Origin of the sequence: Streptomyces justiciae (assembly GCF_015163075.1) — a bacterium.
Classification (GTDB): Bacteria; Actinomycetota; Actinomycetes; order Streptomycetales; family Streptomycetaceae; genus Streptomyces; species Streptomyces justiciae.
Genome location: NZ_JADDXU010000012.1, coordinates 1 through 114435, shown reverse-complemented (window position 1 = coordinate 114435; position 114435 = coordinate 1). Strand labels below are relative to the sequence as shown.

Sequence of the window (114435 nt, the reverse complement as noted above, 5' to 3'; positions counted from 1 at the left end):
CGTCCCCTTCACCTCGAAGGCGACCGCGGTGCCGCTGGCCAAGGCCGCCGCCCGCATCTCGCTCGGCGCGACCATCGCCGAGCTGCGCGCCGAGGGCCTGCTCCCGGCCAACGGTGACGGTGGCGAGCTGCCGTTCGACGCGCCGATCTCCGTCAAGGAGGCCGTCATGCCGTGGTCGCGCTTCCGCGACGTCCACGGCCGCGGTGTCGACACGGTCCTCGGCCCGGAGATGCGCTCCACCGGCGAGGTCATGGGCATCGACGCCGTCTTCGGCACGGCGTACGCCAAGTCGCAGGCGGGCGCCTACGGCCCGCTGCCCACCAAGGGCCGCGCGTTCATCTCGGTCGCCAACCGCGACAAGCGGTCGATGATCTTCCCCGCGCGTGAGCTCGTCGCCCACGGCTTCGAGCTGCTCGCCACCTCCGGCACCGCCGAGGTCCTCAAGCGCAACGGCATCAACGCCACGATCGTGCGCAAGCAGTCCGAGGGCACCGGCCCCAACGGCGAGAAGACCATCGTCCAGCTCATCCACGACGGCGAGGTCGACCTCATCGTCAACACCCCGTACGGCACGGGCGGCCGCCTCGACGGCTACGAGATCCGTACGGCGGCCGTGGCGCGGTCGGTGCCGTGCCTGACGACGGTCCAGGCGCTCGCCGCGGCCGTCCAGGGCATCGACGCCCTCAACCACGGTGACGTGGGCGTCCGTTCGCTCCAGGAACACGCGGAACACCTGACCGCGGCCCGCGACTAGCAGCCCTGAGGGGGACACCGGAAACGGTGTCCCCCTCTTCATGAGGCTCTTTTGAGGCTTCAAGAGGACACCGACATGTACAAGATTTTCTTCCGTCTGGTTTTCCAACGGATGGACCCGGAGCAGGCCCACTACCTGGCCTTCCGCTGGATCCGCCTCGCGGTTCGCGTTCCTGTGCTGCGCACCTTCGTCGCCGCCGCGCTCGCGCCCCGCCACAAGGAACTCCGCACCGAGGCCTTCGGCCTGCGCATGCACGGCCCCTTCGGGCTCGCCGCCGGCTTCGACAAGAACGCCGTCGCCATCGACGGGATGTCGATGCTCGGCTTCGACCACGTCGAGATCGGCACCGTGACCGGGGAGGCCCAGCCCGGCAACCCCAAGAAGCGGCTGTTCCGGCTCGTGAAGGACCGCGCGCTGATCAACCGCATGGGCTTCAACAACGAGGGCTCGCTGGCCGTGGCCGCCCGCCTGGCGTCCCGTACGCCCGTCTTCAAGACCGTCGTGGGCGTCAACATCGGCAAGACCAAGGTCGTACCGGAGGCCGAGGCCGCCGCCGACTACGTGAAGTCGACCGAGCGGCTCGCGCCGTACGCCGACTACCTGGTCGTGAACGTGTCGTCGCCGAACACCCCCGGGCTGCGCAATCTGCAGGCCACGGAGTCGCTGCGGCCGCTGCTGAGCGCCGTACGCGAGGCCGCCGACCGTACGGTCACCTCGCGCCGCGTCCCGCTCCTGGTGAAGATCGCGCCCGACCTCGCCGACGAGGACGTCGACGCCGTCGCCGACCTGGCCGTCGAACTCGGTCTGGACGGGATCATCGCCACGAACACCACCATCGCGCGCGAGGGTCTCGGTCTGAAATCCGAACCCTCGCTGGTGAAGGAGACCGGCGGCCTGTCCGGGGCGCCCCTGAAGGCGCGCTCGCTGGAGGTGCTGAGGCGCCTCTACGCGCGCGTGGGCGACCGGATCACGCTTGTCGGCGTCGGCGGCATCGAGAACGCCGAGGACGCCTGGCAGCGCATCCTCGCCGGTGCCACGCTCGTACAGGGCTACAGCGCGTTCATCTACGAAGGGCCCTTCTGGGGTCGCGCCATCCACAAGGGGCTCGCCGCGCGTCTGCGCACCAGCCCGTACGCCACGCTCGCCGACGCCGTCGGCGCCGATGTGAGGGAGACCGCATGACCGACTCTTTCGGCACCCGTCTGCGCCGTGCCATGGACGAGCGCGGCCCGCTGTGCGTCGGCATCGACCCGCACTCCTCCCTGCTCACCGAGTGGGGCCTGAACGACGACGTGGCCGGCCTGGAGCGGTTCAGCCGCACGGTCGTGGAGGCGCTGGCCGACCGGGTCGCCGTCTGCAAGCCGCAGGCCGCGTTCTTCGAGCGCTTCGGCTCGCGCGGTGTGGCCGTGCTGGAGAAGACCGTCGAGGAGGCGCGGGCGGGCGGCGCGCTGGTCGTCATGGACGCCAAGCGCGGCGACATCGGCTCGACCATGGCGGCGTACGCCGAGGCCTTCCTGCGCAAGGACTCGCCGCTGTTCTCCGACGCGCTGACCGTCTCGCCGTACCTCGGCTACGGCTCGCTCTCGCCGGCGATCGCGCTGGCGCGCGAGAGCGGCGCGGGCCTGTTCGTGCTGGCGCTGACCTCCAACCCCGAGGGCCGCGAGGTACAGCACGCGGTCCGCGCGGACGGCCGGAACGTCGGCGCGACGATGCTGGCGCACCTCGCGGCCGAGAACACGGGGGAGGAGCCCCTCGGCTCCTTCGGGGCGGTCGTCGGCGCCACGCTCGGCGATCTGTCCTCCTACGACCTGGACATCAACGGCCCGCTCCTCGCGCCCGGCATCGGTGCCCAGGGGGCCACTCCGGCGGATCTGCCGGCGGTGTTCGGCGGGGTGCTGCGCAACGTCCTGCCCAACGTCAGCAGGGGCGTGCTGCGGCACGGTCCCGACATCGGCGCGCTGCGGGAGTCCGCGGAGCGGTTCGCGGAGGAGATCAAGGCGGCTGTGGCGCTCGTATGACGGTCGTTCGCGGCGTTCGAGACGCGTCCGCGAGTCCTCCGATGAGTGTTTCCAGGCCGACTTGAGTCTGAATACATCCTCAAATCCGGGGCAGTATGTCTGAAATGTCCGGCCTGACGGAGGCTGACCAGGACTTTTCCGCTGTTCTCGCTGACTCTGGCGGACTTGGCCGCTAGTCTCCGAGCAGAGTCAACGGGCGAGCGTGTTGCTCGTGGCTCACCAGGTGTGGGGCGACTAGGTTCCTCACCGGTCCGTATCCGACAGTTCAACATCCGAGGTGACGTAGGCGTGGCTCTTCCGCCCCTTACCCCTGAACAGCGCGCAGCCGCGCTCGAAAAGGCCGCCGCGGCTCGCCGGGAGCGGGCCGAGGTCAAGAATCGACTCAAGCACTCCGGCGCCTCTCTTCACGAGGTCATCAAGCAGGGCCAGGAGAACGACGTCATCGGCAAGATGAAGGTCTCCGCGCTGCTCGAGTCCCTGCCGGGCGTGGGCAAGGTCCGCGCCAAGCAGATCATGGAGCGACTCGGTATCTCCGAGAGCCGCCGCGTGCGTGGTCTCGGCTCGAACCAGATCGCCTCCCTGGAGCGTGAGTTCGGCAGCACCGGCTCCTGAGTCCGGCCTCCGCCGGACCGGGAGTCCCGGGCACTCCGGGATTGCTGGAATAATCGCTGCATGGCTGCAACATTCCGGGGGACGACCCCCGAGCCCCCGGACGTACGTCCGCGGCTGACCGTGCTCTCCGGCCCCTCAGGGGTCGGCAAGAGCACGGTCGTCGCCCATATGCGCAAGGAACACCCCGAGGTCTGGCTCTCGGTGTCGGCGACGACCCGCAAGCCCCGCCCCGGCGAACAGCACGGCGTCCACTACTTCTTCGTCAGCGACGAGGAGATGGACAAGCTGATCGCCAACGGCGAGCTGCTGGAGTGGGCCGAGTTCGCCGGGAACCGCTACGGCACCCCGCGCACGGCCGTCCTGGAGCGGCTGGAGGCGGGAGAGGGCGTCCTGCTGGAGATCGACCTCCAGGGCGCCCGCCAGGTCCGGGAGTCCATGCCCGAGGCCCAGCTGGTGTTCCTGGCTCCTCCCTCCTGGGAGGAGCTCGTGCGCAGACTCACCGGACGGGGCACCGAGCCGCCCGAGGTGATCGAGCGCCGTCTCGACGCCGCGAAGGTGGAGCTGGCGGCCGAGCCCGAGTTCGACGAGACCCTGGTCAACACCTCCGTCGAGGACGTGGCGCGCGAGCTGCTAGCCTTGATGGACGTTGTGTGATCGTTTTCTAGATCTCATCCCAACTTTCGGAAGGCAGAGCGTGTCCTCTTCCATCACCGCGCCCGAGGGCATCATCAACCCTCCGATCGACGAGCTCCTCGAGGCCACCGACTCGAAGTACAGCCTCGTGATCTACGCGGCCAAGCGCGCCCGTCAGATCAACGCGTACTACTCGCAGCTCGGCGAGGGCCTCCTCGAGTACGTCGGTCCGCTCGTCGACACCCACGTCCACGAGAAGCCGCTCTCGATCGCGCTCCGCGAGATCAACGCGGGTCTGCTGACGTCCGAGGCCGTCGAGGGCCCCGCGCAGTAGTACTTTCAGATCGCAGTTTGCTTTTCCACAGGCCCGACAGCGCGACTGTCGGGCCTGTGGTGTGTGATGGAGTCCTGGGTTCGAGGGATGGGAGACCTGGTGGACAAGCCGAGGGTCGTGCTGGGGGTCAGCGGTGGCATCGCCGCCTACAAGGCCTGTGAGCTGCTGCGGAGGCTGACGGAGTCGGGCCACGACGTGCGCGTGGTCCCCACCGCCTCCGCGCTGCACTTCGTGGGCGCGGCGACCTGGTCCGCCCTGTCCGGCAACCCCGTCTCCACCGAGGTGTGGGACGACGTCCACGAGGTGCCGCACGTCCGCATCGGCCAGCACGCCGACCTGGTCGTCGTGGCCCCGGCGACCGCCGACATGCTCGCCAAGGCGGCCCACGGCCTGGCGGACGACCTGCTCACCAACACGCTCCTGACCGCCCGCTGTCCGGTCGTCTTCGCCCCGGCCATGCACACGGAGATGTGGGAGCACCCGGCCACGCAGGAGAACGTGGCGACGCTGCGCCGCCGTGGCGCGGTCGTCATCGAGCCCGCCGTCGGACGCCTCACCGGCGTCGACACCGGCAAGGGCCGGCTGCCCGACCCGGGGGAGATCTTCGAGGTGTGCCGCCGGGTCCTCGCGCGGGGAGTGCGGGAGCCCGATCTCGCCGGCCGCCATGTCGTCGTCAGCGCCGGCGGCACCCGCGAGCCGCTCGATCCCGTCCGCTTCCTCGGCAACCGCTCCTCCGGCAAGCAGGGATACGCCCTCGCCCGCACCGCCGCCGCGCGCGGTGCCCGGGTCACCCTCGTCGCCGCGAACACCGGCCTGCCGGACCCGGCGGGGGTGGACGTTGTCCCCGTCGGCACCGCCGTGCAGATGCGCGAGGCGGTGCTGAAGGCGGCCGCGGACGCCGACGCGGTCGTGATGGCGGCGGCGGTCGCGGACTTCCGCCCCGAGAACTACGCGACCGGGAAGATCAAGAAGAAGGACGGCAAGGAGCCGGACCCCATCGTGCTGGTGCGAAATCCGGACATCCTGGCCGAGATCTCGGCCGACCGTGCCCGCGACGGACAGGTGATCGTCGGGTTCGCCGCCGAGACGGACGACGTCCTGGCCAACGGCCGTACGAAGCTCGCCCGCAAGGGCTGTGACCTCCTCGTCGTCAACGAAGTGGGGGAGCGCAAGACCTTCGGGGCGGAGGAGAACGAAGCGGTGGTGCTGGGCGCCGACGGCAGTGAGACACCGGTGCCGCACGGCCCCAAGGAGGCACTGGCCGAAATCGTGTGGGATCTGGTGGCCGGACGCCTGAGCTGAATGTTTCATTCGCTTCACCGCGCTCGTACACCTCTGTAATTGAGGCGTGGCGCCCCTGGCCAAGCCGGTCCGGGATTGGGCAGAATGCCCGTGCCGCAGGTCACAGCGCTCCCGAGAAGCGAGACAGGTGAGCCCGTGGCTGAGCGCGACCGATAAACTGTTCTCGGACGATGCCGGGCGCAGCCCCCGAGCCCGTCCGCCCATGATCAGCCAGCAGCCGCTGCAACCCCAGGGAGCGTTGTGTCCCGTCGTTTGTTCACCTCGGAGTCCGTGACCGAGGGTCACCCTGACAAGATCGCTGACCAGATCAGTGACACCATTCTCGACGCGCTCCTGCGCGAGGACCCGACCTCCCGGGTCGCGGTCGAGACCCTGATCACGACCGGCCTGGTGCACGTGGCCGGTGAGGTCACCACCAAGGCGTACGCCCCGATCCCGCAGCTGGTGCGGGACAAGATCCTCGCGATCGGCTACGACTCCTCCAAGAAGGGCTTCGACGGCGCCTCCTGCGGCGTGTCCGTGTCGATCGGCTCGCAGTCCCCGGACATCGCCCAGGGCGTGGACACGGCGTACGAGTCCCGCGTCGAGGGCGACGAGGACGAGCTGGACAAGCAGGGCGCCGGCGACCAGGGCCTGATGTTCGGCTACGCGACGGACGAGACGCCGACGCTGATGCCGCTGCCGATCTTCCTGGCGCACCGTCTGTCGAGCCGTCTGTCCGAGGTCCGCAAGAACGGCACGATCCCCTACCTGCGCCCCGACGGCAAGACGCAGGTCACCATCGAGTACGACGGCGACAAGGCCGTCCGCCTCGACACGGTCGTCGTCTCCTCGCAGCACGCGTCGGACATCGACCTGGAGTCCCTGCTGGCCCCCGACATCCGCGAGTTCGTGGTGGAGCCGGAGCTGAAGGCGCTGCTCGACGAGGGCATCAAGCTCGACACCGAGGGCTACCGCCTGCTGGTCAACCCGACCGGCCGTTTCGAGATCGGCGGCCCGATGGGCGACGCCGGACTCACCGGCCGCAAGATCATCATCGACACTTACGGCGGCATGGCCCGCCACGGTGGCGGTGCCTTCTCGGGCAAGGACCCGTCCAAGGTCGACCGCTCCGCGGCGTACGCGATGCGCTGGGTCGCCAAGAACGTCGTCGCCGCGGGCCTCGCCTCCCGCTGCGAGGTGCAGGTCGCGTACGCGATCGGCAAGGCCGAGCCGGTCGGTCTCTTCGTCGAGACCTTCGGCACCGCCAAGGTCGAGGCCGAGAAGATCGAGAAGGCCATCGACGAGGTCTTCGACCTCCGCCCGGCCGCGATCATCCGCGACCTGGACCTGCTCCGCCCGATCTACGCCCAGACGGCGGCGTACGGCCACTTCGGCCGCGAGCTCCCCGACTTCACGTGGGAGAAGACGGACCGGGTGGACGCGCTGCGGAAGGCTGCGGGGCTGTAGGGCTCGGCTTTCCAGGGTTTTTCGAGGCCCGGCATCCCTGAGGGGTGCCGGGCCTCGGCATGTCCGGGCGCGGTCGGATGTCAGTGGGGTTTGGTAAGAATGCTTGCGTGAGCAGCGGAGATGAGCGGGATGGTGGGCGGGGTGAGGGGGCGCCGCCTGAGCAGCTTGCGTTGATTCGGGAGAGTGTGCGGAAGGCTGGGGTGCCGCGGGCGAAGCCGCGGACCTGGCGGGGGGCCGCGCTCGCGAAGGAGCTGCCTGTCGCTCGGGTGCTGGTCGACAAAGGTGTGCTGCATCTGGATCGGTACTTCGACTACGCCGTGCCGGAGGAGCTCGACGCCGAGGCTCAGCCCGGGGTCCGGGTCCGGGTGCGGTTCGGGGCCGGGCGGGGGCGGGTGCGGGACGGGCGGCGTGAGGGTGGGGGGCTGATCGACGGGTTTCTTGTCGAGCGCGTCGCCGAGACCGATTACTCGGGGCCGCTGGCTGCCTTGGCGCAGGTCGTGTCGCCTGAGCCTGTGTTGAGTGAGGAGTTGCTCGGGCTGGCTCGCGCTGTCGCCGATCGGTATGCCGGGAGCCTTGCCGATGTGCTGCAGCTCGCCGTGCCGCCGCGCAGTGCGCGGGCCGAGCAGCGACCCTCGCCTGCGCCGTTGCCGCCGCCTGCGGCGCCCGATGCGGGGTCCTGGGGGCGGTACGAGCATGGGGGCGCGTTTCTGGAGGCGCTGGCGGGCGGGGGTGTGCCTCGGGCCGTCTGGAACGCGCTTCCCGGGAGTGAGTGGACCGAGGAGATCGCTCGGGCTGTCGGTGCGACGTTGGCCTCGGGGCGTGGGGCGCTTGTCGTCGTGCCCGACGGGCGGGCCGTCGCGCGGGTCGATGCCGCGCTGACCGCCTTGTTGGGGGAGGGGCGGCATGCCGTGCTCACCGCCGATGCCGGGCCCGAGAAGCGGTATCGGGAGTGGCTCGCCGTACGGCGGGGGGCCGTGCGGGCTGTGGTGGGGACCCGGGCCGCCATGTTCGCACCCGTGCGGGATCTCGGGCTCGTCGTGCTGTGGGACGACGGGGACGACAGCCACAGTGAGCCGCATGCGCCGCAACCCCATGCGCGGGAAGTGCTGTTGCTGCGGGCCGCCCAGGACAAGTGCGGGTTTCTGCTGGGGAGCTGGAGTTGCACCGTGGAGGCGGCGCAGCTCGTCGAGAGCGGGTGGGCGCGGCCGCTCGTCGCCTCGCGCGAGCAGGTGCGGGGGGCCGCGCCGCTCGTACGGACCGTGGGGGACGGGGATCTCGCGCGGGACGAGGCGGCTCGGGCCGCTCGGTTGCCGACGCTCGCCTGGCAGGCCGTACGGGACGGGTTGCGGCAGGGACCGGTGCTCGTGCAGGTACCTCGTCGGGGGTACGTGCCGCGGATGGCCTGTGCCAATTGCCGGGCGCCTGCTCGGTGTCGGCACTGTTCGGGGCCGTTGGAGGGGCAGGAGGCCGGCGCCGGGGGTGGGTTCGAGGGCGCGCTGCGGTGTGGGTGGTGCGGGCAGGAGGAAGGGGCCTGGCACTGTGCCGAGTGTGGTGGTTTTCGGCTGCGGGCCCAGGTCGTCGGGGCTCGGCGGACCGCGGAGGAGTTGGGGCGGGCGTTTCCGGCGGTGCCCGTGCGGACGTCCGGGCGGGAGCATGTGCTGGACACCGTGCCGGGGGCGCCTGCGCTGGTGGTGAGTACGCCGGGGGCCGAGCCGGTCGCCGAGGGCGGGTACGCGGCGGCCCTGCTGCTCGATGGGTGGGCCATGCTCGGGCGGCCTGATCTGCGGGCCGGGGAGGATGCGTTGCGGCGGTGGATCGCGGCGGCGGCGCTGGTGCGGCCGCAGGGGGCTGGGGGGACTGTCGTCGTGGTTGCCGAGCCGACGTTGCGGCCTGTGCAGGCGTTGGTGCGGTGGGATCCCGTTGGGCATGCGGTGCGGGAGCTGGCCGAGCGGGCCGAGTTGGGGTTTCCGCCGGTGTCGCGGATGGCGGCGGTTTCCGGGCCGCCGGAGGGGGTGGCGGCGTTTCTGGGGGCGGTGGAACTGCCGGGGGAGGCTGAGGTGTTGGGGCCGGTGCCGTTGCCTGTCACCACGGTGCGGGGGGCTCGGCGGGTGGGGGCGCCGCCGGTGGGGGAGCGGTGGGAGCGGGCGTTGATTCGGGTGCCGCCGGGGAGGGGGGCGGCGTTGGCTGCGGCGCTTAAGGCTGCGCAGGCTGCTCGGATGGCTCGTGGGGGGGCTGGGGGGGAGGTTGCTGTGCGGGTGCGGGTTGATCCGCCGGATATTGGGTGACGGTTGTTTGTGGGGTGCGGGTTGTTCGTGGGGCACCCGGCCTTCGGCCGGGTTTGGGGTTCCCACCCGCACCGCCCGTGCGGGTTTCGTTGTCGGGTGCCGGTGGCCCTTGTGGGGGCTGGGCGCCATCGGCGGCTGGCGGGTGGCGTGTGCGGTCTGCCGTCTGCGGTCTGCGGTTGGTCGGTGGCGGTGCGTGGTCTTCGGCTGGCCTGGTGGACATGCGGCTGCCCTCCCGGAGAGCCAGGAGGGCAGGGGGTGGGTGGGGTCAGCCGTTGCGGGGGCCCGGGAAGGCTGTGGGTCTTACCTCTTCGCGTAGGGCCGGGCTGCCGGCCGTCGGCTGGGTCGGCATGGAGCGGGCCGCGGGGACCGTCGGCATCGTGGGCATGCCGGTGTTGACGCCTACCGTGCGGGTCGTCGACGTGTCCGTCGCCCGCTCGGCCTCGGCCGTCGCCTGGGCCGCGGCGCGGCGTGCGCCGTAACGGCGGTGCACCGCCTGCTTGGTGACGCCGAGTGCCGAGCCCACCGCGTCCCAGGAGAAGCCCAGCGAGCGGTCGAAGTCGACCGCGGCCGTGACCAGGGTCTCGACACTGTCCCGCAGTTCCTGTGCGAGGCGCACGGTCGGAGCGGGGGCGCGTCCGTAGACGACGAAGCCCGTGGAGGGGCCGGAGCGGCGCGGGCGGTAGACGTTGCCCAACTGGGCGGTGAGCGTGCGCAACGCGTCCACCTGCCGGCGGACCCGCTCGATGTCCCGCACCAGCAAGTGCAGGCTGGCCCGAGCCTGGGCGTCGTGGGTTGCGTGGTCGGCCATGAACAAGCCTCTCGAACCGGCGTTGAAAAGGATCGGGCCGCAAGTGCGGCCCGTTGTGGTCAACTCTTTCTTGACCAACGCGTTTGCGCTCCGCTGGTCACGCAGTGGGGGCGTGGTGGCATATGCGTGCGCCGGGGGAGGCCGGTTCGCGCCTTGGGAGATGGGTTGGGCTCTCCCGCGGGGCCCGCACCGTCGGCGGGTTTCCGGATGCGGTCATAGACTTGGGCGCTGCCCAGTCATCCGCTCGCCCGAGAGGCCCCAACCCACCCATGAAGCTCGTCTTCGCCGGTACCCCCGAAGTCGCCGTTCCCGCTCTGGACGCCCTCATCGCCTCCGGGCGGCACGAGGTGGCCGCTGTCGTCACGCGGCCCGACGCGCCGGCCGGGCGTGGGCGCAGGCTGGTCGCGAGCCCGGTCGCGGAGCGGGCGGAGGAGGCGGGCATCGAGGTGCTGAAGCCCCTTAAGCCGCGGGACCCGGAGTTTCTGGAGCGGTTGAGGCAGATCGCGCCCGACTGCTGTCCCGTCGTCGCCTACGGTGCCCTGCTGCCCCGCGTCGCCCTCGACGTTCCCGCCCACGGCTGGGTCAACCTGCACTTCTCGCTGCTGCCCGCCTGGCGTGGGGCCGCGCCCGTGCAGCACTCCATCATGGCGGGCGACGAGATCACCGGTGCCTCCACCTTCCTCATCGAGGAGGGGCTCGACTCCGGGCCCGTGTACGGGACGGTCACCGAGGAGATCCGCGCCACCGACACCAGCGGTGACCTGCTCACCCGGCTCGCCTTCGCCGGTGCCGGGCTGCTCGCCGCGACCATGGACGGCATCGAGGACGGCACCCTGAAGGCCGTACCGCAGCCCAACGACGGCATCACCCTCGCACCGAAGATCACCGTCGAGGACGCGCTGGTGGACTGGGCCACCCCGGCGCTGCGCGTCGACCGCGTCGTGCGCGGGTGCACGCCCGCTCCCGGTGCCTGGACCGTCTTCCGGGGCGAGCGGCTCAAGCTCATCCAGGTCACGCCCGTGCCCGAGCGGACCGACCTCGCGCCGGGGCAACTGGCCGTCGGCAAGAACAGCGTCCATGTCGGCACCGGCTCCTACGCCGTCGAGCTGCTGTGGGTGCAGGCCCAGGGCAAGAAGCCGATGCGGGCCGCCGACTGGGCGCGCGGGGTGCGCATCGGTGAAGGAGAGGTCGTCGGCCGCTAGCGGCGACGTGGGGGACGTACGCTTGGTGCGTATTCCCTCAAGACATCCGGAGCACCTTTTTCGTGAGCGACCAGCCCCGTCGGCCCCGCCCGTCCGGCAAGCCCTACCGTCGGCCCAAGAAGGACCCCGTCCGCATCCTCGCCTTCGAGGCCCTGCGGGCCGTGGACGAGCGGGACGCGTACGCCAACCTCGTTCTGCCGCCGCTGCTGCGCAAGGCGCGGGAGAAGGGCGACTTCGACGGGCGGGACGCCGCGCTCGCGACCGAGCTGGTGTACGGGACGCTGCGGCGGCAGGGGACGTACGACGCCGTCATCTCGGCGTGCATCGACCGGCCGTTGCGTGAGGTCGACCCGCCGGTGCTGGACGTGTTGAGCCTCGGGGCGCATCAGCTGCTCGGGACGCGCATCCCGACCCACGCCGCCGTGTCCGCCTCCGTCGAGCTGGCCCGCGTCGTGCTCGGTGACGGGCGGGCCAAGTTCGTCAACGCCGTGCTGCGGAAGGTCGCGCAGGACGATCTGGAGGGGTGGCTCGCCAAGGTCGCGCCGCCTTACGACGACGATCCCGAGGATCACCTCGCCGTCGTGCACTCGCATCCGCGGTGGGTCGTGTCCGCGCTGTGGGACTCCCTCGGGGGCGGGCGCGCGGGCATCGAGGCGCTGCTCGCCGCCGACAACGAGCGGCCCGAGGTGACGCTCGTCGCCCGGCCGGGGCGTGCTGCCACCGATGAGCTGTTGCGGGAGGAGGCCGCCGTCGCCGGGCGCTGGTCGCCGTATGCCGTACGGCTGAGCGAGGGCGGCGAGCCCGGGGCCATCGAGGCCGTACGGGACGGGCGGGCCGGCGTGCAGGACGAGGGCAGCCAGTTGGTGGCCATCGCCCTTGCCAACGCGCCTCTCGACGGGCCCGACGAGAAGTGGCTCGACGGGTGTGCGGGACCCGGTGGGAAGGCGGCGCTGCTCGGTGCGCTGGCCGCCGAGCGGGGGGCCATGCTGCTCGCCTCCGAGAAGCAGCCGCATCGGGCGGGGCTCGTCGCCAAGGCGTTGGCCGGGAATCCCGGGCCGTATCAGGTGATCGCCGCGGACGGGACGCAGCCGCCTTGGCGGGCCGGGAGTTTCGACCGGGCGCTGGTGGATGTGCCGTGCACCGGGCTGGGGGCGTTGCGGCGGCGGCCCGAGGCTCGGTGGCGTCGGCGGCCTGAGGATCTCGAGGGGTTCGGGCCGTTGCAGCGGGGGTTGTTGCGGACCGCGCTCGACTCCGTGCGGGTCGGGGGTGTGGTCGGGTACGCGACCTGTTCGCCTCATCTTGCTGAGACTCGGGCTGTGGTGCAGGACGTGCTGAAGCAGGTGCCGGATGCGGAGTTGATCGACGCGCGGCCCTTGTTGCCGGGGGTCTCGGATCTTGGTGAGGGGCCTGATGTGCAGTTGTGGCCGCATCTGCATGGGACCGATGCGATGTATTTGGCGCTGATTCGGAGGACCGCGCCGTAGGGGTTCGGGCCGTCGTGTCAGTGCGGGTTCGATGTGGCTTGTCGCGCCCACGCGGCGGAGCCGCAAATTGATACTGCCCCGCGCCCCTAACGGCGTTGTCCCACCGTCGTTTCCTCCGCGACCGGCAATTCCGCAACGTCCTCCTTTGACAACCGGTGTGGCCACCACACCTTGGGCCCTACATCCAGGAACAGCGACGTCACCAGCACCGACCTCACCACGAACGTGTCCAGGATGATGCCCAGGGCCACCGCGAAGCCGATTTCCGCGAAGGCGACCATCGGGAGCGTGCCCAGGGCGGCGAAGGTGCCGGCCAGGACCAGGCCCGCCGATGTGATCACCGCGCCTGTTGCCGCGAGGCCGGTCACCACGCCTGGGCGGGTGCCCTGGCGGGCGGCCTCCTCGCGGATGCGGGTCGTCAGGAAGATGTTGTAGTCGATGCCCAGGGCCACCAGGAAGACGAAGACGAACAGCGGGAAGTCCGTCGACTCGCCCGCGTAGTCGAACACGTACCTGAAGGCGAGCGCACTGAGCCCCAGGGCCGCCGCGAACGACAGGATCACCGTGCCGATCAGCAGCAGCGGGGCGATCAGAGCCCGCAGCAGGGCGCACAGGATCAGCATGACCACGACCAAGACGAGCGGGATGATCAGCTCGTTGTCATGGGCGGTGGCCTCGTCCATGTCGAGCAGGGCCGCCGTACCGCCGCCCACCTGGGCGTCGGCGTCCGGCACCGCGTGGACGGCGTCCCGGACGCGTTCGACCGTCTGTTTCGCGGCCTCGCTGTCGGACGGGGCGGTCATCGTCGCCTCGAAGAGCACCTTGCCGTCGTACGAGGGTTTCGTGCCCGGGGGCAGGCCCAGCGAGTCGGGGACCACGCCGCGCGTGCCGGCCACCGCCTCGCCCACCTGACGTGCCTGCGCCTGGTTGCTGACGATGACCAAGGGATCGCCGCTGCCCGCCGGGAAGTACTTCGCGGAGACCTCCTGGCCGACGATCGAGTCCGGTTTGCCGGTGAAGGCGTCCGCGTTGCTGATGCCCTCCGCGCGCAGCTGGATCAGGCCCAGGGAGCAGATCGCCAGGGCCAGCGCCGTGACGCCCCAGATCATGCGGGGGCGGCGGGCGATACGGCGGCCCGTGCGGGCCCAGACGCCGCTGTCCGTGGGGTCGGCCGTGCCGAAGTGCGGGATCGCGGGCCAGAACAGCCAGCGGCCGCAGATCACCAGCAGGGCGGGGAACAGGGTCATCATCGCCAGCAGCGCGACCGCGACGCCGATCGCGGCGACCGGGCCGAGGCCTCGCGTCGAGTTCATCTCGGCGGCCAGGAGCACCAGCATGCTCAGGACCACCGTGGCGCCGGACGCGATCACCGCCGGGCCCGCCCGGTGCAGCGCCAGGGCCATGGCCTCGTGGCGGTCCTCGTGACGACGTAGTTCTTCCCGGTAGCGGGCGACCAGGAGCAGGGCGTAGTCCGTCCCCGCGCCGAAGACCAGGACCGTGAGGATGCCCGCGCTCTGGCCGTTCACGGTCAGGCCCGCGTGCTCCGCCAGCAGGTAGATGAAGGCCTGGGCGGTGAACAGGGCCGCGATCACCGACAGCAGGGGGACGAGCAGGAGGGTCGGGCTGCGATAGGTGATCAGCAGCATCACGATCACCACGCCCATCGCCGACAGCAGCAGCGTGGAGTCGATGCCCTCGAAGGCCTTGGAGAAGTCGGCGGACGTGCCGCCCGGGCCCGTGATGTGCACGGCGAGGCCGGCGCCGCCCTTGCCGGTGATGTCGCGGATGGAGTCGACCGCGGGGGCGATCTCCTCCCAGCCCTTCTCGTCCATCGTGATGGGGACGTAGATCTGCGCCGCGCGCGGGTTCGTCTCACGGTCGTAGGTCGGGCCGCGGGTCTCGGCGCCGCGGACGCCGTGGTCGCGGAGCTCCTTGAGCTGCCGGGCGTCCTCCTGGATCTGCGCCTTGTCCTCGGCCGTGAGGCCGCTCTCGCGCGCGTAGATGACGACCGCGGGGATCTGTTCGGGCCTGAAGTCCTCGGAGATCTGGAGGACTTGGGTGGACTCGGCGGAGCCGGGCAGCCAGGAGGCGGCGTCGTTGTCCTGGGCGTCGGTGAGCTTAGAGGCCAGCGGTGCCGTCAGGAAGAGCACCACTAGCCACAGCACCAGCACGACCCACTTGGCCCGCCGTCCGCACACCAGATGCGCGATGCCTCGCTCGTCACTCATGCCAACCCCCGCAACCACGCCGCGTAAGGGGCGCGGGACCGTGACACATGCGGCTCCGCCACGCGGGCGCGACCAGCCACATTCGGCCCGCACCGGACAAATGACCGTACCCATCCAGGACCCATGCGGCCAACCCCCGGAGGGCATGGCAGGCTTGGGTCATGGCCGTGCAGATCAACCCCAGCATCCTGTCCGCAGACTTCGCCCGCCTCGCGGACGAGGCGAAGGCGGTGGAGGGAGCCGACTGGCTCCACGTCGACGTCATGGACAACCATTTCGTCCCGAACCTCACGCTCGGCGTGCCGGTCGTAGAGTCGCTGGCCCGTGCGACGGACACTCCGCTGGACTGCCATCTGATGATCGAGGCCCCCGATCGGTGGGCGCCCCAGTACGTCGAGGCGGGGGCCGGTTCCGTCACCTTCCACGTCGAGGCGGCCGCCGCGCCGGTCCGGCTCGCCCGGGAGATCCGCGCCAAGGGCGCCCGCGCCTCCATGGCGCTGAAGCCCGCGACGCCCATCGAGCCGTACGAGGATCTGCTCCCCGAGCTCGACATGCTGCTGATCATGACCGTGGAGCCGGGCTTCGGGGGACAGGCGTTCCTCGACATCATGCTCCCGAAGATCCGCCGCACCCGCGAGTTGATCAGCAAGCACGGCCTCGAACTGTGGCTCCAGGTGGACGGTGGGGTCGCGGCCTCCACCATCGAGCGGTGTGCCGACGCGGGGGCGGACGTCTTCGTCGCCGGTTCGGCCGTCTACAACGCGTCCGACCCGGCCGAGGCGGTACGTGCACTGCGCAACCAAGCGGAAGGGGCCACCGCCAAGGCGAGCTGGGCATGCGGCCACTGAGCCACGGGAACGTGAACGGCTCCCATCAGGGCTGATCAAGTCCGCCGGATCTGCAAGGATGAACGGCGAATCCAGAGTGTGAACAGCAGTGAGGAGATGGCCGTGTCGGGTATGTCGGCGGGCCGGTCAGCCATGCGGATGGGACCCGCTGAGCTGGTGCAGGCGGCGGCCATGGCCCGCCGCTTCTACCTCGAGGGCAAATCGAAGATCCAGATCGCCGAGGAGTTCGGCGTGAGCCGCTTCAAGGTGGCCCGGGTCCTGGAGACCGCCCTCGAGCGGGATCTCGTACGCATCGAGATCCGCGTCCCGGCCGAGCTGGACGCCGAGCGCTCGGACGCGCTGCGGGCCCGGTACGGCCTCAGGCACGCCGTGGTGGTGGAGTCCCCGGCCGACGCCGAGGAGTCGCCCGACCCCGAGAACCTCGGTGAGACGGCCGCCGACCTGCTCGGCGAACTCGTCAACGAGGGCGATGTCCTGGGGCTCGCCTGGGGCCGGTCCACCATCCACATGGCGGCCGCCCTCGACCGGCTGCCGCCGTGCACGGTGGTGCAGCTGACGGGCGTGTACGACGCCGGGACCGCCGAGCGCGGTTCGGTGGAGGCGGTGCGGCGGGCGGCCCAGGTGTCGGGCGGGGACGCCCACCCCATCTACGCGCCGATGCTGCTGCCGGACGCGGCCACCGCGGCGGCGCTGCGCAACCAGACCGGGATCGCGCGGGCGTTCGAGTACTTCGACAAGGTGACCGTCGCCTGTGTGTCGATCGGCTCCTGGGAGCCGGGCATCTCCACGGTGCACGACATGCTGAGCGACGAGGAGCGGGCGCACTACGCCTCCCTCGGCGTCGCCGCCGAGATGTCCGCGCATCTCTTCGACGCCCAGGGGCGCCGGGTGGGCCGGGACCTGGGCGAGCGGTGCATCACCGTCAAGGCCGATCAGCTCCGTCGTATCCCCGAGGTCGTGGCGATCGCGGGCGGGGCCCGCAAGGCCATGGCGATCGACGCGGTGCTGCGGTCCGGGCTGGTCACCAGCCTCGTCACGGACACGTCCGCGGCCGATGTGCTGATGGCGGCGGGGTCGACGCCGAAGCCCGCGTTGAACAGGGCTGACCCGGACGGCCTCTGACGGGAGGTCGGGGGAGGGTGGCCGTGGCAGCGTGGTGCGCATGCTGCTGCGGTTCGTCTCCCGGGTGCTGCTGTGTGTGCTGGTGCTGGCCGGCTGCACCTCGACCGATGCCGACGCTCCCGCGTGGGCCGGCGACTTGGCCACGGTCCAGGAGTCGGAGCTGCCCGTCCAGGCGCGGGAGACGCTCCAACTCATCGACAAGGGCGGGCCGTTCCCGTATCAGAAGGACGGCAGTGTCTTCGGGAACTTCGAAGGGCTGTTGCCCGCGCACCAGCGCGGTTACTACCACGAATACACCGTCCCCACGCCGGGCTCACGCGACCGCGGAGCCCGGCGCCTTGTCACGGGGCGGAACGACGAGATCTACTACACCGATGATCACTACAACTCGTTCCGGGCGGTGCTGAGATGACGGCGGTGCTGAGATGACGGAAGTCGTGGTCACGCTGGACCTCGACGGGGTCACGGACAAGGCCGGACTGATGGACCGCTGCGCCCGTGACCTGCGGCTGCCGGACCACTTCGGCCGCAACTGGGACGCGCTGGCCGACGTTCTCTCCGACCCGGGCGTCTGGCCCGCGGATGCCGTCGAGGCCGGGATCGTCGTCGTCGTACGGCACTGGGAGCGGTACGCCGAGGTGCGGCCGGAGGAGTGGGCGGTCGCGCGCGAGGTGTTCTCCGAGGCGTCCGTGCCCTCTGTGGCGCTCGCCCTTGGAGGATCCTCCTAAGGCCCCTCTGACCTGCTTGGACGATCTGTCCGGGCATCGCATTCCGGTTGACATGGGACAATGAAGTACGTGCTCTTCCCCCTGGCTGACCTGTCCGGGGGCCACCTCTGATCGACTGGGATGTGCAGCACGTGCGTTTCCTCAACGACATCCAGCCCCCGTACGACCTGACGTACGACGACGTCTTCATGGTCCCGAGCCGGAGCGCCGTCGGTTCGCGGCAGGGCGTGGACCTCAGCTCCCCGGACGGCACGGGCACCACGATCCCGCTGGTCGTCGCCAACATGACCGCCATCGCCGGGCGCCGTATGGCCGAGACGATGGCCCGGCGCGGTGGCCTCGTGGTCATCCCGCAGGACATCCCGATCGAGGTCGTCACCGACGTCGTCTCCTGGGTCAAGAGCCGCCACCACGTCCTGGACACCCCGATCGTGCTGGCCCCCCACCAGACCGTCGCCGACGCCCTCGCGCTGCTGCCCAAGCGGGCGCACAACGCCGGTGTCGTCGTCGACGAGGAGGGCCGTCCCGTCGGTGTCGTCACCGACCAGGACCTGACCGGCGTCGACCGGTTCACGCAGCTCGAGGTCGTCATGTCCCGCGACCTGCTGCTCCTCGACGCCGACATCGACCCCACCGAAGCCTTCAACCGCCTCGACGCGGCCAACCGGCGCTACGCCCCGGCCGTCGACGCCGAGGGCAAGCTGGCCGGCATCCTGACCCGCAAGGGCGCCCTGCGCGCCACGCTCTACACGCCCGCCGTGGACGCGAACGGCAAGCTGCGCATCGCCGCCGCCGTCGGTATCAACGGCGATGTCGCGGGCAAGGCCAAGCAACTGCTCGACGCGGGCGTGGACACGCTCGTCATCGACACGGCGCACGGCCACCAGGAGTCGATGATCAGCGCGATCAGGACCGTACGGGCGCTCGACCCGCAGGTGCCGATCGTGGCCGGCAACATCGTGGCCGCCGAGGGTGTGCGGGACCTGATCGAGGCCGGCGCGGACATCATCAAGGTCGGTGTGGGCCCCGGCGCCATGTGCACGACCCGCATGATGACCGGCGTGGGCCGGCCGCAGTTCTCGGCGGTGTTGGAGTGCGCGGCCGAGGCCAAGAAGTACGGCAAGCACGTCTGGGCCGACGGCGGTGTCCGGCACCCGCGTGACGTCGCGATGGCGCTGGCCGCCGGGGCGTCCAACGTGATGATCGGGTCCTGGTTCGCGGGGACGTACGAGTCGCCGGGCGACCTCCAGCAGGACGCCAACGGGCGGCTCTACAAGGAGTCGTTCGGCATGGCCTCCGCGCGCGCGGTGCGCAACCGTACGTCCGAGGAGTCGGCGTACGACCGGGCCCGCAAGGCCCTGTTCGAGGAGGGCATCTCCACCTCCCGCATGTTCCTCGACCCGGCGCGTCCGGGCGTCGAGGACCTGGTCGACTCGATCATCGCGGGCGTCCGCTCCTCCTGCACCTACGCCGGTGCGGGCTCCCTGGAGGAGTTCGCCGAGAAGGCGGTCGTCGGCATCCAGAGCGCGGCCGGCTACGCGGAAGGCAAGCCGCTGCACGCCAGCTGGAGCTAGGCGCTCAGCCGGGGGAGCCGTGATTGCGGGGCTGCGCAACAAACGCGCGCAGGCCTGCGATGAACGCAACGATCTTGCGTGTATGCGCAAAGTTGCTGCATTACGACCGTGATGCCCTGGCTCATAGGGTCATGCGCTGTACGTGGCGTGGCAGGGACCCCGCTCGGTGGTCCTTGCCCGCCGGTCCCTGCCGCGCCGACCGCAGCGACGAAGGAGTCAGCGCGTGCTCGACCAAGGCGCACCCCCGCAACACCGCACCACGCCGTCCCCTGGGCTCGGCGCCCGCCTCATGCGGCGCAAGCCCGTGGAACGCCTGGTCGCCGAGGGTGGCCAGGGCGAGGGCGGCAGTCTGCGCCGCACCCTCGGGCTGTGGCAGCTGACCATGATCAGCATCGGTGCCACCCTCGGCACCGGCATCTTCGTCGTCCTCGGCGAGGCCGTGCCCAAGGCCGGTCCCGCCGTCACCCTGTCCTTCGTCATCGCCGGACTGACGGCCCTCTTCTCGGCCCTGTCCTACGCCGAGCTCGCGGGCACCATCCCGGTCGCGGGCTCCTCGTACTCGTACGCGTACGCAACGCTGGGCGAACTGGTCGCCTGGGTCTGCGGCTGGTGTCTGCTGCTGGAGTACGGCGTCTCGGTCGCCGCCGTCGCGGTCGGCTGGGGCGAGTACCTCAACGAGCTGCTCGACGGGACCATCGGCGTCACCATCCCGGACGCGCTGTCCGCGCCGCCCGGCGACGGCGGCATCTTCAACCTCCCGGCGCTGATCGTCGTCCTCCTCGCCATGGCGTTCCTGCTGGGCGGGGCGCGGGAGTCCGCGCGCGCCAACACGATCATGGTGGTCGTGAAGATCGGCGCGCTGGTGCTGTTCTGCGCCATCGGCATCCAGGGCTTCCGCTCCGGCAACTACGAGCACTTCATGCCGCTCGGCATGGCGGGCGTCAGCGCGGCCGGGGCGACGCTCTTCTTCTCGTACATCGGCTTCGACGCCGCCTCCACCGCCGGTGAGGAGGCGAAGAACGCCCAGCGCGACCTGCCGCGCGCGATCATGCTGTCGCTGGTCATCGTCACCGCGCTGTACGTCCTCGTCGCGGCCGTCGCCGTCGGTGCGAAGCCCTGGGAGCGGTTCGGGGACTCCGAGGCCGCGCTCGCCCAGATCATGCGCGAGGTGACCGGACAGAGCTTCTGGGGGACTTTGCTGGCCGCGTGCGCGGTCATCGCCATCGCCAGCGTCGTCCTGACCGTGCTCTACGGCCAGACCCGCATCCTCTTCGCCATGTCCCGGGACGGGCTGGTGCCGAAGGTGTTCGGGCGCGTGCACCCGAAGACCGGTACGCCGCGTGCCAACACGGTGATCGTGTCCCTGTTCTGCGGTGTCCTCGCCGCCGCGATCCCGCTGGGGCAGCTCGCCGACGCCACCAGTATCGGCACGCTCTTCGCCTTCGGGCTGGTCAACATCGCCGTCGTGGTGCTGCGCCGGACGCGTCCGGACATGCCGCGCACCTTCCGGGTGCCGCTGTCGCCGGTGCTGCCTGTGCTGGGGCTCGGGTTCTGCGTCTGGATGATGGGCAGCCTGTCCGCCGTCACCTGGGTGGTCTTCGGAGTCTGGATGGCGGCCGGGCTCGTGTTCTACTTCGTGTACGGCCATCGCCGTTCCCGTCTCGCGACAACCGCAACGTCCGCATCACCCGCATCACCTGAGAGCTGATCCACCCACCGTGCTCAACGATCTCGACGAACGTATCGTCCACGCCCTCGCCGAGGACGCCCGCCGCTCCTACGCGGACATCGGGCAGATCGTCGGTCTGTCCGCGCCCGCCGTGAAACGACGCGTCGACCGGTTGCGGGCCACCGGCGCCATCACCGGGTTCACGGTGCGGGTCGATCCGTCGGCGCTGGGGTGGGAGACCGAGGGGTTCGTCGAGATCTACTGCCGGCACAACACGTCGCCGGAGACGATTCGGCGGGGGCTGGAGCGGTATCAGGAGGTCGTGGCCGCGTCCACCGTCACCGGGGATGCGGATGCGATCGTGCAGGTTTTCGCGTCTGACATGCGGCACTTCGAGAGGGTGCTGGAGCGGATCGCCGGGGAGCCGTTCGTTGAGCGGACCAAGTCGGTGTTGGTGTTGTCGCCGTTGTTGAGGCGGTTCTCGTCGGGGGCGCCGGGGTAGAGCTCGGCTGGTTGCGGTTCGTTGCCGGGTGCGGGTGCGTTGTGGCCGGTCGCGCAGTTCCCCGCGCCCCTAAAAGCACCTCGCCGCGCCCCCTGCTCCCAAAAGCCCCGCACCTCACTCCCCGAGTTCTACTCCGCCGTCTTCCTCGCCAGCGCGTTGTTGTCCATCGAGTTGTGCACGCTGAAGCTCACCGCGTCCGAGCGGTAGCGGTCGTCCGACCACTCCACCGGGCGGCCCTCTCGGGTCGTCGTCACGCGGCGGACGCGGAGGAGGGGGCTGGTGCGGCGGACGGACAGGAGGTCCGCGTCCTGTGCGCCCGCCGCGACCGCGTCGATGACGTGCTCGCCGTACGCGAAGACCAACCCCGTGTCGTCGTACAGGCGTTGGGTGACGGACGGGCAGTCCGGCTCGATCGGTTCGACCGCCGGGGAGATCCAGTCGGCGTACACCGTCCGTTCCAGGAGCACCGGTTCGCCGTCCAGGCCGCGGACCCGTAGGACGTGCAACACCGGTGTGCCCGCGCGCAGTTGGAGGCGTACGGCGTCCTCGGCGGTAGCCGGGCGGTACTCCTGCGCGATCACCTGGCCTGTTGCCTCGCGGCCCATCGCCCGTGCCCACTGGGCGAAGCTGCGCAGCTCCGCGAAGCTCTGGCTGCGGCGGCTGGCCAGCACCACGCGGCGGGCGCCCTGGCGGGAGCCGATCAGGCCCTCGGCGGTCAGGGCCGCGACGGCCTGGCGGACCGTGCCCCGGGAGACTCCGTAGTGGGCGGCGAGGTCCGTCTCGGCGGGCAGTCGACTGCCGACCGTGTACTCCTCGCGGTCTATCGCCCGGCGCAGTTCGTCGGCGATCTCCTCGTGTCGCGCCGCCATGCTTCCCCTCTGAGTCGAATGCTGTGCACAGCGTGACCAGCCTAGTCGACATCTGGCGACGGGTGGAGGGGACCCTGATTGGCCCGGAATCCGGGGGTCAGGGTTTCTTCAGTGTTTACGAACACGACACCAGCGGCAGCCTTACTGGGGCCAACTTGTTCAGACAAGTTCTCAACGCCCTGGAGAAGCCGTGACCTTGTCCCTGCCGAGAACCGCCGCCCTCGGCGCCATAGCAGCGCTCACCCTGAGCGCCTGCGGCGCCGCCCCCGACACCGCGTCCACCACCGCCGACGGCAAGAACGCCGCCACCGCCACCTCCGCCGCCGACCTCGGCGGGCTCGCCGCCCTCGAGAAGGCGGCCAAGAAGGAGGGCGCGCTCAACGCCATCGCGCTGCCCCGCGACTGGGCCAACTACGGTGCGCTCATCGACGGGTTCGAGAAGAAGTACGGCATCAAGATCTCCGTCGAGAACCCCGACGGCGCCAGCCAGGACGAGATCAACGCCGTGACGTCGCGCAAGGGCCAGGACCGCGCCCCCGACGTCCTCGACCTCGGCAGCTCCTTCGCGATCAGCGCCGCCCAGCAGGGGCTCCTCGCGCCGTACAAGGTCGCCTCGTTCGCCGACATCCCGAGCGGGCAGAAGGACGCGCAGGCCCGCTGGTACAACGACTACGGCGGCTACATCTCCATCGGCTGCGACGCCAAGCGCGTCAAGTCCTGTCCCACCACCTTCGCCGACCTGCTCAAGCCGCAGTACAAGGGCCAGGTCGCCCTCAACGGCAACCCCACCAAGTCCGGTTCGGCGTTCGGCGGCGTCTGGGCGGCCGCGCTCGCGAACGGCGGCTCCTTCGACGACATCCAGCCGGGCCTCGACTTCTTCAAGAAGCTGAAGGACAACGGCAATTACACGCCCGTCGAGTCCACCCCGGCCACCGTCGAGAAGGGCGAGACGCCGATCAGCATCGACTGGGACTACCTCAACGCCGGGTACGCCGAGGAGTTCAAGTCCAAGGGCGTGGACTGGAAGGTCGCCGTGCCGAGCGACGGGCAGTTCTCCCAGTACTACTCCCAGGCCATCAACAAGGACGCCCCGCACCCGGCGGCCGCCCGGCTGTGGCAGGAGTACCTCTACAGCGCCGAGGGCCAGAACCTGTGGCTCAAGGGCTACGCCCGCCCGGCCCTGATGACCGCCATGGAGAAGGCCGGCACCCTCGACAAGACCGCCGCGGCCAAGCTCCCCGAGGTCTCCGGCACGCCCTCCTTCCCGACCGAGGCCCAGCAGGACAAGGCCAAGACGGTCCTCGGGCAGGGCTGGGCGAAGGCCGTCTCCGGATGACGGCCACGCTCCCGAGGGTCGACACGGCGCCCGCCGCCGCGGTGAAGCGGCGGCGCCGGTCGCTCGGCTGGGTCGCCGTCGTCCCGCTGCTCGCCTTCACCGCGGTGGCCTTCGGGCTGCCCGCGTGGGCGGTCCTCGACGGTGCCTTCACGGTCAAGAGCACCGGCGCCTACAGCACGGCCAACCTCACCGCCTCGTGGCAGGGCGCCTACCTCACCGCCCTCCTCGGCAGCGTCAAGCTGTCCGCCGTCTCCGCCGCCCTCGCGACGCTCCTCGGACTGCCGCTCGCCCAGGCCGTCGTCACCTCCCGGCACCGCGCGCTGCGCGAGGCCGTGCTCACCGCCTCCGGCGTCCTCGCCAACTTCGGCGGCGTCCCGCTCGCCTTCGCCTTCGTCGCCACCCTCGGCAACGCCGGCGTGCTGACCCGGCACCTGGGCCTCACCGACAAGGGCTGGGACCTCTACAGCTTCTGGGGACTGGTCGTCGTCTACCTGTACTTCCTCATCCCGCTGATGGTCCTCACCATCACCCCCGCCCTGGAGGGGCTGCGCGTCCAGTGGCGCGAGGCCGCGCAGAACAACGGGGCGACCACCGCGCAGTACTGGCTGCACGTCGCCCTGCCCGTCCTGCTGCCCACGCTCCTCGGCGGGTTCGTGCTGCTCTTCGGCAGCGCCTTCGCGGCCTACGCCACCGCCGCCGCGATCGTGGGCAGTTCCGTCCCGCTGATCACCCTGCAGATCGCCGACGCGCTCTCCGGCAACGTGCTCGTCGGCCAGGAGAACGTGGCGCTCGCCCTCAGCCTCGACATGGTCCTCGTCGCGGGCCTCGTCATGGCGGTGTACCTGCCCCTGCAGCGGAGGAGTGCGCGATGGCTCGCCTGAACCTGTGGCGGTGGGGCGTGTTCGGCCTCGCCGGGCTGTACTTCCTGGTGCCGCTGGCCGCCTCCGTCGTCTTCACGGTCGACGTGCCCGGCCAGGGCCTCACCGTCGACGCCTACACGCAGATCGTCGGCACCGGCGGCTTCGGCTCCAGCCTGCTGCTCTCGCTGGAGCTGGCCCTCGCCACCATCGCCGTCGTCCTGCTGCTGATGGTGCCCGCCATGGTCGCGCTGCGGCTCGGGGCGCCGAAGCTGCGTCCGGTGGTGGAGGTGGTGTGCTCGCTGCCGCTGGTCGTGCCGCCGATCGCGTTCGTCGCCGGCATCGTCACGGTCCTGAAGTGGGGGCCGGAACACCTCTCGCGCACACCGCTGTTCCAGACCTTCGTGGCGATCCAGAACCCCGACTTCCCCGTGGTGCTGGTTCTGGCGTACGTCGTGATGGCGCTGCCCTTCGTGTACCGGGCGCTGGACGCCGGACTGCGCGCGATCGACGTCCCCACTCTCGTCGAGGCTGCCCGGAGCTGTGGCGCGAGCTGGCCGCAGGCCCTTGTCCAGGCCGTGCTGCCCAACCTGCGCGGCGCCCTGCTCAACGCCTCCTTCCTCACCCTGGCGCTGGTGCTCGGCGAGTTCACCGTGGCCCAGCTGCTGGGCTTCCGGCCCTTCGCCGTCTGGATCGTCAACGTCAGTGGCTCACAGGCCCAGTTGTCCGTCGCCGTGTCCGTGATGAGCCTGCTCGTCACCTGGCTGCTGCTCCTCGTCCTGGCCGGCTTCGGCGGGCGTTCCCGTACCACCTCCCGGGGTTGAACCATGAAAACCAAAGAGAACGTCGCCACGTCGAACACCACAGACAAGGCCGCCACCGTTGAATTCCGGGGACTCAGAAGGGAGTTCGGGCCCACGGTCGCGCTCGACGGCCTCGATCTGACCGTCCGCCCCGGTGAGCTGGTCGCCCTGCTCGGCCCGTCCGGCTGCGGCAAGACCACCGCCCTGCGGATGCTCGCCGGCTTCGAACGCCCCGACTCCGGCGAGGTGTTGGTGGACGGCGAGGACGTCACCCGGGTCCCGGCCCACCGGCGTGACGCCGGGATGGTCTTCCAGTCGTACAGCCTCTTCCCGCACCTCGACACGGTCGACAACGTGGCCTTCGGGCTGCGGATGCGAGGCGTGCGCACGGGTGAACGGCGGGCCCGTGCCGCCGAGTTGCTGGAACTGGTCGGGCTCGCCGACAAGGGCGGGCGCTATCCGCACCAGCTCTCCGGCGGCCAGCAGCAGCGCGTCGCGCTGGCCCGCGCCCTCGCCCTGCGGCCCCGGGTGCTGCTCCTCGACGAGCCGCTGTCCGCGCTGGACGCCAAGGTGCGGCTCACGCTCCGCGAGGAGATCCGGCGGCTCCAGCAGGAGCTCGGCATCACCACCTTGTTCGTCACCCACGACCAGGAGGAGGCCCTGTCCATGGCCGACCGGGTCGCCGTGATGCACGCCGGGAAGCTCGAACAGTGCGCGGCGCCCGCCGAGTTGTACGGCCGGCCCGCCACGGCCTTCGTCGCCGAGTTCGTCGGGACGATGAGCCGGATTCCGGGCCGGGTCTCCGACGGGGTGGTGGATGTGCTCGGGCAGCGGCTGCCGGTCGACGGCGCGGCGCCGCAGGCCGGTGAGGTGGACGTGCTGGTGCGGCCCGAGGCGGTCCGGGTGGCCGCCGACGCCGACGGGAAGGCGCGTGTGCTCGCCACGTCGTTCCTGGGTGCGGCCGTCCGGATCACCGTCCGGCTCGCCGACGGCAGCGAGGTCAAGGCCGATCTGCCCGCGCATGAGGCCGCTGATCTCGTCGCCGGGGCCCCGGTGAGCGTGTCCCTGCCCGAGCGGCCGGTGCTGGCCGCGGAACGTACCGTATGAAAGAGACCGACATGACCCGACTCCCGCTCCAGGCCGTCCTGTTCGACATGGACGGCACGCTCGTCGACACCGAGCGGCTGTGGTGGGAGGCGGTGGAGCGGGTCGCCGGACGGGACCTGACCGAGGCGGACCGGGCGGATGTGCTCGGCCGCCCCGTCGAACACACCGCCGGCTGGCTGTCCGCGGCCACCGGCACCCCGGCCGTCGACCTCGCCGGCACCCTCCACCAGGAGTTCGCCGACCGCGTCCGCACCGGGGTCGTACCCCGCCCCGGCGCCCTCGACCTGCTCGACGCGCTGGCCCGCGAGGGGGTGCCCACGGCCCTGGTGACCGCGTCCCCGAGATCGGTCGCCGACACCGTGCTCGACGTGCTGGGCACGGACCGCTTCGCCGTCTCCGTCACCGCCGACGACACCGACCGCACCAAGCCCGACCCGGACCCCTATCTCGCCGCGTGCCACGCGCTGGGCGTGGACCCCTCGGGATGCGTCGCCGTCGAGGACACCGAGACCGGCGTCGCCTCCGCCGAGGCGGCCGGCTGCACGGTGCTCGCGGTGCCGTCCCTCGCCCCCATCGAGGCGGCACCCGGCCGGACGGTGGAGGCCAGCCTGGCCGGGTTGACCCCCTCGGCACTGCGGGCGCTCCTCATGTAGAGGCACTGATTTTCGCTGGGCAGCGGGACCGGACCTGTCTAGCATCGGTGTCATGACCTGGCGACATTGATCCACCAGCCGTGCCTCCCGAGGGCCGCCTCGGACGCCGTACCGACGACGTCCGAACCGCCCTTCCGGGAAGGCCTCATGACACTCTCACCTGCACGTGTGCCCGCGACCGCGGTCCGTCGGCTGACGAGCACGCTGTACGGCTACGCGTTCCTCGACGACTTCGTGCTGCTCTACCCCGTGTACGCGCTGCTGTTCGCGGACACGGGGATGTCCCTCTGGCAGATCTCCTCACTCTTCGCCCTGTGGTCGATCACCGCCGTCGTGCTGGAGGTGCCCTCCGGCGCCCTGGCCGACGCCGTCTCCCGGCGGCTGCTGCTGTGGGTCGGCCCGCTGTTCAACGCGGTCGGCTTCGCGCTGTGGGTGATCGTCCCGTCGTACGGGGCCTTCGCGCTCGGCTTCGTCCTGTGGGGCGTCGGTGGCGCGCTCTGCTCCGGTTCGCTGGAGGCGCTGGCCTACGACGAGCTGGAGCGGCTCGGGGCCGCCGACCGGTACGCGCGCGTGATGGGGCGGGTCCGGGCGGCGCGGCTGGCCGCCACCATGGCGTCGATCGGACTCGCGGGGCCGGTGTTCGCGCTGGGCGGCTACATGGGCGTGGGCGCGGCCAGTGTCCTCGCCTGTGTGCTGGCCGCCGTGGCGGCGACCCGGCTCCCTGAGCACCGCGCCGGGCGGGAGACCGGCGGTGACGGCTGGTGGCTGACCCTGCGGACCGGGCTCGGCGAAGCGCGCGGGAACCGTTCCGTCCGCCGTGCCCTGCTGTTGATCCCGGCCGTCGCCGCGGTGTGGGGCGCGCTCGACGAGTACACGCCCCTGCTGACCCGGGACACCGGAGTCGCCGAGGCGACCGTGCCCTATCTGATCCTGCTCGTCTGGACCCTCGTCACCGCCGCGAGCCTGCTGAGCGGGCCCGCCGAACGCCTCGGCACCACCGGCATGGCCTGGCTGCTGGCAGCCTCCGCGCTGGCGATGGCTGTCGGCGCCGCGCTCCGCACCCCGGCCGGCATCGCGCTCGTGGGCCTCGCCTTCGGTGGCTTCCAGCTGGCGGAGGTGCTCGCCGACGTACGCCTCCAGCACCGCATCGACGACGCCCGCCGGGCCACCCTCACCTCGGTGGCGAGCCTGGGCACCGAACTCCTGACGGTCGTCACGTTCGCGGCGTACGTCCTGCTCGGCGCGCGCGCCGAGCACCGCACCGTCTTCGTGATCCTCGCGGTGCCCTACCTGGTCACCGCCCTGGTCCTCGGCGGCCGACGCAACGAATCGCCGCCGGGGCCGCCTCGCGCGCAATGAACCGCTCGGCGGCGCGCAACGGCTCCTTCTTGTCGGGCCTGGTCAGGCGCCCGTACCGTCTACATGGCCCCTTTGGATGGCCCCCGCAACCACCCCTTCCGCCCCGGTGAGGATCACGCATGCGCACCGCCCTGCTCCAGAGCTCCGGCCGCCCCGGCTCGGTCGACGGGAACCTCAAGGTCCTCGACGAGGCCGCGGGCCGTGCCGCCGCCGCGGGCGCCGGGCTGCTGGCCGCGCCGGAGATGTTCCTCACCGGGTACGCCATCGGCGACGACATCGCCCGCCTCGCCGAGCCGGCCGACGGGGAGGGCGCGGACGCGGTCGCGGAGATCGCCGCGCGGCACGGGGTGGCCATCGCGTACGGATACCCGGAAGCCTCTTCCGGTTCCGTCTTCAACTCCGCCCAGTTGATCTCGGCCACCGGTGAACGCCTCGCCAACTACCGCAAGACCCACCTCTTCGGCTGCTTCGAGCGCGACCACTTCACGCCGGGTGAGCGGCATGTCGTCCAGGCCGAGCTGAACGGTCTGACCGTCGGGCTGCTGATCTGCTACGACGTCGAGTTCCCGGAGAACGTCCGGGCGCACGCCCTCGCCGGGACGGACCTCCTCGTCGTCCCGACCGCCCAGATGCACCCGTTCCAGTTCGTCGCCGAGTCGATGATCCCGGTGCGGGCCTTCGAGAACCAGATGTACGTCGCCTACGTCAACCGGGTCGGCCAGGAAGGGGAGTTCGAGTTCGTCGGGCTCTCCGTCCTCGCCGGCCCCGACGGGGTCGCCCGCACCCGCGCCGGTCGCGGTGAGCAGCTGGTGTTCGCGGACGCCGACCCGGCCTTCCTCGCCGCCTCCCGCGAGGCCAACCCGTATCTGCGGGACCGGCGTCCCGAGCTCTACGTCTGAACACCCCGCAGTCTTCGCAGCATTCGCAAGGAGTCCGTACCCCATGACGTCCACGGTGCCCAACGCCGTCCAGCACGCCGACGTGCAGCAGCCGCCGATCACCATGTTCGGCCCGGACTTCCCGTACGCGTACGACGACTTCCTCGCCCACCCGGCGGGCCTCGGCCAGATACCGGCGACCGAGCACGGCACCGAGGTCGCGGTCATCGGCGGCGGTCTGTCCGGCATCGTGGCCGCCTACGAGCTGATGAAGATGGGCCTGAAGCCGGTCGTCTACGAGGCCGACCAGATCGGCGGACGGCTGCGGACGGTCGGCTTCGAGGGCTGTGACAGCTCCCTGACGGCCGAGATGGGCGCGATGCGGTTCCCGCCGTCCTCCACCGCCCTCCAGCACTACATCGACCTGGTGGGCCTTGAGACCCGCCCGTTCCCCAACCCCCTTGCGGAAGCCACGCCTTCGACCGTCGTCGACCTCAAGGGCGAGTCGCACTACGCCGAGACCATCGACGACCTGCCGCAGGTCTACCGCGATGTCGCCGCCGCCTGGAACAAGTGCCTCGAAGAGGGCGCCGACTTCTCCGACATGAACCAGGCCATGCGCGAGCGGGACGTGCCGCGCATCCGGGAGATCTGGGCGAAGCTCGTCGAGAAGCTCGACAACCAGACCTTCTACGGCTTCCTCTGCGATTCCGAGGCGTTCAGGTCCTTCCGCCACCGCGAGATCTTCGGCCAGGTCGGCTTCGGCACCGGCGGCTGGGACACCGACTTCCCCAACTCCATCCTGGAGATCCTCCGCGTCGTCTACTCCGAGGCCGACGACCACCACCGCGGCATCGTCGGTGGCTCCCAGCAGCTGCCGCTGCGGCTGTGGGAGCGTACGCCGGAGAAGATCGTCCACTGGCCGTACGGCACCTCGCTGGCGAGCCTGCACGCGAACGGCGAACCCCGCCCCGCCGTGACCCGGCTGCACCGCACGGCCGGCAACCAGATCACGGTCACCGACGCGAACGGCGACATCCGCACCTACCAGGCGGCCGTCTTCACCGCCCAGTCCTGGATGCTCCTTTCGAAGATCGCCTGCGACGACTCGCTCTTCCCGATCGACCACTGGACCGCGATCGAGCGCACCCACTACATGGAGTCCAGCAAGCTCTTCGTGCCCGTCGACCGGCCGTTCTGGCTGGACAAGGACGAGGAGACGGGCCGGGACGTCATGTCGATGACCCTCACCGACCGTATGACGCGCGGGACTTACCTCCTCGACGACGGCCCCGGCAAGCCGGCCGTCATCTGCCTGTCGTACACCTGGTGCGACGACAGCCTGAAGTGGCTGCCGCTGTCCGCGAACGAGCGGATGGAGGTCATGCTGAAGTCGCTCGGCGAGATCTACCCGAAGGTCGACATCAGGAAGCACATCATCGGCAACCCGGTGACGGTCTCCTGGGAGAACGAGCCGTACTTCATGGGCGCGTTCAAGGCCAACCTGCCCGGCCACTACCGCTACCAGCGGCGCCTGTTCACCCACTTCATGCAGGACCGGCTGCCCGCCGACAAGCGCGGCATCTTCCTCGCGGGCGACGACGTCTCCTGGACGGCCGGCTGGGCCGAGGGCGCGGTCCAGACCGCGCTGAACGCGGTCTGGGGCGTCATGCACCACTTCGGCGGCACCACCGACGCGACCAACCCGGGACCGGGTGACGTGTACGACGAGATCGCGCCGGTCGAGCTGCCCGAGGACTAGATCCCGGCCGCGCGCGCCTTCTCGTACACCTCCGCGGCGACCTCCTTCAACTCCCGCGCGTCCCGCACGGAGCCCTGGAGTTCGATCAGGATCTCGTCCAGGCCGACCTCGGCGTGGGCGACCAGGTCCTCGACGATCTGGTCGACGCTGCCCTGGAAGGGGGCGCGGTCGGCACCGGAGTGACCGGACGCCGAGTACCGCGTGTTGACGCGTACGACCGTCTGGATCGGTTCCGTGCGCCCGCGCTCGGCGGCCAGCTCCTGGAGCTCCTTCCACTGTGCGGCCAGCGTCTCGGCGCCCATGCCGACCGGCATCCAGCCGTCGGCGTGGTCGACGAGCCTGCGCCGGGCCTTGTTCGACATGGCCGGCAGCAGGATCGGGATCGGCCGGGCGGGCTTGGGGCCCACCACGGCGGACGCGATCTTCGTGAGCCGCCCGTCGTACGTCACCGGGTCCGGGCCCCAGACCGCGCGGCACACCTCGATCAGCTCGTCCAGGACCTGCCCGCGCTCCTCGAAGGGGCGCACCGACGCGGCCGCGTACTCGTCGAGGGACCAGCCGGTGCCGAGCCCCGCGACGACCCGGCCGCCGCTCGCCGCGTCCAGCGAGGCGAGGGACTTGGCGAGCTGGAACGGCACGTGCAGCGGGGCGACCAGCACGCTGGTGCCGAGCCGCGCCCGCTCGGTCACCGCGGCGGCCAGGGTGAGCGTGACCAGCGGGTCGGCGACCCCGCGGTACGCCTCCGGCCAGGGCAGTCCCTCGATGCCGTACAGGCCCTGGGTGGCCGGCTCGGGGAACAGGGCGCGCTCGTACACCCACAGGCTGTCGTAGCCGGTCGCCTCGGCGGCGCGGGCCACGTCGGGGACGTCGCGGCCGAGGTCGTACTGCTTGTTCTGGGGGAGTCCGAGTCCGAGCCGTGTCGCCATTCCTGCTCCTTTGCACGGGATGCCTGTCTGTCGAACGTACAACGTTCACACAGCAGTTCGGGTGCATCGGGTGTGGGAGTGGCCGGATCAGTCCGGTAGTGGCGTGAGCAGCATGCGTCCCGCGAACCCCACCGCCGTGTCCAGGCGTTCGGTGAACTCGGCCGCCACATCTGGCAGTCCGCGCAGGGCCCACAGCGCGCGGGCCGCGGTCCAGGTCGCGTCCCGGGCCCGCTCCAGGCTCCACGCGCCGAGCAGATGGGTGAGCGGGTCGGCGATCTGGAGCAGGTCGGGACCCGGCATCAGATCTTCGCGGATGCGCTCCTCCAGCGAGACGAGGAGATCGCCCACGCGGTCGAACTCGTCCTCCACGTCGACGGGTTCGCAGTCGAGCGTACGACAGGTGTCCACGACGGCCAGCGCCAGATCGTGCCCGATGTGCGCGTTGATGCCCGCGAGCGCGAACTGCAACGGACGTACGCCGGGATGGCGGCGGAACTGGAACAACGGCCGCCAGCAAGCGGGCGGACGCCGGTCGCGGGCCACCGCCTCGACCGCCCGCAGATACCGCTCGGCGAACCGCACGTCCAGCGTGATCGCGGCCCGCGCGTCCGCGAACCGGCCGCTGTCGATGCCCCGGTCGACGGCCTCCGTGACGGCGAGGTAGACGCGGTTGAACACCGCGATCCCGTCCCGTTCCGGAAGGGCCTCGTCCAGGGCTCGCATCCGGTCGACGACGGTGTCGACGGGAGTGGTGAAGTGCTCCAACTGCGCCATGCACGCAGGGTCCCAGGCCTAGGCTGGCCCGAGTGGCGGCGGGCCCGACGCTTCCCCAGAACGGGGGAACGCGCCCGTCGTGGGGGAGGGGATCAGCGGGTGTCGGGCTTACGTGCGCGTCGCCTGGCCGAGCGCAGGGCCGAGCGGCGGCGTGCCGCGCGGCGCAACGGCATGGTCGCGGCTGCCTCCGTCGTGGTCGCCGTCGGCACCGCGACCGGGATGGTGTCCGCGCTGGACGACGGGCGCGGCTCGGACGAGGCGCGCCCCGAGGTGACGGAGTCGCCGACCCTGGACATCCGGCCGCCCGCCCCGTCGCCGTCAGCCGTCAAGTCAGCCTCCGTGTCGGCCAGTTCGAAGCCCAAGGTGAGTCCGACGCCTTCGCCCACGAGGACCGAGAAGAAGCAGAGCCCTTCGAAGGTCGTCTCCACCCACCTCTACCGCCACCCCGACTCCCAGGTGCTCGACTGGGTCCGCGACAACGCCGGCGACCCCCGGCACGACGTCATCGCGTCCCGGATCGCCGACCAGCCGGCGGCCGTGTGGTTCGCCGAGTACGCGCCGGACACCGTCACCGCACGGGTCAGGGCCGTCACCGCGGGCGCCGACGCTCAGGGCCGGGTGCCGGTCGTCGTGGCGTACACCATCCCGGACCGGGACTGCGGCGGGGCCTCCCAGGGCGGGGCGCCGGACCTCGACGCGTACGACGCCTGGATCGACCGGTTCGCCGCCGGGCTGGGCTCGGACGAGGTCGTCGTGATCCTGGAGCCCGACTCGATCGCCCAGTCCGAGTGCCTCTCGGGCGGCCAACGCGCCGACCGTTTCGCCTCGTTGGCCCGCGCCGGCCGGGTGATGAAGGCCGCGAACCCCAAGGCGCGCGTCTATTACGACGCCGGCCACTCCGGCTGGCACCCGGCGGCCAAGCAGGCGGACCTGCTGCGCCAGGCGGGCGCCGGCTCGGCCGCGTCCTCCGACGGGATCTTCAGCAACGTCTCCAACTTCCACCGCACCGCCGACGAGATCGCCTACGACCGCAGTGTCCTCGCGGCTCTCGGCGGCCCCTCCGGCCTCGGCGCCGTCATCGACACCAGCCGCAACGGCAACGGCGCCCCCGCCGACGGCGAGTGGTGCGACCCGGACGGCCGCAAGCTGGGCCGGACGCCGACCCTGAACACCGGCGAGGCCCGCATCGACGGCTATCTGTGGGTGAAGCTGCCGGGGGAGTCGGACGGCTGCAAGGGCGCGCCGGGGACGTTCACCCCGTCGTACGCCTACGACTTGGCCTCGCCGTAGGAGTCTTCATAAGAAGACGTGCCCTCGTCCAACAGGGGCTTCTGCTCCTTGAGATGGGCCGGCGCGAACGCCCGCAGCGCGTGGTAGCCGGTGATGACGACCACCGTGCCCAGCGCGATGCCGCTCAGCGAGAAGGTGTCCGTGAACTTCATGGTCACGTTGCCGACGCCGATGATGATGCCCGCCGCGGCCGGCACCAGGTTCAGCGGATTGCGCAGGTCCACCTTGGAGTTGATCCAGATCTGCGCGCCGAGCAGGCCGATCATGCCGTAGAGGATGACGGTGATGCCGCCGAGGACTCCGCCCGGGATCGCGGCGACGACCGCGCCGAACTTGGGGCACAGACCGAAGAGCAGCGCGAAACCGGCGGCGGCCCAGTAGGCGGCCGTCGAGTAGACGCGGGTCGCGGCCATCACGCCGATGTTCTCGGAGTACGTGGTGTTGGGCGGGCCGCCCAGCGCGGTGGACAGCATCGAGCCGACGCCGTCCGCCGAGATCGCCGTACCGAGCTTGTCGTCCAGCGGGTCGCCGGTCATCTCGCCGACCGCCTTGACGTGCCCGGCGTTCTCCGCGACCAGGGCGATGACGACCGGGAGGGCGACGAGGATCGCCGACCACTCGAAGGACGGGCCGTGGAAGTCCGGCAGCCCGATCCAGTCGGCCCGGCCCACGGCCGAGAGGTCCAGCCGCCAGTGGTCGGTGAGCTTGCCGCTCGCGTCGACCGAGTGGATGCGGCCGAAGATCCGGTCGAAGGCCCAGGAGATGCCGTACCCGAAGATCAGCCCCAGGAAGATCGCGATCCGGGACCAGAAACCGCGCAGACAGACGACCGCCAGACCGGTGAACAGCATGACCAGCAGGGCCGTCCACTGGTCCTGCGGCCAGTAGGTGCTCGCGGTCACCGGGGCCAGGTTGAAGCCGATCAGCATGACCACCGCGCCGGTGACGATCGGCGGCATCGCGGCATGGATGATCCGCGCCCCGAACCGCTGGACGGCGACCCCGACGAAGAACAGCGCGACGCCCACCACGAACACCGCGCCGGTCACCGTGGCACTCGTACCGCCCTGGGCACGGATCACGGCCGCGACGCCCACGAAGGACAGCGAGCAGCCGAGGTAGCTGGGCACCCTGCCGCGCGTGGCGAGCAGGAAGATCACGGTCGCGACGCCGGACATCATGATCGCCAGGTTGGGGTCCAGGCCCATGAGGACCGGGGCCACGAAGGACGCCCCGAACATCGCCACCACATGCTGGGCGCCGAGCCCGACCGTGCGGGGCCAGGACAGCCGTTCGTCGGGGCGTACCACCGCTCCGGGCGCGGGCGTCCGCCCGTCTCCGTGCAGCTTCCAGCCGACGCCAAGATCCATGGTGCGGTTTCGCTTTCCTCGTACGTGCGGATGTCCGGACCATTGTCAGGGAGATCCGCCCAGGTCACCGCCCCGGGGGCCACCAGGGGGTGAGCGACCGCTTAGCATGAGGGAGTCCCTCTCGTACATCCCTGGAGCAGCACCCGTGACCGCCGAAGCCCCGACCGCCCCCGCTGTGACCCACGGCCGGCTGATCCCCGTCACCGTCCACTTCGACGACCTGGACGCGCTCGGCCTCCTGCACAACGCCCGCTACCCGCTCAAGGTCGAGCAGGCCTGGACCGAGCTGTGGCAGGAGTACGGCATCCACTTCGAGGGCGACTGGGCGGCGGCCGGCGACGCCTGCAACGCGGTCAAGGAACTACGCATCTCGTACGAGGCGCCGGTGACGAAAACCGGCGGCTACGCCGTCCACCTCTGGCTGGAAAGGCTCGGCACGACCGGGCTGACGTACGGCTTCCGCTTCTGCTCGCAGGACGGCGCGGTGACCTACGCGCGGGGTGCCCGGGTCCTCGTACGGCTGGACTCCGAGACGCTGCGCCCGGCCCCGTGGAGCGAGCGCTTCAGGGCCGTGGGTCGGGAACTGCTGCGGCCGGAGGACTGATCTTCGGCCGGTCCCGGTCGCCCGCCCGCAGCACGTTCGCGAAGGCCACCAGGCCGCTCGCCAGGACCGTCACCAGGATGAACGACACCAGCAGGCTGGTCGCCTGGGCGATGGTGCCGATCGCGCTCGGCGCGACCAGGCCAGAGGTGTAGGTGATCGTCGCGACGCCCGCGATGGCCAGGCTCGGGTTCGAGCCGCTGCGGCCCGCGGCGGCGAAGCACAGCGGCACGACCACCGCGATCCCCAGCCCCATCAGCGCGAACCCGGTCATCGCCATCGCCGGGTTGCGGGAGGTGACGATCAGCAGTCCGCCGAGCGCGGCGAGGACCCCGCTCGCCCGGACCGTGCGCACCGACCCGTACCGGTCGACGATCCGGTCGCCGGCGAGCCGCGCGACCGCCATCGTCAGCGTGAAGCCGGTGGTGCACGCCGCCGCGAGCCCCGCCGAGGTCTCCAACTGGTCCCGCAGATAGACCGCCGACCAGTCCAGGCTCGCGCCCTCCGCGAACACCGCGCAGAAGCCCACGGCACCGATGAGCAGCGCCGACTTCGGCGGCAGGGCGAAGCGGGGCGGCGGCTCCTCGTCCTCGGCGGGCTGGAGGTCCAGCACCCAGCGGCAGGACAGCAGGCCGAGACAGGTGAGGACGGCCGCTTCTGCTCGCAGGACGGCGCGGTGACCTACGCGCGGGGTGCCCGGGTCCTCGTACGGCTGGACTCCGAGACGCTGCGCCCGGCCCCGTGGAGCGAGCGCTTCAGGGCCGTGGGTCGGGAACTGCTGCGGCCGGAGGACTGATCTTCGGCCGGTCCCGGTCGCCCGCCCGCAGCACGTTCGCGAAGGCCACCAGGCCGCTCGCCAGGACCGTCACCAGGATGAACGACACCAGCAGGCTGGTCGCCTGGGCGATGGTGCCGATCGCGCTCGGCGCGACCAGGCCAGAGGTGTAGGTGATCGTCGCGACGCCCGCGATGGCCAGGCTCGGGTTCGAGCCGCTGCGGCCCGCGGCGGCGAAGCACAGCGGCACGACCACCGCGATCCCCAGCCCCATCAGCGCGAACCCGGTCATCGCCATCGCCGGGTTGCGGGAGGTGACGATCAGCAGTCCGCCGAGCGCGGCGAGGACCCCGCTCGCCCGGACCGTGCGCACCGACCCGTACCGGTCGACGATCCGGTCGCCGGCGAGCCGCGCGACCGCCATCGTCAGCGTGAAGCCGGTGGTGCACGCCGCCGCGAGCCCCGCCGAGGTCTCCAACTGGTCCCGCAGATAGACCGCCGACCAGTCCAGGCTCGCGCCCTCCGCGAACACCGCGCAGAAGCCCACGGCACCGATGAGCAGCGCCGACTTCGGCGGCAGGGCGAAGCGGGGCGGCGGCTCCTCGTCCTCGGCGGGCTGGAGGTCCAGCACCCAGCGGCAGGACAGCAGGCCGAGACAGGTGAGGACGGCCGCCGCGAGCGCGTGGTGCAGCCGCGCGTCCGAACCCAGGTGGGCGGCGAGGGTGCCGGCCGCCGAGCCGATCAGGGTGCCCACGCTCCACATGCCGTGCAGGCTGGACATGATCGACCGGCCGAGCCGGTTCTCGATCTCGACGCCGAGCGCGTTCATGCCCACGTCCGCCATGCCCGCCGTGGCGCCGTACACGAACAGCGCCAGACACAGGGCCACCAGATTCGGGGCGACGGACGGCAGGACCAGGGACAGCGTCCACAGGGAGATGAGGCCGCGCAGCGCGTTACGGGCGCCGAAGCGATGGCTGATCCGGCCCGCCAACGGCATGGCCACGGACGCGCCGAACGCGGGGAAGGCGAGCGCCAGACCGAGCTGACCCGCACTCACCGAGGCGTGGTCCTGGATCCACGGCACGCGCGTCGCGAACGATCCGGTGACGCCGCCGTGCACGGCGAAGACGGCGGCCACGGCGTACCGGGCGCGCTTCACCTGCCGCTCGTCGTACAGCACGTCACTCATACTCGCCCCGCCCCTCCGCGGCCTGTGGACCCCACCGGCGACGTAAACTATCAGGGACCCTGCCTGATAGATAGAGCGTCACCAGCCGCCGATCTGGAAGGATCCCCGGCATGCCCGCATCCCCCAGCACCGCCCGGGCCATCAACGACCGGCTCGCCCTGAGCCTGCTCCAGCGGGAAGGGCCGTTGACGGCAGGGCAGTTGAAGCAGCTCACCGGCCTGTCCCGGCCGACGGTCGCCGACCTCGTCGAGCGCCTCGCCGCGGCCGGGCTGATCGAGGTGGTCGGGGAGTCGGGCGAGCAGCGCCGCGGGCCGAACGCGAAGCTGTACGGCATCGTCGCCGACCGCGCCCATCTGGCCGCGCTCGACGTCCGCACCGAGGGCGTCTCGGTCGTCGTGTCCGACCTGCTGGGCCGGGTGCTGGCCGAGTCCTCGGTCCCGATCGCCGGGGACATCGGCACCGGCCCCGCGGTCGAGCAGGCGGTGGCCCTGGTGGAACGGGTCGCCAAGGAGGCCGGCGCCGACCGCCTCCACACCGTCGGCATCGGCGCCCCCGGCCTCATCGACCCCGCCACCGGTGAACTCCGGAACTCCACGGGCCTGCCCGAGTGGCACCGCCGCCTGGTCGCCGCCCTCCAGGAACGCTTCCCGGAGGCTCGGGTCCACGTCGAGAACGAGACGAACCTGGCGGCCCTGGCGGAGCAACGGGACGGCGTGGCGAAGGACCGGGACACCTTCGTCCTGCTGTGGCTCGGCCACGGCACGGGCGCGGCGGTGGTCCTGGACGGCTCCCTGCGACGCGGTGCGTCCGGCGGCACGGGGGAGATCGGCTTCCTGCCGGTACCGGGGACGACGGGGCTGCCGTCGGCGACGGGGTGCGAGGGCGGGTTCCACTCACTGGCGGGGTCGGCGGCGATCGCGGAGTTGGCGGTTGAGTACGGGGTGGTGGCGGAGGCGGCCGGGGACGAGCCGGTCGCCGCCGCGCTGGTGAGAGCGGCGGTCCCGCCCTTCCTGGACGCCCTCGCCGACCGCCTCGCCGTAGGCGTTTCCGCCGTGGTCGCCGTATTGGACCCCGGCTGCGTGGTGCTGGGCGGCGAGGTGGGTCAGGCGGGCGGCGAGGAACTGGCGGCGCGAGTCGAGAAGCGCGTCCGCCGCATGTCACCGCTGCCGACGGAGGTGCGGTCGAGTGTCCTGGGCGGCGCGGCGGTACTGCGGGGCGCGCTGCTTACGGCAAGGGAGCGAGCCCAAGAAGAACTTTTCAGCCCACCAGAGCGCCAAGGCTCTTAAGGGGCGCGGGGAACTGCGCGACAAGCCCCCACCGGCCCGCACTGTTCACACGGCCCTACCAGGGAACCGCCGAGCCAGATACTCCTCGAACGTCCCCTTCCCGACGGCCCGCTCCACCGCCAGATGCCCACCCGCCCGGAACTCCCGATAAGCCTTCCCGGCCAACCGCACATTGACGATCCGCCGCCCACGCCCCGTCGCCTTCAGATACGCCCGCGCCAACTCCTCGAACGACCGCACCTCAGGACCGCCCATGTCCTCCACCCGCCCCGCAGGCGACCCCACCGCCAACTCGGCCAGCCGCCCCGCGACTTCCGCCACTTCGATCGGCTGGTCGGACACCCCGGCCGGCAACAGCATCACCGGCACCCGGGACACCGCGTTGAAGAACATCACCAGCAGATCGTGGAACTGCGTGGTCCGCAGCACGGTCCACCCCAGCCCCGACTCCTCGATCTGCTTCTCCACCGCGAGCTTGGCCCGGTAGTACGGGAACGGCACCTGATCGACGCCGACGATCGAGATGTAGACGAGGTGCCCGACGTCCGCCCGTCGCGCCGCCGCGATGAGCTGAGCCGCCGCCTTCTCGTCCCCGCCCGTCTGCGTCGTCGCACAGTGCACGATCGTGTCCACGCCGGTGACGGCCGCGTCCAGCGCGGCGCCGCCCTCGCGCAGATCGACGGCGTACGGCTGCGCGTGCCGGCTGAGCACCCGCACCTCGTGTCCGTCCGCCCGCAGCCGCTCGGCGACGAGCCGGCCGAGCGTGCCGGTGCCGCCGGTCACCAGGATCGTGGTCATGCTGTTCAGCCCCTTTGTGCCACGTCGGCGCTCCCCGATGGAGTCGCCTCCGAAAGCTAGGACCGAATACCCGCCGGGAAATGTGACATGCCTGAAGGCCCGGCGGCGGGCAAGGGCCGTCGTCACCGCCGCCGGGCCGGTCCGTGGTGATCCAAAAAGGACTAGACCAAAGAGTCTTACAGTCGGACCGGGTTGAGAAGTCCAGTCACAGCACCTGTGAGCCACTCCACACAACTCACCCGTATGGACCACGATCAGCCGTGGCACACTGGCTCTGTACCAGAAGCAGCGCACTCCGGGGTCGGTGAAAGTCCGAACCGGCGGTTACAGTCCGCGACCCGACCGCTTCCAGCGGCCGGTTGACCAGGTGAAATTCCTGGACCGACGGTTAAAGTCCGGATGGGAGGCAGTGCGCGGCGGGCGGGCATTCGTGCGCGCCGCCGTAAGTGTTCGTCCTGGTGGACGACTCTGTCCGGCGTCGCCCCCGGTGTTCCTGCTCGTTCATTCTGTCGTCATCGACAGCCCCGGAGTCCGTGCCCCTATGTGGCAGGAGGACCCGGGAAGTGTTCACCGGAATCGTCGAAGAGCTGGGCGAGGTCACGGCCGTCGAGGACCTCGGCGATGCCTGTCGCTTCCGTCTGCGCGGCCCCGTCGTCACCGAAGGCGCGAAGCACGGTGACTCGATCGCCGTCAACGGCGTCTGCCTCACCGTCGTGGAGCACGAGGGCGACGAGTTCACCGCCGACGTCATGGCGGAGACCCTCGTCCGCTCCAGCCTGCGCACCCTGACCGCCGGCTCCCGCGTCAACCTCGAACGCCCCACGGCCGTCGGCGCCCGCCTCGGCGGACACATCGTGCAGGGCCACGTGGACGGCACCGGCGAGGTGCTGGAGCGCAAGCCCTCCGAGAACTGGGAGATCGTCAAGGTCTCGCTCCCCGCGGAGCTCTCGCGCTACGTCGTGGAGAAGGGCTCCATCACCGTCGACGGCATCAGCCTCACCGTCGTCGACGCCGGCCCCGACTACTTCACGGTCAGCCTCATCCCGACCACCCTCGACCTGACCACGCTCGGCCACAAGCAGCCCGGCGACCCGGTCAACCTCGAGGTCGACATCGTCGCCAAGTACGTCGAGCGGCTGCTCGCGAGCACGCAGGGAGCGGGCCGGTGAACTCGCTCAACACCGAGGCGTTCACCCTCTTCGGCCAGCACATCCTCTGGTCGGACATGATCGGCAACATACTCGGCCTGATCACCCTCGCCCTCGGCTGGCGCCGCTCCCTGTGGACCTGGCCGGTGCAGTTCCTCTCCGGCCTCGTCCTCTTCGGCGCCTTCTACGGCCATCTGACCGGCAGCGCCGGCAAGCAGGTCGTCGTCATGGCCGTCGCGCTGTACGGCTGGTGGCAGTGGAACCGCAACAAGGGGCAGAGCGCCGACGGCCACATCGCCCCCCGCTTCGCCACCTGGCGCGAGCGCGGCGCGATGACCGCCGCCGCGGCCGTCGGTACCGTCGCCGTCGCCCTGCTGTTCAAGGCGTACCCGAGCCTGTCCTGGGACCCTTGGCCGGACGCCTACATCTTCGTCGGCACCATCGTCGCGATGTACGCCCAGGCGCGCGGCATGGTCGAGTTCTGGATCGCCTGGCTCCTCGTCGACCTGGTCGGCGTCCCCCTCAACTTCGCCAACGGTTACGCCTTCTCCGGCTTCGTCTACGTCATCTACGGCGCGCTCGTCCTGTGGGGCATGCGCGACTGGTGGCTGCGCTCCCGCACGGCCGCGCGGCCCGCTCTGGAAGGAGCGCCGGCATGAGCACCGCAACGATCCTGTACAGCACGGACGGCATCGAGGACTTCGCGCTCGACCCGATCGAGCAGGCCATCGCCGACATCGCGGCCGGCCGCCCGATCGTCGTCGTCGACGACGAGGACCGGGAGAACGAGGGCGACCTCGTCGTCGCGGCCGAGAAGGTCACGCCCGAGATCGTGGCCTTCATGATGAGCGAGTGCCGCGGCCTGATCTGCGCGCCCATGGAGGGCGAGGAGCTGGACCGGCTGAGGCTCCCGCAGATGGTCGACGACAACACCGAGCAGATGAAGACGGCGTTCACCGTCTCCGTCGACGCCTCCGGCGCCCACGGCGTGACCACCGGCATCTCCGCCTCCGACCGCGCCACCACGCTCCAGCTGCTCGCGAGCGGCGACGCCGAACCCTCGGACTTCGTCCGCCCCGGCCATGTCTTCCCGCTGCGCGCCCAGCCCGGCGGCGTGCTGGTCCGCAACGGCCACACCGAGGCGGCCGTCGACCTCGCCCGCCTCGCGGGCCTGCGCCCGGCCGGCGCGATCGTCGAGATCGCCGGCGAGGACGGCCGGATGCTGCGCCTGCCCGAGCTGATCCCGTTCGCCCGCAAGCACGGCCTGACGATCATCTCCATCGAGGACCTGATCGCCTACCGCCGCTCCGCCGAGCCCACGGTCCGCCGCGAGGCCGAGGTCCAGCTGCCCACCGCCCACGGCGAGTTCACGGCGTACGGCTACCGCTCCACGGTCGACGGCGTCGAGCATGTCGCCCTCGTCCACGGTGAGATCGGCGACGGCGAGGACGTCCTGGTCCGCGTCCACTCCGAATGCCTGACCGGCGATGTCTTCGGCTCCGCCCGCTGCGACTGCGGCCCCCAGCTCGACGCCTCCCTGGACCGCATCCAGAGCGAGGGCAGGGGAGTGGTGGTCTACCTGCGCGGTCACGAGGGGCGCGGCATCGGACTGCTGTCCAAACTGCGGGCGTACGAGCTCCAGGAGCGCGGCCGCGACACCCTCGACGCCAACCTGGAACTCGGCCTGCCCGCCGACGCCCGGGACTACGGTGCCGGCGCGCAGATCCTCAAGGATCTCGGGGTCACGAGCGTCCGCCTGATGACCAACAACCCCGACAAGTCCGACGCCCTGCTGCGCCACGGCCTCAAGGTCAACAGCCGGGAGCCGATGCCCGTACAGGCGGGCGAGCACAACCTCCGCTACCTGCGCACCAAGCGGGACCGGATGGGCCACGACCTGCCCTGGCTGGACACCGCCCCCGCGGCCCCCGTGTCGGCCTGCAACAACCAGTAGAACCACTTCCTAGGAGACCTGAGAACGTGAGCGGCAAGGGTGCACCGGAGCTGTCCGTACGCAACGTGGGTGACCTGCGGGTCGCCGTCATCGCGGCGCAGTGGCACGAGAAGGTGATGGACGGACTGGTCGACGGCGCCCTGCGCGCCCTGCACGACCTGGGCATCGACGAGCCGACCCTGCTCCGGGTCCCCGGCAGCTGGGAGCTCCCGGTCGTCGCCAAGGTGCTGGCCGGGCGGGGCTACGACGCGATCGTCGCCCTCGGTGTCGTGATCCGCGGCGGTACCCCCCACTTCGAGTACGTGTGCCAGGGCGTCACCCAGGGCCTCACCCAGGTCTCCGTCGAGACCGGCGTCCCCGTCGGCATGGGCGTGCTGACCTGCGACACCGAGGAGCAGGCCCTGGACCGGGCCGGGCTGGAGGGCTCCAACGAGGACAAGGGGCACGAGGCGGTGACGGCAGCGGTGGCGACCGCGGCCACCCTCCGCTCAGTATCTGAACCGTGGCGCTGACGGACGGCGGGTGTGGCATAGGCTGAGCGTCACCATGTCCAATAAGACGTTCGAGGAGCTCTTCACCGAGCTCCAGCACAAGGCCGCACACGGCGACCCCGCCACCTCCCGCACCGCGGAACTGGTCGGCAAGGGCGTCCATGCCATCGGCAAGAAGGTCGTCGAGGAAGCCGCCGAAGTCTGGATGGCCGCCGAGTACGAGGGCAAGGAGGCCGCTGCCGAGGAGATCTCGCAGCTGCTGTACCACGTCCAGGTGATGATGGTCGCCCGCGGCATCTCGCTGGACGACGTGTACGCCCACCTGTAAATCAGCCAGTTCCGTAAATTCACCCCATCACGCAAAGGAAGCCGACCTCATGCTGCGCATCGCCGTCCCCAACAAGGGTTCCCTGTCAGGCCCTGCGGCGGAGATGCTGCATGAGGCCGGCTACCAGCAGCGCCGCGAGTCCAAGGAACTGCGGATCGTCGACCCGGAGAACGAGGTGGAGTTCTTCTACCTCCGCCCCCGCGACATCGCGATCTACGTCTCCTCCGGCCGCCTCGACATCGGCATCACCGGCCGCGACCTGCTCATCGACTCCGGCGCCAAGGCCGAGGAGATCCTCCCGCTCGGCTTCGCCCGCTCCACCTTCCGCTTCGCCGCCAAGCCCGGCACCGCGACCGGCGTCCAGGACCTCAAGGGCAAGACGGTCGCCACCTCCTACGAGGGCATCGTCGAGGGCCACCTCGCCGACAACGGCGTCGACGCCTCCGTCGTCCACCTCGACGGCGCCGTCGAGACCGCCATCGAACTCGGCGTCGCCGAGGTCATCGCGGACGTCGTCGAGACCGGCACCTCGCTGCGCAACGCGGGCCTGGAGGTCTTCGGCGAGCCGATCATGAAGTCCGAGGCGGTCGTGATCCGCCGCACGGACGCGGACACCTCCTCGGAGAACGAGCCCAAGGTGCAGCAGTTCCTGCGCCGCCTCCAGGGCGTCCTCGTCGCCCGGACCTACGTGATGATGGACTACGACTGCCGCGTCGAGCAGCTGGAGAAGGCCGTCGCCCTCACGCCGGGCCTGGAGTCCCCGACCGTCTCCCCGCTGCACAACGAGGGCTGGGTCGCCGTCCGCGCGATGGTCCCCGCCAAGGAGGCGCAGCGGATCATGGACGACCTGTACGACATCGGCGCGCGGGCCATCCTGACGACGGCCATCCACGCCTGCCGTCTCTGAGGGACCCCACCGCCATGTCCGACGTTCCCGCCCTCCCCGTCACCTTCCGCCCCGGCCGCACCCGGGCCGTCCTGCTCACCGCCGGTGTCGCCATCTTCGCCACGATCACCGCGATCGCGCTGCTCCTGGAGAAGCTCGGCCCCGGTGAGCGGCTCAGCTTCATCTTCACCGCGGCCCTCATCTTCGGCGTGCTGGCCATGCTCGCCCGCGTGAAGGTGGTCGCCGACGACTCCGGTGTCACCGTGGTGAACATCGCCTCCAGGCGCCGCCTGGACTGGGCCGAGATCATCCAGGTGAACCTCCGCCCCGGCGACCCGTGGGTGTTCCTCAACCTCAGCGACGGCACCAGCCTGCCCGCCCTGGGCATCCAGCCCGGCATCGCCAAGCAGCAGGCCATCACCGACGCCCGTGCCCTGCGGGCGCTCGTCGAGGCCCGCGGCACAAGGGATCTGCCGTAGAGGGCCCTGTCTTGATTAATCTGTTGGCGGAGGCGTTTTCGTCGCGCCTCCGCCGCTGATGTCCCGACCGGCCCTCAGCGGCCCGACCGCTACCCGAGGAGTGATTCCCTCCAGCGATGGACGGATCGTCCTGTAGTACCTGCGCCGCCCCCTCCCGACATACCGGTGAGGCGGCGGCATCATGACCATCCCCCTGCTGCTCCTCGCAGCCGCCTTCCTGCTGATTCTCGCCAACGGCTTCTTCGTCGCGGCCGAGTTCGGCCTCGTCACGGTCGAACGCCCTGACGCCGAGAAAGCCGCTGCCGAGGGCGACAAACGCGCCCGTACGGTCGTCGAGTCGCTCAAGGAGCTCTCCTTCCAGCTCTCCGGCACCCAACTCGGCATCACCATCACCTCCCTCGTCGTCGGCATGCTCGCCGAACCGGCGCTCGCGGAGCTGCTGAACGGCCCGATCACCGCGATCGGCATCCCCGAGGGCGCCGTCTCCGGTGTCGCGGTCGTCATCGGCATGCTGCTCGCGTCCGCCGTGCAGATGGTGATCGGCGAACTCGTGCCCAAGAACTGGGCGGTCTCCAAGCCGTTGCAGGTCGCCCGCTTCGTCGCCGGCCCGCAGCACGCCTTCGCGCGCCTGTTCCGCCCGGTCATCGCCGCACTGAACGCGGTCGCCAACCGGCTCGTCCGCGCCCTCGGCGTCGAGCCCACCGAGGAGCTGGCCTCCGCCCGCACCCCCGGTGAACTCGTCTCCCTGGCCCGGCACTCGGCGCAGGCCGGCGCGCTGGAGCAGGACACGGCCGACCTGTTCGTGCGGACCCTGTCGCTCGCCGAACTCACCGCGCAGCACGTCATGACCCCGCGCGTGAAGGTCAGCTCGCTCCAGTCGTCGGCGACCGCAGAGGACGTCGTGAACCTGACCCGCGCGACCGGTCTGTCTCGCTTCCCGGTCTACCGGGAGAAGATCGACGAGATCGTCGGCATGGTCCATCTCAAGGACGCGCTGGCCGTTCCGACCCACGAGCGGCTGCGCACCCCGGTGGGCAGGATCGCCCGCCCCGCGCTGCTGGTCCCGGAGACCCTCCCGGTCCAGCCGCTCCTCGCCCAGCTGCGCAGCGAGCAGCCGATCGCCGTCGTCGTCGACGAGTACGGCGGTACGGCGGGAGTGGTCACCCTGGAGGACATCGTCGAGGAGATCGTCGGCGAGGTCCGTGACGAGCACGACGGTCAGGACGTGCCCGAACTCGCCGCCGCCCCGCCCGAGGACGGCCGCCCCGCCTGGGACGCCGACGGCAGCTGCCGGGTCGACATCCTCCAGCGGATAGGCCTCGACGTGCCCGAGGGACCGTACGAGACGGTCGCAGGCCTGGTCGCCGACCTGCTCGGCCGGATTCCCGCCGTCGGGGACCGGGCCGAACTGCCCGGCTGGCGGCTGTCGGTGCGCCGCGTCGGCCACTACCGCGCCGAACGGGTCCGCCTGGTCCGTACGGGCGTCGTCGTGGAGGCCGCCCGATGAGCGTGCTCCAACTCCTCTTCGCCGGGCTGCTCGTGCTCGCCAACGGTTTCTTCGTCGGCGCCGAGTTCGCGCTCGTCTCCGTCCGCCGCAGCCAGATCGAACCGCTCGGCACGGCCCGCGCCCGCCAGGTGCTGTACGGCCTGGAGCGGCTGCCCCAGATGATGGCGGCGGCCCAGTTCGGCATCACCGTCTGCTCGTTGACGCTGGGCGCGGTCGCCGAACCGACCGTCGCGCATCTGCTGGAGCCGGTCTTCGAGTGGATCCACCTGCCGCACGGCATGATCCACCCGCTGGGCTATGTGATCGCGCTCGCCGCGGTCGTCTTCTTCCACCTCGTCATCGGCGAGATGGTCCCGAAGAACCTGGCGATGGCCGCCCCGGAGAAGGCCGCACTGTGGCTGAGCCCGGGCCTCGTCGCCTTCGCCCGGGTGTGCAAGCCCATCACGATCGCCCTCGGCGCCTGCGCCCAGGCGATCCTGCGGCTCTTCCGCGTCGAGCCCAAGGACGAGGTCGAGGCGGTCTTCACCAGCGAACAGCTCAACCGCCTCGTGGAGGACTCCGGGCAGGCCGGTCTCCTCGACCCCGAGGAGCAGGAACGCCTGGAGGACGCCCTGGAACTGGGCTCCCGCCCGGTCACCGACGTCCTGCTCCAGCGCGACTCCCTGGTGACCGTCGGCCCGTCGGTCACGCCGGGCCAGGTGGTCGAGCTGACCGCGCGCACCGGTTACTCCCGCTTCCCGGTGGCCGCCGACAACGGCGCCTTCATGGGCTACCTGCACGTGAAGGACGTACTGGACCTGGAGGAGTCCGAGCGCGCGGTGCCGCAGCACGTCTGGCGCTCCATGACGACGCTCAGGTCGGAGTTGCCGCTGGACGACGCCCTGACGGTGATGCGCCGCGCGGCGACCCATCTGGCCCAGGTGGCGGACGCGTCGGGCAAGGTGCTGGGGCTCGTCGCCCTGGAGGACGTGCTCGAACTCCTGGTGGGCGAGGTGACGGACCCGGCCCACCGGGAGGCGACGGAGGTGAAGGTGACGGAACCTCGGGCGAGCGGGGAGCCGGAGCAGGCGCTCGCCGGATAGTCGGCCGCCGCTGCGGGCAGTCGTGCCGCTGGGGCGGCACGGGTGGGCGCAGCGGCACCCCGCTAGCGCGGGTGAGCGGAAACCCCCGGCCGCCGCCCCGGCATCTACATCGCCGACGGGTCCTGCGGCCCCCGCCCCGACAGCACCTCTCCGTACGCCTGCATCAGATCCGGCAACCGCAGCGTCGACAGGTCGTCCCGCGTCAGCATCCCCGGGTACGTCGACAGCCGCAGATCCCGGTACGCGCAGCTCTTCTCGTACAGCGTCCGCAGGAACCGCCCGTTCCCCAGCTCGTCGATCCACCCCTGGTCCACCACGTGCCCGGCGATCGACCGCAGTTCGTCCAGCGCCTCCTCGTCCCACACGTCACCGTTCTCCGCGGCGAGCACCTCACCGATCGAGGTCAGCTCCAAGGGGCGGTACGACGGGAAGTCCACGCGCGTCGTGAAGCGCGACGACAGTCCGGGGTTGGCGGCGAGGAGGCGGTCCATGCCCTCGGGATAGCCGGCCAGGATCACCACCAGGTGGTCCCGGTTGTCCTCGGCGCGCTTCAGCAGTACTTGCAGGGCCTCGTCGCCGTACGCGTCGCCCTTGCCGTAACCGGAGTTGGAGAGCGAGTACGCCTCGTCCACGAACAGCACCCCGCCGATCGCGGAGTCGATGAGCTCGTTGGCCTTCACGGCGGTCTGTCCGAGATACTCGCCGACGAGATCGGCCCGTTGGGCCTCGACCAGATGGTCACCGCCGAGCAGGCCGAGGGCGTAGAAGACGCGGCCCAGGATCCGGGCGACGGTGGTCTTGCCGGTGCCCGAGGGGCCGGAGAAGACGAAGTGCCGCTTGGGCGGCTGGACCGGCAGCCCCTGCCCGGCGCGCAGCCGCGCCATGTTCAACTGTGCCGACAGCGCCTTGACCTGCCGCTTCACGGGCTCCAGGCCCACCATGCGCTCCAGCTCGTTGAGCGCTTCCTCGAGTAAGACCGGGTCGGTGGGGCCGGCGGGCAGGGCCGGGGAGGTGGCGAGCTTCTCGCGCACCGTGGGGTCGGTCACCTGCGGCAACGGGCCCGTCGGCAGGTCGGGCTCGGACAGCCGGAGGTCCCGGCCCTCCGCGCCGAAGAGCGGATCGAGGCCGTCCGGCCCGTCCAGGACGTCCTGCGCGCCGGACAGCGTGATCGCCGCGAGGTCGGCCGCGTCGTCGTAGCCGTCGCCCTCGGCGATCGCCGCGAGCCGGGCGGAGGTGTCCATGAACGCCGGGTCGACGCGGTGCACGGCACGGTAGAGGGGGAGCGCGGCGGCGGAGCGGCCGGTGCCCTCGTGCGCCCGGGCGAGCCAGTAGCGCAGCTCTTTGCGCTGCGGCTGCTCGCTGCGGCAGCGCATCAGCGCCGCCGACAGCAGGGGCTCCGCCTGGCCGTACATCTCCAGCCGCACCCGGGCCATGCCGCCGAACAGGCCGGCCTCGATGCCGAGCAGCGGATCGTCGATCAACGGGTCGGTGTGCCGGACGAGTTGGTCCCAGTCCTTGACCAGATAGGACCGGCAGGCGTGCAGGAAGCGCACCTGCGGATCGGCGTCCACGGGCGGCAGGCCCGCCAACGCCCGGTCCAGCTCCGGGACATGGCGTCCGTCGAGCCAGTGCGAGGCGTGCGCGAGCAGCAGGTCGCGCGGGCTCTCCAGCACCGGCTGCACCCACCAGCCCAGCCAGTACCAGGAGTTGAGCGTCCTGCGGTGCCGGGCGCGCTGTTCCCCGAAGCGCTCGCGGTGCCGGAACATCCGCAGCAGCGCGGTCGTCGTGTCGATGCGCAGCGCGTGCAGCCCGAGCCAGCCGTCGGCCATCCCCGGATCCATCCGCACCGCGGCCCGGAACTCCTCCTCCGCCTGCGGATAGGCGCCCATCGTGTAGGCATCCACACCTCGCAGCCAGGCGAGGTCGGCCGGGGCCTGCGGGCCCTGCGTGCCGAAGTCCATCACGTCCCCCACAAACCGTGCCCCCGTTGGTTGGTCACCGAGCCGTCGCCCGCCGACCGCCTTGATCGAACCGCCTTGCTGCGGACCGGAGTTGCAACGGTGCGCAGAGCTGCCGTCCGTAGGTCGCACCGAGGGCATCGTACCTGCGGGGGTACGGCCCGCCGAAGGGTGCCGCACAGGCCGTTTGGCGAGGTGGGAGCAGATGGGGCGCATTCCGCATGGTGACCGAGGGTGAGCGGATCGCGCCTCGGAGCGCCCGGAAAGGGAGTTGAGGGCAGAACGAAGCCCCCGATCACGGGGGAACAACCGGGGGCTTCGCGACTGCGGGCGGCTGCGAAAGGCCGCACATTGAGAACGTAAGTCCTGTACGGCCCCTCGGTCAAGCCGAGTTGAAGCACTCCGGGAAGTTCGGCCGCAAGGGTCTTCACAAGTTCAGCACACTGCGGATGGTCCGTCACCCTGAGTGATTTCCTGGTCCGGTCCAACGGTCCCGGCAGGCCCGGTGAGCACCTCGTACCCCTTCTCCACCTGCCGCACCAGAAGATCGGCGAACGGCCGGGAAGGATCGTCCGCGAAGTGCGCGCGTTCCGCCCGGACCCACCCCTCCCAGAACTCCCGCTGCTCCGCCCCGTCCCGGGAGCGCCCCCGGGTCCAGGACTCCTCACGGGGCAACTCCATCCACAGCAACTGGGCGAGGTGCGGCCGCAGTGCCCGACGTCCCGCACCGACGCCTTCGACGAGGATCACGGGGGCCGGGGGCAGATCCCGGACCGGTCCGAAGCGCCGCGCGTGCCAGTCGTAGGGGGCGTAGCGCGCGGTTTCCCCCCGCCGCAGCGGCTCGATCACCTGCTCCAGCAGGCGCCCGGTCCAGTCGAACAGCTCCTCATGACTCGCGATGTCGTCGAGGTGCAACGCCGGCGCCCCGCCGAGCTCCGCCGCCAACTGCCCGGCGAACGTGGACTTCCCGGAGCCGGCATGTCCGTCGACGGCGACCAGCCGGACCGGCCCGCAGGACGGGGGGAGCCGGCGGAGCCGGGAGACGAGGTCGCGCATGGCCGATTTCCTGGGGCGTCGGGGGGCGGTGAGCGCTGTGCACTTTAGCCGCCGCAGGTCATGCCAGTGGTCGAGGCCAATATTCGTGGGCGTGGCATGGCTCGAAGTGCTGGCAGGAGCCTGTTGATTGTGGTCATAGTTGGCGCACAAACGTGCAGTGGACCTGCCCGAACTCGGACACACTTGGGGGTCGTTCCGCCCATGAGCAGAGCCGAACAGCCGTCCCGGAGAACCGTTCTGACCGCCGCGGTCGTCGCCGCGGTCGCGGGCAGCGCGGGCCCGGCCGTCGCCGCCGACGCCGCGCCCGGCGCCGGGAGGCCCGCCCAGGCCCCGGCCCGCCTGGTCGACAACCGTTTCTGGACGTCGTACGCCGACTGGCGCGGCGGTCTCGCGAAGGGCACGCGTGCCGTCGCGGGCGCCCGTCCGGGGCTGGTCATCGGGACCGCCGCGGGCACCGTCGACTACACCGACCCGCACGCCGGCACGACGGCCGCCTGGGAGTACGCGAGCTGGACGTCCCCCGTCCACAAGCTCGCCGTCCCCTCGACCGAGGCCATCGCGTCCTGGAACGCGCACACCCCGGACGGCACCTGGCTCCAGGTGGAGCTGAAGGGCACGTACTCCGACGGCACGGACACCCCCTGGTACGTCATGGGCCGCTGGGCGGCCGGGGACCAGGACATCCGGCGGACCTCGGTGGACGACCAGACCGACGACAAGAGCAGCATCTGGACGGACACCTTCGCGATCGACGACCCGGCGACGGGCCTCCGCCTCACCTCGTACCGCCTGCGGCTGACCCTCTACCGCAAGCCGGGCACCAAGAAGACCCCCACGGTCTGGCGGCTCGGCGCGATGGGCTCCGACATCCCCGACCGCTTCACCGTCCCGGCCTCCACGCCGGGGCTCGCCCAGGAGCTGATCGTCCCGCGGTACTCGCAGGAGATCCACGCCGGCCAGTACCCCCAGTACGACAACGGCGGCGAGGCCTGGTGCAGCCCCACCTCCTCGCAGATGATCATCGAGTACTGGGGCGGCAGGCTCACCCCGGAGCAGCTGGCCTGGGTCGACCCGACGTACGCCGATCCGCAGGTGTGCCACGCGGCCCGGTACACGTTCGACTACCAGTACGCGGGCTGCGGTAACTGGCCGTTCAACGCGGCCTACGCGGCCACCTTCGACGGGCTCCAGGGCGTGGTCACCCGGCTCGGCTCGCTCACCGACCTGGAGACGCTGATCGCGGCCGGCATCCCGGCCATAACGTCCCAGTCCTTCCTGAAGGAGGAGCTCACCGGGGCGGGGTACGGCACCTCCGGGCACCTGATGACCGTCATCGGCTTCACCGCCGAGGGCGATGTGATCGCCAACGACCCGGCCTCGCCGAGCGACGAGGCGGTGCGCAGGGTCTACAAGCGCGCCGAGTGGGAGAAGATCTGGCTGAGGACCAAGCGCTACAACGCCAGCGGCAAGGTGGTCTCCGGCACAGGCGGCGTCTGCTACCTGTACTTCCCGGCCCGGCCGACCCCGCGGCAGTGCAAGGCGCTCGCGGCGGTGGGAGTGCGCTGAGGCGGAGCGGGGCCCCGGTGCGCGCCGGGGCCCTGTGACCAAGGTCTCGGCCGCAAAAGCCGTGGTCAGTGGCAAGGTGGACGAATGACCGCATCAACAGCCACCGCCGCCCGCGCTCGTACCGGCGGCCCCAAGGACGACGGCCCGAAGGTCCTCGAACACCTCGCGGGCTGGACGCTCGTCGTGGTGATCGCGATGCTCGTGACCCAGCTCGGCCTTCTGTGACCTGACTCCTGCTTGACCTGACATACTGCGGGTGTCCCGCCACCAGCCCGAGACCAGGGTCGAAATTGAATATCAGTGATCAGCGTGCGGCCGCCCGGCCACGGGCGCGCGGCACCGAGCGCTCGGTCGCACGTCGCGCCGAACTCATCGCGATCGGGCGGCGGTTGTTCGCCGACACGTCGTACGACGCGCTCTCCATGGACGACATCGCCCGTCAGGCGCATGTCGCCAAGGGGCTGATCTACTACTACTTCCAGTCCAAGCGCGGCTACTACCTGGCGATCATCCAGGACTCCGTCGCCGACCTGGTCACCTTCGCGGCGAGCGGTCTCCAACTGCCCCAACTGGACCGGGTCCAGCGCACGATCGACAGCTATCTGCGCTACGCCGAGCACAACCAGGCCGCCTACCGCACGGTGGTCAGCGGCGGCGTCGGCTTCGACACCGAGGTGCACGCCATCCGGGACGGGGTGCGCGAGGCGATCGTCGCGACCATCGCCGAAGGCGCCTACGGTCGCACCGACATCGCCCCGCTGGCCCGCATGGGCCTGCTGGCCTGGGTGTGCAGCGTCGAGGGCGCCACCCTCGACTGGATCGACCGCCCCGAACTGCCCCGCGACATCATGCGCGAACTCCTGGTGAAGACCCTGGGCGGCGCGATGCGCGCCATCGAGGAACTCGACCCGTCCTATCCGGCCCCGGAGCCGGCCCGCCGCGACGAGGCCTGAACGAAGGGCGGAGGCTTCAGCGCCCCCGCCCCGAGTTCCCTGCCGCTGACGTCAGTTGATCGCCTTGATCAGCTCACCGCCCGTGGTGTCCCCGCTCAGCTCCCAGAAGAAGGTGCCGCCGAGCCCCTGCTGGTTCTTGTACGTCATCTTCGCCGCGATGGTGGCGGGGGTGTCGTAACTCCACCAGTTGGTCCCGCACTTGGCGTACGCGGTGCCGGCCACGGTCCCCGTCGCCGGGCACTTCGACTTCAGCACCTTGTAGTCCTCGATGCCCTGCTCGTACGTCCCCGCCGCCGGGCCGGTCGCCGTGCCGCCGGGTGCCGACTGGGTGACGCCGGTCCAGCCACGGCCGTAGAAGCCGATCCCGAGCAGCAGCTTGGAGGCCGGGATGCCGAGGCCCTTGAGCTTGGCGATGGTCGCCGAGGTGTAGTAGTTCGCGGTCGGGATGCCCGCGTAGGAGTTCAGCGGCGAGTGCGGAGCCGTCGGGCCGGTCGAGGCCCAGGCGCCGAAGTAGTCGTACGTCATCGGATTGTACCAGTTGACGTACTGGGCCGCGCCCGCGTAGTTCGCCGCGTCGATCTTGCCGCCCGAGGTGGCGTCGGCGGTGATGGCCGCGGTGACCAGGTTGCCGCTGCCGAACTTCGCGCGCAGCGCCGCCATCAGGTTCTTGAACGCCTCACGCCCGCTGGTGTCACAGGTGTTGCCGCAGGCGTTCGGGTACTCCCAGTCGATGTCGATGCCGTCGAAGACGTCGGCCCACTTGGAGTTCTCGACCAGGTCGTAGCAGGACTGCGCGAACGCGGCCGGGTTCTTCGCGGCCTCGCCGAAGCCGCTCGACCAGGTCCAACCGCCGAAGGACCAGAGGACCTTGAGGCCCGGGTGCTTCTTCTTCAGCTCCCGCAGCTGGTTGAAGTTGCCGCGCAGCGGCTGGTCCCAGGTGTCGGCGACGCCGTCCACCGACTCGGCGGCGGTGTAGGTGCGGTCGGTCGCCGCGTAGGAGTCGCCCATCGCGCACTTGCCGCCGGTGACGTTGCCGAAGGCGTAGTTGATGTGCGTGAGCTTCGCCGCGGAGCCGGACGTCTCGATGTTCTTGACGTAGTACTTGCGGTCGTAGGTGCCCCATTCGGTGAAGTAGCCGACGACCTTGGATGCCTTGAGAGCGGGCGCGGCGGCGGGCTCGGCGGTCGCGGTGCCCGCTCCGGCCAGCAGCCCGGCGCCGAGGACCGCGCAACAGGCGGCCGACACGAGCGCCCGGAATCGGGTGCGGGGACGTGGGGAGGTGTGCATCGGGTGTCTCCTCGTGGGGGAGAGGGGAGCATGCGCCGATTGGCATGAACGCGGTAAGGCGTTGGTCCGTCACGGTAGGAGGACTAGACCAGTACGTCAATGGTTCGGACCAATTTCGCGTTCCTCGAGCCCCGCTCCAGGTTTCCTGAAGTAAGCGGTCGTTAACTGGTGACTCGGTGCCGCCGATCGGGCATACTCACAGCGCAGAGCCGCTGGTCAGCAGCTTCCGAGACCCGGGGGTGCGAGCATCGGCACAGCCCTCAGCCAGACCCCGGCGGAGTCGCCCACCCAAGGCGCACGTCCGTCGATGTGCCCGACAGGGAGGAGAGCGTCGCCATGCCTGAGCGCGCCCCGCAGCCGGTGGACCGTCAACTGCCCACGGACGAGGCTCGGGACCTGATCTCGCTCGTCCGCGACATCGCGCAGCGAGAGATCGCCCCGAAGGCGGCCGAGGAGGAGGACGCGGGACGCTTCCCGCGCGAGGTCTTCACCCTGCTCTCGGAGTCCGGACTGCTCGGACTGCCGTACGACGCCGAGTACGGCGGCGGCGACCAGCCGTACGAGGTCTACCTCCAGGTCCTCGAAGAGCTCGCCGCGGCCCGGCTCACCGTCGGCCTCGGCGTCAGCGTGCACACCCTCGCCTCCTACGCCCTCGCCGCCTACGGCACCAAGGAGCAGCAGGTCGAACACCTGCCCGCGATACTCGGCGGCGGCCTTCTCGGCGCGTACTGCCTCTCCGAGCCGGCCTCCGGCTCGGACGCCGCGTCCCTGCGGACCAGGGCGGTCCGGGACGGCGACGACTGGGTCATCACCGGCACCAAGGCCTGGATCACGCACGGCGGCATCGCCGACTTCTACACCGTCATGGCCCGTACCGGCGAGGAGGGCGCCCGCGGGATCACGGCCTTCCTGGTGCCCGGTGACGCGGCCGGCCTCAGCGGGGCCCTGCCGGAGAAGAAGATGGGTATGAAGGGCTCGCCCACCGCCCAGGTCCACCTCGACGGCGTGCGCGTCGGCGACGACCGGCGCATCGGCGACGAGGGTCAGGGCTTCGCGATCGCGCTGTCCGCACTCGACTCCGGGCGGCTCGGCATCGCGGCCTGTGCGATCGGCGTGGCCCAGGCGGCGCTGGACGCGGCGGTGTCGTATGCCACTGAGCGGCGGCAGTTCGGCAAGCCCATCGCCGACTTCCAGGGGCTGCGCTTCATGCTCGCCGACATGGCGACTCAGGTGGAGGCGGGCCGTGCCCTGTACCTGTCGGCGGCGCGGCTGCGGGACGCGGGCCGGCCGTTCGCCAAGCAGGCCGCCATGGCCAAGCTGCTGTGCACCGACGCCGCGATGAAGGTCACCACGGACGCCGTCCAGGTGCTCGGCGGGTACGGCTACACCGCGGACTTCCCGGTCGAGCGCTACATGCGCGAGGCCAAGGTCCTGCAGATCGTCGAGGGCACCAACCAGATCCAGCGGATGGTCATCGCCCGTCACCTGGCGGGGCCGGAGACGCGCTGAACTGGCCCGGTCTGACCTGCGGCGCCGCGAGCCGGACCCACTCCGGGTCGTGGCGCCCGGGCAGGGTCCGGCCCCGGTCGGCCCACACCCGCATCAGGTCGCGGTAGATCGGCGGGTCCTGCTGCTGCGGCGGCGGAACCGATTCTGCGGGCGGGGGCACGAACACCCGGCGCTGACGCCCGGTCGCTGAATATGTGGGGGTCATACCAGGGCAACGCGGTGGCGGTCGGACAGGTCACCCGTCGGCGGAATCGAGCGTGAGTTCGCGGGCGTCCCCGCGTCCGGCCTCCGCCGGTCCCCACACCACTCTCGTGGCAGCCTCGTGTCCGGCCTCCTCTACCCGGTCGTGGCTGCTCCGCGTCTGGCCTCCTCCGGGCTTCGCGGTCGCCCCGCGTCCGATCTCCTCCGCCCCGTCACGGGCGCGCCCCGCGTCCGGCCCCCTTCCTCGTCGGGGTTGCCCCACGTCCGGCCTCCTCCACCAGGTCGTGGCCGCCCCGCGTCTGGCCTCCTCCGCTCATCTGACGTACCGTCAGCCCAGCCGCCTCCAGGGAGGTTTGCCGTGGCCGACGACCGTCCCGTACCGCTCGACGAGTACCCGGTGCACCAGGTGCCCCTCTCCATGAAGCACGTGGCGACCGGCGACCGGAACGCCTACGACCGCTGCATCTTCCACGTCCTGGACCGTGAGGGGCGGGCGCTGCTGATCGTCGGACTCGGCGTGTACCCCAACCTCGGGGTGACCGACGCGTACGCGACACTGCGGATCGGCGACACCCTGCACGCGGTACGCGCCTCGGACGCGCTCGGCGACGACCGGATGCGGCTCGCGGTCGGCCCGCTGCGGATCGGTGTGCTGAGGCCGCTCCAGGACTTCCGGCTGACCTGCGATCCGGACCCGGACGACCCGGACGGGCTGTCGTTCGACATCGGCTGGACGGCGAGCTTCCCGGCGCTGTGGGAACCGCACCACCAGCAGCGGCGCGGGGACCGGCTCACCCTGGAGGGCAAGCGCTTCGTGCAGGCGGGCCGGTGTCATGGGGTGCTGCGGATCGGCGGTACGGAGATCCAGCTGACGCCGGACCACTGGGCCGGCACCCGGGACCGCAGCTGGGGCGTGCGCCCGATTCCCGGCGAGGAGGGCGGACGGCTCGCGGAGGACCACCCGACCGAGGGCTTCCACTGGATCTGGTGCCCGGTCCACCTCGGGGACCGCTTCCTGATGGTGATCGTCCAGGAGGACGCCGACGGCTATCGCACCCTGAACGACGCCACCCTCATCCGCCCCGGCCACCGCGACCGCCAACTCGGCTGGCCCCAGGCGGAGATCACCTACCGTCCCGGTACCCGCCACCCCGAACGCGCGCTCGTCCACCTCGGAGACCCGCGCAAGCCCCAGGAGTTGGAGGTCGAGATCCTCACCTCCTCCCCGCTCGCGCTCGGCGCCGGCTACCCGCCCGCCGACGACTGGCAGCACGGCACCTGGCGTGGCCCCGGCTGGACCGACCGCCGTACCTACGACTTCACCGAGCCGCACCCGCTCGCCGCGTACGGCGTCACCGACCACGCCGCCCGCTTCCGCCTCGACGGCCGGACGGGCCACGGCATCTTCGAACACGGCTCGTTCGGCCGACACGACCCGAGCGGCTTCACCGGCTTCGACTCGGTTGCCGGATAGGGGAGTTGCCCGGGGATTGCCGCCTCACGTCCACGTCCGCCGCCCGACAAGGGGGTTGCCTCATGGCCACGGCACCTCGGCCCCGTACGACCACCCGCGACCCGGAGGATCTCACCCGCCGCCTGACCGCCTGGCTCGACACCCGGCTGCCCGGCGCGAAGGCCGTCGGCGTGAGCGTCCCCGCCTCCAACGGCATGTCCAGCGAGACCCTGCTCTTCGACATCGAGCACCCCGAACCCCCCTTGCGGGCCTGCGCGTTGAGGCTCGCGGCGGACCCGGCGGCGTACACCGTCTTCCCGGTCTACGACATGGTCCGCCAGTACCGCACGATGCGTGTGGTGGGGGAGCACTCCGACCTGCCCGTGCCGAAGGTGCTGTGGCTGGAGGAGGACCCCGGCCCGCTCGGTGCGCCCTTCTTCGTCATGGAGCGCGTGCAGGGCCGCGTCCCGCCGGACGTCATGCCGTACACCTACGAGGGCAACTGGCTGCACGCGGCGAGCGACGAGGAGCGGGAGTGCCTGGTGGAGGCCTCCATAGGGCTGTTGGCCCGTCTGCACGACCAAGTCCCGCTGCAGGAAGCCCAGATCCTGTCACTGCCCGGCGAGGGCGACGCGCTGCGCCGCCATGTCACCGCCCAACGGGCCTACTACGACTGGGTCGTCGACGGTGTCGCCCGCTCACCGCTCATCGAGGCGGCCTTCGATCGGCTGGAGGAGACCTGGCCGCGCGAACCGGGCCCACCCGTCCTCAACTGGGGTGACGCGCGCATCGGGAACGTCGTCTACGACGGCTTCGCTCCCGCCGCCGTCCTCGACTGGGAGATGGCGGCGCTCGCGCCACGCGAGGTCGACCTCGGCTGGACCGTCTACCTGCACCGCTTCTTCCAGGACCTGACCGAAGCCTTCGGCCAGCGCGGACTGCCGGACTTCCTGCGCCGCGACCGCATCGAGGCGCGCTACGCCGAACTCACCGGTCACACCCCGCGCGACATGGACTTCTACACCCTCTACGCCGCCCTGCGGCAGGCGATCGTCATGCTGCGCGTCGCCTACCGGCAGGTGCACTTCGGGGAGGTCGTCGTCCCGGCCGACCCGGACACACTGATCCTGCACCACGGCAGCCTGCGAGCCATGGTGCAGGGCAGTTACTGGGATTGAGCGGGTGCCTCTGCGGGCGCGCTCAGGCGGCCTGGCGCCGCATCGCGGGGACCCTCATGGGGCGCGAGCCCGGTCCGCCGACGTGCGAGAAGGGCTGCGTCCGCCAGTCGAGCCCCTGAGGGAGCGTCAACAGCAGCGCGGTGTCCTGCTCCTGGGGCCTGACGTCCTCGTCCGCCGGACGCGCCTCGGCGGCACGGCGGCCGGTACCGGCGCAGACCGTGAGACCGAAGGGGTTCCAGGGCGAGGCGCACAGCGCGTGCTCCGGAAGCACCTCCTCGTCCGCCAGGAGGGCGATGGGCTGCGCGCAGTCAGGGCAGACCACTCGGAACATCTCGAAGGTGTCGTACGCGTCGAGTTCGTCGTCGAGGGCGTCGGGTTCGACGCCCTCCGGCTCGGGCTCGGCAACTGCCTGGAGTCGCTTGGGTGCGGTACGACCAGGGCGCTTAAGACTCTGCATGGGATTCTCCCCCTCGGGCTGGGCCGTGAAGGCGCTGCGGCCTCGACCACAGCAAGCACTTCCCGCCCGGTCTCGGCGGTAATCACGAGAACATCACGGAGACCGTTCGGGCGCTGTGGTGTTCGTCACATGCCGCACGCAGGTGCCCGGCGCGGCCGTTTTGTCCCTCGGTCGGCTCACAGGCTGCACTCGGCCACATCACGAACCGGGCATGACCTGGGCCGCTGAGGTATCGGAGGAGATCACGCGCGCTGTAAGTTCTTGCGTCATGGAGGAGCTGGACCGTCAGATCGTGCAGCTGCTCGTCAAGGACGGGCGGATGAGCTACACAGACCTCGGCAAGGCCACGGGCCTGTCCACGTCGGCCGTGCACCAGCGGGTGCGCCGGCTGGAGCAGCGTGGCGTCATCCGTGGATACGCCGCCGTCGTCGACCCGGAGGCCGTCGGGCTGCCCATGACCGCCTTCATCTCGGTGAAGCCGTTCGACCCCAGCGCCCCCGACGACATCGCGGACCGCCTGGCCGGCGTGCCCGAGATCGAGGCCTGCCACAGCGTCGCGGGCGACGAGAACTACATCCTCAAGGTGCGGGTGGCCACCCCGCACGAACTGGAGGAGCTGCTGGCGCGACTGCGGTCGCTGGCCGGGGTCTCGACCCGGACCACGGTGGTGCTGTCGACCCCGTACGAGGCACGGCCGCCACGCATCTGACCACCTGCGTGCGGAGCCGTCCCCGCCAGGCGCGAGACTGTTCCCCATGAGTGAGTCCACCGCCGCGCCCAAGACCGTCCTGCTCCGCCGAGGAGAGGTCCACAGCCCCGCCGACCCCTTCGCCACCGCGATGGTCGTCGAACGCGGCCAGGTCGCCTGGGTGGGCTCCGAAGGCGCCGCGGATGCCTTCGCCGACGGCGTCGACGAGGTCGTCGACCTCGACGGCGCCCTGGTCACCCCCGCGTTCACCGACGCCCACGTCCACACCACCGCCACCGGCCTCGCCCTCACCGGCCTCGACCTGTCCGACGCGCCCTCCCCGGAGGCGGCCCTCGCCCTCGTACGGGACTTCGCCGCCGCCCGCCCCGAGGACCGCGTCCTGCTCGGCCACGGCTGGGACGCCGCCCGCTGGCCCGGCGGACGCCCGCCCACGCGCGCGGAGCTCGACGCGGCCACCGGCGGCCGCCCCCTCTACCTCTCCCGCATCGACGTCCACTCGGCGGTCGTGACGACGGCCCTGCTCGACATGACGTCCCTCGGACACGTGGACGGCCCGCTCACCGCCGACGCCCACCATGCCGTACGCGCCACCGCCCTCGGCGCCATCACCCCGGCCCAGCGCGCAGAGGCCCAGCGCACCGCCCTCGCCCACGCCGCCTCCCTCGGCATCGGATCGGTGCACGAGTGCGCCGGTCCTGACATCTCCTCCGAGGACGACTTCACCGGGCTGCTGCGGCTCGCCGCCGAGGAGGCCGGACCGCGGGTCGTCGGCTACTGGGCCGAGCGGAACGTCGACAAGGTGCGCGAGCTGGGCGCGCTCGGCGCCGCCGGGGACCTGTTCGTCGACGGCGCCCTCGGCTCCCACACCGCCTGTCTGCACCGGCCGTACACGGACGCCGAGCACACCGGCACCGCCTACCTGGACGCGGCCGCCGTCGCCGCCCACGTCGCCGAATGCACCGAGGCGGGCCTCCAGGCGGGCTTCCACGCGATCGGCGACGCCGCCGTGGCCGCCGTCGTCGAGGGCATGCGCGCCGCCGCCGAGAAGGTCGGCCTGGCCCGCGTCCGCGCCGCCCGGCACCGCGTCGAGCACGCCGAGATGCTCACGCCGGAGACGATCGAGGCCTTCGCCGAGCTGGGCCTCACCGCCTCCGTGCAGCCCGCGTTCGACGCGCTGTGGGGCGGCGAGGAGGGCATGTACGCCCAGCGCCTGGGCGCCGAGCGGGCCCGCACCCTGAACCCCTTCGCGGCCCTCCTGCGCGCCGGCGTGCCCCTCGCCTTCGGCTCCGACAGCCCGGTCACCCCGCTCGACCCCTGGGGCACCGTCCGCGCCGCCGCCTTCCACCGCACACCCGAGCACCGGGTCTCGGTCCGCGCCGCGTTCACGGCCCACACGCGGGGCGGCTGGCGGGCGATCGGCCGGGACGACGCGGGCGTCCTGGTGCCGGGCGCGCCGGCCGACTACGCGGTCTGGAGCACCGACGAGCTGATCGTCCAGGCCCCGGACGACCGCGTCGCCCGCTGGTCCACCGACCCCCGCTCCGGCACCCCCGGCCTGCCCGACCTCTCCCCGGGCGCCGACCTGCCGGTCTGCCTGCGCACGGTGGTGGGCGGACGGACGGTGTTCGTGCGGCCGAGCGAGTGATCTCCCGGGGTGGCGCGGCTCCATACGGCTGCCGCCGCCCCGTCTCGCGACCTGCGCATCCTCCGCGCTGACCTGGGCATTGAGGAAAGATGCGCAGGTCGAACGGCTGTTGACAGCCGATGGCAGAGGGCCGGTAGGTTCGGCCCAGTCCACCACCGGACGCCCTACCGGGGAACGTCCGTGAACTCGTCGCCGCGCCGCTGGGTCAGGGACGGTGTGCCGCACCGGGGCACCGCCACTGGGAGCCAGGCTCAGCGCCCGCGCCGCTGCGAGGGAACGTTCCGGCCGGTCGGGGAGGTGTGACCCGGGTGGGGCCCGGGCGCTCAGTAGACAACGGCTTTCGGTCGACCCGCAGCCAGCGGGTCCCAGGTCGGCCCGAAGGGCGCCGGGCCCCCATCCGCCGCACGCACAGGCGCCGAAAACGTCGTCCTTACCCAGCTCTTGTTAAAACGACACCACCATACGAACGTCCTGTCACGTCGTCGCACGTGCCGCCCACTATGGTGGACGCCTGCGTACGGACTGAAGGGGCAGTAGTGAACGACGGCGACGGGACCCTCGCGGGGAGGCAGTTCGGCCCGCTCGGCACGGCCTTGGTGATCATCCCGACCTACAACGAGGCGGAGAACATCAAGAAGATCGTCGACCGGGTCCGCAAGGCGGTCCCCGACGCGCACGTCCTCGTCGCCGACGACAACAGCCCCGACGGCACCGGCAAGCTCGCCGACGAACTCGCCGCCACCGACGACCACGTCCAGGTCCTGCACCGCAAGGGAAAGGAAGGCCTCGGCGCCGCCTACCTCGCGGGCTTCCGCTGGGGTCTGGACAACGGCTACGGCGTCCTGGTCGAGATGGACGCCGACGGCTCCCACCAGCCCGAGGAACTGCCCCGGCTGCTGACCGCCCTCAAGGGCGCCGACCTCGTCCTCGGCTCCCGCTGGGTGCCCGGCGGCCGGGTCGTGAACTGGCCCAAGTCCCGCGAGTTCATCTCCCGCGGCGGCAGCCTCTACTCGCGCGTCCTGCTCGACGTCCCCATCCGCGACGTCACCGGCGGCTACCGCGCCTTCCGCCGCGAGACCCTGGAGGGCCTCGGCCTCGACGAGGTCGCCTCCCAGGGCTACTGCTTCCAGGTCGACCTGGCCCGCCGCGCGATCAAGGCCGGCTACCACGTCGTCGAGGTGCCCATCACCTTCGTCGAGCGCGAACTCGGCGACTCCAAGATGAGCCGCGACATCCTCGTGGAGGCCCTGTGGCGGGTCACCACCTGGGGCGTGGGGGAGCGGGTCGGCAAGGTACTGGGCCGCGACAAGAGCCCGGGCGACAAGGCCTGACCTCGGACGTCCTCCGGCCCCACGGTGCCCCCGGTGGATCGTCCCCTTATCCCGTGTTGAGCCGTGCCCAGGCACACTGGACGCATGACAAGTGGCGCTTCGACCCCCACGTACCCCGCCCGACCCCCGCGCTCCCGGCTGCGCACCTTCCTGCCGCTGGGGATCGCGGCGTGGCTGGTGCTGGAGATCTGGCTGCTGACCGTGGTCGCCGGCGCCGCGAGCGGAGTCACGGTGTTCCTGCTGCTGCTCGCCGGGTTCGTGCTCGGCGCGGTGGTCATCAAGCGGGCGGGCCGCCGGGCCTTCCAGAACCTCAACCAGGCGCTCCAGCGCGGCACGGCCCCGTCCAGCGGCGGCGGCAACGGCCTGATGATGCTGGGCGGCCTGCTCCTCATGATCCCGGGTCTGATCTCGGACGTGGTCGGCCTGGTGCTGCTGATCCCGCCGGTCCAGAAGGCCCTGAGCCGCTACACGGAGCGGACGGTCGAGCGCCGGCTGCGCGAGGCGGCCCCGGGCACCCTGGGCGACGCCTTCCAGCAGGCCCGGATGCACCGCCCCGACGGCAAGGTGGTCCAGGGCGAGGTCATCCGGGACGAACCGCGCCGGGCCCCCGAGGAGCCGCGCCCGCCGCTGACGGGCTGACGGCACGCGGACATGACTGCGGGCGCCGTACAAGAAGCTCTTGTACGGCGCCCGCAGTCATGTCGTGCGCTGTGTTCAGCCGCTCAGGCCCTGGGGGCTATGCGGACTTGCGGCTGTCGCGGGGGTGAACGGCGATGTTCATCGCCCCCGAGCGGAGAACCGCCAGACGCTCCTCGAGGACCTCTTCGAGTTCCTCGCGGGTGCGCCGCTCCATCAGCATGTCCCAATGCGTACGCGCGGGCTTGGCCTTCTTCTCCTCAGGGCCGTCGCCGTCAACGAGGAGTGCCTGGGCCCCGCAGACCTTGCACTCCCACTCCGGCGGGATCTCCGCCTCGACCGAGAAGGGCATCTCAAACCGGTGCCCCTTCTCGCATGCGTACTCCACGGCCTGGCGCGGGGCCAGGTCGATGCCGCGGTCCGTCTCGTAGCTGGTCACCACGAGGCGCGTGCCGCGAAGAGCTCGCTCACTCATGAATCGTGCCTCCCGGGCTTGTCGCCCACAGGACAGGTGTCGCTGTCGTCGTCATCCGGTCAACGTCCGGTCGGCGGTAAAGATTCCCGTTCCGGGTCATGCGTCGCCGTCGTAGCCGCCCCTTGTTGTACCCACCGGCGCCCGGTTTGTCACATCTGCTAGCAGATGTCACCCAGCGTTTCGGCATCTTTGACGCGCAGTAACGGTACGCCAGGCAGGTCAAACGCGTACACTACCGCCCTTTCGCGTCGAACGCTAAATCTTCTCCGGAACGGGATTGCCCGCGTCGCGGATCGCCTCCCGCACCGGGACCCGCGCGAGCAGCACGAACCCGAGCGCGAAGAAGGCGACCAGGGAGATGATCGCGTCCCGATAACTTCCGGTCAGCTGGTAGGTGATCCCGAACAGCAGGGGGCCCAGCCAGCTCATGCCCCGGTCGCTCATCTCGTACGCCGAGAAGTATTCGGCCTCCTTGCCGGGCGGTACGAGATGCGAGAACAGGGAGCGGGACAGGGCCTGGCTGCCGCCGAGGACGAGACCGATCCCGGCGGCCAGCACGAAGAACCACACCGGCGCGCCGGCGGGCAGGAAGTACCCGGCCGCCAGGGTCACCGTCCACGCCACCAGCGAGCCGAGGACCGTCCGCTTGGCGCCGTACGTGCGGGCCAGTCGGCCCATGCCGAGCGCGCCCGCGACCGCGAGCACCTGGACCAGCAGCACCGCCCCGATGAGCGTCGACTGGCCGAGGTCCAGCTCCTCGGAGCCGTAGACCGACGCCTGGGAGATCACCGTCTGGATGCCGTCGTTGTAGACGAGGTACGCCAGCAGGAAGGCGAGCGTCAGCGGGTGGCGGCGCATGTCGCGGACGGTGGCCGCCAGCTGCCGGAAGCCCGGGGCCGTCGTCTCCTTCGCCGGTGCCCGGCGGTCGCGCAGCCGTCGTAGCGGTACGAGCGTGAAAGCGCCCCACCACAGACCCGCCGAGGCCAGACAGATCCGGACGGCCATGCCCTCGGACAGGCCGAAGGAGTCGTGGGCGGTGTAGAGGACCAGGTTCACGACCAGCACGAGGGAGCCCGCCGCGTAGCCGAAGGCCCAGCCGCGGGAGGAGACCGCGTCGCGCTCCTCGGGCGGGGCGATCTGCGGGAGGTAGGAGTTGTAGAGCATCGTCCCGACGGCCGACGCCGCGTTCGCGACGATCAGCAGGAGGCCGCCGAGGAGATAGCGGTCGCCGCCGAGGAAGAACATCGCCGCCGTGGCCGCGGCCCCCGTGTAGGCGGCGGCCGCCAGGAGCGGCTTCTTGCGGCCCGTGCGGTCGGCCGCCGCGCCCACCAGAGGCATCACCAGCACGGCCACGATCACCGACAGGGACACCGAATAGGCGAAGAAGGACCCCGCGCGTACCGGGATGCCCAGGGGATGGACATAACCGTCCGCGTCGGCGGCGTCCTCGGCGACCGACGGCAGATAAGGGCCTAGGAACACGGTGAGCACGCTCGTCGAGTAGACGGAGCACGCCCAGTCGTAGAAGTACCAGCCGCGCTGCTCACGCCGCCGGTCGGCGGCCTCCGCCACCAGGGTGTCCGCGCCCATCCCGCCCCTCGCTGGTCCCGCGCGCGGGTGGCGGTCCAGGGGCGAGGAAGGTCGGTCAGACCCAGACGCCGCGGTCCTCCATGACCTTGCGCAACGTGTCGATGTGATCGGTCATGATGCCATCGACTCCCAGGTCCAGAAGACGGTGCATGCGATCGGCGTCGTTGATGGTCCACACGTGCACGTGCAGCCCGCGCGCGTGGGCGGCGTGGACGAAGCGGTGGTCGACGACCTGGATGCCCGACTGGGCCTCCGGCACCTGGGCGGCGACCGCGGACCGGCGCAGCGCGGCGGGCACGCCCCACGAGCGCAGCCGCAGATTGAGGACGCCTCGGGTGCCGTACGACGTGGCCAGGCGCGGGCCCGCCAGCCGCTGGGCGCGCACGACCCGCGCCTCGGAGAACGAGCCGACGCAGATGCGGTCCCAGGTGTTGGTGCGCTCGACCAGGTCGAGGAAGGGGTGCAGCGCCGACTCGGCCTTGAGGTCGACGTTCCAGCGCGCTTCGGGGAACGTCTCCAGGAGCTCCTCGAACAGCGGCACCGGCTCCTCGCCCGCCACGCGCGCGTGGCTCACCTCCGCCCAGGGCAGGTCCGCGATCCGGCCCGCCCCGTCCGTCACCCGGTCCAGGGTCGAGTCGTGAAAGGCGACGAGCTTCCCGTCCGCCGTGGCGTGGACGTCGGTCTCCAGATAGCGGTAGCCCGTCTCCACCGCCCGCCGGAACTGCGCCAGGGTGTTCTCCAGACCGTCCGCCGCGCCGCCCCGGTGGGCGAAGGGGATCGGGCCAGGGTGGTCGAGATAGGGGTGACGTATCCGGGTGCTCACCGACGCAGTATCGCCCTCCGGGGTTGCCCGCCGGCAACGACCGTGCTGCGGTCCGATGCCGAAGGAACATCGAACAACCGCAGGAACACCTGAGCCAGCGGGCCGATCGAGACCGCGTACAGCACGGTCCCGACGCCGATCGTGCCGCCGAGCAGGAAGCCGGTCGCGACGACCGCGATCTCCACGGCCGTCCGCATCAGCCGGATCGAGCGCCCCGTGCGCCGGTGCAGACCGGTCATCAGGCCGTCCCGGGGGCCGGGGCCGAAGCGGGCCGCGATGTAGAGGCCGGTGGCCGCGCCGTTGAGGACGATGCCGGCGACGAGCAGGGGGATCCGCACGGCCAGGGCGTGCACCTCCGGCACCGCCGCGAGCGTGCCGTCCATCGCGATGCCGATCACGAAGACATTGGAGACGGTGCCGAGGCCGGGCCGCTGGCGCAGCGGGATCCACAGCAGCAGCACCGCCGCGCCCACGATGATCGACACGACACCGATCGTCAGGCCGGTCAGCTCGGCGAGGCCCTGGTGCAGCACGTTCCAGGGCTCCAGCCCCAGACCTGCCTCGACGAGCAGCGCCGAGCTCGCTCCATAGAGGACGAGGCCTACGTACAGCTGGATCAGCCGACGCCCGAGTCGGCGCTGGGTGGACAAGTGGTGCCCCCTGTGGTCGTGGTGGCCTGGTCCATGACACCCTGGGGCTTGGGTGGAAGCATCATCCATGGCCAATTCGGGGAAGGTGGACTGATTTCCATGGCGCAGTGGACCTCGGCGGTGGGGCCGGCGCAGCTCGCCCGGCTGCTCAACTCCCAGCAGGACCGTCCGGCCGGCCCCGGCACCCGCCGCCCGCCCGCCTACCGCGCACTCGCCGACGGCATCCGGCTGCTGGTCCTCGAAGGCCGCGTCCCGGTGGCCGCCCGGCTGCCCGCCGAACGCGAACTGGCCCTGGCCCTGTCCGTCAGCCGTACGACGGTGGCGGCAGCCTACGAGGCACTGCGCACCGAGGGATTCCTGGAGTCCCGGCGCGGAGCCGGGAGTTGGACGGCGGTACCGGCCGGGAACCCGCTCCCCGCACGGGGTCTTGAACCCCTGCCGCCCGAGGCGCTCGGCTCGATGATCGACCTCGGCTGCGCGGCCCTGCCCGCCCCCGAGCCGTGGCTGACCCGCGCGGTCCAGGGCGCCCTGGAGGAGCTGCCGCCGTACGCCCACACGCACGGCGACTATCCCGCCGGGCTGCCCGCACTGCGCTCGATGATCGCCGAGAGGTACACCGCGCGGGGCATCCCGACCATGCCCGAGCAGATCATGGTGACGACCGGTGCGATGGGCGCCATCGACGCCATCTGCCATCTCTTCGGGGGTCGGGGCGAGCGCATCGCCGTCGAGTCGCCGTCGTACGCCAACATCCTCCAGCTGATGCGGGAGGCGGGCGCGCGGCTGGTGCCGGTCGCGATGGCCGACGGGCTGACCGGCTGGGACATGGACCGCTGGCGGCAGGTGCTGCGGGACGCGGCGCCCCGGATCGCCTACATCGTCGCCGACTTCCACAACCCGACCGGCGCGCTCGCCGACGACGACCAGCGGCGGCAACTCGTGGACGCGGCGCGCTCCGCCGGGACCGTGCTGGTGGCCGACGAGACGATGACGGAGCTGTGGCTGGACGAGGACGTCGAGATGCCGCGGCCCGTGTGCGGCTTCGACCCCGCCGGGTCCACCGTGATCACCGTCGGCTCGGCCAGCAAGGCGTTCTGGGCCGGGATGCGGATCGGGTGGGTGCGGGCGGCGCCGGACGTCATCCGCAGCCTCGTCGCCGCGCGGGCCTACGCCGACCTGGGCACGCCGGTGCTGGAGCAACTGGCCGTGAACTGGCTGTTCAGCACAGGCGGTTGGGAGCAGGCCGTGGACGTCCGACGGGTGCAGGGTCGGGAGAACCGGGACGCCTTGGTGGCGGCGGTGCGCCGGGAGCTGCCGTCGTGGGAGTTCGAGGTGCCGCGCGGCGGGCTGACGCTGTGGGTGAGGGCGGGCGGCCTGTCCGGGTCGCGGCTGGCCGAGGCGGGGGAGCGGGTCGGGGTACGAGTACCGTCCGGGCCGCGCTTCGGGGTCGACGGGGCCTTCGAGGGGTACGTGCGCCTGCCGTTCACGGTGGGCGGCGCGGTGGCGGACGAGGCGGCGACGCGGCTGGCGGCGGCGGCGCGGATCGTGGAGAGCGGGGGGACGGGGGGAGGAGAGGCGCCGCGTACGTTTGTGGCGTGACGTGGGGGGTGTCACTCGCCCGCGTTGGCGGGGTGCCGCTGCGCCCACCCGTGCCGCCCCAGCGGCACGACTGCCCGCAGCGGCGGCTGCTACGGGGCCTCGGCCGGTACCGCTTCTGTCGGGATCTGCTCCGCGTCCACCGGCGTCGTCCTGGGCGGCAACAACGCAAGCACCGCCTGCCGGTCCGCGTCGCTCGTCTCGTCGTCGTACGGGTCCGGGGTCGACGGGACCTGGAGTCGATGGACCGGCCCCGTGCCCAGGCGGGCATAACCCCGGCCCGGCGGGACGTCGGCGACCGGCGTGGTGTGCGGCGGAGCGCCCAGCACCGCCTCCAACTGCCCCGGCGTCGCCGGGCCGAGGACGACACGCGCGCGTGTGTGCTGTCGTACCGCGTCACTCAGCGCGTCCGCGTTGTCGAACTGGTCGGCCACGACCACCGTGACGCCCGCCGCCCGGCCGTGCCGCAGCGGGACCTGGAGGAGGGACTGCGGGTCCCGGTGGCCGTCGGCCGTGGCCAGGTGCGTGAACGCGGTGGGGCGGTCCAGGAGGAGCCACAGGGGGCGCCGGGTGTCGTCCGGCGGCGGGTGGCCCGCCTGGCGGGCCCGGTTCATGGCGATCAGGCGCCGCTCCGTCTCGGTGGCGGCCCACTCGAGGCTGGCCAGGGCGCCGGTGAGCCCGCACTCGACGGCCAGGACGCCGTCCCGGCCGGTCAGGCACGCGTACTCGCCGGTGCCGCCGCCCTCGACGATGACGACGTCGCCGTAGGGCAGCGCCTGGAGGGCGATGGAACGCAGCAGGGTCGAGGTGCCGCTGCCCGGCTGGCCCATGACCAGCAGATGGGGCTCCGTGGAGCGGACGCCGGTGCGCCAGACCACGGGGGGTACGTCGCGCTGCTCCTCGCCGTGGGTGAGGGGGAGCGTGCGCTGGACCTCGGTGGGGTCGGTGAAGCCGAGGACCGTCTCGCCGGGAGCCGTGACGAATCGCTGGGCGGCGATGTCGGTGGGCAGCGGCGGCAGGACGGTGACGGAGAGCTGGTTGCCCTCCTCGTCCCACGCGAAGCGGTACTCGCGGCCGCGGCCCGACTTGGCGTGCAGCAACTGCTCGATCCGCGCGCGTGCGTCGGCCTCGCCGTCCGTGAAGTAGGCGGGGTAGCGGATCACGAGCTGGGTGATGCGGCTCGTCTCGTCGAACTCGTACTCGGGGAAGGCCTTCTCCCACTCGCCGCCGTGGGCGTAGAGCGGGGCAGGGTCCTCGGCCGTGGAGAAGTACGGCACCAGGGCTTCGTAGAGGGACTTCAGCCGCTGGGTCTGCGACTCGTCCGGGCCTTCCGGCGCGGGCGGGGTGCGGTCCCGGCCCTGCCATGCTGCCGCCGCCATCAGGATGATGACGGCGAGCAGCGGACCGTACGGCACGAGGGCCACGACCAGGACCACCGACGCCACCAGGAAAAGCAGCGGCCCGCGCTTGTCCTTGGGGGTGTCGGCCCACTTGCGCCGCCCGGCCGAGGCCAGCCGGCGCAGTCCGCGGGTGATCGTGATCAACGGATGGAGGACGTCGGTGGCGCTGTCGGCCGCCGTCCGGGCCAGCTCCCGGCTCCGGGCGATCTGCGCGCTGCCTGTGCTCAGGATGCGGGGGAGGGGGCGCCGGGCCACTGCAGTCTCCTGAAGGTGCGTACGGAAGGGAGGGACGCCTGGGGAAGGGGCGTCGAAAGAAGCGGCGTCAGAACTTGATGCCGCCGAGCAGGCTCGCCAGGCTCTCCCCGCCGGCTCTGATGCTCGGAGCGATGGCGGTGCTCGCGAGATAGAAGCCGAAGAGGGCGGCGACAAAGGCGTGCGACGCCTTGAGTCCGTCCTTGCGGAAGAAGAGGAAGACGATGATGCCGAGCAGGACCACGCCTGAGATGGACAGGATCATTTGAGGTCTCCTGGTTCGGGGGGACAGTCACCATGAGTACTTCCAGGCTCACAGGATGTATCCATACGATAAAAGGTGCAACCGGGTGAATTCCGGGATGTTTCACCCGCTTGACGGGGGCGGCTTGGGCCGGATGAGCAGGGGACTTGCGTCCGACCGGGTCAGTGGTGATCTTTACCTCCGGCACATCGGGTCATGTGCCGCGCGAGCCAGTACCCTGGCGATTCACCTGAACGGTTGTATGGAGAGGCGGTCCGGCCGATGAGTGAAGCCCCCGACCCCGAGGTCGTGGAGCTGGCGACCAAGATCTTCGATCTGGCCCGCAGGGGGCAGACCGAGGCGCTCGTGTCGTACGTCGACGCAGGCGTTCCGGCCAACCTCACCAACGACCGCGGTGACTCCCTCGTCATGCTCGCGGCCTATCACGGCCACGCCGAGGCGGTGCGCGCGCTGCTCGCGCGCGGGGCCGCGGCCGACGAGGTCAACGACCGAGGCCAGACCCCGCTCGCCGGGGCGGTCTTCAAGGGCGAGACGGAAGTGATCAAGGCACTTCTGGAAGGTGGCGCCGATCCGGCCGCGGGAACCCCGTCGGCCGTCGACACCGCCCGGATGTTCGGCAAGGCCGAACTCCTCGAATTGTTCGGCGCACACTGATCCGAACGCTCTGACCAGCGAAAACACGGAAAACGGGGGAGGCGGTACAGGGCCGCCGAAATTTCGGTCGCGGCAGATGGAAGTGCCGAGTCATCATGACGTCGTGATTCACGGACGCGATGGCTGGGCAGGTGTTGCCGCACCGCGCGGGCCGTGATGCGGTCCGCATGGGCCACCGACGAGAGGCAGAGGAAAATGGTCTACAGCAAGCAGGAAACGGCGGGCGCCCCGACGTGTTGTCACGCGGCCAGGTGAAGCAAGAACCCCGGTTGCGTCGACGCTTGATGTGAGGCTGTTTCCCATGTTCGAACCGGTCATAGCGCCCAGCGGTACGCTGCTCGGCCTGCTCCAGAGGGGTCGCGGCGACGGCACACTGCACGCGCTCACCGCCCCGCGCGCCGAAGCGCTCGCGGCCCTGAACCACTGTGTGCTGCGGGACCCCCGCCACGACTGGCAGGTGGAGAACCGCTCCCTTTACTACGCCCGTCTCTACCTCGACCTGGGCGGCGAGCTGGACCGCATCGAGGCCCACCTCTTCGACGTCGAGGACCACTTCGACGACGAGGAGTCACGGACCGGCCTCGCCCTGGCGGTCCTCGGGCACCTCGCCTCCTACGGCAGGCGGGACGCGCTCGAACTGCTGCGCAGGTACGCCGCCACGGGCTCCAACTGGGCCTGGGCCCTGGACGAGCTGGCCCTCAGGGACGACGACGCCGGGCTGCGCGCCCTCGCCGCCCCCGTACTGGCCCGTTTCGGCACCGACCCCGAGGGCGAGGCCGAGCTGGCCGCCACCGTGCGCGACGCCTTCGAACCCCGGCCCTGGCGGCTGTGGGCCGAGGATCCGCGCGAAGCGATCGCCACGCGCGTGCGTGCCGCTCAGGAGGCCGGCTGCTTCGACCGCTGGCAGCGGCAGATGCGACCTACCGGGCCCCGTCCGGGGTGGAGCGTGCAGGCGGTCTTCGAATGGGCCGAGCAGGGCGTCGAACGCGGCGCCGCGCTCCATGTCCCCGCCGCCCGCTGCCTCATGGCGGTCGCCGGACCCGAGGACCGGCCCGAGATCGTCGCCGCCGCCAAGGACGGCACCGAGGGAGCCCGCTGCACCGCACTGCGCTACCTCGCCGACGGCAATGATCCCGACGCCCTCGATCTGATCGAGGCCGCCGTGGTCACCGGCTCGGCACCGGTCGTCGAGGCCGCCGTCGACGCCTTCGAACGGATGCGCAGCATCGCCGCCGTGGACCGTGCCCGCAGCTGGGCCCACCGGCCCGATCCGCTGGGTGCCGCCGCCGGACGCATGCTCGCCTGCCGCGGCGGAGCCGAGGACAAGGACCTCGTCCTCGCCGCCCTGCGCGAGGCCGTACGGGGCGAGGGGCCGGACGCACCGACCCTGTGGACCCTCGTCGACGGCACCGGACGCCTCGGTATCGCCTGCGCCGCCCCCGTACTGCGCCATGTCTACCGCGAGACGGCCTCGTCCCATCTGCGCGGCCGGGCCGCCCGGGCCCTCGCCGCCACCGACCCCTCCTTCGCCACCGGCTTCGCCGTCGAGTGCCTCTGGGACTGCGAGGAGACCACCCGCGAGATCGCCGCCCGGCACGCCGAGACCGCCGACGCCCGCGTCGTCGAGCAACTCCGCCGGCTCGCCGCCGACCCGGCCGAGGAGGCCGAGGTCCAGACCGCCGTACGCAGCCGGATCGGCCCTCCGGACACCGCCGCCATGTGACAGGCACGCCCTCAGGGTGAACTCGGGACGACCCGCGGGTCAGGCGCGTATGGACAGAGCCTGACCTGCGCGGGTGTGCGACGGAACGCTCACGGGACGTTCCCCGTCCGGAAAGATCCACGTTGACGCGTTCACGTCCGGTGCGGCGACAACACCGGTATGCGTGTCGTCATCGTGACCGAATCCTTTCCCCCCGACGTGAACGGCGTGGCCCACTGCGCGCTCCAGACCGCCCGGCACCTCGTGGATCGCGGTCATTCCCCGCTCGTCGTCGCGCCGGCCACCGCGGCCGGTACCGGGCCCGACGTCTTGGCGCCGTGCCCCGTCGTCCGTGTCCCTTCCCTCCCCCTGCCGGGCTACCCCCAGGTCCGGGTCGCCCTCCCCAGTCGGCGCGTCGCCGCGGCCATCGCCGAGCACCGCGCGGACCTCGTCCACCTGGCCAGCCCCTTCGTCCTCGGCGTCCGCGGCATGGCGGCCGCCACCCGGCTCGGCCTCCCCGCCGTCGCCGTCTACCAGACCGACCTCGCCGGATACGCCCGCACCTACGTCCACGCCGGCGAGGCGGCCGCGTGGCGCCGCATCCGCTCCGTCCACGCCGCCGCCGACCTCACCCTCGCCCCGTCCAGCGCCGCCCTGCACGACCTGGAGTCCCACGGCGTCCCCCGGGTGCGGCTGTGGCCGCGCGGCGTGGACACCGCCCGCTTCCACCCCGGGCTGCGCGACGAGGCACTGCGCCGCGAACTCGCCCCGAACGGCGAGCTGATCGTCGGCTACGTCGGCCGGCTCGCCCCCGAGAAGCAGGTCGAGCTGCTGGCGGGCGTGTGCGGCCTCGACGGCGTCCGCGTGGTCGTCGTGGGCGACGGGCCGAGCCTGCCGACCCTGACGGAAGCCCTGCCGGGCGCGGTCTTCCTGGGCCGCCGCACCGGCGACGAACTGGCCCGGATCTTCGCCTCCCTGGACGTCTTCGCGCACACCGGGCCCTTCGAGACCTTCTGCCAGACCGTCCAGGAGGCCATGGCCAGCGGGGTCCCCGTGGTCGCACCGGCCGCGGGCGGCCCGCTCGACCTCGTCGCCCACGGCCGCACCGGCCTGCTGGTCCCGCCGCGCGACGCGGCCGCCGTACGGGACGCCGTGTGGGCCCTGGCCGCCGATCCCGGACTGCGGGCCGCGTACGGAGCCGCGGGACGGGCGACCGTCGAGGGCCGCACCTGGGCGGCCGTAGGCGATCAGCTGCTCGGGCACTACGCGGGTGTGCTGGCCGGTCGGCGGATGGCGGTGGCGGCATGAGCGGTTCGTGGACCGAAGCCGGGGGCGGCGTCCGTCCGTTGCGGATCGTCCGGCTCGCGAACTTCGTCGCGCCTGCTTCAGGCGGTCTGCGGACCGCGCTGCGTGAGCTCGGCAAGGGCTACAAGGTGGCCGGGCACGAGCCCGTGCTCGTCGTGCCGGGTGAGCGGGTCAGTGACGTCGAGACCGAGCAGGGGCGGGTGATCACCCTGCCGGGGCCGCTGCTGCCGGGCACCGGCGGCTACCGCGTGCTCGCCGACCGGCGGCGGGTGGCCCGGCTCCTGGAGGCGCTGGCCCCCGACCGCCTGGAGGTCTCCGACCGTACGACCCTGAGGTGGACCGGCAGGTGGGCGCGACGCGCGCGGGTGCCGGCCGTGATGGTCTCCCACGAGACCGCCGACGGCGTCCTGCGCACCTGGGGCGTCCCCGAGGGCGCGGCCAGGCGTGCCGCGGACGCGCTGAACGTCCGTACCGCACACACCTACGCGCGCGTGGTGTGCACCACCGAGTTCGCCGAGCGGGAGTTCGTCCGGATCGGCGCGCGCAACGTCGTACGGGCGCCCCTCGGCGTCGACCTGTCCGAACGGCACCCGGCGCTGCGTGACGCGCGGCTGCGTGGCGTCTACGCGCGCGTGGACGAGACGCTGCTGGTGACGTGCACCCGGCTGTCGGTGGAGAAACGACCCGGCACCGCGCTGGACGCCCTGGAGGCGCTCGTACGGCGGGGGAGGCGGGCGGTGCTGGTGGTGGCCGGGGACGGGCCCTTGCGGTCGCGGCTCGAACAGCGGGCGCGGGAGCGCGGGTTGCCGGCCGTCTTCCTCGGGCACGTCACCGACCGCGGGTTGCTCGGCGCCCTCCAGGCGTCCGCCGACGTGTGCCTGGCCCCCGGGCCCGCCGAGACGTTCGGGCTCGCCGCGCTGGAGGCGATGGCCTGCGGCACGCCCGTCGTCGTGAGCGCCTCCTCCGCGCTGCCCGAGGTGATCGGGGTGGCGGGAGCGGTCGCGGCGGATCACGGGGCCGCCTTCGCGGACGCCGTGGAGATGCTGCTCGACCGTCCCGTCGACGAGCGCCGAGGGGCCGCACGCGCGCGTGCGGAGTGCTTCGGGTGGGGGGCGGCTGTGGAGGCGTTTCTTGCCGCGCACGATGCGACGGTGCGGGTGCGTGAGGTTCAGGGCGGGGTTCCGGGTGGCGTGCCGGGTGGCGTTCAGAGCGGCGGAGGCCTGCGATGAGACCCCTCCGGTTCGTCGCCCTCGGTGACTCGCTGACCGAGGGGGTGGGCGACCCCGTCGGCGACGGCTGGCGGGGCTGGGCCGCGCTGCTCGCCGACGGGCTCGGCCCGGCCGTGGAGTTCACCAACCTCGCGGTCAGCGGGGCACAGACCCGGGACGTGCTGGAACGGCAGCTGCCCGCCGGGCTGGCCCTGCGCCCGGACGTCGTGTCCGTCGTCGTCGGAGTCAACGACACCCTCCGCTGCACCTTCGACATCCACGCCGTGGCCGCCCGGCTCGACGCGGTGTACGCGGCGTTCACCGAGCAGGGTGCGCTGCTGCTCACGGCCTGTCTGCCCGATCCCGGCGCGATGCTGGGGCTGCCGGGGGCGCTGGCGAGCCCGCTGGCCCGGCGGCAGCGGGCGGTCAACTCCGTGGTCCACGCGCTCTCGGAGCGGTACGGGGCGGTGCACCTCCATGCCGCCGAGGGGGCCTGGATCACCGACCGCGCGATGTGGAGCGCGGATCGGCTCCACCCGGGTGAGCGGGGGCACCGGCAGCTGGCCGTACGGTTCCACGCGGTGCTGGCGGAGGCCGGGCTTGCGACGGGGGCGGCGCCTTCCCCCGAGCCCGAGTCTCCGCAACCCACCACGTCGGCGAGTCTGTGGTGGCTGGCCACGGCGGGGACGGGGTGGGTGGCCCGGCGGTGTACGGATCTGTTGCCGCAGTTGCTCCGGCTCGCGGCGGATGAGATGCGGCATCGGGCTCGGGGGACGAGTGCGCGGCTGGATCTGGGGGCGACAGCTGCGGTTTCGGCTGCTTTGTCTGCGCTGTCCTTGCCGGAGGCGGCGTAGCGGTTCTGGCCGCAGGCGCGTGGGGGCTGGTCGGGCAGCTCCCCACGCGCCTCCGGAGCTGGTCAGTGCCTGCGCACGCCCAGGAAGCGAACCGGCGTTCCTGGTACCGCCTGGGCCGCCGCCGAGAGGTCTTCTGTACGCACCACCGCGATCACGGGGTAACCGCCCGTCGTCGGATGGTCCGCCAGGAACACCACCGGCCGGCCGTCCGGCGGGACCTGGACCGCGCCCAGGACCATGCCCTCGCTGGGGAGTTCACCCCGCCGGGCACGGTCCAGCGCGGGACCTTCCGTGCGCAGGCCGATGCGGTTGCTGGCCAGGGACACCCGGTAGGTGCGGGAGGTGAAAGCCCGTACCGCCTCCGGCGTGAACCAGTCGTCGCGCGGGCCGAGCATCACCCGGAGGACGAGTTCGGTCGGAGGTGCCGGCTGCGGGGCGACGTCCACGCGCGCGTGGAGGTGCGTCGGGCTCCCCAGGGGCAGGACCGCGCCGTCCGTGAGCGGGGCCGGGCCCAGGCCGGAGAGGAGGTCCGTGGAGCGGCTGCCGAGCACCGGCTCGACGGCGATGCCGCCGGAGACGCCCACGTAGCTGCGTACGCCGTGACGGGCAGTTCCGACGTTCAAGAGCGCCCCGGCGGGCACGCGCACCGGCCCACCCCACGCGACCGGGCGTCCGTCCACCCTGACCGGGCAGGGAGCGCCGCCGACGGCCACGGTGACCGCTGAACGCGGCCGTAGGGAACAGCCGTTGAGCGTGGTCTCCAGGACGGCTGCCTCCGGTGGATTGCCGACCAGCCGGTTGACGAGCGCTGCCGCGGGGCCGTCCAGGGCTCCTGCGCGGGGTACGCCGAGGTGGGCGTGGCCGGGGCGGCCCAGGTCCTGCACGGTGGTCAGCGCGCCGGCGCGGACGACCGAGAGCGCGCGGTCCGTCATGCGACCACCTCTGTCGGCACGAACTTCACGCGCGTGCCCGGCGAGAGCAGCGCGGCCGGTACGCGCGCGTGGTCCCACAGGACGGCCTCCGTGGTGCCGATCAGTTGCCAACCGCCGGGCGAGGAGCGGGGGTACACGCCCGTGTAGGGCCCCGCCAGCGCCACCGCACCGGCGGGGACGGCCGTACGCGGAGTGGCTCGGCGTGGGACGTCGTACCGCTCCGGCAGGCCGGTGAGGTAGCCGAAGCCGGGTGCGAAGCCGCAGAAGGCGACGCTGAACTCGGTGGCCGCGTGGATGCGGGCCACCTCGTGCGGCGCGACGCCCCAGTGCGCGGCCACGTCGGCCAGGTCCGGGCCGTCGTAGCGCACAGGGAGTTCGACGACGGCACGCGCGCGTGGGGGAGCGGGCGGCACGTCGGCGGCGGTCAGTTCGGCGGCCAGACGGGCCGGGTCGGTGAGGCCGTCGAGGAGGACCGTGCGGGCCGCGGGGACGATCTCGCGGACGGACAGGGAGCCCTCCGCACGGCGGCGCAGCAACTCCGCGTGCAGCGCCTGCGCCTCCTCGCCCGACGAAACCTCCACGAGCAGCGCCGCGTCGCCGACGGGCAGCGCCCTCACGCTCATGCGACGGCCTCCACGCGTACGTCCGATTCCGTGCCGGCGGGCAGTGCCCTCATGTTCATGCGACGGCCTCCACGCGTACGCCCGATTCCGTGCCGACGGGCAGTGCCCTCACGCTCATGCGAAGGCCTCCACGCGCACGCCCGACTCCGTCAGCCGCGCCCGCACCCGGCGGGCCAGTTCCACGGCGCCCGGCGTGTCCCCGTGGAGGCACAGCGAGCGAGCCCGGACCTCGATGCGGGCGCCGGAGCGCGAGGTGACCGCGCCGTCGCGGGCCAGGCCCACCGAGCGGTCCACCACCGCCTCCGGGTCGGTCACCACCGCGCCCTCCTCGCCGCGCGGCACCAGTGTGCCCTCCGCGGTGTACGCGCGGTCCGCGAACGCCTCCGCGACGGTCGGCAGGCCCGACTTGCCCGCCAGTTCCAGCAGACGCGAGCCGGGCAGGCCGAGCACGGGCAGGGAGGCGTCCGCGAGGAGGACACCGTCGACGACCGCGCCGGCCTGCTCCTCGTCGTGCACGACGCGGTTGTAGAGCGCGCCGTGCGGTTTGACGTACGACACGCGCGTGCCGGCCGCACGCGCGAAGACCTCCAGGGCGCCGATCTGGTACGCCACCTCGGCCGCCAGCTCGGCGGGCGGCACGTCCATCGCACGCCGCCCGAACCCGGCCAGGTCGCGGTACGAGACCTGCGCCCCGATCCGTACGCCGCGCTCGGCCGCCTGCTCGCACACCCGCCGCATGGTGGCCGCGTCCCCGGCGTGGAAGCCGCAGGCCACGTTGGCGCTGGTGACGACGGACAGCAGCTCTTCGTCGTCGGTCAGCCGCCAGCGGCCGAAGCCTTCGCCGAGGTCGGCGTTGAGATCGATCGAGGTCATGGAACTTCCGAATCTCCTTCCGGGCGAGTGCGTGGGCCCTGCTCAGGTCACGCGGTACTGCTGGTCGCGGGCGTCGGTGAGGAACATCTGGCCCGGTGCGTGGGTGAGGGCGAACGGTGGACGAGAGGCCATCACCGCGGCCTGCGGGGTCACCCCGCAGCCCCAGAACACCGGGATGTCGTCCGGGTGCAGGTCCACCGGGTCGCCGAAGTCGGGGCGGCCGAGATCCTCGATGCCGAGAGTCGACGGGTCGCCGCAGTGCACCGGGCCGCCGTGCACCGCGGGCAGCAGACTGCTCTCCCGGATCGCCGCCGACAGGTGCTGCGGCGGCACCGGCCGCATCGACACCACCATCGGGCCGTGGATCCGCCCGGCCGGGCGGCACTGCCAACTGGTCTCGTACATCGGAACGTTGCGTCCCTGCTCCAGGTGCCGGATCGGGACGCCCGCCTCGGACAGCGCCCACTCGAAGGTGAAGCTGCACCCGATCAGGAACGACACCAGGTCCTCGCGCCAGTACGCGCGCACGTCGGTCGGCTCGTCCACGAGCTCGCCGTCCTGCCACACCCGGTAGCGCGGCAGGTCGGTCCGCAGGTCGGCGCCGGGCGCCAGCACCGTCGTGGGGGAACCGGCGTCGGTGACGTCGAGCACCGGGCACGGCTTGGGGTTGCGCTGGCAGAACAGCAGCATGTCGTACGCCCAGTCCGCGGGCACCGAGATCAGGTTGACCTGGGTGTGGCCCGCGGCGACCCCGGCGGTGGGGCCCGTCAGGCCGGCCCGGAAGCGGGTGCGGGCCTCTTGCGGGCTCCACGCGCGCGCGTGCTCGTCGACGAGGGTGAGGGGGCGGTCGTTCGACAGGGCCACGGGACGGTCTTCCGTACGGTTCACGCGAGTTCCTTCCCACGGGTCTCCGGCAGCCCGAGCAGGGCCAGCGCGGCGAGCGCGTAACCGAGGGCGCCGAAGACCAGCGCGCCGCCCACACCCCAGCTGTCGGCCAGGAAGCCGACCGTGGTGGGGAAGACGGCGCCCACGGCACGCCCGGCGTTGTACGTGAAGCCCTGTCCCGTGCCGCGCACCGCCGTCGGGTACAGCTCGGCCAGGAAGGAGCCGAAGCCGCTGAAGATGGCCGACATGCAGAACCCGAGGGGGAAGCCGAGCACGAGGAGCAGGGTGTTGGCGCCGTCCGGGATGTTGGCGTACGCCAGGATGCAGATCGCCGACAGCAGGGCGAAGAGCCAGATGTTGCGGCGCCGGCCCAGCCGGTCGGTGAGATAGCCGCCGGTCAGATAGCCGAGGAAGGCACCGGAGATCAGGAAGGTCAGATAGCCGCCCGTGCCGACGACCGACAGTCCGCGGTCGCTCTTCAGATACGTCGGCACCCAGGTGGCGAGCGTGTAGTAGCCGCCCTGGACGCCGGTCGACAGCAGCCCCGCGAAGATCGTCGTACGCAGCAGCCCCGGCTTGAAGATCGCCGTGAACGGGGTCTTCCCGCCGCTCTTCTCGCGTACCGCGATCGCCTCGGGCGCGTCCTGGACGCGGCGCCGCAGCCAGACGACGAGCAGCGCGGGCAGCGCGCCCGTCCAGAACATCACGCGCCAGGCCAGGTCGTCGTCGAGGAACGAGAACACCAGCGTGTAGACGACTGCGGCCAGCGCCCAGCCCACCGCCCACGAGCTCTGGATGGCGCCGAGGGTGCGGCCCCGGTGCTTGGCGCTCGCGTACTCGGCGACCAGGATCGCGCCGACCGCCCACTCGCCGCCGAAGCCGAGCCCCTGGAGCGCGCGGAAGACCAGCAGCGACTCGAAGTTGGGGGCGAAGCCGCAGGCCACGGTGAAGACCGCGTACGTGATCACCGTGATCATCAGGGCCCTGACCCGTCCGGCCCGGTCGGCCAGCACGCCCGCGAGGGCGCCGCCGACCCCGGAGGCGAGCAGCGTGACAGTGGTGAAGAGGCCGGTCTGGCCGCTGTCCAGGCCGAAGTACGCGGCCAGCGCGACCATGCTCAGAGGGAGCGTGAAGTAGTCGTAGGAGTCGAGGGCATAGCCGCCGAACGCGCCGGCGAAGGCGCGCCGGCCGCGCGGACCGAGGGCGCGGAACCATCCCAACGCCCCGTCGTCGGCGGGGCGTTCGGTCTGTGTGGGGTGAGCGGTCAGGGCCTGGGAGGGGGGAGTCGTGCTCATGTGCACCTCGCAGTGGGAGGACGGAGGGTGCGGATCTGAGCCGTGCGATGCGGTGCGGTGGGGTGGGGTGCGGTCGTGCGGTGTGGCGTCGTAGCAAGGTAGAGGATCGTTGAACGATCCTTCAATACCCCTGTTGTTTCGTTCTCGTGTCTGCGGTTGAATTCCGGGCATGGCAGAGCAGCTGAGCGGACTGGCCGACGACCGCGCCCTCCTGGGCCGTACCAGTACGGCGGAGCGCGTCTCGGACATCCTCAGGAGCCGCATCGCCGAGGGCTATTTCCCGCCCGGCACCCGGCTCTCGGAGGACAGCATCGGCGGCGCCCTCGGGGTCTCCCGCAACACCCTGCGCGAGTCGTTCCGGCTGCTCACCCATGAACGCCTGCTCGTCCATGAGTTGAACCGGGGGGTGTTCGTGCGGGTCCTGACGGTGGAGGACGTCGAGGACATCTACCGCACCCGGCGACTCGTGGAGTGCGCGGTGGTGCGGGGGCTGGGTGAGCCGCCGTACGCACTCGACGGGCCCGCGGAGGCCGTCGAGGAGGGCCTGCGGGCGGTGCGCGAAGGTGACTGGAAAGGGTTGGGTACGGCCAACATCCACTTCCACCGGGAGCTGGTCGCGCTGGCGGGCAGCGAGCGCACCGACGAACTCATGCGCAGCGTCTTCGCCGAGCTGCGGCTCGCGTTCCACGTCGTGGACGACCCGCGACGGCTGCACGAGCCGTACCTCGCCCGCAACCAGCAGATTCTGCGGGCGCTGGAGGCCGGGGACAGGGGTGAGGCCGAGAAGCTCCTCGCGGTGTATCTGGAGGATTCGCTGGAGCGGGTGGTCGAGGTGTACCGGCGGCGCGTGGGCGAGGACGGCTAGCGTCCTGATCATGCCGGTGGATGACGACGGCCGGCGTCCTGGCCTTGTCTCCGACCCGGGGTCTGTTCTGCGTCGTTTTAGTCGTTGTCAGACCGAGGACCTAGTCTGTGCACCGTGACTTCGCCTGCAACGACGGACAGCGTTCCGCCCCAGCTCAGCGCAGCGTCCCGTCCCGCTCCGGGCCCGGCCGCCGACGAGGGACTGGCGCGGCGGCTGCGCGCGCTCGCGTGCACCGCTCCGTTGCACGACCTGGACGCACGCAAGGCGAACCTCGCCGGTGAGTACTCGGTGTACGGCATGGCGGAGGTCGCCCTCGCCGCCATCGACCTGGTCACCCTGAACATGGACTTCGACACGGGCGCCGACCACGACCAGATCGTCGCCCGCCTCATCCCGCGCATCGCCGCGCAGGCCCCCCAGCGGCCCGTCGCCGAACACGAGCGGGTGGCGCGCTGGGTCCTGGAGAACCTGATCAACGTCGGCAGCGTCGACCGCGGCTTCCGGGCCGTGTACGGCACGTTCGCGCCGGACGGCACCTATGTGCGCCGCGACTACGACTTCAAGCTGATCGAGGAGGTGCCCGGCCCCGGCGGCTCGGTGTACCTCCGTACGACGGACGAGGCGGTCAACGTCCTCGTCGGCGCCCTCGACACCGACGTCACCAGCGCCCAGATCGCCGCCGAGGTCAAGCTGGAAGTGCTGATCAGCCGGGGTCGGCTCGCCGACGCCCAGCTGGCCGCCGAGCAGGCCCGGTACCGGACCGTGCAGTACTCGGAGACGCTGCGCCGGGCCCTGGACGCCACGCGACGCAACGTCCGCGCGGTGGACTGGCTGAACGCCGTCCCGGACATGATCACCGAGGCGCTCGACCATGTCGCCGACCGCTACCGCCACGAGAACGCGATCCTCACCAACATCCGCAAGGCGCGCGACGAGTCCGAGGACCCGGAGCAGAAGCGGCGGGCCGCCGAGCTGGTCGACATCGTCAAGGACTGCATCCGACGCCACACCCAGCTCCAGTCCCGCCTGCTGGAGGCGGGGCCGCTGTTCCGCGCGGAGCAGGACCGGCAGGCCTTCGCGACGCCGCTGACGACGTCGGGGACAGACCTGTACGGGCATCTGTTCTCGCCGCTGCTGCCGCTGCCCCTGGAGCAGGCGGTCAAGGTCACCGACGCGTTCTTCGCGCGCGGGACCGGCCTGCGCACACCGGTGTCGGTGCGGGTGGGCGACCTCGTCGACATACTGCTGACGCCGCCGGTGGAGCGCGAGCACCTCGGCGCGGAGATGCCGGAGCCGGACCTCATCGCCACGCCGGACGACAGCCGGTTCAGCGAGGAGCAGCTGGCTGCGGCCATGGAGCTGCTGGACCTGCCGGCCGACGCGCCCCGGCGGCTGTCCGGGCTGCTGGCCGAGGCGCGCCGTCAGGACCCTGATCTGCCGTATCTCGTGGCCCTGTTGGCCGTGCACGCGGCCAGTCCGGCGGTGGGCACCGCCTACCGGCAGGGCGAGGAGAAGCTGCTGTTCGCCGTGGACGACGGGACCGAGCTGGACGATCCCGAGTTCGGCGGGGCCGATCTCATCGTCGGCACGGCCCTGCTGGACGCGGCGGGGATGGCGGCGGACAGGACAGAAGCAGCATGAGCCGACGAACAGTGGATCGAGGAGACCGACCGTGACCGAGCACGTCGAGTGGAGTGAGCCGGAAGCCGGACCCGCGCCGGTCCCCGCCGCCGTCACCCCCGCCGACGCCGCCGACGCGGCGCGGCTCGTCGCCTTCGGGCTCCAGCCCAAACTGCAGCCCGCGCGCGACCAGGAGTACACCGAACTGCTGCGGCGCTACCGGGAGGACGGGGCGTTCGCGCGGCTCGCCGACGCCGTGGCCGCCGGACTGGGGCTCGTCGTCCTGGAGGTGTCCCCACGCGCGGGGATGGCGGTCACCGCCGCAGAGGACTCCGTGTTCGCCGTGCGCATGGGCGACTACGCGCGCCGGACCTCCGCCGACGGCAGCGACCGGTTCCTGCACGGCCTGGCCCATCTCGCCGTCGCCGCCCTGGCGTTCCCGCGGCCCGAGGACCTCGCCGACGACGGTTACATCGGACGCGTCAGCGTCAACGGCGTCGATGCCTTCGTCCGGCAGGCGTGCCGACGCCTGGAGGAGCGCGCCGAGGAGGTCGGCGAGAACACCGACCCCGCCACCGAGGCGCCCGGCCTGGAGGCCGCCTGGCGGATCTGGGCGAGACGCAGCGCCACCGGCGCCACCAAGGACGCGCGCCGCCTCGCCGGATCCACCACCGGCATCATCGGCAAGGCCGTCGCCTTCCTCACCGACTCCGGCTTCCTCCAGCGCACCGGCGACGACAACGGCGGTACGTACCGCACGACGGCCCGCTACCAGCTCCAGGTACGGGACATGGCCGGCAGCGCCGCCATGGCCGAGCTGCTGGAGCTGGGCGTCGTCCCCGTGACCGACGGCACGCCGACGCTGCTGCCCGCCGAGAACACCGAGGACCTGGAGCTGGCGGCCGACGCCGGACTGCCGTTCCACGCGTCTTCCTCGTCCTGAGCTCCCCCCACCTGCCGAAGACTTACGAGAGTCCGCCATGTACGAGCTGTCCCGGGTCCGCCTCTACTCCATCGGTCCCGCCGGTGCGCGCTACGCCGACACCGTGCTTGACCTGCGGGGTGTGGGCGCGGAAGTACCCGACCCCGCGCCCACCCAGGCGGAGTTCTTCGAGGAGGAGCCGGCCGGCCCGCCGCGCCGCCCCGCACCCGCCGGTGTGCTCTTCCTGGAGAACGGCGGAGGCAAGTCCGTACTGCTCAAGCTGATCTTCTCGGTGATGCTGCCGGGCCATCGCAACACCCTCGGCGGTGCCAGCTCCGGCGTGCTGCGCAAGTTCCTGCTCGCCGACGACTGCGGGCATGTGGCGCTGGAGTGGCAGCACACGCTCACCGGCGAGTGCGTGGTCGTCGGCAAGGTCAGCGAATGGCGCGGGCGGCAAGTGTCCAACGACCCGCGGAAGTTCGCCGAGGCCTGGTACTCCTTCCGGCCCGGCCCGGGGCTCTCCCTGGACAACCTGCCCGTCGCCGAGTCCACGGCCGTACGCCCGCCCGTCGAGGGCGCGTCCGGTGCGCAGGGCCGCCGGCGCACCATGAAGGGCTTCCGGGACGCCATCACCGAGGCGGGCAAGGCGTATCCGCACCTGGAGGTGCACTGGGAGGAGATCCACGACCGCTGGATCGAGCACCTCGGCGACCTCGGCCTCGACCCCGAACTCTTCCGCTACCAGCGGGAGATGAACGCCGACGAGGGTGAGGCCGCAGGACTCTTCGCGGTCAAGAAGGACTCCGACTTCACCGACCTGCTGCTGCGGGCCGTGACCGACACCCGGGACACCGACGGCCTCGCCGACCTGGTTAGCGGCTTCGGCAACAAGCTGGGCCGACGCGCCGAACTGATCGCGGAACGGGACTTCACGGCCGGGTCGGTGGATCTGCTCGGGCGGATCGTCGAGGCGGCCGAGGCCCGGGCACGCGCGCGTGACATCCACGCCGGGGCCGAGCGCCGTACGCGCACGCTGGCCCGTCGGCTCTCCGCGCGCGGCGCCCAGGAGCGGGTGCGCGCCGCCGACCTCGCCCAGCGGGTCACCGCGGCGGCCTACGCCGTCACACACGCCGAGGGAGCGCGCGAGCGCAGCGCACTCATCGCCGCCGAACTCGCCTACCGGCACGCCTCCTTGGCGCTCGCCGGGGCCGAGAAGTCCGCCGCCGCGCAGAAGCGCGAGCTCGCCGACGCCCGCACGCTGCACTCGGCCTGGCAGGCCGCCGAGGCCGTGCTGCGCCACCGCGCCGCCGCCGACCGGGTCGCGCGCGTGTCCGCCGCGATCCAGGAGGCCGAGCGGGACGCGGCCCCCGCGCTGGCCGCCCGCGCCAAGGCCGCCGTGGACCTCGTACGGGCCCTGCACGCGGCCGCGGAGAGCGCCGAGACCCTCGCCAACGAGGAGGAGGAGCGCTCCGCCGCGCTTCAGGAGGTCGGCGAGTCCGCGTACCGGGACTCCACCGCCGCCGCCACCGAGGCGCAGCGCGCCCGAAGCGAGATCGGGCATCTGCGGCAGCGCCTCACCGAGGTCGAGCAGGAGACCGCCGAGGCCGTCCGGGCCGGCTGGCTCGACGACAGCGCCCCCGACGCGGACCCCGCGCGCGCGGCCCTCGCCGCCAGTGACGCCGAGAAGACCGCGGTCGCCGCCTGGGACACCGCGCGGGAGGCGGCGCGCCGGGCCACTGAGCACGCGCGCGAGGCGGGTGCCGCGGAGTCGCGCGCCGAGCTGACGGCGGCCCGCGCGTCGGACGCCGCCGCCGCGGCCGAGCGGTCCTACGACGCCGAGCGACGCCTCGCCGAGGCCCTGGCGGCCGAGCCGCGGCTGGCGGAACTGCTGGGCCTGACGGGCGGTGCGGCCCGCTCCGTCGTCCCGCAGCCCCGGCAGGACGGTGACGACGGTGACCAGGCCGGTTTCACCCCCGAGGACCTCGACCGCTTCGCCGACGAACTGCGCGAGCTGCTCGACGACGCCGTCTCCTCCGCCGAACGCCAGCTCTTCGAACTGCGCACCGCCGCCGCCGACGACTCCCGCATCCTCGGCGCGCTCGGCGACGGCGGGCTGCTGCCGCCCGGCCCGGACGTCCTCGCGACCGTGGAGTTCCTCGGCGAGCACGGCATCCCGGCGCTGCCCGGCTGGCGCTATCTCGCCCAGGCCGTCGACCCCACCGACCACGCGCGCGTGCTGGCCGCCCGGCCCGAGCTGGTCGACGGTGTGATCATCACCGACCCGGACACACACGCGCGGGCCCGCGAGGCGCTGAGCGAGGCGGCCCTCCTGCCGCGCTCCGCCGTCGCCGTCGGCACCGCGGCCGCCCTCCTCGCCCCGACCCCGACCTCCGACGCGGGCAGCGAGGGCGTGTTCCTCGTACCGCCGAACCCCGCCATGCACGACGAGCACGCCGCCGACGAGGAACGGCAGGCGCTGCGCGCCCGGGCCACCGAGCGCGACGAGGAGATCCGCTCCCTCGCGGCCCGACTCGGCAAGGACCGGGAGCTGGCGGCACGGCTCGCCTCCTGGCGCACCGGCTGCCCGGCCGGCCGGCTCGTCGAGCTGGCCCAGGCCGCGCACGAGGCACGCGCGTTCGCCGAGGAGTCCGAGGCCGAGCTCGCCGAGGCGCGGACCGTGCGGGCCGAGGCCGATGAAGCCGCCGCCGAGGCCACGCAGGTGCGCGACGAGCGCCAGGAGGCCGCGCAGAAGGCACGGCGGGCCGCCGACGCCCTCGCCGGGCTCGCCTTCCGGCTGCGCGAGCGGGCCGGCTGGCAGGTCAAACTCCGTGAACTGGCCGACGAGGCCACCGAGTCGGAAGCCCGCGCCCAGACCTGCCTGGAGCGGGCCCGCGCCGCCGACGAGGACCGACGTGCCGCCCAGCGGGCCGCCGACGACGCCCGCCGCACCGCGCGTGCGCTGCGCGCCGAGCGCTCCGAGATCGCCGGCGCCCCCGACGACGTACCGGACAGCGACACGGACACGCCGAAGGCGTCCCTGCCCGCGCTCCGCGAGGCCTATCGCGCCGCCTCCCAGGTGTACGAGAAGGTCGGCGTCGGCGCCGATCTGCGCGCCGAGCAGGCCCGCGCGGAAAGCGACGAGAGCGCCTCTCTGGCCGAGCTGGACCGGCTGAGCAACAAGGTCCGCACCCGCGCTGAGACGCTGCTCCAGTCGCCCGACGGCTCCGACGGGCCGTCCCGGCAGGCCGCCGCGGCCCGCGCCGAGGAGCTGGTGCAGCTCCTGGAGACGCGGATGTCCACCGCGAGCGAGCAGCTCGGCCGGCTGCGCGGCGAGGCCGAGCGGCACGCGCCGGAGGACGGCGAGGCGCACACCGAGCTGGCGGAGGAGCTCCAGCCGCGCGACGCCGACCACGCGCAGGCCCTGCTGCGCACGGCGACCGCCGAACTGGCCTCCCGCACCGAGGCGTTGACCCAGGCCAGGGAGGCGCACGCCGAGCTGCTGGAGTCCCACCGGGCCGCCGAGGACGCGGCCGGCGGCTTTGACGAGATCGCCGCGATGCTCCGCGACCTGCTGCGCGAGCACGCCACGGAGGACGAGCAGGAGGACACCGAGGCCTACCCCGGCAGCCCCGAGGAGGCCCGGCAGTCCGCCGCCGAGGCCCGCCGGTCGCTGCGCGGCTGCGCGGCCGACCTGTCCGCCGCCGAGGCCGCCGTGCGCGAGGCGAGCGACGTCCTGGTCCGGCACGCCAACTCCACCCGCTACGAACAGGTCCGCACCCCCGCCCGCCAGCAGATCCGCGAACTACCCGCCTCCGCACTGCCCGAGCACGCGCAGAAGTGGGCCGACGCCTTCGCTCCCCGACTCCGGGTCCTCACGGACGAGTTGGCGCAGCTGGAGCGGAACCGGGACTCGATCGTGGACCGGCTGCGCGGGCTCGTGGAGTCGGCGCTGGCGACCCTGAGGTCCGCCCAGCGGCTGTCCCGGCTGCCCGAGGGGCTCGGCGAGTGGTCCGGGCAGGAGTTCCTGCGCATCCGCTTCGAGGAGCCGGACCAGGCGACGCTCACCGAGCGGCTCGGCGAGGTCATCGACGAGGCGACCCGCGCGGCCGTGAAGAAGAACTCCGACCTGCGACGCGACGGTATGTCCCTGCTGCTGAGGGGCGTCGGCGCGGCCCTTCAGCCCAAGGGCGTCGCGGTGGAGATCCTCAAGCCGGACGCGGTGCTGCGCGCCGAGCGGGTGCCGGTCGGGCAGATGGGCGACGTGTTCTCGGGCGGTCAGCTGCTCACCGCGGCCATCGCCCTGTACTGCACGATGGCCGCGCTGCGCTCCAACGACCGGGGCCGCGACAAGCACCGGCACGCGGGCACGCTGTTCCTCGACAACCCCATCGGGCGCGCCAACGCCACGTATCTGCTGGAGCTCCAGCGCGCCGTCTCGGACGCCCTGGGTGTCCAACTCCTCTACACCACAGGCCTGTTCGACACGACGGCCCTCGCCGAGTTCCCGCTGGTCATCCGGCTGCGCAACGACGCCGACCTCAGGGCCGGGCTGAAGTACATCAGCGTGGAGGAACACCTTCGTCCGGGGCTGCCGCAGCAGCCGCAGGCCGAGGAAACGGTGCACAGCGAGATCACGGCCACCCGGATGTTCAAGCGGCCGACGCCGAGCGCTTCGTAACGGCACGTCAGGCGAGGCCTGGACCGGGCCGGCGGGGCTCAGTCGGGGCTCGGGGGAGCCGGGGTGTCAGCCGGGGCTCCGCGACGGCTCGGCCGGGATCAGGGGTGGGACAGCTGGCCCGCCCCGCCGCGCCGACGTATCCGCTCCTGCGCCCGCTCGGCCGTCCTTGCCTGTCGCCGTGCCTTGCGCCGCTCGCGTCGCAGGGCACGCGCGGTGCTGCTCGGGGCCGACACCACGCCGTTGCGCTGGTTCCACACCTGGCGCGTCACCCAGACGTCGAGGGCGCCCCATGTCGCCACCACGGTGCTCGCCACGCTGCTGAGGACCATCGGGAACGCCAGCCACGATCCGGCCAGCGTGCACAGGAACGCCACCATCGCCTGGACCAGCGTCACGGCGATGATCAGCACCGCCCGCACCGCCGCCGTACGCACCGGATCCGGCATCCGGCGCCGCCGCGCCGGCTCCTCGACCCACAATGGGCGGTAGTAGGACTGTTCCTGTGCCGGTTCCCGCGCTGCGGCCTGTTCACCGGGCCCGGCGCCGCGGTCGTCCGTCGGAATGTCGCGATCCCGTGCCTCGGGCTCGCGCCACGCCGTCAGGTGCGCCGCATCTCCCGCCGTGGGCGCCTCTTGCCGCTCCGCCGTGCCCATCAAGGTGTCACTCCCCACCGCCAGCAGACCGCTTACCCGTGCTCGAACACACGGCTCCCCAGTGGCTGCCCGGCTTGCGCTGTTTTACGCCGCCCGGTTGCGGGATGCGGCTCGTGTGGCCGATTCCGCCCCCATTTCCTGAAGAGAACGACGAACGACACGCCCCGAAGATTCCCTGGAAACGAAAAATTCTGGCCAACTGCCCACCTCTGTCGGCCGGATCCGCGCGGGCCACCGTCCTGCGAATGCGGGAGGCAATCTCCCGCAATGCCCGGACAACTCCCCATCTCGCGCCGCCGGTGCGGAAGTTCGCCCTCCGGAAGGGTCTTCGAGTTAACTGTGCGTCGGTAGTAGGCTCGCGGCGTTTGTTGACGCACATGTGTACCCCCGGCCGGCGGGGGACCAGCTGGGGGAGGCCATGCGCTTTCGCGGGAAGTCGATCCGCCGGAAGATCGTGGCGCTGCTTCTCGTGCCGCTGGTGTCCCTGGCCGCGATCTGGGGCTTCGCCACGGTGCTCACGGGACGGGCGGTCACCCAGCTGTTCCAGGTGTCGACGGCCGTGGAGGACATCGGCTACCCCACCGAGGACACCGTCCGCATCCTCCAGCAGGAACGCCGCCAGACCCTCGTCTATCTGGCCGACCCGCGGGCGTCGGACGCGCTCTCCGCGCTGCGCACCGCCCGCACCGCCTCCGACGACGCCATCGCCAAGCTCCGCAAGAACGCGCAGGACCCCGACGTCCGCGACGGACTCGACGCGGACGACGACGAGCGCCTGACCACCGTCCTGGACGCCTTCGACAGCGTCGACTCCCTGCGCCGCAGCGTCGAGGAGGGCACGGTGACCCGGGCTCAGGCCCTCGGTCGCTACAACCGCCTCGTGGACCCCTGCTACACCCTGCTGGCCTCCCTCGACGGGGTGGACAACGTGGAGATGGACAAGCAGGCCCGCGCCCTGGTCAACATCACCCGCGCCCGCGAACTCCTCTCCCGCGAGGACGCCCTGCTCGGCTCCGCCCTCGTGGTCGGCAGACTCACCCGCGAGGAGATCCGGGACGTCTCCGACCTCATCGCGCAGCGCGACATGATGTACGACATCAGCCTGCCGGTGCTGCCCGCGACCGAACGCGAGCGCTACGACAGGTTCTGGAAGAACGCCTCCACCGCGTCCCTGCGCTCCGCCGAGCAGACCGTCATCGGATCCGAGCCCGGCCCGCCCAGCGCCCTCACCGCCAAGAGCTGGGACGCCGCAGCGGCCGGCGTGCTCGACGGGCTCGCCACCCTCAACGACCAGGCGGGCGACCGCTACCAGGACCGCGTGGAGCCGGTCGCGATGGGCGTCATCGTCAAGGCCGCCGTCGCCGGCGTGCTCGGCCTGCTCGCCCTGCTCTTCTCGATCTTCCTCTCGGTACGCGTCGGCCGCGGCCTCATCCGCGACCTGCGCCAGCTGCGCCTGGAGGCCCACGAGGCGTCCGGCGTACGACTGCCCAGCGTCATGCGCCGGCTCTCCGCCGGTGAACAGGTCGACGTGGAGACCGAGGTCCCGCGCCTGGAGTACGACAAGAACGAGATCGGCGACGTCGGCCAGGCCCTCAACACCCTGCAGCGCGCGGCCGTCGAGGCCGCCGTCAAACAGGCCGAACTGCGCGCCGGAGTCGCCGAGGTCTTCGTCAACCTCGCCCGCCGCAGCCAGGTGCTCCTGCACAAGCAGCTCACCCTGCTCGACACCATGGAGCGCCGGACCGAGGACACCGACGAACTCGCCGACCTGTTCCGCCTCGACCACCTCACCACCCGTATGCGCCGGCACGCCGAGGGCCTGGTGATCCTCTCCGGCGCCGCGCCCTCCCGGCAGTGGCGCAAGCCCGTCCAGCTCATGGACGTCGTCCGGGCCGCCGTCGCCGAGGTCGAGGACTACGAGCGCATCGAGGTCCGCCGGCTGCCCAGGGTCGCGGTCACTGGCCCGGCCGTCGCCGACCTCACCCATCTCGTCGCCGAACTCCTGGAGAACGCCACGGTGTTCTCCCCGCCGCACACGGCCGTCCAGGTTCTCGGTGAGCGCGTCGCCAACGGCTTCACCCTGGAGATCCACGACCGCGGTCTCGGCATGGCGGCCGACGCCCTGCTGGACGCCAATCTCCGGCTCGCCGAGACACCGGAGTTCGAACTGTCCGACACCGACCGGCTCGGCCTGTTCGTGGTCAGCCGGCTCGCCCAGCGACAGAACGTCCGGGTCTCCCTCCAGCCTTCGCCGTACGGCGGCACGACGGCCGTCGTCTTCATCCCCAACACCCTGCTGACGGACGACGTCCCGGACACCAACGGCATCGGCTTCCGCCTCGACCGCCCCCAGCCCTCCAAGGAGGCCGAGCTGGAGGAGGCCCGGCGGGCCGAACTCGCCCACGTGCCCGTGCAGTTGCCGGGACTGCCAGCGGCGCTCCTGGACGGCCCCGTCGAGCTGGAAGCCCCCGTCGACCTGGACGCCATCGACGACTTCCCGGGCGCCCTCGACGACGAGGACAGCGAACGCGGCGGCCTGTTCCGCCCCCGGCGCGGCCTCGTCCGTACCGAGGACACCACCGGTGACGAATCCCGCGAGACCCCCGACCCCTTCGGACGGCACGCCGACGGCAACGACGACCTGAACACCCCGGTGCCGCTGCCCCAGCGGCGCACGCCCAAGCTGGTCAGCTCGCACGGCCGCCCGGTGACGGAGCAGCCCGCACGGCGTCCGGACCCGGACGAGGAGCCCGTACGCGGCGCGAACCGGTCGCTGTCCGCCACACCGCCCCCGCTGCCCGCCCGCAGGCGCGCCACGGGACCGCAGCGCCGCAGCACCGACGTCGCCGACCGCCGCGACGAGCAGGAAACCCCGGTGCCCGGCACCTCCGCTCTGCCTCGGCGCACCCGGCGGGCCGAGATCGCGTCCAGCGGCGGTTCGGGCGACGCCACGCGCCCCACCGGCAGCTCCGAGACCCGCCCCACCGCGGGCTCCGAAACGCCGCTCGCCGGCGGCACCGCCCCCGGGCCCGGGCACCCCGGCGGTCCCGAACCACGGCCGGACGCCTTCGGCACGGCCCCGCTGCCCCGGCGTGTCCGGCAGGCCAACCTGGCTCCGCAGCTCAAGCAGAGCCCCGAGCGTCGCACCGACCAGGAAGCCGGGTTCGAGGAGCGGGACGCCGACCAAGTACGCAGCCGCATGGCTTCGCTCCAGCGCGGCTGGCAGCGCGGCCGTGAGGAGAACGCCGCGGGCGAGGACGCCCACAGCGGCACAGCACCACGAGGAACTAAGGGGGACGGTCGATGACCGCACCGAAGACGACCGGCCACACCGCGACGCCCAAGTCCGGCGAGCTCAACTGGCTCCTGGACGAACTGGTGGACCGCGTCGCCAGCATCCGCAAGGCCGTCGTGCTCTCCGGCGACGGACTGCCGACAGGGGTCTCCAAGGATTTGACCCGGGAGGACAGCGAACACCTGGCCGCCGTCGCCTCCGGCTTCCACAGCCTTGCCAAGGGCGTGGGCCGGCACTTCGAGGCGGGCAGCGTCCGGCAGACGGTCGTCGAACTCGACGACGCATTCCTGTTCGTGACCGCCGCCGGCGACGGCAGCTGCCTCGCCGTCCTCTCCGACGCGGACTCCGACGTCGGCCTGGTCGCCTACGAGATGACCCTGCTGGTCAAGCGAGTCGGTGTACATCTCGCGTCCGCTCCACGCACCGATCTGCCTCAGGGCGGGTAGTGGGATGACATGAGCACTGACGGTCAGGGAAGAAGTCACTGGTTCGACGACGAGGCCGGACCGGTCGTCCGTCCGTACGCCATGACGCGCGGCCGCACCACCAGCGCGGCCCAGCATCGCCTGGACCTCATCGCGGTGGTCGTCACGGAGCCCCAGGCGGACGACCCGGAAGGCGACCACTCGCTGTCCCCGGAGCACGTGGACATCGTCGACCTGTGCCGCGAGACCCCGCAGTCGGTCGCCGAGCTGTCCTCCGAACTCGACCTGCCCATCGGCGTGGTGCGGGTTCTCATCGGTGACCTCGTGGACGCGGAGTTCGTTCACGTGAACCGGCCCGTGCCGCCCGCGGAGCTGCCGGACGAGAGCATCCTGCGGGACGTGATCAACGGCCTCAGGGCGCTGTGAGGCAGCGTCCCGCCCGCGCGGAGCGGGCGGGCGCCGGCACAGCCCTCCCGATATGATCCGACTGATCGTCGACGACCTCCGCGGGCGGCCGGCCGCCGGCCCGCGGACACGGTGCCGAACAGCACGATCGGGGAGACGGACGTGACGACAGGCTGGCAGTTCTGGGTCGACCGGGGCGGCACCTTCACCGACATCGTCGCGCGCCGCCCGGACGGCCGACTGCTCACCCACAAATTGCTCTCCGACAGCCCCACCCCGCCCAGCTCCCGGCTCCACCCGACAGACGAGACCCCCGTCGCCGACGCGGCCGTCACCGGCGTGAACCAACTCCTGGGCGGTTCCCAGGACCCGGTGGAAGCCGTCCGCATGGGCACCACCGTCGCCACCAACGCCCTGCTGGAGCGCAAGGGCGAGCGCACCCTCCTGATCGTCACCCGCGGCTTCCGCGACGCCCTGCGCATCGCCTACCAGAACCGGCCCCGCATCTTCGCCCGCCGCATCGAACTGCCCGAACTGCTCCACGTGCGTGTGATCGAGGTCGACGAACGCATCGCCGCCGACGGCACCGTCCTGCGGGCCCCCGACCTGGACGCCCTCGCCGAGCCCCTTCAGCAGGCCTACGACGACGGGATCCGCGCGGTCGCCGTCGTCTGCATGCACAGCCACCTCCACCCCGCCCACGAACAGGCCGTCGGCGAACTCGCCGCCCGCGTCGGATTCCCGCAGATCTCGCTCTCCAGCGAGGTCAGTCCGCTGATGAAGCTCGTCCCGCGCGGGGACACGGCCGTCGTCGACGCCTACCTCTCGCCCGTGCTGCGCCGGTACGTCGAGCGGGTCGCCGGTGAACTCGACGGCGTGCGGCTGATGTTCATGCAGTCCAACGGCGGTCTCACCGAGGCCGGCCAGTTCCGCGGCAAGGACGCCATCCTGTCCGGGCCCGCCGGTGGCATCGTCGGCATGGCCCGGATGTCGCAACTCGCGGGCTTCGACCGCGTCATCGGCTTCGACATGGGCGGTACGTCGACCGACGTCTCGCACTACGCGGGCGAGTACGAACGGGTCTTCACCACGCAGATCGCCGGAGTCCGGCTGCGCGCGCCCATGCTCGACATCCACACCGTCGCAGCCGGCGGCGGTTCGGTCCTCCATTTCGACGGCTCCCGCTACCGCGTAGGGCCGGACTCGGCGGGCGCGGACCCGGGCCCCGCCTGCTACGGGGCGGGCGGCCCGCTCGCCGTCACCGACGCCAACGTCATGCTCGGCCGCATCCAACCCGCCCATTTCCCCAAGGTGTTCGGCCCCGACGGCGACCAGCCCCTGGACGCGGAACTCGTCCGCGACCGCTTCACCGACCTCACGCGCGAGATCCGCGAACGGACCGGCGACGACCGCACCCCCGAACAGGTCGCCGAGGGCTACCTCCAGATCGCCGTCGCCAACATCGCCAACGCCGTCAAGCGGATCTCCGTCCAGAAAGGCCACGACGTCACCCGCTACGCGCTCACCACCTTCGGTGGAGCCGGCGGCCAGCACGCGTGCATGGTCGCCGACTCGCTCGGCATGCGCACCGTCCTCGTACCCCCCATGGCCGGGGTCCTCTCCGCGCTCGGCATCGGCCTCGCCGACACCACCGCCATGCGCGAACAGTCCGTCGAGGCACCCTTGGAGGCCGCCTCGATGCCGGGCGTCCTCAAGACCGCAGACGACCTGGAGAGCGCCGCCCGCGCCGAACTCCTCGCCGAGGACGTCCCCGACGACCGCGTCCGGATCACCCGCCGCGCCCAACTCCGCTACGACGGCACCGACACCGCCCTCACCGTCGAGCTGACCGAACCCGCCGCGATGCGCGACGCCTTCGAAGCACGTCATCGCGCCACGTACTCCTTCACGCTCGACCGCCCGATCGTCGTCGAAGCCCTCTCCGTGGAAGCCACCGGCATCACTCAACCCCCCGATCTGTCGGCCCTCGCCCCGTACGAAGGCCGCCCCGCCGCCCCCGAGACCGTCCGCCTCCACACGGGCGGCGCCTGGCGCGACGTACCCCTCCACCGCCGCGAGGAACTGCCTCCCGGCGAGATCGTCACCGGCCCGGCGATCATCACCGAGGCCAGTGCGACGACCGTCGTCGACGACGGCTGGCAGGCCGTGGCGCGAGACGACGGGCATCTGGTCATGGAACGCGCGGCGGTCACGCAGAGTTCCGATCTCGACACGAAAGTCGACCCGGTTCTCCTCGAGGTCTTCAACAACCTCTTCATGTCCATCGCCGAACAGATGGGCGCCCGGCTGGAGTCCACGGCCCAGTCCGTCAACATCAAGGAGCGCCTCGACTTCTCCTGCGCGCTCTTCGACCCGGACGGAAACCTGGTGGCCAACGCCCCGCACATCCCCGTCCACCTGGGCTCGATGGGCACCAGCGTCAAGGAGGTCATCCGGCGCCGCGGCTCGGGGATGCGGCCGGGCGACACCTACGCCGTCAACGACCCGTACCACGGCGGCACGCATCTGCCGGACGTCACCGTGATCACGCCCGTCTTCGACGCGCCGGACCCCGAAGACACGGAGAGTGACCGAGAGATCCTTTTCTACGTCGCCTCCCGCGGCCACCACGCCGAGATCGGCGGCATCGCCCCGGGCTCCATGCCGGCCGACAGTCGCAGCATCGAGGAGGAGGGCATCCTCTTCGACAACTGGCTCCTCGCCGAGAACGGCCGCTTCCGCGAGGAGGAGACCCTCCGCCTGCTCACCGAGACGCGCTACCCCTCCCGCAACCCGAGGACCAACCTCGCCGACCTGCGGGCCCAGATCGCCGCCAACCGTAAGGGCGTCGACGAAGTCACCCGCATGATCGAGACGTTCGGACTCGACGTCGTCCAGGCCTACATGCGACACGTCCAGGACAACGCCGAGGAAGCGGTACGCCGGGTCGTGGACACCCTCGACGACGGCGAGTACGCCTACGAGACCGACTCCGGCGCGATGATCCGGGTACGCGTGCGCGTGGACCGCGAGAACCGCTCGGCGACCGTCGACTTCACCGGCACCTCCGCGCAGCTGGACAGCAACTTCAACGCCCCGTTCGCGGTGGTCAACGCCGCCGTGCTGTACGTCTTCCGTACCCTCGTCGCCGACGACATCCCCCTCAACGACGGCTGCCTGCGCCCTCTGCGGATCATCGTGCCGCCCGGCTCGATGCTCGCGCCCGAGCCACCCGCCGCGGTCGTCGCCGGCAACGTGGAGACCTCGCAGGCCATCACCGGCGCCCTCTACGCGGCGCTCGGCGTCCAGGCCGAGGGCTCCGGGACCATGAACAACGTGACCTTCGGCAACGCCCGCCACCAGTACTACGAGACGGTCGCGTCCGGTTCCGGCGCGGGCGACGGCTTCCCGGGCGCACCCGTCGTGCAGACCCACATGACCAACTCGCGGCTCACCGACCCCGAGGTCCTGGAGTGGCGACTGCCCGTCCGGCTCGAGGAGTTCGCCGTCCGGGAGGGCAGCGGCGGCGCCGGACGCTGGCGCGGCGGCGACGGCGCGGTGCGCCGCATCCGTTTCCTGGAGCCCATGACCGTCTCCACGCTGTCCCAGCACCGCAGGGTCCCGCCGTACGGCATGGAAGGCGGCGAACCCGGCGCACTGGGCGCCAACCGCGTGGAACGCGCCGACGGGACGGTCACCGTGCTCGGCGGCAGCGACGCGGCCGACGTCGATTCAGGCGACGTACTTGTCATCGAAACCCCCGGCGGTGGAGGCTACGGCCCACCGTCGCCCCACCCCCACCCAGCAGGAGAAGAGATCAATGATCTTCGGGCGTTCTGAGCGCGGAAAGCCCCCGGTCGAGCCCGTCACGCTCAAGATCCTCGTGGCCGGCGGCTTCGGCGTGGGCAAGACCACGCTCGTCGGCGCGGTCAGCGAGATCAGGCCGCTGCGCACCGAGGAACTGCTCACCGAGGCAGGACGCCCGGTCGACGACACCAGCGGCGTGGAGGGCAAGCGCACGACCACCGTGGCCATGGACTTCGGGCGCATCACCCTGCGCGAGGACCTGGTGCTGTACCTCTTCGGCACACCCGGCCAGGAGCGGTTCTGGTTCATGTGGGACGAGCTCTCCGAGGGCGCCCTCGGAGCCGTCGTCCTCGCCGACACGCGCCGCCTGGAGGACTGCTTCGCCGCGATCGACTACTTCGAGCGGCGCTCCATACCCTTCGTCGTCGGCGTCAACTGCTTCGAGGGAGCGGCCCGTTACCCCATCGAGGACGTCCGCCAGGCCCTCGACCTCGACCAGGACGTGCCGCTGGTGCTGTGCGACGCACGGGACCGCGAGTCGGTCAAGGAGGTCCTCATCGGAGTGGTCCGGCACGCGATGGCACACGCGGCGGAGCGCCGCAGGGCCGCCGTGACGAGCTGACCCCGACAACTGACACGGGAACGGCCCGTACCCCCGCCGACCGGGGTACGGGCCGCGTTCATGACCGCACGCGCGTGGGAGCCGTTCTAGACCGCACGCGCGCGTGCGGCTAGTTCGCCCCGTCCTCCTCCCAGCCGAAGCTCTTCTCCACGGCCTTGCGCCAGTTGTGGTACTCACGGTCCCGCACCGACGCCTCCATCGACGGCGTCCACTCGACGTCCTTCTGCCAGTGCGACTTGAGCTCCTCGAGGTCGTTCCACACCCCCGTTGCCAGCCCGGCCGCGTACGCGGCGCCCAGACAGGTCGTCTCGGACACCTTCGGCCGGACCACCGGCACGTCGAGGACGTCCGCCTGGTGCTGCATGAGCAGGTTGTTCTTGGTCATGCCCCCGTCCACCTTCAGGGTCGTGATGTGCACCCCGGAGTCCTGGAACATGGCGTCCACGACCTCACGCGTCTGCCAGCTCGTCGCCTCGAGGACCGCGCGCGCGAGATGCGCCTTCGTCACGTACCGGGTGAGCCCGGTGACGACCCCGCGCGCGTCGGAACGCCAATAGGGCGCGAACAGCCCGGAGAAGGCGGGCACGATGTACGCGCCGCCGTTGTCCTCCACGCTCGCCGCCAGCGGTTCGATCTCGTCGGCGGTGCGGATGATGCCGAGCTGGTCCCGGAACCACTGGACGAGCGCACCCGTTATGGCGATGGAACCCTCCAGGCAGTAGACCGGCGCCTCGCTCCCGATCTTGTAGCCCATCGTCGTCAGCAGGCCGCTCTTCGACGGCACCGGCCGGTTGCCCGTGTTGAGCAGCAGGAAGGAGCCCGTGCCGTACGTGTTCTTCGCCGTACCCACGTCGTAGCAGGCCTGTCCGAACACGGCCGCCTGCTGGTCGCCCAGCGCGGACGCCACGGGCACGCCCGCGAGTTGGCCGACCGCGGTGCCGTACACCTCGGCAGAGGACCTGATCTCGGGGAGGACGGCGTCGGGGATGTTCATGGCGGAGAGGATGGACTGGTCCCACTGGAGGGTCTCGAGGTTCATCAGCATGGTGCGGCCGGCGTTGGTCACGTCGGTGACGTGCCGGCCGCCGTCCGTGCCCCCGGTGAGGTTCCAGATGAGCCAGGAGTCGATGGTGCCGAAGGCGATCTCGCCGTTCTCGGCCCGCGCGCGCAGCCCGGGCACGTTGTCGAGCAGCCAGGCCGCCTTCGGGCCGGAGAAGTAGGTGGCGAGCGGCAGCCCGGTCTGCTCACGGAACCGGTCCTGCCCGTCGGACCCGCCGAGTTGGTTGGTCAGCGCCGCGGTACGGGTGTCCTGCCACACGATCGCGTTGTGCACGGGCTTGCCGGTCGCGCGGTCCCACAGGACCGTCGTCTCGCGCTGGTTGGTGATGCCGAGCGCGCTGAGCTGGTCGGCGCGCAGCCCGGCCTTGGCGAGCGCCCCGGCCACCACCGCCTGCACCTTGGACCAGATCTCGGTGGCGTCGTGCTCCACCCAGCCGGGCTTGGGGAAGATCTGGCGGTGCTCGCGCTGGTCGACGGCGACGATGGCGCCGTCCTGGTTGAAGACGATGCAGCGGCTGGAGGTGGTGCCCTGGTCGATAGCGGCGACGAACTTGTCCGTCATGACGTCCCCTTCGTCGGTTCCTTCAGAAGGCTGCGTTGAAGATGAGCCCGGACAGCGCGCCGCCGATCAGCGGTCCCACCACCGGGATCCACGCGTAACCCCAGTCCGAGGTGCCCTTGTTGGGGATCGGGAGCAAGGCGTGGGTGATGCGCGGGCCCAGGTCACGGGCCGGGTTGATGGCGTAACCCGTGGGGCCGCCGAGGGACAGACCGATGCCGGTCACGAGGAACGCGACGATGAGGATCGCGGTGCCGGACTCGCCGAGCCCCTTGGTCAGGCCGAACGCCAGGATGGGCAGCACCAGCCCCATGGTCGCGATGATCTCGGTGACGAGGTTCGCCACGGGATTGCGGATCGCGGGCGCCGTGGAGAAGATCCCCAGCGTCGGCTGCGCCTTCTCCTCCTCGGCGTTGGCCTGGAACTGCGCGTAGTACACCAGCCAGCACAGCACCGCGCCGAGAATGGCGCCGACCACCTGCCCCGCGATGTAGAGGGGCACCTTGTCCCAGTCCCCGGTGTCGACGGCGATCCCGATCGTCACCGCCGGATTGAGATGGCCCCCGGACAGCGGCGCGGCGGTGTACGCCCCGGCCAGCACACCGAAGCCCCAGCCGAACGCGATGACCACCCAGCCCGCGTCCTTCGCCTTCGAGTCGTTCAGTACGACGGCGGCGACCACTCCGGCGCCGAACAGGATCAGGATCGCGGTGCCGATGATCTCACCGACAAAAATGTCTCCGTTGCTCATGGCGGCTCCTTGGCCCCGGCCCGGGGTGTTCGACCCCGGTCCTCCGTGCAGGGTGCGTTTCCCACGGCTACTTCAGCCGGGGACGAGGAGGTCCCGCGCCCCGCCCGGCATCCGTGACGAGCGTGCCGTCGCAGTCGAATCGCCCGTGGGGGAACGGGCCTTGGAGCAGCTGTGCCCGCATGGCGCAGTGCGTGGATACGCCGAGAATGTACGGCGATGTCGACTGACATCGGAAGTGTTCACCGGTGTCCAGGGAGCGTCAAGGACGCGGACGACAACGGTTGAAGGCGGCCCCCCGACACGCCGGGGAGCCGCGCTCAGAGCGGGCCGGGGAACCCCGCCGGGGCGGCGGCGGCCTCCGCACCGCGCCGGATCTCGTGCCCGGGCAGCCCGGCGTGCCCCAGCACCCAACTCGTCCCGCGCAGCGCCTTCGCGGCCTTCTTCAGGGGCGCGAGACACGCGGCCGCCTGCCGGTGGTCCGTGACGCCGCCCGGCGTGCACACCACCGTGGCCAGGGACAACGACACGGGACGGCCGCCCGCCGACCAAGGCGCGTCCAGCACGGACGCCGCCACCGGATCCAACCCCTCCGGATCGGCCAGGACCAGGAAGTCGTCGCCCCCGATATGACCCACGCGCGTGCTGTCGGACGCCGCGCGCTGCAACGCCCGCCCCACCGACCGGATCAGCTCGTCGCCCGCCGCGAAGCCGGCGCCGTCGTTGACCTGCTTGAAGTGGTCCACGTCCAGCCAGCTCAGCGCGAACGCCCGCCCGTCCGCGATCCGCCGGTCCACCTCGCCCGTGATCGCGTCCGAGCCCGGCAGCCGCGTCAGCGGATTGAGCCCGGCCGCCTCCTCCACCCGGGACTCGGCCAGCGCCCGCACCAGGTCCGCGAGGCGTACGACGCCCACGCACCGGCCGTACCGGTCCACGACGGCCACATCGTCCGACGTACGGTCCCGCCCGCCGACCGCCACCACGTCCAGGACCTCCCACGCGGTGGCGTCGACACCCACCGTGCGAGGCACGTCGCCCAGCTTGGCGGCGGGCCGGTCGGCATAGAGGGCGTGCCCGTACCGCCCGGACATCGACAGCAGGAACCGGGACCGGTGCACCGACCGGACCGGAACCCCGTGCGCGTCCACGAGCAGCACCCCGGACACCTCCGGCGACCCGGTCAGCAGGGCCCGCACATGGCCCGCCGACGCGGTGACGGGCAACAGCGCGGCGGGCCGCACGAACTGCCGCACCGAAGGCCCCGACCGCGGCAGCGAGGCGGCACCGGGGGAGCGGGGCGGAACGTATACGTCCGCGGCGGGCAGCCGGGCCGGCGGCGCGAACAACTCGCCCTGCGCCAGCTGCGCACCGGCCGCCACCGCGGCCGCGCACTGGAGTTCCGTCTCCACCCCCTCCACCGACAACAGCGCCCCGAGCTGCTCGCACAGCGTGCGCATCGCCCGCACCGCCGCGGGCCGCGCGAGCAGTGACGCGTCGAGCTTCACCAGGTCGGGCGCGAGGTCCGTGAGCAGCCGCAGCGGTACGTCGCCGTCCCCGACCCCGTCCGCACTGATCCGGAAACCCTGCCCGCGCAGCGCGCCCACGGCCTCCAGGAGCGCCTGCTGCGGCACGTGCGTGTACGGCGGTGAGATGTCGACCGTCACCTCCCACGGCAGCCTGCCCGCCTCCCGCACCGCGGTGTGCAGCGGCGTGAGGCCGCCCAGGTCGGCGAGGGTCGCCGCGAACACGTTGACGTGCAGAGGAAGCAACGTCTCCTTGCGCGCGGCCGCGCGGACCGCCGACACCGCCAGCCTGCCGTCGAGTTCCGGATCACGCCGGGCCTCGGCGAGGACGTCGCCGGTCTCCGGGCGGGCGAGTATCTCCAGCCCCGCGACCGCGCCGGTCGCCAGGTTGACCACCGGTTGGAAGGCGAAGCGGAGAGTATCCGTCCAGGAGTGCACGGGAGCATGATGGCGCCGCGGGCGCACGCCCGAGCGCAGTTCATGAGACGTTCACGCAGGATTCCGAGGTGATCACGCAGCGTACGCGAAAGCCCTTGCCGTGCCGCCCGCACAACCCCGCTTCACCGCACCGCGACCACCGCCGACCCGTGCCCGAACAGTCCCTGGTTCGCCGTGATCCCCACACGGGCCCCGGCCACCTGCCGGTCGCCCGCAGTTCCCCGCAACTGCCAGGTGAGCTCGCACACTTGGGCGATCGCCTGCGCCGGCACGGCCTCCCCGAAGGACGCCAGCCCTCCGCTCGGGTTCACGGGTATGCGCCCGCCCAGGGCCGTCGCCCCCTCCCGCAACAGCTTGGCCCCCTCACCCGCGCCGCACAGCCCGAGGTCCTCGTACCACTGCAACTCCAGGGCGGTGGACAGGTCGTAGACCTCGGCAAGCGAGAGATCCTCAGGGCCGATGCCCGCTTCCTCGTAGGCGGCCCCGGCGATCGACTCCCGGAACGTCCGCGCGGCCGGCTCCACCGCCACCGCGGAGTCCGTCGCGATGTCGGGAAGGTCCAGCACGGTGTTGGGGTAGTGCGGCGTCACCGTCGACACCGCGCGGATGCGCACCGGCTCCGCCGCGCCATGGCGACGCGCGAACTCCATGCTGGACAGCACCAGCGCGGCCCCGCCGTCCGAGGTCGCGCAGATGTCGAGCAGCCGCAACGGCTCGGCGACCACCGCGGAGGCGGCGACCTCGTCACCGGTGACCCGCTTGCGATAGCGGGCGTACGGATTCAGCGCGCCCATGGCGGAGTTCTTCACTTTGACCTGCGCGAAGTCCTCCACCGTGTCCCCATGGACGGCCATCCGCCGCCGCGCGTACAGCCCGAAGTACGTCGGGTTGGTCGCCCCGAGCACACGGAAACGCAGCCAGTCGGGGTCGTCGGGCCGATCCCCGCCGGCGGGCCGGAAGAACCCCTTGGGCGCCGCGTCGGCCCCCACGACGAGCGCCACGTCCGCCAGCCCCGAAAGGATCTGCGCCCGCGCGGCGTTGACCGCCTGCGCCCCTGAAGCGCACGCCGCGTACACGCTCGTTACCCGGGCCCCCTGCCAGCCCAGCGCCTTGGCGAACGTCGCCCCGGCTACGTACCCGGGATAACCGCCACGCACCGTGTCCGCGCCGACGATCGAGCCGACCTCCCGCCACTCCAGCCCGGCGTCGGCGAGCGCCGCGCGGGCCGCCGTAGCCCCGTACTCGACGAAACTCCGCCCCCACTTGCCCCAGGGATGCATCCCCGCGCCGAGCACCGCCACCTCATCTGTCATGCCCTCACCCCCGTTGTCGGCCGCCACTGCCAGGTCGTCCACACCGTCTCCGCGTCCTCATGGAGCACACCGGGCACGACCTCCACCTCCATGCCCACCGCCAGATCGGCGACAGTCAGCCCTGGCACCCCCTGCCCCAGCACCACGATCCGCTCTGCTGCCAGCTCCACAGCGATCAACGCGTACGGCTCCCACGGAAGTTCCGGATCGGTCACATAGGGTGACGGAGGCCGGTACCGGCCGTCCGTGTAGGACCACACGCGCCCGCGTCGTGACAGCGGCACCTCGACCAGTTCGCCGCCCGCGCACCGCGGATTGCGGCAATGGACGTCCTCGCGGGGGAAGAAGACGGCGGCACAGGCGGAGCAGCGGGTGCCCAACAGGCGGAACGCGTCCCCCTCGCCGCCGAACCATCCCTCGACCACAGGAGTGCGTGAACACGACAAGATCCCTCCCCGGCAGTAAATCTGACGGAACGTCAGAAGTGTGTCACGGGAGACCCGGGATGGGCAGAGGCAGAGGCATGACACGACTCTCGCGCGCACTCCGCGGGCTGGGCACCGCACTCGCCGCCCTGCTGACCGTGACCGCCGTCTCCACGACCGCCCGGGCGACCCCGGAACCCAAGGCGCCCGAGGATTTCGTGGCGCTCAGAACCGTGGACCCGACGATCATCCAGGAGATGCGCTACTTCACCCCGCACAACTTCGTCGGCGAGCGCATCGACGGCTACCAGCAGCCCCTCTGCATCCTCACCCGCCCCGCCGCCGAGGCCCTCCACAAGGCACAGGCAAAGCTGCTGAAGCAGGGCTACAGCCTCAAGGTCTACGACTGCTATCGCCCGCAACGCGCGGTCGACCACTTCGTGCGCTGGGCCGAGGACCTCGACGACCAGGCCATGAAGAGCGAGTTCTACCCGAACGTCGACAAGACGCGCCTCTTCGCGGACGGCTACATCGCGGAGAAGTCCGGCCACAGCCGCGGCTCGACCATGGACCTGACCATCGTGCGGCTGCCCGCGAAGCCGACCAGGCCCTACCACCCGGGCGAGACCCTCGTACCCTGCTACGCACCCCAGGACCAGCGCTTCCCCGACAACTCCGTCGACATGGGCACCGGATTCGACTGCTTCGACACGCTCGCCCACACCCTCGACCCACGCATCCAGGGCACACAGCGCGCCAACCGGCTCCTGCTCAAGTCCACCCTGGAGGGCCTCGGCTTCGTGAACCTGGCCGAGGAATGGTGGCACTACACCTACAAGCCCGAGCCCTACCCGGACACCTACTTCGACTTCCCGGTGTCCTGGAAGTCCCTTTCAGGCAAACACTGAGCCGCCCCCGGAAGACGCCCCTCCGATGATCGGATACAGTCCGCCGCGTGTCCGAAACTCAACACCCCACCCCAACTCCGCGCCCGACTCCCACTGTTCGAGCTGCGGAACGCCCTTCGGAGAGGGCGTCACCGGTTGGCCCCGCACCTGCCCCGCCTGCGCCACCGTGGCCTACCGCAACCCGCTCCCGGTCGCGGTGGCCCTCCAGCCCGTGTACGACACCAAGGGCACCAGCCTCGTCGTCATCACCCGCACCGTCGCCCCCGCGCGCGGGGGCATCGCACTGCCCGGCGGCTACATCGACGACCGTGAGGACTGGCGCCAGGCCGTCGTCCGCGAGCTCAAGGAAGAGACCGGCATCGACGCGGCGAGCCGCGACGTCCGCCTCGTCGACGCCATGAGCTCGCCCGACGGGCACCTCCTGCTGTTCGGGTCCCTGCCCGAGCGCCCGGCGGAGAGCCTGCCCGCGTCCGCCGCGACGGACGAGACGGAAGGCTGGCACCTCCTGCGCAGGCCCGAGGAGCTCGCCTTCCCCCTGCACACACGCGCGGTACGCGCCTGGTTCGAGGGCCGGTACGTCTGAGCCTCAGCGCTCCTCGACACCTCGTACCCGCACCGGGTGAGGCGGCGCGCTCACGCCGTCCTCACCCTCCCGCTCGACGACCACCTTCCGCCCCTGCCAGCGGGCGACGTACCGCTCGATCTCCGGCTCCTCCCACCCGTCACCCGCATCCGGCACGACCAGCCCGCCACCGGTCCGTCCCCGCGCCGGCGCCCACACCTCCAGCTCCAGGCCGCCGTCCTCCCCACGCACGGGAAGGACGGCACCCGCGCGCGCGAGCACCGGAATCCGCGACAAAGGCGCGTCCACCAGGATCTGCCCCGGCCCGTCGTACGCCCGCCCCGTCGCCGTGTCGTACCAACGCCCCCGCGGCAACTGCACGGCACGCCGGTCCGCACCCGGGTCGAGCACCGGCGCCACCAGCAGACAGTCACCCAGCAAGAAGGCGTCCTCACAGTCGCGCAGCGCCCGGTCCTCCGGTATGCCCCACCACAACGGCCGCACATAGGGCGTCCCCGTGCGCCGCGCCAGATGCGCCAGCGTCATGAAGTACGGCAACAGCCGCCGACGCTCCGCGAGCGCCACGCGCGCGTGCTCCAACACCTCGGGCCCGAACTCCCACGGCTCCCTGCGCCCCGCCCGCAGACTCGCATGCGTGCGGAACAGCGGCAGATACGCGCCCAGTTGGAACCACCGCAGAAACAGCTCGGGCGACGGACTCCCGTCGAACCCGCCCACGTCCGGCCCCGAGTACGGCACCCCGCACAGCCCCAGCCCCATGACCAACGACAGCGACGCCCGCAGCCCGGGCCAGCCCGTCGCCACGTCACCGGACCACGTGCCCCCGTACCGCTGCAGGCCGGCCCACCCGGACCGCGAGAACACGAACGGCCGCTCCCGCGGGGCCAGGTCCCGCAGGCCCTCGTAGGCGGCCCGAGCCATGCACAGTCCGTAAACGTTGTGCGCCTCGCGATGGTCGCCGCCCCGCCCCTCCAGGGCATGCCGGGCCGAACGCGGCAGCGTCGTCTCCCCGAAGGCCGCGAAGGACGTGGGCTCGTTCATGTCGTGCCAGAAGCCGGCGAACCCCTGTCCGAGCCGCTCCTCGTACAGACCGCCCCACCACTCACGCACGCGCGCGTGCGTGAAGTCGGGAAAGACCGACTCCCCGGGCCACACCTCGCCCCGCACCACCTGCCCCGCCCCGTCCCGGACGAACGCGTCCACGACCGTCCCGGCGTCGTACACGGCATTGCCGGGCTCAGCCCGGACCGCAGGGTCCACGATCGACACCAACCGGACCCCGTCCCGCCGCAGATCCTCGGCGAGCTGGGGCAGCTTGGGGAAGCGGTCGTGGTCGACGGTGAACACCTGGTGCTCGTCAAAGTGGTCGATGTCCAGATGGACGGCGTCCAACGGCAGATCGCGCTCCTGATAGCCCGCGACGATCCGCCGCACCTCCTGCTCGCTCCCGAACCCCCACCGCGCGTGCTGGTACCCCAGGGCCCAGGCCGGCGGCAGCGCCGGCGCCCCCGTGAGCGAGGCCCAGGCGAGCAGCACGCGCGCGGGAGTGCCGACCATCACCCAGCAGCGCAACGGACCGCCGGACATCCGCAGTTCGCTCGTCCCGGGCCGGTCATGCCCGGAACCGGCACCCTCCTCGCCCTCCCGCAAGGTCACCGTGCCGTCCCACGTGGTGTCGTGGAACACCAGGTGCGTGGCCGCGTCGGCCACCACCAGCTGCACCGGCATCGTGAGGTACAGCGGATCATCACCCGGCCCGAAGGCATGGCCGGGGTCGGTGTTCCACAGCCGGTACGTGCCGTCCCGCAGCCGCGGCCCCGAGGCCCGCCCGCCCAGCCCGAAGAAGCGGGCGTCCGCCGAGACCTCCGACCGCTGCATCCAGCGCGCCGCACCCCCGTCGACCGGCTCCCACCAGCGCGGCGGCAGATCCCGGCGCAGGGTCACCCCACCGGGCGTCTGCACCTCGACCGCACCGTGCCGTGAGACGACGACCGTGGCCCGCTCGGCCACCACCCGCCAACCGCCGTCCTTGTCCGGCTCCAGCACCGCCCGCGGGTCCGGCTCCGGAGACCGGCCCGCCAAGGCGTACGAGGGCTCGGGACCCGCCCCGTCCCAGCCCCAGAACACCGCCCCGTTCACCGCCACCGTGATCCGCAGCTCGGAACGGCTGAACCGGACCACACCACCCCCGGGCCCCGGCTCCACGTCCTGCACCGGCCCGGGCACGCGCGCACGCTCGGCTCCCCGCGTCGGCAGCCCGGCGGCATCGGCACGCCGCGTACGCCAAGCCGCCCGTACGGTACGCAACCTCTGGGCCGCCCCCGCCGAACCGACCGCCTTCATCGAACGCACCAGGTCACGACCGTTCATGCTGTTCACCCTGCCACTGACCGCCCCACGCGCGCGTGTCGTTCAACTGCCGTTCACCCGTGCCGGGACCACATCTTCACGACACGGACTATGTGGGGCGCACCCTGGTGCAGAAGTCGATCACATGGCATCGTCCGTGTCATCCGTGTCACGCGCACAACCCCGCCCGTGCGCGGACGACGCACACGACGCGCACAGTCCGGGAGCCGCCCCATGTCGACCGTGAACCCCCAGCCGCTCTGGCAGCCCGATCCGGAACGTATCGCACGGGCACAGGTCACCAGGTTCCAGGCCTGGGCCGCCGAACACCATGGCGCCCCCTCCGACGGCGGCTATCCCGCACTGCACCGCTGGTCGGTCGACGAGCTCGACACCTTCTGGAAAGCCGTCACGGAATGGTTCGACGTACGGTTCTCCACCCCCTACGCGCGCGTACTCGGCGACCGCTCGATGCCCGGCGCCCAGTGGTTCCCCGGCGCGACCCTGAACTATGCAGAACACGCCCTGCGCGCGGCCACCACCCGCGCGGACGAACCGGCCCTCCTGTATGTCGACGAGACCCACGAACCACGCCCCGTCACCTGGTCCGAACTGCGCCGCCAGGTCGGCTCCCTCGCGGCCGAACTCCGCGCCCTCGGCGTACGCCCCGGAGACCGGGTCAGCGGCTACCTCCCCAACATCCCGCAGGCCGTCGTCGCCCTCCTCGCCACCGCCGCGGTCGGCGGCGTCTGGACCTCCTGCGCCCCTGACTTCGGCGCCCGCAGCGTCCTCGACCGCTTCCAGCAGGTCGAACCCGTCGTCCTGTTCACCGTCGACGGCTACCGCTACGGCGGCAAGGAACACGACCGCCGCGACACCGTCGCCGAACTCCGCCGCGAACTACCCACCCTGCGCGCCGTCGTCCACATCCCGCTCCTCGGCACCGAGGCCCCCGAGGGCGCCCTGGAATGGTCCGCCCTGACGAGCGCCGAGGTGGAACCCACCTACGAGCAGGTGCCCTTCGACCACCCCTTGTGGGTGCTCTACTCCTCCGGCACGACCGGCCTTCCCAAGGCCATCGTCCAGTCCCAGGGCGGCATCCTCGTCGAACACCTCAAACAACTCGGCCTGCACTGCGACCTCGGCCCCGAGGACCGTTTCTTCTGGTACACCTCGACCGGCTGGATGATGTGGAACTTCCTCGTCTCCGGCCTGCTCACCGGCACGACGATCGTCCTCTACGACGGCAGTCCCGGCTACCCCGACACCGGCGCCCAGTGGCGGATCGCCGAACGCACAGGGGCCACGCTCTACGGCACCTCGGCCGCGTACGTCATGGCCTGCCGCAAAGCAGGCGTACACCCCGGCCGCGACTTCGACCTGTCCAAGGTCCAGTGCGTGGCCACCACCGGCTCACCCTTGCCACCCGACGGATTCCGCTGGCTGCACGATGAGGTCCGCGACGACCTCTGGATCGCCAGCGTCAGCGGCGGCACCGACGTCTGCTCCTGCTTCGCCGGCGCCGTCCCGACCCTCCCCGTCCACATCGGCGAACTCCAGGCAGCCGGCCTCGGCACCGACCTCCAGTCCTGGGACCCCAGCGGAAAGCCCCTCGTCGACGAGGTCGGCGAACTCGTCGTCACCAACCCGATGCCGTCGATGCCGATCCACTTCTGGAACGACCCCGACGGCAGCCGCTACCACGACAGCTACTTCGACACCTACCCCGGCGTGTGGCGCCACGGCGACTGGATCACCATCACCTCCCGTGGCTCCGTCGTCATCCACGGCCGCTCCGACTCGACCCTCAACCGCCAGGGCGTTCGTATGGGGTCGGCCGACATCTACGAAGCCGTCGAGCGCCTCCCCGAGATCAAGGAATCCCTCGTCATCGGCATCGAACAGCCCGACGGCGGCTACTGGATGCCCCTCTTCGTGCACCTGACCCCCGGAACCACGCTGGACGACGACCTCCTCGGCCGCATCAAGCAGACGATCCGCGAACAGCTCTCGCCACGCCACATCCCCGACGAGATCATCGAAGTGCCCGGCATCCCGCACACCCTCACCGGGAAACGCATCGAGGTCCCCGTCAAACGGCTGCTCCAGGGCACCCCCTTGGAGAAGGCCGTCAACCCGGGCTCCATCGACAACCTCGACCTGCTCCACTTCTACGAGAACCTGGCCCGTAAACGAGCCTGATCCGATGCCGCCGCCGACGCCCCGCGCCGGCGGCGGCATCCCCAGCCGACCCCCGTTGTCAGTGCCGCCGGTTACTGTGAGTGAGCATTGATCGACTGTGCACAGGGGGAAAAATGGCACACACCGACCACCAGACCATGCGACGCGTCCTGCGCCGCGAAATCGCCGGCACCATCGGCGTGCTCACCGACGAGCACGACTTCCGGGCCATGCGCCGCTACCGCAGCTTCACCTTCGACGACCACAGCCGCTATCTCCAACAGGTCGAGGCACTCCTACGCACCCGCGCCTCCCAAGGCAGCCACACCACGGTCGCCCTGTTCGACCCCGAGGAGTACGCCGACTTCTGCGCGGACACCGGCCTCGACCCGGACATCCCGTCCAGCCGCACCCGCTTCACCGCCGAACTCGCCGCCACGGGCCCGACCATCCCGTACGACGGCCGCCCCTTGGCCGACCTCGTCCCGGCTCTGATCGACGAAGCCGTCCGCCAGGCCACCTGGGAGTACGCCTCCACACTCCTGGCCCGCCTCGGCGCCTGCGCCTCCTGCGGCGAGGACATCGGCCGAGCAGCCTTCACCTGGGCCTCCGGCCTTCTCGTCCGCATCCTCGACACCGCGCCTCCGGGCAACCGACACCTCGTCTGCAGCGTCTCGGGAGCACCCGAAACACTCGTCGCGGTCCTCCACGCGGACACGGACGCCGACGGAGCCGTCCAACTGGACGAGGCCGAAGCCCTTGAATTCACCACGGTCCTCGCCCTCGGCCTAGCCACCCAGAGCCCCGGCGGGCTCGTCATGCGCACGAGCGCACCCGGCGCCGCCGACCGCATCTACGGCTGGCGGCTGCGCGGCGAAGGCCTCGAGCCCCTCACCGCGGGCGAGGTGTTCGACGCCTACTGCACCGACATCGAATCCGGCGACCTCATCTCACCGGAATCCGACGTCGACTACTGCGTACCGCCGGACCTCGGACCGGCGGGCCCGACGCCAGGACACCGCCACTGAACAGAAGAAGGGCGCCCCACCGAAAGGTGGAGCGCCCCTCCATCAAAAAACCGGCAGCGAGACCGACTACTCGCCGGAAAGCACCGCCTGAGCGGCATTGCGCGCCTCATCGGCACTGTCCGCAGCACGCGCGGCAGCGGCAGCACGCTCGCACTGCGCCAGCGTGTACTTCGCCAGAGTCGCCCGTACATAAGGAATCGACGCCGCACCCATGGAGAGCGAGGTGACCCCCAGACCGGTCAGCACACAGGCGAGCAGCGGGTCGGACGCGGCCTCACCACAGACACCACAGCTCTTGCCCTCGGCCTTCGCCGCCTCCGCGGACAGCGCGACCAGGTCGAGCAGCGCGGGCTGCCAGGGATCCTGCAACCGGGACACCGCACCCACCTGACGGTCCGCGGCGAAGGTGTACTGCGCGAGGTCGTTCGTCCCCAGCGACAGGAACTCGACCTCCTGCAGAATCGACCGCGCCCGCAGCGCGGCCGACGGGATCTCCACCATCGCGCCGAACTTCGCCTGCAACCCCGCCGCACGACACGCGTCGGCGAACGCCTTGGCATCCGTACGGTCCGCCACCATCGGGGCCATGACCTCGAGATAGACCGGCAGCCCCTCAGCAGCCTTCGCCAAGGCCGTCAGCTGCGTGCGCAGCACCTCGGGGTGGTCGAGCAGCGTGCGCAGACCCCGCACACCCAGCGCCGGGTTCGGCTCGTCGCCAGGCGTCAGGAAGTCCAGCGGCTTGTCCGCGCCCGCGTCCAGCACACGGACGACTACACGACCCTCGGGGAAAGCCTCGAGAACCTGCCGGTAGGCCTCGACCTGCTTCTCCTCCGACGGGGCGTTCTTGCTGTCGTCCAGGAAGAGGAACTCCGTACGGAACAGACCGACACCCTCGGCACCGGCCTCCACCGCGGCCGGCACGTCCGCCGGACCACCGACGTTGGCCAGCAGCGGCACCTTGTGACCGTCGGCCGTGGCACCCGGCCCGGTCGACGCCGCGAGCGCCGCCTTGCGCTCGGCAGCGGCGGCCTCCAACTGCGCCTTCTTCTCCTCGCTCGGCTCCACGAAGATGTCGCCGGTGCTGCCGTCGACAGCGATCACAGTGCCTTCGGCCAGCTCACCGGCGCCCGGCAGAGCGACAACAGCCGGGACACCGAGCGCCCGCGCCAGAATCGCGCTGTGGCTGGTCGGCCCGCCCTCCTCGGTCACAAAACCGAGAACCAGTGTCGGGTCCAACAGAGCCGTGTCGGCGGGGGCCAGATCACGCGCCACCAGGACATAGGGCTCGTCACTGTCCGGGACACCCGGCATGGGCACCCCGAGCAGACGAGCGACGATACGATTCCGCACGTCATCGAGGTCGGCGACCCGACCGGCGAGGTACTCACCGGCACCCGCCAGCAGCTCGCGGTACGCCGCGAACGCGTCGTACACGGCACGCTCGGCCGTGCTGCCGACGGCGATACGCCGATCGACGTCCGCCATCAGCTCCGGGTCCTGAGCCATCATGGCCTGGGCCTCGAGCACGGCCTGGGCCTCACCACCCGCCAGATTGCCGCGCGCAATCAGGTCGGCGGCCACAGCTTCCACGGCCTTGCGGGCGCGCCCCTGTTCGCGCTCCGCGTCCTCCGCCGGAATCTGCTTGGCAGGCGGTTCGAGAACCGCCGTTCCCATGTGCCGAACCTCGCCGATGGCCACACCGTGGCTCACGCCGACGCCTCGCAGCGTTGCTTCCATCTCACCCGTCTCCGATAGTGCGGCGGGTCCCGCCGCCGCGGTGGTTGCCACTACATGCCGTCATACGACGGCGTTGACGTCATGCCCAGGCGAAGAGGCTGTCGCCGGCCTTAACGTCGCCGCTGTCACGCAGATCGGAGAGGGCCTCGGCCGTGGCCTCGAGCGCCACGACCGGGCAGATCGGCGACTTGCCGGCGGCCTCCACGGCAGCTGGGTTCCAACGCACGACGCTCTGGCCGCGCGTCACGGTGTCGCCCTTGTTCACGAGCAGCTCGAAACCCTCGCCGTTGAGCTGCACGGTGTCGATACCGAGGTGGGTGAGCACGCCGTGGCCCTGGTCGTCGACGACGACGAAGGCGTGCGGGTGAAGCGAGACGATGACTCCGTCGACGGGCGCGACAGCCTCGGAAGGCTCACGTACGGGGTCGATCGCCGTGCCCGGGCCGACCATGGCCCCGGAGAAGACCGGATCGGGCACTGAGGCCAGTCCGATGGCGCGTCCTGCAAGAGGGGACGTCACGGTGGTCATGGGAAGCCTCCCAGGGGTGGAGATCTGAATGGGCCGTCACTGCCTGTACCGGACGGCGCACTGTTCAGCAGGGTATGTCATATGAAGTACGGGTTCCGCGTGAGAGCCCGCCACCCCGCTGCACCGTCGCCACAGGTGGTCTAGACCATAGCCCAAATCGATTTGCGTGTGCTCCGAAGCCCCGTGTACAGTCGTACTCCTGCCCGGGGTTGAGCGACGCCACCAAGCGTCCTTGCCAGGCAGCAACCAACTTGTCAGATCCTATCTCTGGATCTCCTTCTGCATGCCTGCGGGAGGGTGGTCAGAGGGCCGGAAAAACACTGATAGAGTTTGGAACACCGAAGGGAAGCGCCCGGAGGAAAGCCTGAGAGAGTCTCTC

The 114435-nt window shown here is 71.6% G+C and carries 98 protein-coding genes, 3 pseudogenes and 1 riboswitch (1 of these 102 only partly in view); of the genes and pseudogenes, 68 read left to right on the top strand and 33 right to left on the bottom strand.

Going from position 1 to position 114435, the window contains the following annotated elements:
• From carB to IQ210_RS30005, 9 genes are all read left to right on the top strand, one after another.
• Nucleotides 1-754, top strand: the 3' portion of a protein-coding gene (carB, locus tag IQ210_RS30045; RefSeq protein WP_194082313.1) for a carbamoyl-phosphate synthase large subunit. 2555 nt of this gene lie to the left of the window's left edge; 754 of the gene's 3309 nt are visible here — the last part of the coding sequence; its start codon lies off the left edge, out of view; its stop codon occupies nucleotides 752-754.
• 75 nt (nucleotides 755-829) lie between these two features.
• Nucleotides 830-1936 carry a quinone-dependent dihydroorotate dehydrogenase gene (locus IQ210_RS30040; protein ID WP_194082312.1) on the top strand — a complete coding sequence of 369 codons (1107 nt, stop codon included), beginning with the start codon at nucleotides 830-832 and terminating at the stop codon, nucleotides 1934-1936.
• Nucleotides 1933-2772, top strand: a complete 840-nt coding sequence (gene pyrF / locus IQ210_RS30035; RefSeq protein WP_194082311.1) for an orotidine-5'-phosphate decarboxylase — start codon at nucleotides 1933-1935, stop codon at nucleotides 2770-2772. Before IQ210_RS30040 ends, pyrF begins: the two co-directional genes overlap by 4 nt.
• 288 nt (nucleotides 2773-3060) lie before the next feature.
• Nucleotides 3061-3384: an integration host factor gene (locus IQ210_RS30030; RefSeq protein WP_003977346.1), complete on the top strand. Its 324-nt coding sequence runs from the start codon at nucleotides 3061-3063 to the stop codon at nucleotides 3382-3384.
• 60 nt (nucleotides 3385-3444) lie between these two features.
• Nucleotides 3445-4038 carry a guanylate kinase gene (gmk, locus tag IQ210_RS30025; protein ID WP_194082310.1) on the top strand — a complete coding sequence of 198 codons (594 nt, stop codon included), beginning with the start codon at nucleotides 3445-3447 and terminating at the stop codon, nucleotides 4036-4038.
• Nucleotides 4039-4078: 40 nt separating this feature from the next.
• Nucleotides 4079-4351 carry a DNA-directed RNA polymerase subunit omega gene (gene rpoZ / locus IQ210_RS30020; RefSeq protein ID WP_003982715.1) on the top strand — a complete coding sequence of 91 codons (273 nt, stop codon included), beginning with the start codon at nucleotides 4079-4081 and terminating at the stop codon, nucleotides 4349-4351.
• A 99-nt stretch (nucleotides 4352-4450) separates the two neighbouring features.
• Nucleotides 4451-5653 carry a bifunctional phosphopantothenoylcysteine decarboxylase/phosphopantothenate--cysteine ligase CoaBC gene (coaBC, locus tag IQ210_RS30015; protein ID WP_194082309.1) on the top strand — a complete coding sequence of 401 codons (1203 nt, stop codon included), beginning with the start codon at nucleotides 4451-4453 and terminating at the stop codon, nucleotides 5651-5653.
• A 240-nt stretch (nucleotides 5654-5893) separates the two neighbouring features.
• Entirely contained in the window at nucleotides 5894-7102 is a 1209-nt protein-coding gene (metK, locus tag IQ210_RS30010; protein ID WP_194082308.1) for a methionine adenosyltransferase, read from the top strand.
• A 77-nt stretch (nucleotides 7103-7179) separates the two neighbouring features.
• On the top strand, nucleotides 7180-9387 hold the full coding sequence (locus tag IQ210_RS30005; RefSeq protein WP_228048568.1) for a primosomal protein N': 2208 nt from the start codon (nucleotides 7180-7182) through the stop codon (nucleotides 9385-9387).
• Between the two features lie 265 nt (nucleotides 9388-9652).
• Here the strand turns inward: IQ210_RS30005 and IQ210_RS30000 are convergent, their stop codons facing one another.
• Nucleotides 9653-10195 (bottom strand): hypothetical protein, encoded by a 543-nt coding sequence (locus IQ210_RS30000; protein WP_059196362.1) that lies wholly within the window; start codon nucleotides 10193-10195, stop codon nucleotides 9653-9655.
• A 269-nt stretch (nucleotides 10196-10464) separates the two neighbouring features.
• On the opposite strand from IQ210_RS30000, the gene fmt reads away from it, so the two are divergent.
• Both fmt and IQ210_RS29990 read left to right on the top strand, forming a co-directional pair.
• Nucleotides 10465-11397: a methionyl-tRNA formyltransferase gene (gene fmt / locus IQ210_RS29995; protein ID WP_194082306.1), complete on the top strand. Its 933-nt coding sequence runs from the start codon at nucleotides 10465-10467 to the stop codon at nucleotides 11395-11397.
• Between the two features lie 62 nt (nucleotides 11398-11459).
• Entirely contained in the window at nucleotides 11460-12881 is a 1422-nt protein-coding gene (locus IQ210_RS29990; protein WP_194082305.1) for an RsmB/NOP family class I SAM-dependent RNA methyltransferase, read from the top strand.
• Nucleotides 12882-12967: 86 nt separating this feature from the next.
• Here IQ210_RS29990 and IQ210_RS29985 read toward each other — a convergent pair whose 3' ends face one another.
• Entirely contained in the window at nucleotides 12968-15109 is a 2142-nt protein-coding gene (locus tag IQ210_RS29985) for an MMPL family transporter (RefSeq protein WP_194082304.1), read from the bottom strand.
• Between the two features lie 161 nt (nucleotides 15110-15270).
• Between IQ210_RS29985 and rpe the strand changes: the two genes are divergently transcribed.
• The 7 genes from rpe (at nucleotide 15271) to IQ210_RS29950 (ending at nucleotide 21552) form a co-directional block, all read left to right on the top strand.
• Nucleotides 15271-15957, top strand: a complete 687-nt coding sequence (rpe, locus tag IQ210_RS29980; protein WP_079308753.1) for a ribulose-phosphate 3-epimerase — start codon at nucleotides 15271-15273, stop codon at nucleotides 15955-15957.
• Between the two features lie 78 nt (nucleotides 15958-16035).
• Entirely contained in the window at nucleotides 16036-17079 is a 1044-nt protein-coding gene (locus IQ210_RS29975) for a sugar-binding transcriptional regulator (protein WP_194082303.1), read from the top strand.
• A gap of 40 nt (nucleotides 17080-17119) precedes the next feature.
• Nucleotides 17120-17491, top strand: a complete 372-nt coding sequence (locus tag IQ210_RS29970) for a ribonuclease domain-containing protein (protein ID WP_194082485.1) — start codon at nucleotides 17120-17122, stop codon at nucleotides 17489-17491.
• Between the two features lie 13 nt (nucleotides 17492-17504).
• Nucleotides 17505-17807 (top strand): barstar family protein, encoded by a 303-nt coding sequence (locus tag IQ210_RS29965; RefSeq protein ID WP_194082302.1) that lies wholly within the window; start codon nucleotides 17505-17507, stop codon nucleotides 17805-17807.
• Between the two features lie 131 nt (nucleotides 17808-17938).
• Nucleotides 17939-19381 carry a GuaB1 family IMP dehydrogenase-related protein gene (locus IQ210_RS29960; RefSeq protein ID WP_194082484.1) on the top strand — a complete coding sequence of 481 codons (1443 nt, stop codon included), beginning with the start codon at nucleotides 17939-17941 and terminating at the stop codon, nucleotides 19379-19381.
• Nucleotides 19382-19604: 223 nt separating this feature from the next.
• Nucleotides 19605-21089 carry an amino acid permease gene (locus IQ210_RS29955; RefSeq protein ID WP_194082301.1) on the top strand — a complete coding sequence of 495 codons (1485 nt, stop codon included), beginning with the start codon at nucleotides 19605-19607 and terminating at the stop codon, nucleotides 21087-21089.
• Nucleotides 21090-21099: 10 nt separating this feature from the next.
• Nucleotides 21100-21552: an Lrp/AsnC family transcriptional regulator gene (locus IQ210_RS29950; protein ID WP_059196353.1), complete on the top strand. Its 453-nt coding sequence runs from the start codon at nucleotides 21100-21102 to the stop codon at nucleotides 21550-21552.
• A gap of 128 nt (nucleotides 21553-21680) precedes the next feature.
• Here the strand turns inward: IQ210_RS29950 and IQ210_RS29945 are convergent, their stop codons facing one another.
• On the bottom strand, nucleotides 21681-22421 hold the full coding sequence (locus tag IQ210_RS29945) for a GntR family transcriptional regulator (protein ID WP_194082300.1): 741 nt from the start codon (nucleotides 22419-22421) through the stop codon (nucleotides 21681-21683).
• Nucleotides 22422-22611: 190 nt separating this feature from the next.
• On the opposite strand from IQ210_RS29945, the gene IQ210_RS29940 reads away from it, so the two are divergent.
• The 8 genes and pseudogenes from IQ210_RS29940 to IQ210_RS29905 all read left to right on the top strand — a co-directional run bounded on the left by IQ210_RS29940 (nucleotide 22612) and on the right by IQ210_RS29905 (nucleotide 31176).
• Nucleotides 22612-23757 carry an ABC transporter substrate-binding protein gene (locus tag IQ210_RS29940; RefSeq protein WP_194082299.1) on the top strand — a complete coding sequence of 382 codons (1146 nt, stop codon included), beginning with the start codon at nucleotides 22612-22614 and terminating at the stop codon, nucleotides 23755-23757.
• Nucleotides 23754-24638 carry an ABC transporter permease gene (locus IQ210_RS29935; RefSeq protein ID WP_194082298.1) on the top strand — a complete coding sequence of 295 codons (885 nt, stop codon included), beginning with the start codon at nucleotides 23754-23756 and terminating at the stop codon, nucleotides 24636-24638. The genes IQ210_RS29940 and IQ210_RS29935 overlap by 4 nt, the downstream gene beginning before the upstream one ends.
• Nucleotides 24626-25438 carry an ABC transporter permease gene (locus IQ210_RS29930; RefSeq protein WP_194082297.1) on the top strand — a complete coding sequence of 271 codons (813 nt, stop codon included), beginning with the start codon at nucleotides 24626-24628 and terminating at the stop codon, nucleotides 25436-25438. The genes IQ210_RS29935 and IQ210_RS29930 overlap by 13 nt, the downstream gene beginning before the upstream one ends.
• 3 nt (nucleotides 25439-25441) lie before the next feature.
• Nucleotides 25442-26524 carry an ABC transporter ATP-binding protein gene (locus IQ210_RS29925; RefSeq protein WP_194082296.1) on the top strand — a complete coding sequence of 361 codons (1083 nt, stop codon included), beginning with the start codon at nucleotides 25442-25444 and terminating at the stop codon, nucleotides 26522-26524.
• An 11-nt stretch (nucleotides 26525-26535) separates the two neighbouring features.
• Nucleotides 26536-27171 (top strand): annotated as a pseudogene (locus IQ210_RS29920) (HAD family hydrolase); the annotation flags it as partial.
• Between the two features lie 153 nt (nucleotides 27172-27324).
• The gene (locus IQ210_RS29915) at nucleotides 27325-28536 is read left to right on the top strand and encodes an MFS transporter (protein ID WP_194082294.1); all 1212 of its coding nucleotides are present in this window, start codon (nucleotides 27325-27327) and stop codon (nucleotides 28534-28536) included.
• A 119-nt stretch (nucleotides 28537-28655) separates the two neighbouring features.
• Nucleotides 28656-29435, top strand: coding sequence for a carbon-nitrogen hydrolase family protein (locus IQ210_RS29910; RefSeq protein ID WP_194082293.1), 780 nt, complete (start codon nucleotides 28656-28658; stop codon nucleotides 29433-29435).
• Nucleotides 29436-29478: 43 nt separating this feature from the next.
• Nucleotides 29479-31176 (top strand): flavin monoamine oxidase family protein, encoded by a 1698-nt coding sequence (locus tag IQ210_RS29905; RefSeq protein WP_194082292.1) that lies wholly within the window; start codon nucleotides 29479-29481, stop codon nucleotides 31174-31176.
• Here IQ210_RS29905 and IQ210_RS29900 read toward each other — a convergent pair.
• Together IQ210_RS29900 and IQ210_RS29895 are read right to left on the bottom strand one after the other, a co-directional pair.
• Nucleotides 31173-32102, bottom strand: coding sequence for an LLM class F420-dependent oxidoreductase (locus tag IQ210_RS29900; RefSeq protein ID WP_194082291.1), 930 nt, complete (start codon nucleotides 32100-32102; stop codon nucleotides 31173-31175). The two genes, IQ210_RS29905 and IQ210_RS29900, sit on opposite strands and share 4 nt — an antisense overlap.
• Nucleotides 32103-32189: 87 nt before the next feature.
• Nucleotides 32190-32876, bottom strand: a complete 687-nt coding sequence (locus IQ210_RS29895) for a DUF5995 family protein (protein WP_194082290.1) — start codon at nucleotides 32874-32876, stop codon at nucleotides 32190-32192.
• Between the two features lie 171 nt (nucleotides 32877-33047).
• Here IQ210_RS29895 and IQ210_RS29890 point away from each other — a divergent pair, with 171 nt between their 5' ends.
• Nucleotides 33048-34166, top strand: a complete 1119-nt coding sequence (locus IQ210_RS29890) for a glycoside hydrolase family 6 protein (protein ID WP_194082483.1) — start codon at nucleotides 33048-33050, stop codon at nucleotides 34164-34166.
• On the opposite strand, the gene IQ210_RS29885 is transcribed toward IQ210_RS29890, so the two are convergent.
• On the bottom strand, nucleotides 34145-35536 hold the full coding sequence (locus IQ210_RS29885) for a uracil-xanthine permease family protein (RefSeq protein ID WP_194082289.1): 1392 nt from the start codon (nucleotides 35534-35536) through the stop codon (nucleotides 34145-34147). The two genes, IQ210_RS29890 and IQ210_RS29885, sit on opposite strands and share 22 nt — an antisense overlap.
• A 145-nt stretch (nucleotides 35537-35681) precedes the next feature.
• Here IQ210_RS29885 and IQ210_RS29880 point away from each other — a divergent pair, with 145 nt between their 5' ends.
• Entirely contained in the window at nucleotides 35682-36140 is a 459-nt protein-coding gene (locus tag IQ210_RS29880) for an acyl-CoA thioesterase (protein ID WP_194082288.1), read from the top strand.
• Here IQ210_RS29880 and IQ210_RS29875 read toward each other — a convergent pair.
• Nucleotides 36100-36792 (bottom strand): annotated as a pseudogene (locus IQ210_RS29875) (MFS transporter); the annotation flags it as partial. The gene IQ210_RS29880 and the pseudogene IQ210_RS29875 overlap by 41 nt on opposite strands.
• Between IQ210_RS29875 and IQ210_RS47375 the strand changes: the two are divergent.
• Nucleotides 36790-36933: pseudogene (locus tag IQ210_RS47375) on the top strand (acyl-CoA thioesterase); the annotation flags it as partial. The pseudogenes IQ210_RS29875 and IQ210_RS47375 sit on opposite strands and share 3 nt — an antisense overlap.
• Here IQ210_RS47375 and IQ210_RS29870 read toward each other — a convergent pair.
• Entirely contained in the window at nucleotides 36893-38104 is a 1212-nt protein-coding gene (locus tag IQ210_RS29870) for an MFS transporter (RefSeq protein WP_194082287.1), read from the bottom strand. The pseudogene IQ210_RS47375 and the gene IQ210_RS29870 overlap by 41 nt on opposite strands.
• A gap of 110 nt (nucleotides 38105-38214) precedes the next feature.
• Between IQ210_RS29870 and IQ210_RS29865 the strand changes: the two genes are divergently transcribed.
• Entirely contained in the window at nucleotides 38215-39390 is a 1176-nt protein-coding gene (locus IQ210_RS29865; RefSeq protein WP_194082286.1) for an ROK family transcriptional regulator, read from the top strand.
• 45 nt (nucleotides 39391-39435) lie between these two features.
• Here IQ210_RS29865 and IQ210_RS29860 read toward each other — a convergent pair whose 3' ends face one another.
• The gene (locus IQ210_RS29860) at nucleotides 39436-40188 is read right to left on the bottom strand and encodes an SDR family oxidoreductase (RefSeq protein WP_194082285.1); all 753 of its coding nucleotides are present in this window, start codon (nucleotides 40186-40188) and stop codon (nucleotides 39436-39438) included.
• Nucleotides 40189-40474: 286 nt separating this feature from the next.
• A riboswitch (FMN riboswitch) is annotated at nucleotides 40475-40605 on the top strand.
• A gap of 146 nt (nucleotides 40606-40751) precedes the next feature.
• Between IQ210_RS29860 and IQ210_RS29855 the strand changes: the two genes are divergently transcribed.
• The 9 genes from IQ210_RS29855 to IQ210_RS29815 all read left to right on the top strand — a co-directional run bounded on the left by IQ210_RS29855 (nucleotide 40752) and on the right by IQ210_RS29815 (nucleotide 48063).
• A complete protein-coding gene (locus tag IQ210_RS29855; RefSeq protein ID WP_194082284.1) occupies nucleotides 40752-41357 on the top strand; it encodes a riboflavin synthase in 606 nt (201 codons plus the stop codon).
• Nucleotides 41354-41995, top strand: coding sequence for a nicotinamide mononucleotide transporter family protein (locus tag IQ210_RS29850; RefSeq protein WP_194082283.1), 642 nt, complete (start codon nucleotides 41354-41356; stop codon nucleotides 41993-41995). Before IQ210_RS29855 ends, IQ210_RS29850 begins: the two co-directional genes overlap by 4 nt.
• The gene (locus tag IQ210_RS29845; RefSeq protein WP_194082282.1) at nucleotides 41992-43290 is read left to right on the top strand and encodes a bifunctional 3,4-dihydroxy-2-butanone-4-phosphate synthase/GTP cyclohydrolase II; all 1299 of its coding nucleotides are present in this window, start codon (nucleotides 41992-41994) and stop codon (nucleotides 43288-43290) included. The genes IQ210_RS29850 and IQ210_RS29845 overlap by 4 nt, the downstream gene beginning before the upstream one ends.
• Nucleotides 43291-43316: 26 nt before the next feature.
• Nucleotides 43317-43802 carry a 6,7-dimethyl-8-ribityllumazine synthase gene (gene ribH, locus IQ210_RS29840; protein WP_020128903.1) on the top strand — a complete coding sequence of 162 codons (486 nt, stop codon included), beginning with the start codon at nucleotides 43317-43319 and terminating at the stop codon, nucleotides 43800-43802.
• A 34-nt stretch (nucleotides 43803-43836) separates the two neighbouring features.
• Nucleotides 43837-44109, top strand: coding sequence for a phosphoribosyl-ATP diphosphatase (locus tag IQ210_RS29835; protein ID WP_030946750.1), 273 nt, complete (start codon nucleotides 43837-43839; stop codon nucleotides 44107-44109).
• A gap of 49 nt (nucleotides 44110-44158) precedes the next feature.
• Nucleotides 44159-45016, top strand: a complete 858-nt coding sequence (gene hisG, locus IQ210_RS29830) for an ATP phosphoribosyltransferase (protein WP_194082281.1) — start codon at nucleotides 44159-44161, stop codon at nucleotides 45014-45016.
• Between the two features lie 14 nt (nucleotides 45017-45030).
• The gene (locus tag IQ210_RS29825) at nucleotides 45031-45474 is read left to right on the top strand and encodes a PH domain-containing protein (RefSeq protein ID WP_126270714.1); all 444 of its coding nucleotides are present in this window, start codon (nucleotides 45031-45033) and stop codon (nucleotides 45472-45474) included.
• 181 nt (nucleotides 45475-45655) lie between these two features.
• On the top strand, nucleotides 45656-46981 hold the full coding sequence (locus tag IQ210_RS29820) for a hemolysin family protein (protein ID WP_194082280.1): 1326 nt from the start codon (nucleotides 45656-45658) through the stop codon (nucleotides 46979-46981).
• Entirely contained in the window at nucleotides 46978-48063 is a 1086-nt protein-coding gene (locus IQ210_RS29815; protein WP_194082279.1) for a hemolysin family protein, read from the top strand. Before IQ210_RS29820 ends, IQ210_RS29815 begins: the two co-directional genes overlap by 4 nt.
• Before the next feature lie 104 nt (nucleotides 48064-48167).
• On the opposite strand, the gene IQ210_RS29810 is transcribed toward IQ210_RS29815, so the two are convergent.
• On the bottom strand, nucleotides 48168-50024 hold the full coding sequence (locus IQ210_RS29810) for an AAA family ATPase (protein WP_194082278.1): 1857 nt from the start codon (nucleotides 50022-50024) through the stop codon (nucleotides 48168-48170).
• 432 nt (nucleotides 50025-50456) lie between these two features.
• The gene (locus IQ210_RS29805; protein ID WP_194082277.1) at nucleotides 50457-51077 is read right to left on the bottom strand and encodes a uridine kinase family protein; all 621 of its coding nucleotides are present in this window, start codon (nucleotides 51075-51077) and stop codon (nucleotides 50457-50459) included.
• A gap of 201 nt (nucleotides 51078-51278) precedes the next feature.
• On the opposite strand from IQ210_RS29805, the gene IQ210_RS29800 reads away from it, so the two are divergent.
• From IQ210_RS29800 to IQ210_RS29790, 3 genes are all read left to right on the top strand, one after another.
• Nucleotides 51279-52643 (top strand): peptidase C39 family protein, encoded by a 1365-nt coding sequence (locus IQ210_RS29800; protein WP_194082276.1) that lies wholly within the window; start codon nucleotides 51279-51281, stop codon nucleotides 52641-52643.
• 84 nt (nucleotides 52644-52727) lie between these two features.
• On the top strand, nucleotides 52728-52868 hold the full coding sequence (locus IQ210_RS29795) for an SCO1431 family membrane protein (protein ID WP_194082275.1): 141 nt from the start codon (nucleotides 52728-52730) through the stop codon (nucleotides 52866-52868).
• 65 nt (nucleotides 52869-52933) lie between these two features.
• Complete coding sequence (locus IQ210_RS29790; RefSeq protein ID WP_194082274.1) at nucleotides 52934-53596, top strand: TetR/AcrR family transcriptional regulator; 663 nt, start codon at nucleotides 52934-52936, stop codon at nucleotides 53594-53596.
• A 51-nt stretch (nucleotides 53597-53647) separates the two neighbouring features.
• Here IQ210_RS29790 and IQ210_RS29785 read toward each other — a convergent pair whose 3' ends face one another.
• The gene (locus IQ210_RS29785) at nucleotides 53648-54883 is read right to left on the bottom strand and encodes a glycoside hydrolase family 18 protein (RefSeq protein WP_194082273.1); all 1236 of its coding nucleotides are present in this window, start codon (nucleotides 54881-54883) and stop codon (nucleotides 53648-53650) included.
• Between the two features lie 336 nt (nucleotides 54884-55219).
• On the opposite strand from IQ210_RS29785, the gene IQ210_RS29780 reads away from it, so the two are divergent.
• The 3 genes from IQ210_RS29780 to IQ210_RS29770 all read left to right on the top strand — a co-directional run bounded on the left by IQ210_RS29780 (nucleotide 55220) and on the right by IQ210_RS29770 (nucleotide 59224).
• Complete coding sequence (locus IQ210_RS29780; protein WP_194082272.1) at nucleotides 55220-56392, top strand: acyl-CoA dehydrogenase family protein; 1173 nt, start codon at nucleotides 55220-55222, stop codon at nucleotides 56390-56392.
• A 559-nt stretch (nucleotides 56393-56951) separates the two neighbouring features.
• Entirely contained in the window at nucleotides 56952-58067 is a 1116-nt protein-coding gene (locus IQ210_RS29775) for a hypothetical protein (RefSeq protein WP_194082271.1), read from the top strand.
• Nucleotides 58068-58129: 62 nt separating this feature from the next.
• Entirely contained in the window at nucleotides 58130-59224 is a 1095-nt protein-coding gene (locus IQ210_RS29770) for a phosphotransferase family protein (RefSeq protein WP_194082270.1), read from the top strand.
• 22 nt (nucleotides 59225-59246) lie between these two features.
• Here the strand turns inward: IQ210_RS29770 and IQ210_RS29765 are convergent, their stop codons facing one another.
• A complete protein-coding gene (locus IQ210_RS29765; RefSeq protein WP_194082269.1) occupies nucleotides 59247-59681 on the bottom strand; it encodes a uroporphyrinogen-III synthase in 435 nt (144 codons plus the stop codon).
• 268 nt (nucleotides 59682-59949) lie between these two features.
• On the opposite strand from IQ210_RS29765, the gene IQ210_RS29760 reads away from it, so the two are divergent.
• The 4 genes from IQ210_RS29760 (at nucleotide 59950) to fxsA (ending at nucleotide 64005) form a co-directional block, all read left to right on the top strand.
• On the top strand, nucleotides 59950-60390 hold the full coding sequence (locus tag IQ210_RS29760; protein WP_004002750.1) for an Lrp/AsnC family transcriptional regulator: 441 nt from the start codon (nucleotides 59950-59952) through the stop codon (nucleotides 60388-60390).
• Between the two features lie 46 nt (nucleotides 60391-60436).
• Nucleotides 60437-62035, top strand: coding sequence for an amidohydrolase (locus IQ210_RS29755; protein ID WP_194082268.1), 1599 nt, complete (start codon nucleotides 60437-60439; stop codon nucleotides 62033-62035).
• A 536-nt stretch (nucleotides 62036-62571) separates the two neighbouring features.
• Nucleotides 62572-63366: a polyprenol monophosphomannose synthase gene (locus IQ210_RS29750; RefSeq protein WP_194082267.1), complete on the top strand. Its 795-nt coding sequence runs from the start codon at nucleotides 62572-62574 to the stop codon at nucleotides 63364-63366.
• A gap of 84 nt (nucleotides 63367-63450) precedes the next feature.
• Nucleotides 63451-64005 carry an FxsA family membrane protein gene (gene fxsA / locus IQ210_RS29745; RefSeq protein ID WP_194082266.1) on the top strand — a complete coding sequence of 185 codons (555 nt, stop codon included), beginning with the start codon at nucleotides 63451-63453 and terminating at the stop codon, nucleotides 64003-64005.
• Nucleotides 64006-64102: 97 nt separating this feature from the next.
• Here fxsA and IQ210_RS29740 read toward each other — a convergent pair whose 3' ends face one another.
• The 4 genes from IQ210_RS29740 to yczE form a co-directional block, all read right to left on the bottom strand.
• Nucleotides 64103-64477: an RNA polymerase-binding protein RbpA gene (locus IQ210_RS29740; protein ID WP_003977404.1), complete on the bottom strand. Its 375-nt coding sequence runs from the start codon at nucleotides 64475-64477 to the stop codon at nucleotides 64103-64105.
• Between the two features lie 255 nt (nucleotides 64478-64732).
• Complete coding sequence (locus IQ210_RS29735) at nucleotides 64733-66067, bottom strand: MFS transporter (RefSeq protein ID WP_194082265.1); 1335 nt, start codon at nucleotides 66065-66067, stop codon at nucleotides 64733-64735.
• Between the two features lie 55 nt (nucleotides 66068-66122).
• Nucleotides 66123-66890 carry a glycerophosphodiester phosphodiesterase gene (locus IQ210_RS29730; protein WP_194082264.1) on the bottom strand — a complete coding sequence of 256 codons (768 nt, stop codon included), beginning with the start codon at nucleotides 66888-66890 and terminating at the stop codon, nucleotides 66123-66125.
• Nucleotides 66887-67540 carry a membrane protein YczE gene (gene yczE / locus IQ210_RS29725; RefSeq protein WP_194082263.1) on the bottom strand — a complete coding sequence of 218 codons (654 nt, stop codon included), beginning with the start codon at nucleotides 67538-67540 and terminating at the stop codon, nucleotides 66887-66889. The genes IQ210_RS29730 and yczE overlap by 4 nt, the downstream gene beginning before the upstream one ends.
• Nucleotides 67541-67639: 99 nt before the next feature.
• On the opposite strand from yczE, the gene IQ210_RS29720 reads away from it, so the two are divergent.
• A complete protein-coding gene (locus IQ210_RS29720; protein WP_194082262.1) occupies nucleotides 67640-69139 on the top strand; it encodes an SCO1417 family PLP biosynthesis transcription factor in 1500 nt (499 codons plus the stop codon).
• An 89-nt stretch (nucleotides 69140-69228) separates the two neighbouring features.
• Here IQ210_RS29720 and IQ210_RS29715 read toward each other — a convergent pair whose 3' ends face one another.
• Together IQ210_RS29715 and IQ210_RS29710 are read right to left on the bottom strand one after the other, a co-directional pair.
• The gene (locus tag IQ210_RS29715) at nucleotides 69229-70791 is read right to left on the bottom strand and encodes an ATP-binding cassette domain-containing protein (RefSeq protein ID WP_194082261.1); all 1563 of its coding nucleotides are present in this window, start codon (nucleotides 70789-70791) and stop codon (nucleotides 69229-69231) included.
• A gap of 67 nt (nucleotides 70792-70858) precedes the next feature.
• Complete coding sequence (locus IQ210_RS29710; RefSeq protein ID WP_059196315.1) at nucleotides 70859-71053, bottom strand: hypothetical protein; 195 nt, start codon at nucleotides 71051-71053, stop codon at nucleotides 70859-70861.
• Nucleotides 71054-71314: 261 nt separating this feature from the next.
• On the opposite strand from IQ210_RS29710, the gene IQ210_RS29705 reads away from it, so the two are divergent.
• The 5 genes from IQ210_RS29705 to IQ210_RS29685 all read left to right on the top strand — a co-directional run bounded on the left by IQ210_RS29705 (nucleotide 71315) and on the right by IQ210_RS29685 (nucleotide 76776).
• On the top strand, nucleotides 71315-71707 hold the full coding sequence (locus tag IQ210_RS29705; protein ID WP_079308792.1) for an ankyrin repeat domain-containing protein: 393 nt from the start codon (nucleotides 71315-71317) through the stop codon (nucleotides 71705-71707).
• A 301-nt stretch (nucleotides 71708-72008) separates the two neighbouring features.
• The gene (locus IQ210_RS29700) at nucleotides 72009-73430 is read left to right on the top strand and encodes a HEAT repeat domain-containing protein (protein ID WP_194082260.1); all 1422 of its coding nucleotides are present in this window, start codon (nucleotides 72009-72011) and stop codon (nucleotides 73428-73430) included.
• Nucleotides 73431-73589: 159 nt separating this feature from the next.
• Nucleotides 73590-74717, top strand: coding sequence for a glycosyltransferase family 4 protein (locus tag IQ210_RS29695; protein WP_194082259.1), 1128 nt, complete (start codon nucleotides 73590-73592; stop codon nucleotides 74715-74717).
• The gene (locus IQ210_RS29690; protein ID WP_194082258.1) at nucleotides 74714-75943 is read left to right on the top strand and encodes a glycosyltransferase; all 1230 of its coding nucleotides are present in this window, start codon (nucleotides 74714-74716) and stop codon (nucleotides 75941-75943) included. The genes IQ210_RS29695 and IQ210_RS29690 overlap by 4 nt, the downstream gene beginning before the upstream one ends.
• Nucleotides 75940-76776 (top strand): SGNH/GDSL hydrolase family protein, encoded by an 837-nt coding sequence (locus tag IQ210_RS29685; RefSeq protein WP_194082257.1) that lies wholly within the window; start codon nucleotides 75940-75942, stop codon nucleotides 76774-76776. The genes IQ210_RS29690 and IQ210_RS29685 overlap by 4 nt, the downstream gene beginning before the upstream one ends.
• Before the next feature lie 62 nt (nucleotides 76777-76838).
• On the opposite strand, the gene IQ210_RS29680 is transcribed toward IQ210_RS29685, so the two are convergent.
• From IQ210_RS29680 to IQ210_RS29660, 5 genes are all read right to left on the bottom strand, one after another.
• Nucleotides 76839-77708, bottom strand: a complete 870-nt coding sequence (locus tag IQ210_RS29680) for a 5-oxoprolinase subunit C family protein (protein WP_194082256.1) — start codon at nucleotides 77706-77708, stop codon at nucleotides 76839-76841.
• Nucleotides 77705-78325 carry a 5-oxoprolinase subunit PxpB gene (gene pxpB / locus IQ210_RS29675; protein WP_194082482.1) on the bottom strand — a complete coding sequence of 207 codons (621 nt, stop codon included), beginning with the start codon at nucleotides 78323-78325 and terminating at the stop codon, nucleotides 77705-77707. Before pxpB ends, IQ210_RS29680 begins: the two co-directional genes overlap by 4 nt.
• A gap of 120 nt (nucleotides 78326-78445) precedes the next feature.
• Entirely contained in the window at nucleotides 78446-79204 is a 759-nt protein-coding gene (locus IQ210_RS29670) for a LamB/YcsF family protein (RefSeq protein ID WP_194082255.1), read from the bottom strand.
• Nucleotides 79205-79246: 42 nt separating this feature from the next.
• Nucleotides 79247-80092 carry a putative hydro-lyase gene (locus IQ210_RS29665; protein ID WP_194082254.1) on the bottom strand — a complete coding sequence of 282 codons (846 nt, stop codon included), beginning with the start codon at nucleotides 80090-80092 and terminating at the stop codon, nucleotides 79247-79249.
• Entirely contained in the window at nucleotides 80089-81384 is a 1296-nt protein-coding gene (locus IQ210_RS29660; protein WP_194082253.1) for an MFS transporter, read from the bottom strand. Before IQ210_RS29660 ends, IQ210_RS29665 begins: the two co-directional genes overlap by 4 nt.
• Before the next feature lie 169 nt (nucleotides 81385-81553).
• Between IQ210_RS29660 and IQ210_RS29655 the strand changes: the two genes are divergently transcribed.
• The 4 genes from IQ210_RS29655 to IQ210_RS29640 all read left to right on the top strand — a co-directional run bounded on the left by IQ210_RS29655 (nucleotide 81554) and on the right by IQ210_RS29640 (nucleotide 89469).
• A complete protein-coding gene (locus tag IQ210_RS29655) occupies nucleotides 81554-82249 on the top strand; it encodes a GntR family transcriptional regulator (RefSeq protein ID WP_194082252.1) in 696 nt (231 codons plus the stop codon).
• Nucleotides 82250-82363: 114 nt separating this feature from the next.
• Nucleotides 82364-83890, top strand: coding sequence for a hypothetical protein (locus IQ210_RS29650; RefSeq protein WP_194082251.1), 1527 nt, complete (start codon nucleotides 82364-82366; stop codon nucleotides 83888-83890).
• A gap of 31 nt (nucleotides 83891-83921) precedes the next feature.
• A complete protein-coding gene (locus IQ210_RS29645; RefSeq protein WP_194082250.1) occupies nucleotides 83922-84812 on the top strand; it encodes a hypothetical protein in 891 nt (296 codons plus the stop codon).
• 37 nt (nucleotides 84813-84849) lie between these two features.
• Nucleotides 84850-89469, top strand: coding sequence for a coiled-coil domain-containing protein (locus IQ210_RS29640; protein ID WP_194082249.1), 4620 nt, complete (start codon nucleotides 84850-84852; stop codon nucleotides 89467-89469).
• A gap of 98 nt (nucleotides 89470-89567) precedes the next feature.
• On the opposite strand, the gene IQ210_RS29635 is transcribed toward IQ210_RS29640, so the two are convergent.
• On the bottom strand, nucleotides 89568-90122 hold the full coding sequence (locus tag IQ210_RS29635; protein WP_194082248.1) for a hypothetical protein: 555 nt from the start codon (nucleotides 90120-90122) through the stop codon (nucleotides 89568-89570).
• 418 nt (nucleotides 90123-90540) lie between these two features.
• Between IQ210_RS29635 and IQ210_RS29630 the strand changes: the two genes are divergently transcribed.
• The 5 genes from IQ210_RS29630 to IQ210_RS29610 all read left to right on the top strand — a co-directional run bounded on the left by IQ210_RS29630 (nucleotide 90541) and on the right by IQ210_RS29610 (nucleotide 98676).
• Nucleotides 90541-93429, top strand: coding sequence for a nitrate- and nitrite sensing domain-containing protein (locus IQ210_RS29630; protein ID WP_194082247.1), 2889 nt, complete (start codon nucleotides 90541-90543; stop codon nucleotides 93427-93429).
• Nucleotides 93426-93863 (top strand): roadblock/LC7 domain-containing protein, encoded by a 438-nt coding sequence (locus IQ210_RS29625; RefSeq protein WP_194082246.1) that lies wholly within the window; start codon nucleotides 93426-93428, stop codon nucleotides 93861-93863. Before IQ210_RS29630 ends, IQ210_RS29625 begins: the two co-directional genes overlap by 4 nt.
• Nucleotides 93864-93872: 9 nt before the next feature.
• Complete coding sequence (locus tag IQ210_RS29620; protein ID WP_194082245.1) at nucleotides 93873-94268, top strand: DUF742 domain-containing protein; 396 nt, start codon at nucleotides 93873-93875, stop codon at nucleotides 94266-94268.
• Between the two features lie 141 nt (nucleotides 94269-94409).
• Nucleotides 94410-98087 carry a hydantoinase B/oxoprolinase family protein gene (locus IQ210_RS29615; protein ID WP_194082244.1) on the top strand — a complete coding sequence of 1226 codons (3678 nt, stop codon included), beginning with the start codon at nucleotides 94410-94412 and terminating at the stop codon, nucleotides 98085-98087.
• Nucleotides 98068-98676 carry a GTP-binding protein gene (locus tag IQ210_RS29610; protein ID WP_194082243.1) on the top strand — a complete coding sequence of 203 codons (609 nt, stop codon included), beginning with the start codon at nucleotides 98068-98070 and terminating at the stop codon, nucleotides 98674-98676. The genes IQ210_RS29615 and IQ210_RS29610 overlap by 20 nt, the downstream gene beginning before the upstream one ends.
• Nucleotides 98677-98785: 109 nt before the next feature.
• Here the strand turns inward: IQ210_RS29610 and glpK are convergent, their stop codons facing one another.
• The 5 genes from glpK to IQ210_RS29585 form a co-directional block, all read right to left on the bottom strand.
• Nucleotides 98786-100297: a glycerol kinase GlpK gene (glpK, locus tag IQ210_RS29605; RefSeq protein WP_194082242.1), complete on the bottom strand. Its 1512-nt coding sequence runs from the start codon at nucleotides 100295-100297 to the stop codon at nucleotides 98786-98788.
• A gap of 22 nt (nucleotides 100298-100319) precedes the next feature.
• On the bottom strand, nucleotides 100320-101045 hold the full coding sequence (locus tag IQ210_RS29600; protein ID WP_194082241.1) for an MIP/aquaporin family protein: 726 nt from the start codon (nucleotides 101043-101045) through the stop codon (nucleotides 100320-100322).
• Between the two features lie 317 nt (nucleotides 101046-101362).
• On the bottom strand, nucleotides 101363-103003 hold the full coding sequence (locus IQ210_RS29595; RefSeq protein ID WP_194082240.1) for an EAL domain-containing protein: 1641 nt from the start codon (nucleotides 103001-103003) through the stop codon (nucleotides 101363-101365).
• Nucleotides 103004-103125: 122 nt separating this feature from the next.
• A complete protein-coding gene (locus tag IQ210_RS29590) occupies nucleotides 103126-104316 on the bottom strand; it encodes a lipid-transfer protein (protein WP_194082239.1) in 1191 nt (396 codons plus the stop codon).
• Nucleotides 104313-104741, bottom strand: a complete 429-nt coding sequence (locus IQ210_RS29585) for a Zn-ribbon domain-containing OB-fold protein (protein WP_194082481.1) — start codon at nucleotides 104739-104741, stop codon at nucleotides 104313-104315. Before IQ210_RS29585 ends, IQ210_RS29590 begins: the two co-directional genes overlap by 4 nt.
• Nucleotides 104742-104839: 98 nt before the next feature.
• Here IQ210_RS29585 and IQ210_RS29580 point away from each other — a divergent pair, with 98 nt between their 5' ends.
• Both IQ210_RS29580 and IQ210_RS29575 read left to right on the top strand, forming a co-directional pair.
• Nucleotides 104840-105649: a M15 family metallopeptidase gene (locus IQ210_RS29580; RefSeq protein WP_194082238.1), complete on the top strand. Its 810-nt coding sequence runs from the start codon at nucleotides 104840-104842 to the stop codon at nucleotides 105647-105649.
• A 25-nt stretch (nucleotides 105650-105674) separates the two neighbouring features.
• A complete protein-coding gene (locus IQ210_RS29575; RefSeq protein ID WP_194082237.1) occupies nucleotides 105675-106232 on the top strand; it encodes an NUDIX domain-containing protein in 558 nt (185 codons plus the stop codon).
• A 3-nt stretch (nucleotides 106233-106235) separates the two neighbouring features.
• On the opposite strand, the gene IQ210_RS29570 is transcribed toward IQ210_RS29575, so the two are convergent.
• A complete protein-coding gene (locus IQ210_RS29570) occupies nucleotides 106236-108602 on the bottom strand; it encodes a glycoside hydrolase family 31 protein (protein ID WP_194082236.1) in 2367 nt (788 codons plus the stop codon).
• Between the two features lie 213 nt (nucleotides 108603-108815).
• On the opposite strand from IQ210_RS29570, the gene IQ210_RS29565 reads away from it, so the two are divergent.
• Nucleotides 108816-110783 carry an acetoacetate--CoA ligase gene (locus IQ210_RS29565; RefSeq protein WP_194082235.1) on the top strand — a complete coding sequence of 656 codons (1968 nt, stop codon included), beginning with the start codon at nucleotides 108816-108818 and terminating at the stop codon, nucleotides 110781-110783.
• A gap of 113 nt (nucleotides 110784-110896) precedes the next feature.
• The gene (locus IQ210_RS29560) at nucleotides 110897-111790 is read left to right on the top strand and encodes a hypothetical protein (RefSeq protein WP_194082234.1); all 894 of its coding nucleotides are present in this window, start codon (nucleotides 110897-110899) and stop codon (nucleotides 111788-111790) included.
• Nucleotides 111791-111856: 66 nt separating this feature from the next.
• Here the strand turns inward: IQ210_RS29560 and ptsP are convergent, their stop codons facing one another.
• Both ptsP and IQ210_RS29550 read right to left on the bottom strand, forming a co-directional pair.
• On the bottom strand, nucleotides 111857-113527 hold the full coding sequence (gene ptsP, locus IQ210_RS29555) for a phosphoenolpyruvate--protein phosphotransferase (RefSeq protein ID WP_194082233.1): 1671 nt from the start codon (nucleotides 113525-113527) through the stop codon (nucleotides 111857-111859).
• A gap of 79 nt (nucleotides 113528-113606) precedes the next feature.
• Nucleotides 113607-114056, bottom strand: a complete 450-nt coding sequence (locus IQ210_RS29550; RefSeq protein WP_194082232.1) for a PTS sugar transporter subunit IIA — start codon at nucleotides 114054-114056, stop codon at nucleotides 113607-113609.
• Between the last annotated feature and the right edge of the window lie 379 nt (nucleotides 114057-114435).

Excerpts from the sequence above, each read along its gene's own strand:
- IQ210_RS30040 (WP_194082312.1), top strand. The coding sequence starts at position 830 with ATGTACAAGATTTTCTTCCGTCTGGTTTTCCAACGGATGGACCCGGAG.
- pyrF (WP_194082311.1), top strand. The coding sequence starts at position 1,933 with ATGACCGACTCTTTCGGCACCCGTCTGCGCCGTGCCATGGACGAGCGC.
- gmk (WP_194082310.1), top strand. The coding sequence starts at position 3,445 with ATGGCTGCAACATTCCGGGGGACGACCCCCGAGCCCCCGGACGTACGT.
- IQ210_RS30005 (WP_228048568.1), top strand. The coding sequence starts at position 7,180 with ATGTCAGTGGGGTTTGGTAAGAATGCTTGCGTGAGCAGCGGAGATGAG.
- IQ210_RS30000 (WP_059196362.1), bottom strand. The coding sequence starts at position 10,195 with ATGGCCGACCACGCAACCCACGACGCCCAGGCTCGGGCCAGCCTGCAC.
- fmt (WP_194082306.1), top strand. The coding sequence starts at position 10,465 with ATGAAGCTCGTCTTCGCCGGTACCCCCGAAGTCGCCGTTCCCGCTCTG.
- IQ210_RS29985 (WP_194082304.1), bottom strand. The coding sequence starts at position 15,109 with ATGAGTGACGAGCGAGGCATCGCGCATCTGGTGTGCGGACGGCGGGCC.
- rpe (WP_079308753.1), top strand. The coding sequence starts at position 15,271 with ATGGCCGTGCAGATCAACCCCAGCATCCTGTCCGCAGACTTCGCCCGC.
- IQ210_RS29970 (WP_194082485.1), top strand. The coding sequence starts at position 17,120 with ATGCTGCTGCGGTTCGTCTCCCGGGTGCTGCTGTGTGTGCTGGTGCTG.
- IQ210_RS29965 (WP_194082302.1), top strand. The coding sequence starts at position 17,505 with ATGACGGAAGTCGTGGTCACGCTGGACCTCGACGGGGTCACGGACAAG.
- IQ210_RS29945 (WP_194082300.1), bottom strand. The coding sequence starts at position 22,421 with ATGGCGGCGCGACACGAGGAGATCGCCGACGAACTGCGCCGGGCGATA.
- IQ210_RS29935 (WP_194082298.1), top strand. The coding sequence starts at position 23,754 with ATGACGGCCACGCTCCCGAGGGTCGACACGGCGCCCGCCGCCGCGGTG.
- IQ210_RS29930 (WP_194082297.1), top strand. The coding sequence starts at position 24,626 with ATGGCTCGCCTGAACCTGTGGCGGTGGGGCGTGTTCGGCCTCGCCGGG.
- IQ210_RS29925 (WP_194082296.1), top strand. The coding sequence starts at position 25,442 with ATGAAAACCAAAGAGAACGTCGCCACGTCGAACACCACAGACAAGGCC.
- IQ210_RS29915 (WP_194082294.1), top strand. The coding sequence starts at position 27,325 with ATGACACTCTCACCTGCACGTGTGCCCGCGACCGCGGTCCGTCGGCTG.
- IQ210_RS29910 (WP_194082293.1), top strand. The coding sequence starts at position 28,656 with ATGCGCACCGCCCTGCTCCAGAGCTCCGGCCGCCCCGGCTCGGTCGAC.
- IQ210_RS29905 (WP_194082292.1), top strand. The coding sequence starts at position 29,479 with ATGACGTCCACGGTGCCCAACGCCGTCCAGCACGCCGACGTGCAGCAG.
- IQ210_RS29900 (WP_194082291.1), bottom strand. The coding sequence starts at position 32,102 with ATGGCGACACGGCTCGGACTCGGACTCCCCCAGAACAAGCAGTACGAC.
- IQ210_RS29895 (WP_194082290.1), bottom strand. The coding sequence starts at position 32,876 with ATGGCGCAGTTGGAGCACTTCACCACTCCCGTCGACACCGTCGTCGAC.
- IQ210_RS29890 (WP_194082483.1), top strand. The coding sequence starts at position 33,048 with ATGGTCGCGGCTGCCTCCGTCGTGGTCGCCGTCGGCACCGCGACCGGG.
- IQ210_RS29885 (WP_194082289.1), bottom strand. The coding sequence starts at position 35,536 with ATGGATCTTGGCGTCGGCTGGAAGCTGCACGGAGACGGGCGGACGCCC.
- IQ210_RS29870 (WP_194082287.1), bottom strand. The coding sequence starts at position 38,104 with ATGAGTGACGTGCTGTACGACGAGCGGCAGGTGAAGCGCGCCCGGTAC.
- IQ210_RS29865 (WP_194082286.1), top strand. The coding sequence starts at position 38,215 with ATGCCCGCATCCCCCAGCACCGCCCGGGCCATCAACGACCGGCTCGCC.
- IQ210_RS29860 (WP_194082285.1), bottom strand. The coding sequence starts at position 40,188 with ATGACCACGATCCTGGTGACCGGCGGCACCGGCACGCTCGGCCGGCTC.
- IQ210_RS29845 (WP_194082282.1), top strand. The coding sequence starts at position 41,992 with ATGAGCACCGCAACGATCCTGTACAGCACGGACGGCATCGAGGACTTC.
- IQ210_RS29835 (WP_030946750.1), top strand. The coding sequence starts at position 43,837 with ATGTCCAATAAGACGTTCGAGGAGCTCTTCACCGAGCTCCAGCACAAG.
- hisG (WP_194082281.1), top strand. The coding sequence starts at position 44,159 with ATGCTGCGCATCGCCGTCCCCAACAAGGGTTCCCTGTCAGGCCCTGCG.
- IQ210_RS29825 (WP_126270714.1), top strand. The coding sequence starts at position 45,031 with ATGTCCGACGTTCCCGCCCTCCCCGTCACCTTCCGCCCCGGCCGCACC.
- IQ210_RS29820 (WP_194082280.1), top strand. The coding sequence starts at position 45,656 with ATGACCATCCCCCTGCTGCTCCTCGCAGCCGCCTTCCTGCTGATTCTC.
- IQ210_RS29815 (WP_194082279.1), top strand. The coding sequence starts at position 46,978 with ATGAGCGTGCTCCAACTCCTCTTCGCCGGGCTGCTCGTGCTCGCCAAC.
- IQ210_RS29810 (WP_194082278.1), bottom strand. The coding sequence starts at position 50,024 with ATGGACTTCGGCACGCAGGGCCCGCAGGCCCCGGCCGACCTCGCCTGG.
- IQ210_RS29805 (WP_194082277.1), bottom strand. The coding sequence starts at position 51,077 with ATGCGCGACCTCGTCTCCCGGCTCCGCCGGCTCCCCCCGTCCTGCGGG.
- IQ210_RS29800 (WP_194082276.1), top strand. The coding sequence starts at position 51,279 with ATGAGCAGAGCCGAACAGCCGTCCCGGAGAACCGTTCTGACCGCCGCG.
- IQ210_RS29795 (WP_194082275.1), top strand. The coding sequence starts at position 52,728 with ATGACCGCATCAACAGCCACCGCCGCCCGCGCTCGTACCGGCGGCCCC.
- IQ210_RS29785 (WP_194082273.1), bottom strand. The coding sequence starts at position 54,883 with ATGCACACCTCCCCACGTCCCCGCACCCGATTCCGGGCGCTCGTGTCG.
- IQ210_RS29780 (WP_194082272.1), top strand. The coding sequence starts at position 55,220 with ATGCCTGAGCGCGCCCCGCAGCCGGTGGACCGTCAACTGCCCACGGAC.
- IQ210_RS29770 (WP_194082270.1), top strand. The coding sequence starts at position 58,130 with ATGGCCACGGCACCTCGGCCCCGTACGACCACCCGCGACCCGGAGGAT.
- IQ210_RS29765 (WP_194082269.1), bottom strand. The coding sequence starts at position 59,681 with ATGCAGAGTCTTAAGCGCCCTGGTCGTACCGCACCCAAGCGACTCCAG.
- IQ210_RS29760 (WP_004002750.1), top strand. The coding sequence starts at position 59,950 with ATGGAGGAGCTGGACCGTCAGATCGTGCAGCTGCTCGTCAAGGACGGG.
- IQ210_RS29755 (WP_194082268.1), top strand. The coding sequence starts at position 60,437 with ATGAGTGAGTCCACCGCCGCGCCCAAGACCGTCCTGCTCCGCCGAGGA.
- fxsA (WP_194082266.1), top strand. The coding sequence starts at position 63,451 with ATGACAAGTGGCGCTTCGACCCCCACGTACCCCGCCCGACCCCCGCGC.
- IQ210_RS29740 (WP_003977404.1), bottom strand. The coding sequence starts at position 64,477 with ATGAGTGAGCGAGCTCTTCGCGGCACGCGCCTCGTGGTGACCAGCTAC.
- IQ210_RS29735 (WP_194082265.1), bottom strand. The coding sequence starts at position 66,067 with ATGGGCGCGGACACCCTGGTGGCGGAGGCCGCCGACCGGCGGCGTGAG.
- IQ210_RS29720 (WP_194082262.1), top strand. The coding sequence starts at position 67,640 with ATGGCGCAGTGGACCTCGGCGGTGGGGCCGGCGCAGCTCGCCCGGCTG.
- IQ210_RS29710 (WP_059196315.1), bottom strand. The coding sequence starts at position 71,053 with ATGATCCTGTCCATCTCAGGCGTGGTCCTGCTCGGCATCATCGTCTTC.
- IQ210_RS29705 (WP_079308792.1), top strand. The coding sequence starts at position 71,315 with ATGAGTGAAGCCCCCGACCCCGAGGTCGTGGAGCTGGCGACCAAGATC.
- IQ210_RS29700 (WP_194082260.1), top strand. The coding sequence starts at position 72,009 with ATGTTCGAACCGGTCATAGCGCCCAGCGGTACGCTGCTCGGCCTGCTC.
- IQ210_RS29695 (WP_194082259.1), top strand. The coding sequence starts at position 73,590 with ATGCGTGTCGTCATCGTGACCGAATCCTTTCCCCCCGACGTGAACGGC.
- IQ210_RS29690 (WP_194082258.1), top strand. The coding sequence starts at position 74,714 with ATGAGCGGTTCGTGGACCGAAGCCGGGGGCGGCGTCCGTCCGTTGCGG.
- IQ210_RS29685 (WP_194082257.1), top strand. The coding sequence starts at position 75,940 with ATGAGACCCCTCCGGTTCGTCGCCCTCGGTGACTCGCTGACCGAGGGG.
- IQ210_RS29680 (WP_194082256.1), bottom strand. The coding sequence starts at position 77,708 with ATGACGGACCGCGCGCTCTCGGTCGTCCGCGCCGGCGCGCTGACCACC.
- IQ210_RS29670 (WP_194082255.1), bottom strand. The coding sequence starts at position 79,204 with ATGACCTCGATCGATCTCAACGCCGACCTCGGCGAAGGCTTCGGCCGC.
- IQ210_RS29660 (WP_194082253.1), bottom strand. The coding sequence starts at position 81,384 with ATGAGCACGACTCCCCCCTCCCAGGCCCTGACCGCTCACCCCACACAG.
- IQ210_RS29655 (WP_194082252.1), top strand. The coding sequence starts at position 81,554 with ATGGCAGAGCAGCTGAGCGGACTGGCCGACGACCGCGCCCTCCTGGGC.
- IQ210_RS29640 (WP_194082249.1), top strand. The coding sequence starts at position 84,850 with ATGTACGAGCTGTCCCGGGTCCGCCTCTACTCCATCGGTCCCGCCGGT.
- IQ210_RS29635 (WP_194082248.1), bottom strand. The coding sequence starts at position 90,122 with ATGGGCACGGCGGAGCGGCAAGAGGCGCCCACGGCGGGAGATGCGGCG.
- IQ210_RS29630 (WP_194082247.1), top strand. The coding sequence starts at position 90,541 with ATGCGCTTTCGCGGGAAGTCGATCCGCCGGAAGATCGTGGCGCTGCTT.
- IQ210_RS29625 (WP_194082246.1), top strand. The coding sequence starts at position 93,426 with ATGACCGCACCGAAGACGACCGGCCACACCGCGACGCCCAAGTCCGGC.
- IQ210_RS29620 (WP_194082245.1), top strand. The coding sequence starts at position 93,873 with ATGAGCACTGACGGTCAGGGAAGAAGTCACTGGTTCGACGACGAGGCC.
- IQ210_RS29610 (WP_194082243.1), top strand. The coding sequence starts at position 98,068 with ATGATCTTCGGGCGTTCTGAGCGCGGAAAGCCCCCGGTCGAGCCCGTC.
- glpK (WP_194082242.1), bottom strand. The coding sequence starts at position 100,297 with ATGACGGACAAGTTCGTCGCCGCTATCGACCAGGGCACCACCTCCAGC.
- IQ210_RS29600 (WP_194082241.1), bottom strand. The coding sequence starts at position 101,045 with ATGAGCAACGGAGACATTTTTGTCGGTGAGATCATCGGCACCGCGATC.
- IQ210_RS29590 (WP_194082239.1), bottom strand. The coding sequence starts at position 104,316 with ATGACAGATGAGGTGGCGGTGCTCGGCGCGGGGATGCATCCCTGGGGC.
- IQ210_RS29580 (WP_194082238.1), top strand. The coding sequence starts at position 104,840 with ATGACACGACTCTCGCGCGCACTCCGCGGGCTGGGCACCGCACTCGCC.
- IQ210_RS29575 (WP_194082237.1), top strand. The coding sequence starts at position 105,675 with ATGATCGGATACAGTCCGCCGCGTGTCCGAAACTCAACACCCCACCCC.
- IQ210_RS29570 (WP_194082236.1), bottom strand. The coding sequence starts at position 108,602 with ATGAACGGTCGTGACCTGGTGCGTTCGATGAAGGCGGTCGGTTCGGCG.
- IQ210_RS29565 (WP_194082235.1), top strand. The coding sequence starts at position 108,816 with ATGTCGACCGTGAACCCCCAGCCGCTCTGGCAGCCCGATCCGGAACGT.
- IQ210_RS29560 (WP_194082234.1), top strand. The coding sequence starts at position 110,897 with ATGGCACACACCGACCACCAGACCATGCGACGCGTCCTGCGCCGCGAA.
- ptsP (WP_194082233.1), bottom strand. The coding sequence starts at position 113,527 with ATGGAAGCAACGCTGCGAGGCGTCGGCGTGAGCCACGGTGTGGCCATC.
- IQ210_RS29550 (WP_194082232.1), bottom strand. The coding sequence starts at position 114,056 with ATGACCACCGTGACGTCCCCTCTTGCAGGACGCGCCATCGGACTGGCC.